Consider the following 115,343-nt stretch of genomic DNA (forward strand, 5'->3'; position numbering starts at 1 on the left):
ACGGGGGCAGTTTGCTGAACAAGGCACCAGAGTAATGAGTGTGCATCCTGGTCCAATAGCAACTGATATGGCAAAAGACGCCGGGTTTGGTGATATTGCAGAAACCGCTGATACAGTTGCAAAAGCTATTATTGATGGTCTCAAAGCTGGTCAGTTTCATGTGTTTCCTGATGCGATGGCACAGGAAATGTGGGGTAAATATCAGAGTTTTGCCCGTTATGTTGTGGAAGCTGACAGTGTTTAATAACACGCAGATACAAAAAAGCCCCGGAAAACGGGGCTTTTTCGTTTCACCCGAAGGTGAAAATCAAACTGTTATCGTAGCAATTATGCAGGAACGATGTTTTCAGCTTGTGGACCTTTTTGACCTTGAGTAACATCAAATGTTACACGTTGGCCTTCAGTCAATGTTTTGAAACCGTCACCTTGGATTTGACGGAAATGTGCGAAAACGTCAGGGCCGTTTTCTTGTTCGATAAAACCAAAGCCTTTAGCTTCGTTAAACCATTTAACTGTTCCAGTTGAAGACATAAATCATCCTATTTTTTGTAAATCTAAAATGCCCAATTTGGGCGGGTATGCTGTAAGTGGAGCGGGTATTTTGAAAACAGGACGAGTACTCTTTGGATCTAACATTAAAGCGGAAACATCGAACTTGAAAACAAATATCTGTCGTACTTGCAAGCACGATTGAATATATAGAGATTATATGTAAAGGTCAAACTCTATTTGATAAATAATCAAAATATATCTGCATTGGCTCCACAGGTACTCCTTATAGCCACTCATAAGTCAGAAATCATTGGCTTAGTTAATTCATCGCAACTAACGGGGCAGTTTTATAACGTCTTTCGCGAAACCAATTCAACGCAGGCTTTTCTACGTGAAGGTGAATCAATATGGCCAGTAGAAATGACACTCCAATGGCAATAGCAACTCCGGTGACGCCTGATAACCCAATTGCATAGCTGTAATTGATGATTCCGTAACCAATATTTTGGTGGACCAGATAAAGAGAATAGGACAGGCTGCCCAACCATAAGGTGAGCCGATTGACAATAAAATCCAGATAACCGCTTATTGCCAGCACAAAAACAGCGTAACAACCTAAAACAAAAAGACTGAATGGTGCGGGGTAGGCAATGAGTGCATGGCTCATCGACAGAGCGAGGAACAGCACCTCACTGGCGGTCAAATTCCCCGACTTGTACCAGCGGTATAGCAACATCCCACTGATAAACAGAGGGGCATACATGGCAAATAATAATTCATGGGTCAAAAACAGTAATGATGGGGATAGATTTTCCAGATTAAACACCGCTATGTAACTGATAATCAGCCAACCAAACAAAACCATGCGGAGCTGCTGCCAGCTTTTCAATGCATAAAACAAGATGGCCATCCATAGATAAAATGTACCTTCAATCACCAGGCTCCAATAGGCACCATCGACATGGGAATAATCCAAGTAACTATGTAAAAGCGTGAAGTTTATTAATGCTGTGCTGAACGAGACAGAGCGATCATCCGGGCCAAGCACTTGAACCATAAAGAAAGTCAGCAGAATGCAAACCCATAAAGCCGGTAACAACCGAAAAGCTCTGGCCAGACCAAACCAGCGCACATTGTCGGTTCGTTCCAGTGTCATCAAAATCACAAATCCACTCAGTATAAAGAACAGGTGAACGCCATAGCGACCAAATTCCAGCACATCAGGTGATGAGAAAGTGTGACCATAAAGTTCATCGTAATAAGGCAGGTAATGAAACAGTACTACGCCGAGTGCGGCAATACCTCTTAAGGCATCTAGAGCCTGTAATCTGTTTTTGGCTTTCGCCATCTAACGCTCCTGAGGATTTAGCTCGACCAGGACAAAGTGATTAATTAAACAAACTAAACCGAGTTAAACTTTGAAAGTTGATATAAACGCTTTCACGTATCAGGCGACTACGCAGTTTTTGCCCAGATGTTTTGCTTCATAGAGTTTACGATCCGCGCGATAGAGCAGTGCAAAAATACCATCATCTTCTTCACCATATTCTGTCAGACCTATGCTGACAGTGAACGTCACGTTTTCACCACTGACTAATGGCAGGCTCAATTGTTCTACACATTCACGCATCCGTTCAGCTAATGCCAGTGCTGAGTCAAGATCGGTTTCAGGAAGAATCATGGCAAACTCTTCGCCACCAATGCGACCAAAAATATCGTACGCACGCTTTGAATTCATAATACATTCTGTAAATAATTTGATGGCTTCATCGCCAGTGTTATGTCCGTGCAAATCATTGATGCGTTTAAAGTTATCGATATCAAACATTAAAAGGCATAATGTTCGATTATGCCGAGAGGTTCGCTGCAGTTCTGTCTCTGCTTGAGCAATAAAAGCCCGTCGATTCCAGATACCTGTTAAATCATCTGTATTGGCAAGATATTCGAGTGTTTTGGCCACTTCTTCCAGCTCAAGATTTTGTTCCAGAATATCCAGATGGGCTTCAAAAATATTGCGTAACTGCACCATCATTTTGAGTTGTAATTCGCTGTAATAATGCGTTTTTGTGTCAAGAACACATAAAGTGCCAAACGGGTCTCCATTCGGCCAGGTGACGGGCACGCCAAGATAATTAATCATACCTAGCGTCGGGTCATATTTGTTCTTCCATGCCGTATCTTCATATGCATTGGCAACAAACAGCGTTTTCTGTTCCCGAATGACAAATTCGGAATATGTTTCAGATCCGGTTAAATCGAATTTCTGATCACTCTGATATGGGTTGGTCGACGCCCGGTTTTTAACCATGACCGCAAGCTGATTATTTTCATCTACATGCGTTAGAAGTGCAGCAGGCACTTGCATGAATTCGGCTAACAGATCAATCAGATCCTGCCATTGTTGAAAATATTCATCACTCACCATTGGATGAGATGTATCTGTCGTAATCGTCAAGATACCTATCCTATTTGTTTAGCCTGTTATGGAGCATACAATAAATTTATAACGAGTCTTTAACCTATTTAAAGTGTCACAGTCAATTCTCTGAGTTTTAGATCCTTTCGACCAGCCATTTAATGAATATTCCATATCGAATTTTAGTTCTGTTTAGCCTTATGTCGTTGCTTGGTGCCTGCGACCCGTTGGCAAAACCGGAAACCTTGATGGATGAATATGTGAAGCGGTTAGCCAATGTGTTGGATGTGGAACCGGTCTATTCAGATCTGATTGATATAGAGCGAATTCCCCGACCACGAGACCGTCGATTATTCATACCTGAACACGATATCAATATGTTGGACTTTTTGTCTTTATATGGCTGTGAACTGCAATTTGTGGTGGGAGAAAAAAACTCGATACTGGGACGAGTGATGCAGCCTTTAAATAATTTACGTTACGAATTACGGTTTATAGAAGCGTCACAACAATGTCTGGTCGAGATTAAAAGTGAAACATTAAGAACAAAGCTGGCGCAAGTCATTGAAATAAAAAAACAGTATTTACCACGTGTGATTTGGAATGCCACTTGGGGAACAGAGGAAATCGCGCAGCTAATGAGTTTATCATCAGGACTTTATGATCCTGAGAAAAGCCAATACGAAATCAGCAGCTATAGTCAGGATATTGTTTATGTAAACAAACGGGTTCAGCAACTTCTGCAAGGCGAGTATGAACAGGATCTTGAGTATATGGGCGAGATTCAACAACGTTGGCAATATGGAAGCCGGGCAGGGCAATTACAGAATAGTGCGAGATTACTGATAAGTCGGCTGGATGATGGAACTCAGATTCTGAAGCAACGCATTGAGCAAAAACCACTATGTGTACAGGGCAAACCGAATACTCAGGCAAAGATTCTGGAATCGATGTTTTTCAAGGTTTATATTGAAAAAGTCCAACCCTATATGTCTGCTGTAAACAGTGGGGCTGATCAGCTGTTTCAGCCCTTAGCCAGACTGGCACAGCTGCAAAAAGAGGTCATGCCGCAGACGTTTAATGCGTATTATCAACAAACGTTAAATGTGGATAATAAGCAGAATATCTGGACGCTATATCAACAACGTATAAAAGAACACACTGAAGCCTGGCAGGATTTGCTGGAACAGTGCGGTCTTCGACCCACTCCCGACTAACACTAAACTTTAAAGCGGCTCATCATTTGTTTCATGCTTTCAGAAAAACGTCTGATTTCCTGTGATAACTCTTCACCCGTTTCAGCTACTTCACTGGCAGCTTCTGTCTGTTGGTTTAGACCGTGCAGGTTTTTACTGATTTCTTCAGCGACACAGGTCTGCTCTTCAGTTGCCTGAGCTGTTTGGGTCGCCATATCATTTACCCGGTTAGAGGACTGCTGAATTTCATGGAAAACTTTATCGGCTTCAACAAAGGTATTTGCTGTTTCATCAGCATTTACCTTACCTTCAGAAATAGCCTTTGAAGATGCGCCGACAGACAATTGTAATTTCTGGATAATTTCATCTATATCATTGGTACTTTGCTGAGTTCGGGTTGCCAGAGTTCGGACCTCATCTGCCACAACAGCAAAACCTCGTCCATGTTCACCTGCCCGAGCGGCTTCAATCGCGGCATTCAGTGCCAGCAAATTAGTTTGTTCGGCCACGCCACGAATAACTTCCAAAACGGTAACGATATTGTTGGAATTGGTTTCAAGCTCCTGAGAGGAGTTCAATACCAAATCCATATTGCGAATCAATGCGGCGATTTTTTCATTCGACGTTCTGACTACGGCCATACCGCGATCAGCTAAACCAGCGGTTTGATCGGCCTCAGAAGCGGAATTGGTTGCAACTTGTGCCATTTCCTTGTTGGCCAGCGTCATTTCATGAACAGCACTTACAATGGATTCTGTCGATAAATTCAGTTTATCGTTAATATCTTTGGTATGAACTGATGCATCCGACAGGCTGGCAGTGAGATTGCCGAGGTTGGCAACCTGGGACAGAATATTTTTGATTAAATCCTGCAGGTTAGAGACAAAAACATTAAACGCCTGAGCAAGATTACCGAATTCATCTTTAGACGACACATCAATTCTAGCGGTGAGATCGCCATCACCTGAGGCAATTTCATTAATTCGTTTTACCAAATAATTGATGTCGTTAGTCAGTTTTTTTGGAATGAGATAACTGAAAATCATCGCGATTATCAAAACGATCGCGACAGCAATAAATGTGATCGTCATTTTGGTGCGGATATCAGCAGCAAGTTGCTTTTCAATGACCTCAAAACCATTAATCACTGCCTCGCCGGACTTATCCAGAATATCTCGTAATTCAGCAAACTCCTGATCTTCAGTTTGCTTAAGGAGATTTAAAGAAAGCCCATTGTCATAAGCTTGTACCAGCGCATCAGAGGAAGCTACCCATTCTTGATAGGCCTGATTAAACACCGCCGGGTCACCGGATATTTCAGGAAATTCTTTCAAGTATTCCCTGTATTCAGCGTAACGTGCCGCCACCTGTTGGATATTTTCCTGGCGATTTATTTCTTCTTCATCGGCTGCGTTGCTTTGACCCGAAAGGATGTTGAGTTGGGCTAGTTTGGCCTGGTACAGATCCCGGTCAGCATTAAGAATGACTTCACTGGCAGGCATAAAGCTGCGCGACTGAATTTCAATCAGATTATTCTGTAAGGACATCATCCACCAGAACATCGAGATGACGATAATAATGGTTAACCCCATCACCATTACCGGTAAAGAGCTTTTGGTACGTATGCTATGCATGTTCATTGAATTGTCCTTAAAGATCGCAACTTGGTATTGCCAACTTTTTTTATTTAGCGCTATTGTTCAGTCTTGTTGTCGACAATTCATGACGGATCTTTAACAAAAAATATCCAGTTATCAGCACCGACAAAGCAACGCTGCATTAGGCTATATTTTTTAGAAATATTTGGTTCAAAAAAAACAGGCACTAGAAAACGCCAGAGAGCTGGATAATTTTAATTATCGTTTAGCAGAGCGGGGAATATAGTAGAGATTGCTTAAATAATAGTGAAAAGCGTGGTGATGAACACTATTCAAAGGTTCCAGCCGCCCGATTTCATTGGGACTCGGCAACTGCGGCTGGATGTGAATAATTATTTAGACTTGGTTTTTTTACTTTTCTTTTTATTCTTTTCTGATTTTTTGGGTTTATCTTTAGCTTTCTTGTCAGCTTTTTTTGCTTTTTTGGGTTTGTCTTTTTTCTCTTTCTTGGGCTTGGTATCAACAGCCACAGGAAAACAATCAATTCCATTTGCCCGGTAGCGTCCCAGCCAGTAGCGAATCTGACCTAAACTCAATGCTGTTTTTTCAGCCACTTCTTCTTGAGTCGCCCCTTCAGATAAAAGTAATAAAGCCTTGGCTCTCCCACTATTTACCGAAGTTTCTTCACTGATTTTATAAAGCTGTTTTTGAGCCTTTTTCTTTAAATCCAACAAAGCTACCGAGTCGTTCATGTGAGATCCTTAGAAGAATGAATCAATCGAAAAGCATATAGATAAACATTTCCACATTACTACAACTATATTTCTAAATTATGACAATCAATTATTGAGCCAGTTGATGCATAGTCTTATGTAACTGCTTGTCAAATTCAGTGTTGATAACTTTTCCGTTATCAGTATCAAAATTATCATAAAAAGAGGGGAGCGACATATTCCCTTTTATGTCGGCAGCAAAGCGGGGCATTGAGTTGAGGGCAATTTCCATAACTGTTGCCCCACCGCGCTCACCCGGAGAGGTTGAGAGCAGGATAGTGGGTTTTTTCTGAAAGACTTTTTGTTCGATTCGTGTGCACCAGTCAAACAGGTTTTTCCATGCCGCCGAATAATTTCCATTATGTTCGGCCAGTGAAATAACCAAGGCATCAGCGTTGCCCAGTTTATCCAGAAAGGCTTGAGCCAATGCGGGTTGACCAATTTCTTTTTCAATATCAACGCTAAACAGTGGGAGTTCATAATCATTCAAATCCAGCACTTCTACATCAGCATTCTCAAGCAGACTCGCTGCATAAGTGACTAATTGCTTATTGATAGAGTGTTTACTATTGCTGGCTGCAAAAGCGACGACTTTCATAAAATCTCCTTTGTTAAAAGTATTCAGTGTCTAGGGTGTGTTTTTCTTTCATATCCACCACTGCTGGTGACAATTTTTGTGTCCCGCAAGGAGGAAAGCACGCAGTGTAGCCTTCCTACATAAGTGATTGACAAATGAGTCTGGAACTCATTTGAACAGCTTAGCTGGCCGCGCAGCGGTGAAATACAGGGATGTATTTCATACAACGCAGACGGCCGCAAAAATAGTCCCAGCCCTTCGGGTTGTGACTGAAAAAGCGCCACTCTGCGTTGCTCGTCACTTATTTAGAATAACTAAAAAGCGTTCCTCGTGCCTTGATTGACGCTTTTTCAGCTCACAACAGAGATGGAGATGAAAGATAAACACGCCCTAGTGACACATAGCGTGGCGAAAAGTTGTACGTATTGCAAAAGTAAAAAAGGCATCCGAAGATGCCTTTAAATGTTACTGACTAATCGTAGCTGTAATGTTTTTTCAGCTGTTTGGTCACTTGCCACATGCTTTTCAAGCCTGTTGGGAAAATCGCATAATCACCTGGAACGATTGTGACTGGCTCGCCGCCGTCTGGAGTGACGACAATTTCACCTTCAAGAATGTAAGCTTTTTCGGTTTCATCAAAATCCAAACGGAATTCGGTAACTGGGCAATCCCAAATTTCCCAACCGGCAACGCCCAGTTCTTTTAAGCGTGCTTCACTTGGGTTTTTTTCAATAATAATCTCTGGCATAAAAATCCTGAATATATAAGAGGGTCAATCATGGCTGTCATGCGACAGAACCATTGCTTCTTTTCGTCAGCCATGCGCGTTTACACAGCGACATGTCAGTATTTGACTGGCAAATAATAGCAAAACTGAAGGGGTTAAGTTGAACTGTATCTTTCATACTTAAATTTGCACGTGTTATTTGTATCTAAATAACAACGATTTGTATTTACATTAATCTGTTCGATGCGTAGCATATGATTTTTTCTTTTCTTCCCCGGAGAAGTTCATGTGTATCAAATTATCGCCGCTAGCGATATCGATTGGCTTAGCCTTATTAGCTTCACAAACTGTATCCGCTGCTGAAAGCGAAACGGATTCGGCAGAACTGGAATCGATTACGGTCACAGCGAGTGCGGATGCTTCAGCCGAGGGTTTATCTCCAGCCTTTGCAGGTGGTCAAGTTGCTGAAGGTGGACGTGCAGGCATATTGGGTACAAAAGATAATTTGGATACACCTTTTAGTATTACCAGCTATACCAACGAATTTATTCAGGACCGTCAGGCGCAGAGCGTCGGGGACGTACTGCAAGCCGATCCCGGTGTCAGGGTCGCTCGTGGCTTTGGTAACTTTCAGGAAACCTACTTCATTCGGGGGTTTCTTCTTTATTCAGATGATGTTGCCTACAATGGCCTCTATTCTTTGTTACCCCGTCAATATATCGCGACAGAGTTATTTGAACGCGTTGAAGTTTTGCGTGGTGCCTCAGCGTTTCTGACAGGTGCCGCTCCGGGTGGAAACGGTATCGGTGGCGTGATTAATCTGCTACCTAAACGGGCGCCTAACTATGACTTAAACCGCATCACTGTCGGTGCATCACACAATGATCAACGCAATGTTGCTGCCGATGTGGCACGACGTTTCGGTGAAAATGACGAGTTTGGTATTCGGGTCAATGCTGCCCATCACAATGGTGGTACCTCGATTGACGATGAAAACGCCGAGCTGAACCTGTTCAGCGTAGGTATGGATTATCGGGGTGATCGACTGCGTTTATCGGCGGATATGGGCTATCAAAATCATCAATTAGATGAAACGCGAACCAATGTTTCGATTAACGGCTTAACCGATGTCGTACCGAAAGCGCCAGATGCGAGCAAGAACTGGGCACAGCCCTGGAGCTATTCCAATGAAGAGGATGTGTTTGGCACCTTCCGTGCAGAATATGACCTCAACGATAATGTAACTGCCTGGGCAGCGTATGGTCTACGTCGGACAGATGAGGATAATTCGCTAGCTAATTTTACGCTTCAGGATGCCCGTTCTGGTGAGGGTGTGATGGGCAGATTTGATAATGCCCGCGAAGATCGCGTTGATACCGGTGAAATCGGCTTCAGAGGCAATTTTGATACGGGTGCAGTCGGCCATGAATGGGTGGTTTCATACTCCTATTTCCAACTTGAAACAAAGAATGCATTTATTGGGGAGTTTGGTGAGCGCCGCCTGGACAGTAATTTATACAATCCGGTTTATTACAACAGACCTGGTTTTGGTAGTGGCTCTGCCACCGGAACATTCTTTGGCAATGACCTCGACTCGCCTAAGTTAACTGGCAGAACAAAACTGAATAGCTTTGCCATTGGTGACACGCTCTCTTTTATGGATGAGCGTTTGTTATTAACGCTGGGCGCCCGTCATCAGGCAATCAAAGTAGATAACTATAGTAGCGACACAGAATCTGAGACGGCTGGGGTGCGGACTTCCTATGAGGACAGTGAGATCACTCCGGCAGCTGGTGCGGTATTTAAGGTCACTGATCAAGTGTCACTCTACGCCAACTATATTGAGAGTTTGGCGCAAGGCGACACTGCACCGGGCACCGGTGTGATTAATGTCGGAGAGTCATTATCACCGTATGTTTCGGAACAAAAAGAAGTGGGCGTCAAATATGAGACGGGGCAGTTAGGTCTGGGCTTGGCCTATTTCACAACGTCAAAACCCAGAGCGGTCATTGAAAATAATATCTTTAAAGAGTCAGGAGAAGATGAACATAAAGGTGTTGAACTGACCGTTTACGGCAAAGCTTCTGACAATGTCAAAGTTTTGGGTGGCGTGACCTGGCTGGATACAGAGCAGAAAGACACCGGGAATGCCACAATTGATGGCAATGAAGTAATTGGTGTGGCTGAATGGCAGGCCAACCTCGGTGCGGAATGGGAAGTCCCTTATCTGGATGGTCTGGCGCTGGATTCCCTCGTGACTTATACCGGTTCGCGTTATGCCGATGACGCGAATACGCTTAAAGTCGATGATTGGACGACGGTCGATATCGGTGCCCGTTATATTTTGGCGGTCGGTAATCAGGACTTGACGTTCAGAGCGCGGGTACATAACTTATTCGACCGTGATTACTGGGCTTCGGTTGGTGGTTTTCCGGGAAATGGCTATTTGGCGCTTGGCGCTCCTCGCACTGTTACGTTAAGCGCGACGATGGATTTCTAATCCAATCACTGGCTATTTAAAAACGGCTTGCAGTTACTCACTGCAAGCCGTTTTTTTATGTTTACAGTTTAGACATTTACCCGTTGGTACTCACGATAACGTGGTAACCAGAAATTATCTTCAATCGCCTGTAATAAAGCGCTATCAGTCATTTCTGGGGCAAGTTTTTTTTGCTGAGCGAGTTTAGCCACTTCAAAGGCAATCTTTTTACTGAGTGTTGCCGAATCGACAAGTGGTGGGAGAAGTTCCTGGTTACCTGGGGTAGTCATTGGTGAAGCCTCAGCCAGCACCTCGCTTGCGGTCATCAACATATCATCGGTAATACGTTCTATTCCGGCAGCCACAACAGCAAGGCCGAGACCCGGGAAAATGTAACTGTTATTGCATTGGGCAATAGGATAAAAACTTCCTTCATACACAATGGGCGTGAAGGGGCTACCAGTAGCAATAAGTGCATTACCTTCTGTCCATTCAATAATCTCTTGTGGGTGGGCTTCTATCTGTTTGGATGGATTGCTTAACGGGAAGATGATCGGTTTTGGACAATGTGAATACATGGATTTAATTATTGCTTCAGTAAATATTCCCGCCTGACCGGAAACACCAATCAACACCGTCGGTTTTGCGTTATCAATGACCTCAGCTAAATTGGCATTGATACCCGAAATATTCCAGGTAGCACACACCAGATCCAGCTGAGCCAGTTTTTGTTGAAAAGCCGGTAATCCAGGCAATGATTGGGTGAGAAGTCCCGGTCGATCAATCATAAAAATGCGTTTGCGGGCATCCATTTCGCTGGTGCCTTCAGTCATCATTTGCGACACAATTTGTTCCGCTATACCACAACCTGCAGATCCCGCTCCGACAAAGACAATAGTTTGCTCGGAAAGCGTTTGCTGTTTGGCACGACAAGCGGCCAATAATGAACCCACGGTCACTGCAGCCGTGCCTTGAATATCATCGTTAAAACAGCAAAGTTCATCACGATAGCGAGTTAACAACGGCAAAGCCTTGCGTTGTTCAAAATCTTCAAACTGTAACAGTGCATTGGGCCAGCGCTTTTTGATAGCGCTAATAAATAAATCAATAAATTCATCATATTGCTGAGCATCAATACGTGGGTGTTGCCAGCCAATATATTGAGGGTTATCCAATAAATCAGCATTATCTGTTCCGACATCCAGCATGATGGGCAGAGTATAGGCCGGGCTGATGCCTCCACAGACTGTATATAAAGAAAGCTTGCCAATGGGAATACCCATACCACCAACGCCCTGATCACCCAAGCCAAGAATACGACTGCCATCGGTTACCACTATGACTTTTACATTGCGTTTGGTTGCATTCAGCAGAATCTCATCAATATGATGGCGATCGGGATACGAGATAAACAATCCTCTGGCCCGACGATAAATTTGCGAAAACCGCTCACAGGCATCGCCTACGGTGGGTGTATAAATTATCGGCATCATTTCCTGTAGATGATGTTCCAGCAGGTAATAGAACAAGGTTTCGTTATTGTCCTGAATGGTACGCAGATAGATGTGTTTGTTTATTGGTTCTATAAAACTGGAATATTGCTGATAGGCACGTTCAGCTTGTTGTTCGATCGTTTCAAATCGCTGAGGTATCAAACCTTTGAGATTGAATTGCTGCCGTTCCGTTTCGCTGAACGCTGTGCCTTTATTAAGCAGTGAAGTCGCCAGTAGGGTCGGACCAGCGTAGGTGATATAAATAGGTTTGGGCGACATCGCTATAACATTCCGGTTAAGTGTTTAACCCGCAGTATAAACATCTGTTGCAGTCAAAATTCAAATCATCCTGCAAAGAAAAACACATTTATTGAACCGAACTACGAATAAAATAGTGAATAAATAGACCTTTTTGAACGATTGGAAAGCAGATGGGTTGACGAGCAATGCATTAAGGTCGCATATTGTCCCGAAATCAGTGAATCAATGACCGTTTTGTGAGGATCGTTATGCGTTTATCAACCTTGTTAGTATCAATGGCGACACTACTGCTTTCTGCCAATATTTTTGCTGGCAGTGCATCATCCCATGAAGAAACCATGGCGTGCGGCTCAAACAGCATCAAAATCGGTATGAGCACTGATGATATTAAAGCAATTTGTGGTCAATTCTGGGAACCGGCCTTTATCAGCAAACATACCCGCCCGGTGCTAAGAAAAGTAGCCGATTCTGACGTAGAAAATGATTATTTTGAAAAATGGCTATATCGCATGGTGGAAGATCAGGAAACCCATGTAGTGATTAAAAATGGACAGATCGTAAAAATCTTTAATACTCCCCAGCCTTAATATTAATTAATAAAAAAGACGGCCTATACAGGCCGTTTTTTTTTTGACAATAATTCCTAATAATCAGAACCATTCAGTAAAAATAACTTTCTGAATAATTCATGGCTGAAGGATTTTACTGTTTGTTCGAGAGTCAGAAGTCAGGTGTGATTAATCAAAACAAGAGCTGCTGATGAAAATTCAAACTATTCTGGCTTTATCTGTGTTGGCGTTTTGTAATTCGGCGCTTCATGCAAATGAGATGGAAAACAATAAACAATGTGATCTTATCGCCAATCTGACAGGTGATTACTATCATCATAAGCAAGCCGGAAAATCCAAGCAGGATGTTCAGCAGACAATGCGTCCTGAGTTTGCCAATGAAGAGTTCTTGCGTGTTGTTGATTTGGCGATAAATCTTGCTTACACCTTCCCAGATGATTTATCTGAAGATAAAGTGGAACAACAAGTCTTTCAAGGGTGTGAACAACATCAACCCTGAGTGAAAATTTTCGTTACAAAATTCATTTGATCTGCATCAAAAGCTGTTAAGTTAAAGCATACTCATCGTTTTAATTATGCTTCGCTGTTGTAAACTTGAGTCCAACTGATAAGGCTTTGTGAGATCAATAATCTCCACTGCTTTCTTCAAAATAATCTGCAATAGCAATGTCGTTTTAAAAACATTCCTAAGGTTGCGGAAATTTTACGACGTTTTGGCAAATTTCTTTGTATAAGGGAAAACGGATGCCACTTAACCGAAATACTCATTTGCTTCGTGCGTTAATTGTTGTAGCAATAATTGTCTTATCCATTTTCCTTGTATGGCGTTTTTATCTGGCACCGGATCCTAATGCCGGTCTGGTTTATGGCAACGGCCGAATTGAGGCGACTGAAATCGATGTGGCCGCCAAAACGGCCGGGCGAATTGAGGATATATTGGTCCGAGAAGGTGATTTTGTCACGACTGGTCAGGTAGTGGCCCGAATGGATACTGAAAACCTGATGGCGCAGTTACGTGAAGCCCAGGCATTATTTCATCAGGCCGAGAGCTCTGTAGCTATCGCTAAAAGTCAATTGGTACAGCGCGAAGCAGAAAAACAAGCCGCATTGGCCCTGGTTGCACAGCGTCAGGCTGAACTAAATGTGGCGCGTAAGCGTTACGAGCGATCTTCATCCTTGGCAGGACGTGGAGCAACCTCCCAGCAGGAAGCCGATGATGATTTTGCACGTCAGCAAAGTGCCATCGCTGCTGTCAGTGCATCAAAGGCTCAGGTAGCCGCAGCAGATGCAGCCATTGTCACTGCCAGAGCACAATTGGCAGGAGCGGAATCTGCTTTATTAGGTGCACAAGCCAGCATCGACCGTATTCAGGCTGATATATCTGATAGTGAGCTTAAAGCTGTCCGTGATGGTCGAGTTCAGTATCGTATTGCCCAACCTGGAGAAGTCATTGGTGCTGGTGGACGGGTGTTGAATTTGGTCGATCTGCGTGATGTGTATATGACCTTCTTTTTACCGACACTCAGTGCAGGACGTTTAGCCTTAGGAACCGATGTCAGAATTATTCTGGATGCCGCCCCTGAATATGTCTTCCCCGCCAAAGTGTCTTTTGTGGCCGATGTCGCACAGTTCACTCCCAAAACCGTTGAAACCGCTACTGAACGGGAAAAATTGATGTTTAGAGTGCGTGCCCAGATCCCACAGGATCTGTTGGATACCTACATATTGCGTGTAAAAACCGGACTACCCGGTGTCGCATATGTTCTTGAAGATTCCCAGGGAGAATGGCCAGAACATCTGGCAGTGAGGATTCCTTGATGACAGCGTCGGCATTGTCTGCGTTGGATGACAATCGCCTGGTGGCTGTGCTGAAAAATATCAGTCTTTGCTATGGTAAAACACAAGCGTTAGATGATCTGAGTCTCAACATTCCAGCTGGAATCATGGTGGGCATTATCGGGCCAGATGGTGTTGGCAAATCCAGCTTGTTTTCATTGATTTCCGGCGCACACGCTATTCAGCAAGGTACGATTGAAGTGCTGGGGGGCGATATGCGAAAACCACAGCACCGGCAGAAAGTTTGTCCCCGAATTGCCTATATGCCTCAAGGGCTTGGTAAAAATCTTTATCACACACTCTCCGTATTTGAAAATGTCGATTTTTTTGGTCGTTTATTCGGTCATGATCGGCTTGAGCGTGAACAACGCATCAGTGAATTGCTGGAAGCTACAGGACTTACAGCGTTTGCTGATCGTCCAGCAGGTAATTTATCTGGTGGTATGAAGCAAAAACTGGGGTTATGTTGCGCGCTGATTCATGATCCGGAGCTCCTTATTCTGGATGAACCGACCACCGGTGTGGATCCGTTATCACGACGCCAGTTCTGGTCATTGATTAAGCGTATTCGAAGTGATAATCCAGCGATGAGTGTGTTGGTGGCAACTGCCTATATGGAAGAGGCCGCAGACTTTGACTGGTTAGTGGCAATGAATCAGGGGAGGGTTCTCACCACAGGCACGCCCCAACAAATACTAGAGCAAACTGGTACCAGCTCACTGGAATCAGCTTTTATAGCGTTGTTACCGGAAGCGCTACGCAATCGTCATCAACCTGTAGTTATCCCCCAACGCAGAGAATCATCTCATGATGAATTTGCCATTGAGGCAGATAATCTCACCAGAAGATTTGGTCATTTTACCGCGGTAGATCAAGTGACTTTCCGTATTCCACGTGGCGAGATTTTTGGTTTTCTCGGCTCCAATGGCTGTGGCAAAACCACAACGATGAAAATGCTGACGGGTCTCCTGGCGGCTTCAGAAGGACAAGCCAGATTATTTGGCAAAACCATTGATCCACATGATCTGAGTATCCGCCAACGGGTGGGGTATATGACGCAGTCATTCTCGTTATACGGTGAACTGACGGTAAAGCAGAATCTGGATTTGCATGCACGATTATTTAAACTTCCCTCAAATAGCATTTCAGCCAGAATAGATGAGATGGCAAAACGTTTTGAACTGGAAGCTGTTCTGGATAGTTTGCCGGATGCTTTACCGCTTGGCCAAAGACAACGATTGTCACTCGCAGTAGCCATGATCCATGGACCGGAAATGTTGATTCTGGATGAACCGACTTCGGGAGTTGATCCGATTGCACGTGATGTGTTCTGGCAGATCATGGTGGACCTGGCTCGGCAGGATGGGGTAACCATTTTTATTTCAACGCATTTTATGAACGAAGCGGAGCGTTGCGACCGGATTTCATTGATGCATGCGGGAAGGGTATTAGTAACTGATACGCCGGAGAATTTAAAAAAGGCCAGAAATGCCGCTTCATTAGAAGATGCTTTTGTCGATTATTTGCAAGAGGAGGTACGGCGCCAGGAAAATCTGCAAATTACTGATGAAAGCGCTAAAAATTCGATAAAAACCAATAATAAAAATGACACCCCATCTGCTTCGCTTACAGGCTTCAGTCTGCGCCGCTTATACAGTTACAGTCGACGTGAGACACTTGAATTAGCTAGAGACCCCATCAGATTAACCATGGCCATGCTGGGCACATTATTGCTGATGTTTGTGGTGGGCTACGGCATCAGTCTGGATGTAGAAGATCTTAAATTTGCAGTGCTTGATGCCGATCAATCAGCGACCAGCCGTGATTACACGCTTAATTTATCAGGATCACGTTATTTTATTGAACAACCTGCGTTATATAGCCATGCCGAAATAGAGCAGCGAATGCAGTCCGGCGAACTCAGTCTGGCAATTGAGATCCCGTATGGATTTCGCCGGGATCTGGCTCGTGGCAGACCGGTGGAAATTGGCGCCTGGATTGATGGCTCAAGCCCAACTCGAGGTGAGAATATACGTGGTTATGTGCAGGGAATGCATAGTCATTGGCTGACTATGAAATCAAGGGAAATACTGGGATCGTCTGTCACGGCACAACCCGCCACCATCGAAGCACGCTTTCGTTATAACCCTGATGTAAAAAGTCTGATAGCCATTGTACCAGCGATGATTCCATTGCTGTTGATGCTGATTTTATCGATATTAACGGCACTGTCGGTAGTGCGTGAAAAAGAGCTTGGCTCGATTGTGAACCTGTATGTCACCCCGGTGAGTCGTATGGAATTTTTACTCGGCAAGCAATTACCCTATATCGTGCTGGGTATGCTGAATTTTGTCTTATTGGTGTTGTTTGCAGTATTCCTTTTTAAGGTGCCGCTGACCGGGAGTTTCATCACTCTGATGTTTGCGGCCTTGCTGTATGTATTTTGTGCTACTTCCCTGGGCTTGCTAATTTCAGCCTTCACTCGTAGTCAGATTGCGGCGTTATTTGGCACAGCGTTGTTAACCTTGATTCCGGCAGTGCAATTCTCGGGCATGATTGATCCTGTATCGTCAATGCAGGGCCTGGGGCGATGGATTGGTGAGGTTTATCCTGCCACGCATTTTTTGACTATTACCCGGGGTGTGTTTTCCAAAGGCCTGTCTTATTCGGATTTACATTCTGCATTTACCGCTTTATTTATTGCTGCACCAATATTATTGTTGGTTGGTGTTATGTTGTTGAAGAAACAGGAACGATAAATGGCCTTCAGCAATATCCTGCAGCTTGGCATCAAAGAACTTCGTAGCTTGTTACGCGATCCGGTATTGATGGTCTTTATTGTTTACGCGTTCAGTTTGTCAATTTATGCAGGTGCAACAGCAATGATTGATTCATTGAATAATGCCCCGATAGCAATTGTTGATGATGACCGTTCACCATTATCCATGCGTATTGTGGATGCTTTTTACCCACCCTATTTTTTGCCCCCTGTGCTGATTGAATATCATGAGATTGATGCCCGGATGGATATGGGAATTGATACCTTTGCCTTGCATATTCCAGCAAATTTTCAACGTGATTTACTGGCAGGTCATCAACCCGCTATTCAGTTGAATATTGATGCAACCCGCATGGGACAGGCGTTTACTGGTAATAGCTATGTACAGTCAATCGTCAGTAGTGAGATTGACGCCTTTATGCAACGGCATCGGCAGGAGAGTGTGAGACCAGTTGATTTGGTGTTACGCGCAAAATTTAATCCCGAATTGAATAGCCAGTGGTTTGGCGCGGTAATGGAGTTAATTAATAATATCACCATGCTATCGATAATATTAACTGGAGCAGCACTGATTAGAGAGCGCGAGCATGGCACGCTGGAACATTTACTGGTCATGCCTGTTACGCCATTTGAAATTATGACCAGCAAGGTTTTTGCCATGGCATTAGTGGTCATCACAGCAACATCTTTATCTTTATGGCTGGTGGTTCAGACCTGGTTATCGGTTCCCATCCAGGGATCGGTCTGGTTGTTTTTACTGGGCACCTTATTTCACTTGTTTGCGACCACTTCACTGGGTATCTTTCTGGGCACAGTTGCCCGATCAATGCCCCAATTTGGCTTATTGCTGGTCATGATTCTATTACCCTTACAAGTACTGTCAGGGGCCAGCACACCCCGAGAAAGTATGCCGGATATTATTCAATACATTATGTTACTGGCTCCTGATACCCATTTTGTGATGTTGGCACAATCGATTTTGTATCGAGGAGCCGGTTTTACCGAAGTTTGGCCACAGTTTCTGGTTTTGATTTTGCTGGGGAGTGTTCTATTTGGTTTATCGTTAAGTCGTTTTCGAAAAACCATTGCTTCAATGGCGTAATTATAGGAAATCAGGTTTTAAATACATTGGCTTTATCCCTGATAACTGAACCAATTTGTTTGATATCTGTATTACGCTCAGAGTTTTGTTTTACTGCAATTTCAATATCACTATTCGAATCTTGAATATGGTGCAAAGTCTGACTTATCTCTGCTGAAACGGCACTTTGTTCTTGCATCATTTGTGAAATGGATAGATTTAAGACGTTTATTTTATTTGAAAACTCTGCAGAATCCTTTATTAAGGAATTGGTTTGTTTGACTATCTCTATAGCTGCTTCACCATCGCTATTACTTTCTAAAAGCCTGCCCATCACCGTATCGGTTGATGCATTAATTTTTTCTGCAACGGCCATAATTTCCTGAGTGGCATTCTGGCTTTTTTCTGCCAAGTTACGTACCTCAGAGGCAACAACCGCAAAACCTCGACCATGTTCACCAGCTCGTGCTGCTTCAATTGATGCATTTAATGCTAATAAATTGGTTTGTGATGCAACTTCAGTTATCAGAGAAACAGAGTTCTGAATAGCACTTGTGTCAGCTTGTAAACGCTCGAATTCCATTTTTACTTCGCTAAGTTTATTGATGAGTGAGTTGACTTTAATAGACGCATTATCAGACATTGACTGACAATTATTGAGCTGTTCAACTGTCTGTGTAGAGAGGCTTGCCGCATTATCAGTCGTTCTGGCAACTTCACCGATGCTAGCTGACATTTCTAGACTGGCAGCTGCAATTGCTTCGACGCGTTGGCTCTGTGTCGTTAAAGAGGATAGGTTTGATGATGAACTGATAACAGATAATTCAGTCAGCTCGTCTAATTGAGTACCTGCCGTTTTAAACTCATCAATCGTCCGATTCATCAACCCGTAAAAGTCTTGTACTGATTTTACAAATGCTGAATCCGCAGGACTTTTCGCCTGAATATTTTTCATATCAAGCGTCAGATCGCTTTGTTGGGCGGCGACCTGCATGGCGGCCATAATCTGATTAGCTAATTGATATTGTGAATTCATTCTTAAACAAAAAAACACCAACACAGCCGTTTCCAAAATCACAAATGTAGCGTGTACAGCAAATGTTGCCCAATCACACTGTTGGCCGTATACCACAAAGGGCATGCTTCCAATACTGAGGTCTGAGAGTTGTAATGGAACAGATACCGCATGATGAACTGCGATTACGGTGGCAGCTACCAGTAAAACCCGATAATCACGCCAGATAATAAGAAATGCCAGTGCAGCGAAGATATGAAAATGCATTTCCAGACGACCTAACTGCTGCATGATCAAAATCATCGACATTATCATCATTGCTGCTGACATAACACTTCTTGAAATCAGTGTGCCGGGCAGCGTTTTATATACATACCATGCAGCCAAAACAATGATGAGAGCTGGAATGGCGCCATTCAGATGTGTTCCGTAGCCCATGGGTACGATAAAAAAGATAAACGGTAAATGAGCGGTTAATAACCAGAGTACAAACTTGTCATTGCTGACATTATCTTTCCATTTTCGTTGGTTCACATTTTCATCAATAGTTTGTACTGAAGCATTTTTAGTTTTCATTGGGTTATTTTCCGCGACTTTGCAGTATCAGTAAGTCATCAATAATGTGCTGACTATTTGGTGACCGATAGGTAATTAAACCTTTAGCATTAGGATGATAAAGATAGATGTATCCAGCGTGATGGATATTAGTTTTACTCATTGAATAATTTTCTGGAAAGAAGGACATAAGTTGTTGTACCGCCTGGGTATCTGCAGGAACTCGTAAATGCATGTTTGGCGAGAACTCAGACAAGTATGATTTCAATGTCTCTGATGAGTCGTTTTCAGGATTTAAGCCAATAAAAACATAGTTCATTTCGCCCTGATACTGATTTTTAACCAAACGTAGCTGATTAATATTGGCTGGGCAGGTAGATTTACAGGTGCTGAAAAGACCGGTTATTAATAGAGGCGAGGGATGCGCATTATCGAGTTCAAGGTGTTGAGGTTCAAGCTGAATACGGGTTTCCAGGCCATTAAGTGAACCTGGCAGGATAGCTGCCACCAATTGATGTGAACTCACTAGAATCAGCAAAGCAATACTCACCAACATTAACGTGATACATACATGGATAGCTTTTTTGATTGGTGGTATTGGCATTATTCACAAGTTCGTAAGCTACTCTAAACATCAAAGCGATAAGAGTAATGATTAAGAGGATTAAAGCGATGAGAATACGTTTAAATGGGTGAATGAGCTGTGAAGAAAAAGCGCTATCGGGTGTGAATTAACGAGTGATACTGAAAATTATGAACAGCTTCACGTTTTTATTTCACAATAATCAAAAAATCTCTGATCTTGCCAGGAAAACTGGTCGAGTGAATTTAATGCAGAGCGAATAATATTGAGGATGGAAGCATCAGCCATTCGCCTTGAGTTTACATAAATAACCTGCATTCCCGCTTCATGTGCTGCTTTAACTCCGGTAGGAGAGTCCTCAAATACCAGGCAATGATGTGGTTCCACTTGCAGGTTTTCGGCGCTTTTCAGATAAATTTCTGGATGGGGTTTGGTGTTTTCCACATCATCAGCAGTTTGAATCGAGTTGAAATAGGCTTCGATGTCCAGACAACTCAGCACTGTGTTACAAACCTGTTTTGGAGCGTTGGTGGCAAGTCCGATTGGAAGATTACTGAGCTGAATGTGTTTCAATAAGTTGAGTGCACCTTGCATGGCAAGGGGCTTTTTTTGGATATGCTGACAGACGTGTTCAATGACTTGCTGCTGTGAGGTTTCCAGTGAAAATGGTCTGTGCGCTTTTGCTGACCAATACTCCGAAACTTCCAACATATTCATATTGCGAGTCAGTAACTGATCCGTTTCCGTGACCGAAATGCCATAACTGGAAAAAACGGTTTTTTCAGCGTGATCCCATATTTCCTCGGAATCAATCAAAACACCGTCCATATCAAAAATGATGGCTTTAATCATCTGTAATCTTGTATTTTTGATAGTACATAATTAATTGATTCATCAGGCAACAATTATCTGTTAATGAGGTCTGATAATGCGTTCAAGGAAACCAGTGAATGTATGTTATTCAAGTAATGCCAGTAATTCAGACCAGATATTGTCGAGTAACTGTGGCTGAGCTTTTGCCGTAGGATGAATTCCATCAGCCTGCATCATGGCCTCGCCATCATATACATCAGCAAGGAAAAAGGGCACAAAAGACAGATTATATTCTTCTGCAAGACTGGAAAAAACATTAGCAAACGCTGTGGTATAACGTTGACCATAATTAGGTGGGATTTCGATGCCCACCAATAATATTTCGGCACCATGCTGTTGGGATAACTGAATCATTTTGGCCAGATTAGTTCGAATGACATCGGGTGGGAAACCGCGTAACCCGTCGTTGCCGCCCAACTCAATCACAACGATAGCGGGATCATGTTTGTCCAGTAAATCCGGTAATCTGCGTAAACCACCGTCGGTTGTTTCACCACTGATACTGGCATTGGCTACATTCCAGGTTCCGGGTGTTTCCTGTTCAAGGCGCTCTTTCAGTAATTCAACCCAGGCAGCATCACTGTCGATGCCATAGGCTGCACTGAGGCTATCGCCAACGATTAACAGATTTTTTCGCTGTGTTTCAGCCGCCTGTGACTGGAAACTGACCAGGACCAAAAACAGCCAGATAAACAATGTTTGTGTAGGTAATAAGGTTTTCATAACCGCCAATTAATTATGTGAGGAAAGTATGTCCACAGATAGACAACCGGATCCGTCAAACGACTTCATGATACAGGTACAAAATCTGTCACATTCGGTTGATTTGGGCACCGATAAACTGTCGATTTTACAACAAGTCAATATGGACATTCGTAAAGGCGAGTCTGCAGCCATTGTCGGGCGTTCCGGTTCAGGTAAAACTACCTTACTCGGGTTACTGGCAGGACTGGATTTACCAACCAGTGGAAAGGTCAGTCTGGATGGTCATCTCATCAGTACTTTGTCAGAAGATGAACGTGCCAGTCTGCGTTCTCAGCGCGTCGGTTTTGTATTCCAGTCTTTTCAATTGTTACCCACATTATCAGCTATTGAAAATGTCATGTTACCCATCGAGTTAGCCGGTTTAGCTGATGCCCGGGATAAAGCTGAATACCTGCTCAAACGGGTTGGTCTAGGTGAGCGAATGCTACACACACCACGACAATTATCGGGTGGTGAACAACAACGGGTAGCCATTGCCAGAGCCTTTGCTGTGAATCCTCAAGTGTTATTTGCAGACGAACCTACCGGTAATCTGGACACCCGAACGGGGGAGGCGATTACTGAATTATTAATGAATCTGAACAGTGAACACGGCACTACGCTGGTGATGGTGACGCATGATCAACAGCTGGCAGAGCGATGTCAGCGATATTTCATCATTGAGGCGGGTGTGCTGCATGAAAAAACAGAAAAAAATGCAGAGGTGTTATCTGCATGAACGTAACGGCTAAAGTGATTTCGTTCACCCAGGATTTACGTGAGCGAAATGTAAAAGTCATGTTAATGGCGATGATCATAGCTGTAGCAACTGTGGCAACTATTAATGCTTTTGCAGATCATCTGCAAAGAACATTAATGACATCGGCCAGTGCATTTTTGGCAGCAGATCGTCAGTTAAACAGCCGAACCAATGCTCCCATTCCAGATGCCTGGTATGCCGAGGCAGAAAAGCAAGGTCTTCAAGTTGGCCGCATGATTGAGTTTGGCACCATGGTTTCTAACGAAAGCCAATTTCAGCTGGTTGCCGTCAAAGCGATTGATAATGCCTATCCACTTCGAGGTGAAATTGAATGGCAGGCCGATCTGGAGAGTCCGAGGCAAGTCTCATCCTCTGGCCCTCAACCCGGCGAAGTCTGGTTGAATCCCCGGCTTATGCGCTTATTGGAATTACGGCCTGGTGATGCGCTGGAAATTGGCGCTACTTCCCTTGAAGTGACTGGCGTGATTATGCGTGAACCGGATGGTGGCTTTCGGCTCTCATCTCTGGCACCACGGGTGATGATGCATGTGGATGATGTAGCCGCTACGGAGGTGATACAACCTGGGAGTCGTGTTCGGCATCGTGGTTTATTTGCCGGTAGTGCGACCGAACTGGCTGATTTTGAAGCATGGCTGGAACCACGCTTAACAGATAATTACCGCTGGGTGGATGTTCGGCAAGGTGAAACCCTGGGGGAATCTTTAGAAAAAGCAGAGGGCTTTTTATTACTTGGCGGCAGTCTGGCGGTGTTGCTTGCAGTCGTGGCAATAGCCGTTGCCAGCCGTCAATATGCTCTAAGCCAGCGTGATCGTGTGGCGCTACTAAAAACCATGGGGCTAACTGGTAAACGTATTCGTAAATTGTATTTATCGCGCTTAATGGTATGGGGCCTGATGGCAACTATCATTGGCTTAATACTCGCCATACCTGCTGCCTGGTTATTGGCTTCAATGACCGCACAGTTAATGGACCAGCCGTTACAATTTGTGGTGGACTTCTGGCAACTGTGGCCAGCCATACTAACTGCTTTAGTCGCTTTATTTGCCTTTGCCTACCCTCCGATTGATCGTTTACGCAATACACCGGCAATGCGAGTTTTTCGCAGTTTGCCAACCAATGACAAGGCCGCTTTAGTCAAAGATTTGTTATTGGCTGTAGCGGTGATATTTGGTTTGTTGTGGGTGTATGTCAATGATATTAAGCTGGTAACAGCATTACTCGGGGCAGTGGTTGCGTTAGTTATTTCACTGGCGGTTGTGGGGGCGGGTCTAATCTGGTTGTTACGCAGATTTCCTGCTGGAAAGGGTGGTTGGCGATTGGCGGTGATTGCGTTGTATCGACATCGTAATGCGACCCTGTCACAAATGTCGGTATTTGCGATGACTATTATGTTGGCTGCAACGTTAGTTCTGGTGCGATCATCGCTACTAGCTGACTGGCAGGCACAGTTACCGGAGGATGCACCAAATCATTTTCTGCTGAATATTGCTCCGGAAGCAGTGGATGAGGTAGAAGCATTTTTCTCACAGCATCAGATAAACCGTAGCCCTCTATATCCTATAGTTCGCGGCAGACTGACTGAGATTAATGCGCAGCCTGCACAAGACGTTGCGTTCAATAAAGATGATGATGAATTGCGCCGCGAATTAAACCTGACAACGTCAAATTCTTATCCAGATGATAATAAAATCGTTGCTGGGCAATGGTTTAAGCCGGGTGAAACAACAGGGCTGTCGATTGAACAATCACTGGCTGAGTCACTTGGGGTAGAGATTGGTGATGAACTGGGCTTTACGGTGGGGGCCGAAAAAGTCAGCACAACCATCACTAGTATTCGCAGTGTGCAATGGGACAGCATGCGGCCCAACTTTTTTATCATTTTCCCGCCCAATGGCACGATAGATGGATTACCCAGTACCTCGCTGACGAGCTTCTATCTTGCTGAACAGGATAAACCGTTATTGAACGATTTTGTGCGGCAGTTTCCCACCATTTCAGTGTTGGAAATTGATCATATTATCGAACGAATTCAGCAAATCATTGCTCAGGTAACACAGGCGGTGGAAGCGATATTATTGATGATTTTGCTGGCCGCAATTGCCGTGATGGTCGCAGTTGTCAGTGCCACGATGTCGGAGCGGCAGCGTGAGGGCGCCTTATTACGTACCCTGGGTGGCCAACAGAAATTACTGGTCAAATCTACAACTATTGAGTTTGCATTGATTGGTTTTCTGGCTGGTATTCTGGGTGTTCTGGCAGCTGAAGTTGCCGTGTGGGCACTACAAAATCGTATGTTTGATGGCGAATTTCGTTGGCATTGGCCAGTTGTGATGAGCCTGCCTTTTATCAGTGCAGTGATTCTTGCCATCCTTGGACGTTGGCAATTAACGCCTGTATTAACCGTTTCGCCCATGTTGTTATTAAGAAGGCTGGAATAACCAGACGGTAAACCAGCAGTGGTCGAGATGAAAGATCAACAAGCCCTAGCTTGCGTGACTAAAATAAACGTTTCATTATGTGCAGATTTGCATCCTGAGGATGCCTGTTTTGCTTAGGAATAACTGTGCATCGAATATATCGTTTCTTCTTAAAGGTATTGCTGCTAACGATATTGGCGTTTGTCCTGTTGAGTCTATTGCTGGTATTACCTTTTCGCTGGGTAAATCCACCAATAACCATGGTGATGGCAGACCGCTGGATAACGTCAACTGAAGACTTTCAACTTCGCAAGACCTGGCTCAGCTGGGACGAGATGCCAAAACATGCGGCTTTAGCTGTTGTGACCTCTGAGGATCAGAAATTTCCGTTACACAGTGGATTTGACCTTAAGGCGATTCAGCAGGCGTTAAAAGAACGAGAGCGTCGGGGAGGCTTGCGTGGTGCAAGCACGATCAGTCAGCAAGTGGCAAAAAACATGTATTTATGGACCGGCCGCAGCTGGTTCAGAAAAGGTCTCGAAGTCTGGTTTACCTTGCTGATTGAGCTCAGCTGGAGCAAACAGCGCATTCTTGAGATTTATCTGAATATTGCGGAGTGGGGGCCGGGAGTGTTTGGCCTGGAAGCGGCCAGCCAATATCACTTTGGTCGCTCTGCGGCTAATCTGACACCGATGCAAGCAGCATTACTGGCTTCCTCATTACCCAGTCCATTGAATTACAACCCGGCCCGACCGGCGCAGCATTTACATAAACGTGCCGAATGGAATTTGCAGCAGCAACGCAGACTTGGAGGTCTTCAATGGTTGGCACCGTTAAACGAAGAATAATATTGATAGATAAATGTGAGCGATCTCACATCCTGACCTCAGAGCATTGATTCTTCACATAAATTAAACATTCCGTCCTTAGAATCGACTTCAGTTGATTGACTTGTAAAAGGCAATCAGCAGATTTTTTAAAACAAAATGGAGTGAGACGATGAGAATGAATTCGATGACACATGACCTTGAAAGCTGGGCAAAACATTATGCAGATCATAATGTGTTTGAGCACAACGGTGAAATAATCGATAGTGAAAGAGCCTTTAGTTCTGCCGGTTTACATGCCGAGGCTAAACCAAGTTACCAAGACTGGCTGGCATCAATATCTTAAGGTCAAAATGTATCAGTATGACGATTCAATCATCCTGATGTATTTGTCCTAATGTAATGGACTTTACTCATAATTTCAGCCCCTGAATGAAGCTTTGAAAAACAGCTTAAGTAAGCGTAGTGTTAAGTTCAGAAATTAACTTAAATTTGAGGTCCATTGCTATGGATATGACACAACACACTATGGAAAACCTTTTTATGCAGCTGGGGTTGGAAAGCAATGAAGCAGCCATCGAGCAATTTATGGCTAGCCATACGCTGCAGGAAGATGAAAAACTGGAAAACGCCAGTTTCTGGTCACCCTCTCAATCAGCTTTTATTAAAGAATGTTTAGCTTCTGATTCTGACTGGGCTGAGGTCGTTGATCAACTTAACGTTCAGTTACGGCAGTAAGCGTTAAATCTGATTGCTTTAGATGTCTGCTGTAGAACTTTGGGGCCAGCAAACCCAGATGGCCATGAAACATTTCGCCATTGGTGGTGAAACCTTTCCTCGTGAGTTTATTCGTGCCTTGGGGTTGGTGAAACACTGTGCCGCTCTGGCGAATATTGATTGTCTGCAATTGGAAAAAAATATCGGTTTGGCAATAGCTGAGTCTAGCCTTGAAGTGATAAATGGCGAACATGATCAGCAATTTCCATTAACCATCTGGCAATCAGGTTCGGGTACACAAACCCACATGAATGCAAATGAGGTGCTTGCCAATCTGGCGACACAGCAATTGAATTCGACGATTCAGGTGCATCCCAATGATCACTGCAACATGGGGCAATCCACCAACGATAGTTTTTCGACAGCAATGCATATTGCTACGGTAGAACAAATTCAACTTCAGCTGTTACCAGCCTTAACAAAGATGCAGCAGGTAATGGCGGAACATTCGAAACAATGGCAATCCATAATAAAAATTGGCAGAACGCATCTGCAGGATGCAACACCGTTAACGTTGGGGCAGCAGTTTTCGGCCTATGCGGCCCAACTACAAACTAATATTGATCGGTTAAAGCAGGCAACTGCTGAACTGTATGCTATTCCTCAAGGAGGCACAGCCGTGGGGTCAGGACTAAATAGTTCTGCCGAATTTGCTGAAAACTTTGCCAGACAGTTAAGCGAATTTACCCGCTTACCTTTTACTGCCAGTGATAACAAACTCTCTTTGCAAGCCGCTCACGATGGTCTGGTCAATGTATCGGGTGTTTTAAACACTCTGGCGGTTAGTCTGAACAAAATTGCGGCTGACATTCGATTACTGGGGTCAGGACCTCGTTGCGGGATAGGCGAACTGCATTTACCTGAGAATGAACCCGGTTCCTCAATCATGCCGGGAAAAGTAAATCCAACCCAATGTGAAAGCATGCTGATGGTATGTGCACAGGTGATGGGAAATCACGTAACGATTACGCTAGCGGGTGCTCAGGGGCAATTAGAACTGAATACCTATAAACCGTTAATGATCTTTTCACTATTACAATCCATCAGATTATTAAAAGATGTCATCAATAGTTTTACAGAATATTGCCTGCGCGGGCTTGAGCCGGATAGGCCACAAATCGAAGCATTTTTAAATAACTCACTGATGCTGGTGACCGTCCTCTCACCGATCATTGGATATGACAACGCCAGTTTGATTGCACAAAAGGCACATTCTCATGGAACCACATTACGAGAAGAGGCTGTTCGCTCTGGTTTGATCACTGCAGAAGCATTCGATGAACTTATCCAGCCGGAAAAAATGTTAGGACCACGATGATGCTGTAAATGTGATTAGTTTGATATCAGATACCAAATACCATAACTGCACATGCCTGCAAATAGTATCCAACAGCCAATGATTACAGCCGCTGCATAACGATTTCTGGGTAATTGAATGGGATGTAACTCAGCTTTAGCCAGACAGTCAGACCAAACTGCCTCCGGTATCAGTTTAATGGCTAAGTAAATTCCTAAAGGCAAAATAATCAAATCGTCCAGATAGCCAATCACCGGAATAAAATCTGGAATAAGATCAATCGGGCTTAACGCATACGCCACTACCGCAACACCCAACCACTTAGCCACCTTTGGAACCGCCGGATCCTTGATTGCCAGATATAAAGCAGAAATTTGAACTTTCATGCCTCTGGCAAACATTTTTAGTTTAGTTATAAGGGCTTGTTTATCTTTCATCTGCGCCTCTGTTGTGAGCTGAAAAAGCGTCAATCAAGGCACGAGGAGCGCCTTTTAGTTGTTCTAAATAAGCGACGAGCAACGCAGAGTGGCGCTTTTTCAGTCATAACCCGAAGGGCTGGGACTATTTTTGCACCCGCCTGCGTAGCTGTTCAAATGAGTTCCAGACTCATTTATCAATCACTTATGTAGGAAGGCTACACCGCGTGCTTTCCGCCTTGTCGGACACAAAAATAGCCGCCAGCAGTGGAGGATATGAAAGATAAACAAGCCCTAGCATCATTGATTTTTTTGTGTGCTTGCCCATTAAAAAATTCACAAGATCCAGTCGATTGTTGACATAAAATTCACAATCTATCCGCTTTAATTCCACATAAAAAATAATGATTATCTCGTGTTGATAATCATAATAAAAATTATTCGGCAGCAGTGGGCAATATTAAGATGTTTAATAAAAAACTTAAAAGTGATTTAGCTGAGGTAACTACTAAATATAATGAAATTTACAGCCTTATCAATTCAATACAGGAATCTGTAGCGACTATTCAATTTAATAGTAAAGGTATTATCGAGGATGTAAATGACAACTTTTTATCCGTTGTGGGTTATGAAAAGTCAGAACTGGTCGGCAAACACCATAAGGTTTTATGCCATGACGATTATATTCGTTCTGCGGAGTATAAAATATTCTGGGATGAACTCTCACGGGGCAAACAACAATCCGGCAGGTTTAAAAGACTTACCAAGCCAGACCAAACAATATGGTTAGAAGCATCATATTTTCCAATAACTGACAAGGACAATAACGTTACCGCTATCTTTAAAATTGCTTCAGATGTGACGCGTTCACATAACAAAATGCGTGATCTTGAAGCGGCCTCCAATGCATTAAACCGTTCAATGGCGATTATTGAGTTTTCTCCAGATGGCCAAATTTTAACGGCTAATGATAATTTCCTTTCGGTAGTTGGTTATTCTTTAAATGATGTGGTTGGTAAGCATCATCGCATGTTCTGTTTCGATCAATTCTACGAAGAAAACCCCAATTTCTGGTCAGAAATCAGTTCGGGAAAATTTTTCTCTGATCAATACCAAAGGAAAACATCTTCTGGTCAAGCCGTCTGGTTAGAAGCTTCTTATAATCCAGTGTTTGATGATGAAGGCAAGGTGGTTAAGGTCATTAAGTTTGCCAGTGATATTACCCAGAGAATCGAGCATAACGACCGAGTAATGCGTGCTGCGGAGATGTCATTTTCAACAGCAGAGGAAACCTCGCAAATAGCTAAAAATGGTGTTGAATTACTCAATACCTCGGTACAAATGTCCAACACAATTCTGCAGGATGTATCGGATACGTCAGCCAATATCGAACAGTTGAATAATGAATCTAAAAATATTGAAAATATCGTTTCAACGATTAATGACATTGCAGAACAGACAAATCTGTTGGCATTAAACGCAGCCATCGAAGCCGCACGTGCCGGCGATCAGGGGCGTGGGTTTGCCGTGGTGGCTGATGAGGTCAGAAAGCTGGCGTCGAGAACAAGCGAGTCCACGGAGGAAATAAAAGAAGTTGTTAAGCAAAACCGTAAGCTTACACATGATGTCACGCAAAAGATGGATAGCGTGAAACAACGGGCCCTCGACAGTAATGAACAACTTTCTGCTGTTTCATCAGTGATGACAGAAATATTGCATGGTGCTGAGGATGTTTCACGAACGGTTTCTTCGCTTTTATAGGCAAGGGATTTCAAGATCTTGATTGTTAGGGTATAACAAATTATCAGGACTACTTTAATTTTGATGCATAAATAAATTAAAGCTCTGGGCGTTGTGTACGCAATAATAACTATAAGCATATGAACTCATTACGGAAAATAAGATGGGCCTGAAAAGAGTTTTAATATTATTCGTCTTGTTTTCAGTCGCTTGTAGTTCTGAGAATACAGACATCCCATCATTGAAATTGGCTGGTGTGAATTATTTGGGGGATCTCCCCACTCTTGTCGCCAGTAAAAATGAGTTATTCAAAAAATATCAGCTTGATGTTGATGTGAGTTTTAATAATTCGGGTAGGCAAAGTCTTGACGATTTGCGTGCCGGAAAAGTTGATTTTGCCTTGGTCTCACCAACAGCGTTTACGCTGGATAAACTAGCTAATGCAAATAATGAACTTCAGAATGATGAGCCCGTTATTCTGGGGAATCTTCTGCATTCCACCTTAATGAATCAAATCCTGACAACCACTAATGGTAAGCAAATTCAGACAGTTACTGATTTGTCAGGAGGACGTATTGGTTTGCCTAAAGGAACCAATTCAGAATATATCTGGTGGGTTTATTCGGTTTTTTATCAGGTAAATACAGATCAGGTAGATATTATCGATTTACCCATTTCAGAATTGGGTAAGGCATTAATTGATGACAAGGTCGATGCAATTGTTACCTGGCAGCCATGGACCAATCATTTTATTGCGGAATATGGTGACCAGCTCAAACAGGTGGAGGGTAGTCATGTGTATAGCGCAAAATGGCTACTGGTAACAACTCGCAAAATAACGGAGCAGAACCCACAAAACTGTCAGCAATTGCTAATGGCTTACGCCGATGCCATCAGTCTTATACACTCAGACACGGATAACGTGATGCAGATGTATAGCCAGGAAATGAGTGAAAACGCAATTTTGGGTCAAAATTATCAGCCAGGATTACATCAGTTAAATTTAAACTGGTCTTTAATTTCAGAATTACATCAGAATATTCAATGGGCTAAGCTCAATAATTTTCCCGGATCCGAAAAACCAACCAATGTGACCTCCTGGTTTGCTCCCGAACCCTTAAAAGCAATACAGCCTTTTTTAGTTAAGATTCCAACGATGCAAACTGAGGAGAACCAGTGATGAAACTGGTTCAAACGTCTATTTTCTTTATCAGTTCATGTCTGCTTGGACTACTATTTTTAATTGTGTTAGGTGCCTGGAGTTACCACCAGGTTGAATTAAAACGCATTGAACTTAATTCGTTTGCAACGTTAAATAACAAAATTGATGCATTATCTGTCGGCAGTGATAATTTATTGATATTTCGGCCTGACGAACGTCTGTGGCAGGTTTTTTTGAGTGATGCGCGACAAATCCAGCAAGATCTTTCAAAACTGGAGCGAGGCAAGTTTAATGCCCAACGGGCAATACGGCATATCGATCAGTTGATTAAATCAGTAGAAGATGCTTATCAAAGTCTTCCGGAAAATACTGACCCCATCATCAATGACTATCAAATGAATCCTCTGTCATTGCCGTTGAGATCAAGATTGCTTATCAACCAGGTTGCTGATCATGGTATTGCAATTGAAAGCTCTATTGATCAATTGATGCAGGAAAATCAGCAAGTTATTGAAAGTCATATAAACCGTATTTTGTTTGTTTTCATGTTATCTACGCTGATCTTTGGTGTGTTATGTGTATTGGCATTCAATATGATTTATCAGCGTATCGCTCTGCCTACCCGAAATCTTATCGATACAATCAAAAAAATATCGCTTAATGACAACACAGCTCGGGCTGAGGTGTTTGGCAAAGATGAAATGGCAGAGTTATCGATGGCTTTTAATGCGCTGCTGGATCAAAAAGATCGCTCAAACCAGCAGATCATCCTGCAGCAGAGTGAATTAAAAAAACAAGCTGAATTACTGGAAATTGCTGGCAGAATCACCCGGTTTGGTGGGTGGTCGGTGGATATGAGAACCAAACAGGTTATTTGGTCTGAGATGGTGGCCAAAATCCATGGCAAACCAAAAGGCTATAGTCCAACCATTGAAGAAGGTCTTTCTTTTTATATTGCTGAGCATCAGCCACGTATGCAGGAATTATTTACTGCCTGCTATCAGCAGGGAATTCCCTATGATGCAGAGTTACAAATCATTAATTCTGCTGGAACACCGATCTGGGTGCGGACATCTGGTGAAGCTGTTCGTGACCATGAAGGAAACATAATCGGCGTTCATGGTGCCTTTCAGGATATCTCCGAACGTATGGAGCTTGAAAACCGACTGCGCCAATCTCAACGGCTGGAAGCGGTAGGTCAATTAACGGGTGGTGTGGCACATGATTTTAATAATCTGCTCACGGTGGTAATTGGCAACTCGCAAATCCTTACAGAATCATTTGAGGATTCCAATAGACTCAAACCGTTAGCGGATATGATTTTACAAGCCGGTTACCGAGGCGCGGAGTTAACCCGCAGTCTATTAGCCTTCGCCCGTAAACAGCCGCTTGATCCCAAGCCAGAGAGTATCAAACAACTTATCGATCAGCTTTGGCCGTTATTGGAACGTGCTGTTGGCGAAGGGATTGTCATCAAGTTTATTGCTGAAGGTCCATTAAAGCACGTCCTTGTCGATGCTGGACAGTTTGAAAATGCGCTGCTTAATTTGTCATTAAATGCAAAAGATGCCATGCCAAAAGGCGGTCAATTAGTTATTGAAGCCAAAAATACCCATTTACCGGAAGAATATGCTCAAAATCATGACATCACTTCAGGTGATTACGTTGTGCTAGCCGTTTCGGATTCTGGCTGCGGTATTGATGCAGACAAACTTGATAAAGTATTTGAGCCTTTTTACACCACCAAATCGAAAGACAAAGGGACAGGCTTAGGGTTGGCAATGGTTTATGGCTTTATTAAACAAAGTAACGGTCACGTTAATATCTATTCTGAGCCTGGACAGGGAACAACAGTAAGACTTTACCTACCAGTTGCAATGGATAATACACCCCAGCTAAAAGCTAATACTCAAGAGTCCATCAACTTACAGATTGGTCATGAAACTATTTTAGTGGTTGAAGATGATCCTATGGTAAGGGAATATGTATTAACTCAATTGACAGCTTTAGGTTATGAGGTACTGTCAGCCGCCGATGGCAAACAGGCAATGGATATTCTGCAATCTGAACAGACGATTGATTTGCTATTAACCGATGTCGTGTTACCGGAAGGATTAAATGGCCGAAAAATAGCTGAGCATGCCCTGAGGCTAAGACCATCATTGCGCATTTTATATACATCAGGTTATACCGAAAACTCTATTGTTCACCATGGTCGACTGGATAAAGGGGTATTACTCCTGTCTAAACCCTATAAGCGTGAAGAGCTGGCCAGCAAGGTCAGAATGGCCCTTGATGGCGAAGGACAAGTCTCACCGGATTAAACTAAATCAAGTTGATCTCTGATAATACAATCCTGACAGAATCTTCAGCCTAGTTGTTGTTTGTATTACAAATATCTATTTTATATTACTCGTCCGTGTTTAAATTTTTTACAGGTATCTGAAAAAATTTCATGACTCTCTCGAAATATTTTTAATTAACAATTATCTAAATTAACCTTGCCAGTTACATATTTAAATCTATAAAACCCTCTAGATAAAATTAATGCCAAGTCTGACGGTTTTCAGTTAATTTTTTTATTTGGACTGGTATAACGGTTGCATAATTTTTTGAGCAGGGAATAACGAGATATTAATGCAATAAATCTAAAGTGTTTTAATTATCCAAATAATTTCAAATTCAGCTTTAGAGTTGATAATGATGACCAAGTTAAGCATTGCTGATTTAGAGTCATCAAAAGTATTCCTTGTAAATAATATGACTGATTTTTACTCAGACTATAGAAGACGTTTATTAGGAGGAAGATATGAATAACGCGAGAATCCTGACATTTGCTTCTTTGACTTTATTTGCATTGCCAGCAGTCGCTATAAATCCTTACGCGTTAGAAGATGATAGCTGGATCAGTATTAATGGTGAAGTTACCTCTGTCACCGCTGATGCGTTTGAACTGGATTATGGTGATGGGCAGATCACTGTAGAAATGGACGATGGCGACCGTGATGCTGATGGTTACAAGTTAATCCAGGGGGATGAAGTGAGAGTCTCAGGCATGATCGATGATGATTTTTACGATCTAACTACTATAGAAGCCAGCAGTGTTTATGTAAAAAATATTGATACCTATTTTTATGCGAGTGCAATGGATGAGGAGGATATAGGTTATTCAATAATCTCACCCAGTGTAACGGATACAGTAGTGCAGGGGACGATTACCAGCGTAGATGCGAATGGAGAGCAATTTACGCTTGATTCCGGACTTCAGGAGCTGACTGTCGAAGTGGATGAATTGACATACAATCCGCTCGATAATGAGGGATTTCAACAGCTTGATGTAGGGGACAGAGTAAGCGTGCAAGGAAGCATTGATCACGACTTTTTTGAAGGTCGAGTTTTTGAAGCAAACTATGTAACAACCCTTTATAGCGCTTCATAATCGTTTTAAATACACAGGCTATGCTGGCTCAGTCGGCATAGCCTTATTTCAAATGTAATGTCTGATGCTAGTCCGCTATTGATTTATTACTTAGAAATTTTTATGGCAATGCTGAACAAACACCTAAAAAAATTTAGATGTGATTGTAAAAATTACATGACTTTGTCATTAGTTGTACATGAAAAATTCATAACAGATCTTGAGCATAAGTTTAATGTATTTTGCATTAAAGTCTTGCCAAGCTGCTGATTTTAAATAATAATTTTTTTGAATTTTCCGTGTATTTTATAGTGATAATTATTTTGGCATGAGGCTTGCGAGGTTGTTTGTTACAAAGAAAGCATTCGGCTCTTTCTTTGATTTTCTACCTGAATACAAAAATTGCCGTTAAATATAAAGGAGAATGAAATGTTTAAGCAACTATTTCTTTCAACTGCAATTGCTACAGCTTTTGCTGTTACACCTGTCTTAGCAGATGATCATGAAAAAATGAATAAAGATGATCCTGAGTGGGAACAAAAAGTTAATAAAACTCAGCATGACATGGACAAAAAACATCAGGATAATGAGAAGAAAATGGACAAAAACCGTCAGGGTGATACAACCACCTATGATGAAATGGATGAAGACATGGACGTGGTGCCTGATGAAGAAGCCTATGATAAGGATAAGGGCGGAAACGATAAGCACCCTGCCCACAAAATGGGTGAGGAAGGATATCCTGAATAAAATAAATTGAACGTAAAATAAAATTCTAAGTTCAATGGGAGCGTAGCGTTTTAATGGAGTAATTAGCTGGTTGATTTCTCAGTGTTGACCAACAAATTTACTAAGGAAGTAACGCTACGTTTTCATTTTTTTATCAAACTAATTTCTCACCTAAGCATTTCATTTTAACAAATGAAATGTGATGTCCTTAAGGCCTTCTAACTTCATATTCTTATTTGATATAAGCCTTAATGCTTTCTTGAGCATTTTGGATAGGAGTTTAAAATGGCTACACAACTCATTAAAATGACTTTTTTTGCCAGCATGATTACGAGTCTGCCTTTACTGGCAGATGAAATGAATGAATTAAAACGAGATAGACAATCCTGTTACTCATAGTAATAATATTTCAAGTACAAATCTAGCCGGGATACTGTGACACAGGGAGTAATAGGAGCTGAAGCAGATGAAAACTAGAAGCTTGTTCCAGAATGATTCCCCGCTAAGACGAAAAAAGATACTGAGGTCCTAACTTCGTCTATATGATGAGATTACTGATGATATTGAAACATTTGATGCGGATTAATGATTTAGGGCTTGTTTATCTTTCATATCCACCACTGCTGGCGGCTATTTTGTTTTGTGTGCGACAAGGCGAAAAGCACGCCGTGTAGTCTTCCTACATAAGTGATTGACAAATGAGTCTGGAACTCATTTGAACAGCTTAGCTGGTCGCGTAGCGGTGAAATACAGGGATGTATTTCATACAACCCAGGCGGCCGCAAAAATAGTCCCAGCCCTTCGGGTTGTGACTGAAAAAGCGTCACTCTACGTTACTCGTCACTTATTTAGAATTACTACAAAAACGTCAGGACAAGCAATGTTCCAGACATTGCTTTTGCATACACTCCATCCATGGAGATAAACGTTTTTGAGCGCAAGCCCCAATGGGGTGAGATACATGGATGTATCTCACAAAAGGCGTTCCTCGTACCTTGATTGACGCTTTTTCAGCTCACAACAGAGGCGGAGATGAAAGATAAACAAGCCCTTAGAGCCTGCTCCAATAATTTATTTTATAACTGTTTAAGTGTCTGACAGGCATTATGTCCTTTACTAAGTAAAATGATGTTTTTGTGTATACAGGCATCATTCCATCCATTTACATTATCTGGAGCGGCCCGTTTGGAAAAAAATTCCAAGTCCACGGCCACTGTATCGGTAAATTGATACAGTTCAATTCGTTCACTCTTCCATTGGCCAACCCAACCACCTTCAGCATTTTCAATCAAGGTTTGGCGTTGATACTGCTTTTCAAACCCGGCCGCTTCAACATCTGCAATCTGGATTAACTGATCATTAAACGAGATTTTATAGAGCAGCATCAGGCCTAGTAAAAGTGCCGCAAAACATAGGGTATTAATAAAATGATCTGTGGTGGTTAAACCGGGATTTTTGGTATGACATTGGACACAATTATTTGCTGTTCGTGCTACCTGATATTCACAGTTTCGACATTTAACCAGTTTTGCCATTGCAAATTCCCTTTTTTATATCGTTGGTCAGAAAGGTCAGCTGACGAGCTTACGATAGTTATCCAAAATCCAATGCACTCTTTCACAGGCTTGAATGTAATCCACGATCATCGATACAGAAGGGGACTGAATCCCTTCGATACTCATACGTGTATATTCCAGACTATGGATAAGATTTCCCAAGCGGGGATCCAAAACCGTGATTTCACCAATATCAAGCCTGCCCTGTTTGATTGAATCATTGTTTGGCTTGTCAGCTGATGCAGATAAAAAATTGATTTCCTTTTCTAAAACATCCCAGGCTTTACGCATGGAATAAATAGGGAACAAGGTGGCTTCTTTTTTCAGTGACATCCATTCCATTTCTGCTTTGTTTGCATGACTGTTATCCATAATCATTATTCCCAGATGGGTTTATGAAGTTTTACTCAAGTGTTATTTATTGAGTTGTTGTTTGCGTTGAAACAGTTTTTCGCCGAGTAACGCCAAATCAACATCACTTTTCTGCAATAAAGGAAACATTTCGTCTTCTTCTTCTTTAACATGGTGCTCAATGTATTCTGAAAGCACCTTGACTTTGGCATCAAATAATTCCTCATCTGCCTGCATTTGTTGAATTTCTTTGATCAATACCTTGGCACTGTCATGTTCAACCTTAGCTTCATTGAGCAAATCTTTTTCATCTGAAAGTTTTTCACGAAACGCTGGGTAGATAATTTCCTCTTCCAACTGGGTATGCAGTGTCAGTTCTGCACAAATTTGATCGGCCAGCTTTTTCTTATGAACAAACGCATATGGCCCGAGCTCTTCATATTGGGCGAACGCCTGTTTAACTTTCTGATGATCTTTTTTCAGTAAGGTTATGGCGTTGTGCTGTGTCTTTTTTGTATCAGTCATGTTTCTAAACCTTTTGATTTCGGTAGATTACTATCAGTCCTTTTGCAAATTACGTACCCGAGATGAACAAATCTCTGCTAAAGCCTGGTGGGCTTGGATATAGCTGAAAGTTTTATAAGTTTTCAATGAATAAAAGAAAATAAAATATGGGTAAAAATTACTGTCATTACAGAAAAATTTATAGGAATAAATCGAAATTTCCCTTGCGAGGGGGAAACTAGAATTTTCAGAACCTCATTAATGCTTACTCTCAGGGTCTGGCATAAGGATTGCTGATAGTGGTTAATGTGCACTTATATCAAGTGTGAGCTCAACCAGATAAGAATTTCCAAAGTTACTATTTAACACTCAGTAAAACGTAATAAATCTAATGTTGAAAGGATAATCGTAATGACTGAAATGAACTCGGAAGATCTAATCAAAAAGCTCAATAATTTAATTGAACTCGATTACGATGCCATTGCTGCTTATAAAGCGGCGATTGAGCGTCTTGATGACATGCAGTTTAAACAACAATTAGCCGCATTTATGGAAGACCATCAAAACCACATTACGGCTTTAAGTGAATCAGTAAGGCTGGAAGGTGGAAATCCGGCTGATGGCGGTGATCTAAAACAGATACTCACTAAAGGCAAAGTTGTGATAGCTGAACTGGGTGGAGATAAGGCCATTCTTAAAGCAATGAAAATGAATGAAGAAGTTACTAATAAAAGTTATGAAGAAATGGTAGATGAGCCTTTCCCAGGAACAATAAAACTCATTTTACAAAATGGTTTGGCAGATGAAAGACGTCACCGAGCATGGATTAATGCAACCCTTGAACAAATTTCTTGATTACGCAACAACCTCAATTCGTTAACTAATCCTAGCTCTATGGCACAGATTAATTGATAAGGAGTAAATACTATGTGGAAAGCACTATTTTTTACCATGACATTAGCTTTCTCGTCGGTCATATTATCCGGTTGTTCCGATGAACAGGATAATCAAATGGGGCAGGACTCTGAGCTGGATGCTGACCCACAGTGGAGCGAGAACCCTTATGGTGATGAAGATGTGGAGGAAATTGAAAACCCTCAATCAGCTGAAGAAATCAACCGCAACAAAGATGATAGCGATTTAACTGAAACACCTCCTTATGATGAAGAAGATAGTGGTTTAGATGAGGCAACTGAACAAGGTGTTGGGCAGCAATATTAAAATTGCTTCACCGGAATCTGACTTATCCAACTAGAACCCAATAAATCATAAAGGTTTATTGGGTTTTCTTTTAAATTAATGAATTTTGGATCCTATTTGGACACCGGCTTGATTCTGCCGCCATGGCTTACTATCGCAAAAAGCATAGTTTTTACAGTCAGCAGTGCAACCTCGGCACGGTAACCGTTTCGATTGTAGGATGTGTTTCAAATTTGGCTCAGATTTACTATTACGCATATTAACGGCTCGTTTAATGATTCATGATTAAAGTAGCTTTTTCCAGGTGAATATGCCGTGAAAAATTTCTATTTCGGTAGAAAATAAGCTTTTAAATAAAAACCATTGACGCTTATAAAACTGCTTTAGCTTCATCTATGGAAAAGACTATGATGTCTGCAGAATCACATAACGTTAATTTCATCGACATTTCAGCTCGTATAAATAAGGATTTATAACAATGCGTTGGAAGGGAAGACCCAAAAGCAGCAATATTGAAGACAGACGGGCCATGCGTACTTCTGGAGCTGGAGGCTTAGGACGTGGTGGTTTACGATTATTACCGTTGGTTTTTCGATTTCTTGGTGTTAAAGGTACTTTGTTAGTAATTGTCGCTGTGGTTGCTTATGGTTTGTTTACCGGTAATTTAGGCAATATGCTCTATGCGCTAGGACTGGGAGAAAGTCCACCCACCAGCGTTTCCACCGAAACGTTAAATCAAACGCCGCAGGAAAAAGAACTAGTTGAATTTGTCTCAGTAATCCTCGCAGATACCGAGCAGACGTGGAGCAGTATCTTTCAGGAAAATGATGAACAGTATCAGGAGCCTCATCTGGTGTTGTTCAGAGGGGTGGTACGTTCGGCTTGCGGCATTGCCCAGTCAGCAATCGGCCCTTTTTATTGTCCTGCAGATCAACAGATTTATCTGGATCTGAATTTTTTCGATCAACTCAAAAACCGATTCAAAGCACCTGGTGATTTTGCTCAGGCATATGTGATTGCACATGAAGTGGGACATCATATTCAGACTCTGATGGGGATTTCAGAAAAAGTTCATGCTGCCCGCAGCCGGTTAAACGAAACAGAAGCCAACAAACTCTCGGTCAAACAGGAATTACAGGCAGACTGTTTTGCAGGTATCTGGGCCAATCATGCAAATGATCAACGTCAACTTTTGGAAACCGGTGATATTGAAGAAGGGCTAAGAGCTGCCAGTGCGATAGGGGATGATACCTTGCAAAAACAATCGCAAGGTTATGTAAGCCCCGATTCATTTACCCATGGTAGTTCGCAACAACGAATGCAGTGGTTTAAAACGGGATTTGAAACTGGAGATATCGCGCGTTGTAATACATTTGCAAACGGTTAATCCCTTTAGGAAAGAGTTTCTTTATTTTAAAAATTACAGATGCTCTGCTCACCGGATGCAATATTTTGGAAGCTTAAAATGTAATATTCCCCAATTTATATTGATAAGCATACTGAATACAGGTCATTTTGATGTGTTCGTTAGCATTTATTGAATGTGATTAATACCAAAAATAGACTGCATAAATTACGGTCAATTACACCTTTTGGATTATTGCTTGCGGGCGCAGATACCAGCAACATAGAATGGCGCGTTTTTTCTTATAATTATTTGGAGTTTAACAATGTCAGAACCCGTTTGGTTTAGAACCGCAGAAGCCACCGTTTTTGCCAGTGAAGATCAAGGCACGGATGCGATGCCGGAAATTTTAATTGGCAGCACCAAAGGTCCGGCAGGCCAGGCATTTGCCAATTTGATGGGGCAGACAGAAGGTCACACCCGTATGTTTGCCATTCGTGCCACCAATCAACAGGTTAAACCGGCAACCATGATCGTGCCTAAAGTGACCATCAAATCGAGCAGTTATGTGGAATTGTTTGGTGGACCGGTTCAGTCGGCGGTGGCCGATGCGGTATTGGATAGCGTTATTGAAGGCGTCATACCAAAAGAACATGCTGATGATTTATGTATCGTGGCGATGATTTGGATCGCGCCAGATGCGGCTGCTAATCCGGATGTTGATCGCAAGGACTTATACCGCACGAATTACGAAGCGATGAAATTGGCCATCAAACGTGCGATGTCAGGTTCACCAACAATTGATGAACTGATTGCGAACCGCAACAAAATCCATCATGAAATGTATGATCCAGAAACGGGTGAATCAGCCTGGTAAGTTAAAGCTGTATTCACTAAAAAACCCTCTTTGTGTGAGCAAAGAGGGTTTTTTTTGGTTACAGGACAAGTAGTCGTCTATTTAATGCTCGTTAAATAACTTTTCATAAAAACCACGTTCAAAATCCCGAAGTGGCTTACGTGCAACATTGCGGTTGTCACTATCTGAATGATAATTGGAAAGTAACTGTACAAAGTACAATGACTTGCCTGATTTTGTATTTATTTTCCCAGCCAGATTGTAAACACCATAGATAGAACCGGTTTTTGCTGTTACTTTGCCACTCAATGGCGTATTGATCAGGCTACTGCGGTATCGCAGGGTTCCAGACTGTCCTGATACGGGTAGCGTATCAACCAGTCCCAGCTCCTTATGGCTGAAGATGTACTGGACGACCTGCATTAACTGCTTGGCGGTGACCCTATTGTTACGTGATAACCCTGAACCATCCATGATAATGGCACGAGACAAATCAATACCGGCTTTTTCCTTAAATACCTCTTTGATGGCGGCCGCACCATTCTCATAACTACCAGGTTGTTTGTAATAAACACGGCCAACCGTTTTAAGCAGATTATCAGCAATCAGATTATCCGACCGTTTCATCATCAAATCGATCAGTTTCATCAATGGTTCTGATTGATGCAAGGCAATAACGGTCCCATGTGCGGTATCGTCACGAATAATTTTGCCACGTAATCTGATTCCGGCACGATCCAGTTCCTCCTGAAGAACCTCCTTGAGATATAAGGTGGTGTTTTGTACCGCAAGATGAAAATTTACTGGCAAACGATGCGAGCCCACGCATCCATTAAGTGAGAAGTGATTTTTATTGTCGGCAGTCAGCTTGAGATCACAATCAATATTCTGATTTTCCAGGCCTTCGCGGATGATGATATCGTCAGCACTGATACTGATATATGGCGAGCCACTGGCTTTCAGCCCCTTAACGGGTGCCGGGGTAGTGCCCTCAATTTTTCCGTAGATACAGTTACCATTCATCGTAATGCTACTGGACGGGGCACTGTAACAGACACCCATAATATCCCATGGTAAGCCAACAGCACGCTCAGAGGTGTCGAAGGCGCTGCCGTTCAAATAGAGATTTCCATCGATAGTAGTTTGCTTGAGCTTAAGTTTTTCGACCAGAACACGCAGATGGGTGCGGGTGAAAGTCGGGTCTCCACTGAAATTGATTATCACATCGCGATCAGTCGTTTCCATTGTGGTTTCAAAACGAAAATCTTTATCCAGAACCAGGCGAGCTCCCAGACCCGTAATGATTTTCTGCAAACTGGCAGGTTGCTGGAACTGTTCAGCACGTTCAGAGTAAATTTCCTTGCCACTTGCGGTATCGACAACATACAAAGCAATATCTGCACCTTCCGGTGTAGGCTTGCCGTTCAATGCCGGGTCAGAAAAAGTTTGTGTAGCGTAAGTAGAAACACTAAAGAAAAGCAACATTACCAGGGTGAGATATTTGGTCATACAGTCCAGTGATACATGAGTTTTAAGTTAAAAGATTGCAAAGCCTATCATGAAATTCAGCATTTAATTTGAAACAAAAAGCTAAGCTTGGAGAAACGCCGACGACAACAGCGATTGGCTGGTGAATCTTAAGTGTACATCGGTTTGTTTTCGGCCACATTCATCCAGCCTTTGGCTATACGGTAGATAACCCAAATCGCATTGGCCAGCAGAATGAAAACCCCGATAACTACAGCACTCAATAAAGCACCTATCAAGCCCCACAAAAGACAAAACCAGAAGGTACGGATCTGCCAGCGAAAATGTGATTCAAGCCACGTTCCACGCACATCATCGCGTTTGATGTAGTTCATGATAACGGCAACCAGGAACGTTAAACCAACAATAAAGGATGCTGCCTGCAGGGCATAAATAACAATCGTCAGTGTTTTGACTTGATTTGAATTATCGTTCATATCGGGGTCTGGGGAAGGATTGGGAATAATTCTGGGTTCAGACATGAAATATCCTTTGGTTATCTGCCTGCAAGGATAAATCTTTTGCAGGCAGATACCAAAACTTTATCTCAGGAAAAAACTATGTTGGAGTGAAATTTTGCTATATCGCTGTTTTAATTAAGAAGTGAAATTAGTTAAGCGTTTCATGTGGAGTGGAGTTAGAGCAATGAGAGCATTCACTGATTAGATGAGCCTGGTTGTAAAACTTTCTTCTGGCAACATGAATTGCCGTTTTACAATCTGGCAAATCACCCAATTGAATGCGATCAATCATTGGGGGTAAATTGGGACATGTTTCTGGACACACATGATGAGTGTCACATCCCTTGTTAGGAAGCTTAGGATTTGAATCTAGGTAATAACTTGCCATATCGATATCTCCCTGATCTTATCAACATCTTTGTTTTCCGTTAGGCCAATATTGAACTAACAGGTAAGTCACATATTTATTATTACTCTTACAACCCCAGTTACCGTAAATGAATAATTCCTGTTTTCACAGGAAACTTTACCCGTCAACACCTAAGGAAAACAGAAAACCCATGAATTTACAACAGCTTGGAGCCGTTAATTCAGACTCTTAATTTAAAGTTATTTAAACAAAATAACGATTTCCCGCCAATAAATGATAACCACGTCACACTTTATGCGCAATAAATGCTGACAATAATCCAAAAATGTTAACTCTGTCACATTTTTTATGGATATTAATCGTTTTTATCGATTGTTTTTGTATGAATAAACTGTTTTACAGATTAATCCTTTGTGAGTATTGTGGCAACCCTGAACAAATAAGCCACTACAACAAAACTATATAGGGATTTAATCATATGAAAACAACCCGTCAAACCGCTGACATTGGTATCGTCGGACTTGCTGTCATGGGCCAGAATCTGGCTTTAAATATGAACGATAAAGGTTTTACCGTTGCTGTTTACAACCGAACAGCCACGAAAGTAGACGAGTTCATGCAGGGCCCTGCAAATGGTTCCAGAATTATTGCCTGTCACGATTTGAAAGCGTTTACTGAATCATTGCAACGGCCCAGGAGGGTTATGTTGATGGTAAAGGCAGGGGATGTGGTCGACAGCTTTATCCAGCAACTTTTACCGTATCTGGAGAAAGGTGACATTATCATAGATGGTGGTAACTCTTTGTTTAATGACAGCGATCGCCGTACTCAGGAATTACATCAGCAAGGGATTCTGTTTATTGGCAGTGGTGTGTCTGGTGGTGAAGAGGGGGCACGCCATGGACCTTCGTTAATGCCCGGTGGTAATAAAGCTGCATGGCCAGCAATAAAAGATATATTCCAATCAATCTCTGCGCAGGTTGATGGTGAGCCTTGCTGTGACTGGGTAGGAAATGATGGGGCAGGCCATTATGTGAAGATGGTGCATAACGGTATTGAATATGGCGATATGCAACTGATTTGTGAAGCCTATCAGATGATGCGAGAAGGCATGGGGTTGTCAGGTGATGAAATTCAACAGGTATTTGCCGAATGGAATGATGGTGTGCTGGATTCCTATCTGATTGAAATTACTCGCGACATTCTTAAAGTAAAAGAACCTGATGGCAGTTTGTTAATCGATCATATTCTGGATACCGCAGGTCAAAAAGGTACCGGAAAATGGACGGGCATGAATGCGTTGGATTTAGGCACGCCTTTAACATTGATAGGTGAGGCGGTATTTGCCCGTTGTTTGTCAGCGTTGAAAGATGAACGGGTTACGGCATCTCGCGTATTACCGGCTAAGGCGGTTGCTTTTACTGGTGATAAACGTGAAATGATTGATGCCGTTCGGGATGCACTTTATGCCTCCAAAATCATTTCCTATGCCCAAGGCTATATGTTAATGCGTGAAGCAGCGGCAACTTATGGTTGGGAGTTGAATTATGGGGGTATTGCGATGATGTGGCGTGGTGGCTGTATTATTCGGAGCCAGTTTTTATCCAAAATCCGTGACGCTTTTGAGCGGAATCCGAATTTGCAGAACCTATTGCTGGATGAGTTCTTTATTGACGCCATCAGCGAAGCATTGCCGGGCTGGAGAAAAGCGGTCGTTACAGCGATTGACGTTGGTGTGCCGGTACCTACCTTCAGCAGTGCTTTGTCATTTTATGATGGTTATCGCAGTAAACGTTTGCCAGCCAATTTGTTACAGGCACAACGCGATTATTTTGGTGCCCATACATACGAACGACTCGATAAACCCCGAGGTGAATTTTTTCACACCAACTGGACAGGACGCGGTGGAAATATATCTGCCAGCAACTACGATGTCTGAATGTGTTTCACGCCTCAGTGATATGCCTCCTGTCATATCATTGAGGCAGATTTAAGGTGAAATGAGTTTTTTAATTTAAACTTTAAACCGGTATCCCACACCTTGAACGGTTTCAATAAATCTTGGTTGTATAGGTTCTTCACCAAGTTTATGGCGTAACTGGCGTACTAGAACACGTAAATAATGTGTTTCATCAACAAAGCTTTCACCCCAGATGGTCTGGGTTAAAAAACGATGGGTCAGGATATGCCCTGGCTGTTCTGTGAGTAATCGAAGCAACTCGAATTCTTTACGAGATAAATGAATTATTCTGTCATCCAGTTTGACCTGATATTCCGCTAAATCGATAAACAGGCCATTGATTTCACGTTTACTGTTAGAAGCTACAGTATTGTCACTTATTCTCAGTAACGCTCTAACCCGAGCCATCAACTCACTGATGCCAAACGGTTTGGTGACATAATCATTAGCACCGGCATCCAATGCCTGCACTTTTTCATCTTCGCTGGATCGAACAGACAGAACAATAATCGGGATCTGTGACCATTTACGTAATGCTTTTATAACATCCTGTCCATCCATATCCGGCAAACCTAAGTCCACAATCAACAGGTCAACCTTTTGTTCGACCATAATGGCTAATCCTTGTTCACCGAGCCTGGCTTCCAGCACCACATGATGATGTGCTTCAAGACTGATCCTCAAAAATTTCTTAATCTGAGCTTCGTCTTCTATGAGTAATATTGTGGCCATGTAAATACTCTGTGGAGGTTAGGACTTATTGATCTTTCATATTCACCACTGCTGGCGGCTATGAAAGATCAACAGCCCCTTGGTTATTTGGTAGCTTGATCCGCATCATCGTGCCTTTGCCATAAGGATTATCCAATGCCATCACCTCGCCACCATGCGCTTCAACCATGCCGCGGCAAATTGCCAGGCCCATTCCAGTGCCCGGTAAACTGGATTCGTGTCGATCACCTTGAGCAAGGCTGTAAAACATATTGAATACTTTTTCCTTTTCAGTATCGGCAATACCCGGTCCGTTATCGATAATATCCAGCGTTATCCAATTGTCATCATGCTGAACGATTAACTTTATTGCCAATTCTGCTGTGTTATGGCGAATGGCATTATCAAGCAGATTGAAAATGGCTTGTTCGATAATTAAACCCTGAACATAAAGCATCGGGGTATCTTCTGTTAATTCAAGCTCGAATTGCACATTATCTAATTGATGGCCCAACCGTCTTATAGCACCGTTAATCAGATCGTCGATATCCATCCATTCACGATTCAGGTTCAGTTTACCCTGGCTCAGACGAGTCATATCAAGCAGATTCTGAATATGACGGTCCAACCTGTGCGCTTCATCTTCAATGGTCTGGATCAGCAGCTGCTGATCATCAGTCGATAAATGCTGAGCATATTCACGTAATGACGAACTCGCCCCGATAATGGAAGAGAGGGGGGTACGTAAATCATGTGAAACTGAAGAAAGTAATGTGGCACGTAGTTGTTCTGTTTCTGCCAGTAATTTGGTTTGTGAGAGTTCCGCCACCAGCATGGTACGGTGTAATACCACTGCGGTTAGCTGGCAGAACGTTTCTGTAGCCGTAATTTGCTTGTCATTAATGCGTTCATTAATGGCCACCAGGCCAAGCTGTCTGCCATCCCAGCTAAGTGGAAAAAACAACCATCCCTTGTGCCAGGTTTCACCGTCCAGATGTTTGGATAGCATTAATTTAAAAACTTCTTCACCAGGATGACCACTCGATATGCCCTCCGGGTGCAAAATCAATTTAGACTCCTGCTGGATGGCAATCACCACACGACCATCATTGCTCAGAACTCGCCGTAAGGCCTCCAATAAAATTTCGATAGTGGTTTCAGTGTTGGTCGCGAAAGAGAGCTTTTGACTGAACTCATAGAAATGAGACAGCCGGTTTAATGCCATTTCCTGCTTGGCTATAGCTTCGCGCATTTGCGTCGCTAAATGTGCCGTCATCAATGCCACCATCAAAAATATAATTAATGTGGCGACATCCGCTTTGTGCAGAATATTAAAAGTGTAATAAGGCTCAGTAAAAAAGTAATTGAAAGCCATAAAGCTGAACAAGCTGCTTAATAAAGCCGGACCAAAACTGGTTTTGGCTGATATCAGCAACACACCCGCCAGAAACAGTAATAACAGACTGGTGTAGGGCAGATAACGGTTAAGCACCTGGGCAAACAACACGATCACAAAAATCAATCCGATCGCGAGCAGATAATGTTTGAGCGGAGTATTAGTTGGAAGAAAACGCATAGCTGATCGCTTTTTCTGGAAAATTCTTAAAGTTGTTTTAACAATAAATCGCATTTAAAAAAGTAAAATTTATATAAAATTTTTATCTTTTTTTTAGCTGACTTTCAGTCTCCTGAAACCAATAATCCATTAACGTTGATTATAGGGATGAATAGACTGATGTTAAGTTTTACCAAGTTGTTTCAAAGGCATATTACACCGTGTGTTGCTTGGCTTACATTTTTGATTGAGGTCGTAAGCTAATGCATTGGCGAGCCATCATCCGGTTATTTGGTTTGCTGTTGATGTTTTACAGTCTCAGCTTTCTGCCTTCATTAATCGTTTCATGGATCTACAGCGATGGACAATGGATAACCTTTATCGGGTCCAGCCTGATTGTGTTTTTATTGGGATTATCGTTGTGGCTAAGCAACTATCATCAACGTCAGGAATTATCCGTTCGTGATGGCTTTCTGGTCGTAACACTCTTCTGGTTTATATTGGGGCTGGTCGGCGCTTTACCCTTTTACCTCAGTCTGCATCTGGGGTTTACCGATGCGGTATTCGAATCCATTTCAGGATTTACCACCACGGGCGCGACCGTTATTGTTGGGTTAGATCAATTACCCCAATCAATTTTATATCATCGACAACAAATCCAATGGTTAGGCGGCATGGGGATTATCGTTCTGGCGGTCGCCATTCTGCCTTTATTAGGCGTCGGGGGCATGCAGCTGTATCGAGCGGAAACTTCCGGCGTTGCCAAAAATGAAAAAATGACACCCAGAATCGCTGAAACTGCCCGTTCCCTGTGGCTGATCTATCTGTTACTTACGGTGTGTTGTGCGTTAGCTTACTGGTTTGCAGGGATGAGTTTCTTCGATGCGGTAGGCCACGCCTTTACTACCGTGGCGACCGGAGGCTTTTCTACTCATGACGACAGTATCGGCTATTTTAACAGTCCACTTATTGAAGCTATCGCAATCGTATTTATGTTGGCTGGCGGGGTGAACTTTGCCGTGCATTTTTTAGTGTTAAGACGCAAGCTAATATCTTCATATGCCGAAGATCCGGAAGTAAGAACTTTTGGATTATTGTTTGTCTTTGCCAGTATTTTTATTGCGATAAGCCTGTATTTCGCCGGGGTGTATTCTGGCGGATGGGAAGCGCTTCGTTATGCTGCGTTTCAGGTGGCTTCCATTATGACTAGTACCGGTTTTGGTACGGCGGTATTCGCGGAATGGCCATTACACATCCCGTTAATTCTGGTGATTTTGTCATTTATTGGTGGATGTGCCGGTTCAACCGCGGGTGGCATTAAAGTTATGCGTATCATGTTGCTGGCGAAACTGGGTTTACGGCAACTCGAGTTATTGGTGCATCCTCGCTCCGTATCTGTGGTGAAGTTGGGAAAACGGCCAATATCTGAAACAGTATTGTTTTCGATTTGGGGTTTTTATGTGCTTTATATTGTCACAGCATTGATGCTGACAGTTGCAATGATGGCAGCCGGCCTTGATTTGATTTCAGCTTTTGGGGCAGTGGTTGCAACGATCAATCTTCTGGGCCCGGGTTTAGGAGAGGTTGCCTCAAATTTTGCCACAATGGATGCCACGGTTAAATGGCTCGGGATCTTCGCAATGCTGGTAGGACGCCTGGAAGTGTTCACCTTGTTGATTCTATTTCTGCCAGCCTATTGGCGCAATTAACAGAGAGGTTTTGCAGATGAAAATTATTATTCTGGGTGCGGGACAGGTCGGCAGTTCGACGGCAGAAAGTCTGGTCAATGAAGGTAACGATGTCACGGTGATTGATCAGAATCCGGTATTGCTGGAGCGATTGCAGGAACATCTGGATATTCGCACGGTGGTGGGATATGCAGCACACCCCGGTACCTTGTTAAAAGCGGGCATCAAAGACACCGATATGCTGATCGCGGTCACCCATAATGATGAAATCAACATGATTGCCTGTCAGATTGCCAGCTCACTATTTAATACGCCCAAAAAACTGGCGCGGATACGTGCCGCAGATTATCTGGAATATCCGGCTTTATTTGCGCTGGATGCTGTGCCAATTGATGTCATTATCAGTCCTGAGCAATTAGTCACTGATTACATTACCCATCTAATTGAACAACCTGAAGTCTTGCAGGTTCTGACCTTTTTTGAAGATCGTGCTCGACTGGTTGCCGTTAGAGTGGATGCCGGGAGTATTATGGATGGTAAAGCCATCCATGATTTGCTGGATCTGCTTCCTAAAATACAAATGCGTATCGCGGCCATTTTCCGAAATGAAAGTGCTATTTCATTGGGAGGAAAAATCACGTTACAGGCCGAGGATGAAGTGTTTTTTCTGGCCGAAAAACATCAAATCAGTGAGCTGGTAAAAGTATTCAAAAAAGATTACCAACCCTATAAACGAATATTTATTGCCGGTGGCGGACAGATTGGTAAACAACTGGCACAGCGGCTGGAAAAGTCACATAACGTTAAAATTATCGAACATAATGAAAATCGTGCACGGGTTATCGCCGAAGAACTGCATCACAGCCTGGTTTTGCATGGTGATGTGGGTGATGCCAGCCTGCTTAAAGAAGAATATATTCATAAAACGGATGTGTTTTGCGCTGTGACTAACGACGACGAAGCCAATATCTTGTCTGCGATGCTGGCGAAGCGCCTGGGAGCTCGCAAAACCTTTTCCATTATCAGTAAGGCCAGCCATGTTGAACTGGTTGAAGGAACCAGTATTGATATTGCCGTATCGCCTGCACAAATTACCATTGGGACCCTATTGACCCATATTCGTCGTGGTGATGTGATTACCGTACATTCGTTAAGACAGGGTGCTGCAGAAGCCATTGAGATCGTGGCACATGGCGATAAGCAAACCTCGAAAGTAGTGGGGCGTAAACTCTCAGAACTCAAACTGCCTAAAACGGCGACCGTTGGAGCGATATTACGCAAAGAAAAGATTTTGTTTGCCGAAAAAAATGTTCAGATTGAAAGCGGCGATCATCTGGTCATCTTTTTGACCGAACAGCAGGATGTCGATGAGGTTGAAAAACTGTTTCAAGTAGGATTTGAGTTTCTGTAAATCAGTTTATTAGAGATGTAGGAGCTTCAGTTTGTATCATCCGTCTTTAATATTTACTTTTTGCCTAAAAGTTCAACTAGATAATGAAACAATGTTTGTGATTTTCTAACGCATGCCAATTGAAGTCTATGCGGTTTTTATTTTTACTTCAGCGTTGCTGGCCCTGGCTCCGGGGCCAGATAATATTTTTGTGCTTACCCAGTCAGCACTTTATGGTAAACGCAGTGGCATTCTGATTACCTTAGGTCTATGTACAGGGTTGGTTTTTCACACCTGTTTAGTGGCATTCGGTGTTGCCACTATTATGCAAACTTCTGACTGGGCGTTGAGTGCGTTGAAAATCATCGGCGCAATCTATTTGGTCTACCTGGCCTGGCAGATTCTTAACAGCCAGACACAAGAATTATCAGGTAAGGGCGTAGTATTGAGTGATGCCAACTTATATATTCGCGGCATTGTGATGAATGTAACTAATCCCAAAGTCAGTATTTTCTTTTTGGCTTTTCTGCCACAGTTTGCCAGTTCAAACTATGGTGCGATTACGCCACAAATTATATTGCTCGGGACTATGTTTGGTGTTGTTTCACTCTTTATCTTTAGTGGTATTTCTATATTAGCTTCAAAGCTTGGCGACTGGCTTAAAACAAAACCCAATGCTCAGGTTTATCTCAGTCGCACGACAGCACTGATTTTTGTTGTGTTGGCGTGTAATCTTTTGATAGGGCTAACTCATTGAGTCAAAACGCTGAAAATCAGTAAATTGACTCAGTGCCTTGTTGACGTTTAACACAGGCATCAAATATTTGATCATGGATAAAATCCGCTGATTTACTGGGGGGCTGGATAAATACCTGTTTGGCAATTTGCAATAAATCATCACGGCCTTGAGAGTCTTTGTAAATCGATTTGATTTTTGTTTCAAACGTTTCCCAGTCGTCGCCTTCGGTCTGACGGATTTTCTGGATTTCATAGGCAGTACCTGCCTGATAGGCACAGCTGGTAATGGTTCCATGCTCCAGATTTTCTGCCTGGACCGAACCAACGAAAGTTAAGGCAAAAGTCATCATGACTAAGTGTTTCATCTGACATACCCCACTACTAAAACCTGCTAAATATTTTGAATCATCATGACATATTATCTGCAGAATAATACCAGTCTAATAGGAATGGCTTGTATGACAGGGCATTGCTATGCTAACAAGGGTGCAGGAAGTCCAAAGGAGCTGAAGTCTATGAGCAAAGAAATAGAACAAAGCATGATAGTGCTGGCCCGTCATCGTTTGAAATGGTTGAGGGTTGCCCTGGCTGGGCGAAATGCCGATCTGAATCTGGTGCAGAACACCTTTCATCAGCTGACAGGGCTGACCAGTTTAAGGTTTGTTCAGGATAATGGTCTGAGTCTGCCAACAGCGAAAGAACTGGCTATTATTGATAATCTGGCGATATTAAATGTTCAGCAACAACACCCGGAAGTATTGGAAAAATTTTCCAATGAATCACAGGAGTTATCGAAATATCTGGATATGCCTGCCCGGGATTTGCTTGATTTGCTGTTTAAGGAAGGAGGCCGGTTTCAGAATCAGGAAGCTATTTCAGTGGCTATGCACCGGGGCTTAATCAGTGATATTCATCATGAGAAAGAAGCCTACGACAGATTGAATGCACGTGAACGGAAACAGGATATGTAAAAAACCTGTTTACCAGTCTATGTTTTTTCCTTGCCAATCCAGAAATGACAATTCACCGTCGGCTGGCAAACCCTTTAGAATTTCAAACAATCTATCGGCAACAAAATCCGGGGTGAATAATTTATCGTCAGGCACGTTTGTATTATACGGACGAGATAGTGGAGAGTCAGTGGTACCGGGATGAAATGCCAGTAACTTTACCATTTTGGCGCGACGGGCATATTCAATGGCGGTGGATTTTAACAGCATATTCAACGCTGCCTTGCTGGCGCGATAGCTATACCAGCCCCCCATGTGATTATCATTAATGCTGCCAACCCGTGCGCTGAAGATGGTCACCTGACAGGTTTCAGCATGTTTAAGCACTGGTAAAAGCTGTTTCAGCCAAAGCACCGGGGTAATTGTATTGATATTAAACACATGGTTGATGGAGGCTGCTGTAAGTTGTTCGAGACGTTTTTCCGGTTTTACTGATTCATCATGGAGGATGCCGTGACAGATAAAGACCTTTTCAAAGTTACGTTGCTGGTCGTAAAACTGCATCGCCAGGTTGCCCATACTTGTTTCGTCATATTCAGACTGATACCAGATGACACCAGCAAACTTATCGGGTTGTGGTCCACGACTAACCACCACAATATTTTCAGCAGTTAAGTAAGTTAATAGTTTTTCAATGATGGCCTGAGCAATCTGCCCACTGCCGCCAATAACGAGAGCAGATGTTTTCATTTGTTGAGTATGCGCCTGATGATGTGAATTTTGTGTGTTAAAAATTTTTTACTTGTGTTCCCACGGCTCCTGCGTGGGAACACAAGTAACGACCTTTTAACTGAGAGCCATTCCTGATATCCATTTAAATGCTTTATAAATTGCGAAACAATTAGACTATTCATTCTGCATTCATGAACAATGGTTTACTGTTTAATAATGTGCGCTATATAAAGCAGTGAAAACTTATTACTGCCTTCTACTGACAAATGCTCTATAAACTATATTGACTCAGGTTTTCTGAAAAAATTATGAATGGATTAGTGCTATTTCTATGAAAAAATTCACCATTCGTTACCAGGATTTATTGTCTTTATTCTCAATGAATAAAACCTTATCTATTATTTTCCCGATTGTTTTAACAGCAAGTTTCAACATAAATGCAGAAGAGGCCGTTGAGGCGAATGAGGACTGCGGTGAAGCGGAAATTCGTTACAGTGATAACCCGGAGCTTACTCGCGCAGAAAGAATAGCATTAATGGAAAAAGCTTTTTTTGATTCGGTTAACCGCTTTGAGTCATGCAATTTGTCTGATCCAAATAATACGTCTGCGGCTGGCAGTGATGGTGGAGATAGTGGCGAGCAAGGCGGTGGAGAAAATCAGGGTGGTAATGCTGGTAATCACTCAGTCGCCAGCCAGGAAATGCAGGGTACTGAAGCTGAGACAGAAATGGAAAGCTCGATGCCAGCTCAGGCCGGCACAGCAGATTCAGTTGAACAAACTGATAGCAATGGTGCGGCAGTGGTATCTTCGGGAGGTGCAGATAACGGTGCTATCCCGGAAGACATTCCATCCGCCAATAACGACGATGCCATTGCTGCACAAATCAGACTGGCTGCGGAAGCTGAACAAGATCCAGAGATTAAAAAGAAACTCTGGAATGAATATCGTAAATATAAGGGGATGAACATTGTTGAAGACTGAGTCATTTAGAGCCCCCTCCAGGTTTCTTATCTATCTTATTATCCTGACCCATGTACTAACGGGATGTGCAACTACGTCATCCTCAGGTAATTTAAAAACCGGTCCACAACTGGCCTCGGCCCAGGAACAAAACAAAGAAATACCCTACCAGGGCGTTAAACTTGACGTCATTATTCCGGTCTTTTCGCCAGGGCTTTCCGATTCAGCAGCTGAATATGAAGAAGAAGGTATCTGGCCTGAATTGAGACGAGCAGAAGCCAATCGATTTGCTTATAAATTAAAAACGGCTTTAGATGAAAGTGGTAAGTTTGGTGCGGTTCGGGTAGCCCCCAACAGCACTGCTTCAGGTGATTTATTTGCTGTCGGCGAGATCATTGAATCAAATGGTCAAGAGCTTGAATTTAGCCTCAATGTGGTTGATGCCAGTGGTAAGCAGTGGTTAAACGACACCATTGAATATGAGGTTGGTGAAGGTTTTTACAAAAATCCGAGAAATGACGGCAAAGACCCCTATGATCCCGCTTTTGATAAAGCGGCCCAGGCGATAATTGAAGCCCTGCTTAAACAACAGCAAAGCGAACTGGCGCAACTGCAGAATATTAACGATCTGCGTTTCGCCGCCAGTTTCAATGAACAGGCCTTTATGGAGTATCTCGATACCAGTGGTCAACAAATTAAGCTGGTCAGTATGCCGAGTGATGCTGACCCAATGTTTCAAAGAGTCAAATCGATTCAGGTTCGTGAACAGTTATTTGTAGATAATCTGCAGCAGAATTACAGTGCATTTTCCCAGCAAATGGATGACAGCTATCTGGCATGGCAGGAAGCCAGTGCCACAGAAATGCAATTACGCAAAGAAGCTAAAACCAAAAGCATCTGGAAAATGATTGGCGGGGCAGTTTTAATCGGTGCCGCCGTTGCTGCCGCTACGTCAGGCAGTTCCAACGACCCGCGTTTTGCCCGTGATCTTGCGACTGTTGCCGGTGGTGTTGGCGGTGCAGTGCTGATCAGCAGTGGCTTTAAATCTCGTGAGGAAGCCAAGTTTCATCAGGAGGCATTAAACGAGTTAGGAGAATCGGTGAACTTGGAAATGGCACCACAGGTGATGACTTATGAAGAAGAATCAGTCGAGTTAACGGGTGATATTGATGAGCAGTTCCGCCAATGGCGAGATTTTTTGAACCGGATGTATCAATTAGAAGCCACGCCTGATGTACAGCTCTAAATTTCGCTTGAGGTTCAGCCATAGATCATGATCCATCAGAAAATCGCTGAGGCTAAACTCGCTAAACGAAAATTATTCTTCAAAACACTGCTTATTATCATTTTGCTGAGCGTGTTTTGCGTGGCGTTAATTTTGTGGGCGTCAGTCCCCAAAACCCGTTCCACTAGCGTCGAAACTGAGCAGCCACTGGATATTGTTGAAAGCTCACCTCAGGAAAATGGCAACCAGGACAGTGAAACCTTGCGTCAGCAATATCTCGAAGCCTATGCCCATTTTGAAAATACAATTAAACCCGAGTTAAACAAGATCGATCTGCCAAAGTGGGATGAACCGCTGGCTGATCGTTTAAATACAAATGAAAGTGCTGCAATAGAACAGTTTGGTGAAGCGAAATATGCTCAGGCTAATGCGACATTAGATGCTTTGATTAAACTGGCTGAAACTGCTATTTCAGACAGCCAGAATCAATTTGAATCGGCCATGCAAAACGCTCAACAGGCTTTTGATGACAATCAGTATGAACAAGCTAAAACAGCAATTTCAAAAGCATTGATGTTGGATAGTAGTTCTAATCAGGCTTCGGCGTTAGCAGAAAGAATTGAGCAATTACCGGAGATTGCATCTTTAGTTGAGCAAATTGAAGTCGCTAATGTCGAAAATAATCCCCAGACCGAGCTGAGATTAATCAACCAGTTATTAACGCTGACGCCAGAAAGAGAAGCGTTGAAGCAACGTGCTCAGGCGTTACAAACCACACTCAATAATCAAAAATTTCAATCGCTTATCTCCCAATCCTATGCTGCGATTGATGATGGTCGCATTGAAGCGGCCAAATCAGCATTGAGTCAGGCTCGAAATATCTACTCCAATCGAGCCGAACTGAGTGATGTAAATACTGCGATACAACAATATGAAAAAAACCAGCGAATTCAGTCGGGTCTGACCAACGCGGCAAAGGCAGAGTCTAATGATAACTGGCAAGCTGTAAAAAACAATCTTGAGCAGGTGGTTAAGGAAAACCCCAATAACCAATCGGCCACAGAAAAACTGACCATGGCCAATAACATATTGTCATTGGATAAACAGATCGATGACTACCTGAAATCGCCTTATCGACTGTCAAACAGCCAACTGGCAGAGCAGGCGCGTGGTGCCATTAATGCTGCCGCAGCATATCGTAATCAAAGCCTCTCGCTGACCCGTAAAAGCCGTGAACTGGAAACGGTATTAACCGCAGTGAACCAGACTGTTCCTGTTGAAGTCCGCTCCGATAATCAAACACATATTCTGGTGCGGGGTGTTGGTAATGTAGGTGTGGTTGATTCAAAAGTGATTCAGCTTAAACCCGGCCAATATACTTTTGAAGGTAAACGGCAGGGTTACAAGTCAAAGTTAGTTGAAGTTACTATTCCCTACGACGTAAACCGTTTTAGTCTGACACTGGTATGTGATGAGCCAATTTAACCAGCAGCTGGAACTTGCCCGTAAACGTCAGCACAGAATGTATCTGTGGTTATTGACGATATTTGTGCTGGTTTTCCTGATTATAGTGACAGTGATCTTTGCATCAAGGGGGACCCGGGTTGAGGTTCAGCCGGATGATGCTTCTGATGTATCAATTAACGCCGAGTCCTGGCTGGCAATGGTTATTTTGGATTCAGTATATTCGCTTGCTGAATCCACCCAAATTCAAGTAACTGCGAAAGGCTTTTACCCTCTTAGAAAAACCATTGAACGAGCTGATACTGGCAAAGTCATTACGGTTACATTAACCCCGTTGCCAGCTAAGATTATATTGTCCACATCGCTTGACGATAATCTCACTCAATGGCTGATAGACGATGAAATCATTGCAGTAGCAAATCATCTTGAGTACGAACTCCCTGCGGGCGACCATCAGCTCCTTGCAAAGCATCCACATTATCAAATGACGACGCTCGATCTGACACTCAGCCGTGGTGAAACAGTCACCCGTAATGTTGAACTGCAACCGCTGCAGGGTGAGTTTGTTGTAAATTCGGTGCCAAGTGGCGCAATGGTAATGGTAGATGCTGTTGAAGTTGGCAAAACACCGCTCACCGTACCACTGCAAGGGGGTTTTCATGATGTGCAGTTAACACTGCAAAAATATGAAACCACCGAAGAAACCATTGAGATAAAAAATCCCAGCCCGACGATAGAAAGAAACTATCGTTTATCTGCAGAAACGGCGGGTGTACGGTTAAATCTTCAACCCTCAGGTGGTCAACTGACATTGAATGGGCTGCGAATCGATAATCAGGATCGCCTTTCGGTTGAAGCGGGTAAACAGCACCGGTTGCACTATTCAAAGCCGGGATTTTTCTCCAAAACTGAAACGTTCACTTTGGACACCAATGAAAAAAGAACCCTTGATCTCACTCTGCAAAAAGAAATGGGTAAGGTGGAAATTCTATCCACGCCAACTGCTGAAGTGAAAATTGATGGAAAAGCGGTAGGAAATACGCCAATTGAGTTGGAATTAAATGCCGTTCCTCATGATGTACAGTTCAGCCTGCAGGGATATCGAACGATCTCGAAAAGCATTACTCCAACGGCGAGTGAACCACAAAAAATATCCGTTACTTTACTCCCCGAGGCGCAAGCCAGAAAAGCTGAAGCTCCGAGAGTGTATAAAACCAAAGCCGGTGGTGAAATGGCACTTTTTTTCCCCAACGACATTATTAAAATGGGGGCAGGAAGAGATGAGCCGGGGCAACGTGCCAACGAGTTTTTAAAACAGGTCCGACTCAACCGACCTTTTTATGCCGGCACACATGAAGTGACTAACGCTGAGTTCCAGCAATTTGATAGCAGTAAATCTGGCGATGGCAAATTACCGATCACTAATTTGAGCTGGCTGGAAGCGGTCAAATTTTGCAACTGGTTAAGCCAGCAGGAAGGTTTAACCCCCGTTTACCAGCTGCAAGGCAATCAGCTGAATCAAATTAATAGCAATGCTGATGGCTATCGATTATTAATGGAAGCGGAGTGGGAATGGCTGGCTCGAAAAGCTGGTAAACCCGAACAAACTTTGTTCGTCTGGGGCAACGATAAAACCATCCCAACCAAAGCCGTGAATATTGCCGATGAATCTGCCAAAGGCAGTGTGAAGCTATATGTGCCAAGATTTTATGATGGTTATACCGGTATTGCTCCAGTGAAGAGCTTTGACCGAGAAAAGTCTGGGCTTTACGATTTGGGAGGCAATGTCAGCGAATGGACTCACGACAGTTACTCACTAACGGTGCCGAAACTGGATACCGTTTATCCACAGGTTCTTGATACTTCAACCATAGCAATGCGTGTGATAAAAGGCGCAAACTGGCGTTCTGGATCACTCAGTGAATTAAGAGCGTCCTACCGCGATGGTGCAGAGCTGGGTCGCGATATTCTGGGCTTTAGAATCGGCCGATTTTTATCTGGAGGGAATGAATGATGCTATTCAAAAGAATTTTACTGATTGGGGCTTCAATCATGTTGTTAGTGGTCTTATCGTTGATGATTCACAATGCCTGGGCAGGTAAATCGGTTATCAGTCTGAACTCCCCCGTTTCGTTCCCAGTGGATATCTGAAGATGAATGATCTGATGAAAAGCTTTGCCGCCTTGATCGTATCGATCATTGTGGTGCACATGATTTATATCGGCTTTATCCGGCCAGAGGCTGCACAACTGGTTGAACTTGCCTTACAACAGCAGCAATCATCACCACGTAATATTGTGGTTATCATCAAAGACTACGAACAGGAAATCTGTTTTATTCTGATGTTTTGGGGCTGTTTTTTAATTGCCAGTTCATACCGTGAGATTCTCAAAACAAAATACCTGTACAGCGTTGATTTAATTGAAGATCCAACCAACAATAATGAGCAACCAATTGATAAATCTGAGCATAAAGAACTGGATGTAAACCGTATTATTCATCGGTTGGATAGTGAGATCCCCCAGGATTTAATCTCTTCGCCACTGGTTCAGACTTTACGTGCCTCATTATGGCGTTACAGCTCGACCAACAATGTGCAAAACCTGTCAGATGCCATTGAAAGTAATCTTGAAGCATTGGCTGTAAAACAAGACTCTGAAAACTCCATGATCCGCTATCTGATCTGGGCCATTCCCTCTATCGGCTTTATTGGCACAGTGCGTGGTATCGGTCAGGCGCTTTCACAAGCTGATCAAGCACTCGCTGGCGATATTTCCGGCATGACTGATAGTCTTGGGCTGGCATTTAATTCGACGTTGGTCGCTTTGTTGATCAGCATCTTTCTGATGTTTTTGTTCCATCAACTGCAACGAATGCAGGATAGCCAGATTGTCGATACCCAAAGCTATTGCGACAAATACCTGTTGAGACGCATTCGCTAACGCAACATGGCTTACCGTCGTAAAAAAGCCGAAGGTTCCAGTCTGGCATTTCTGGATATCATGTCCTGTGGCCTCGGCGCGGTTATCCTTGTGTTTATGTTGGTCAAACAGAAAATTGATGAAACCCCGGTTGAAATCGATAATCTTAAACAGGATATCAGTCAGCTTGAACAGGTGAGGGATGATGCTGAGACCACATTGGGTCAAATAAGAGAACAGTTAAGCAGTGAAAATGCCCGTTATCAGGCGTTAAAAAAACAACTGGATGATAAGCAGTCAACACTGGCGAGTCAGAGTCAGCAAGTCCAACGATCTGAAAGTGAACTGGATGAACTTAAATCCAGTATTACCTCCATTAAAGTGCCACAAAAACAACAGGATTTGGTTGAAGCTCCTCGTATCAATGAAGAAAACTATCTGTTAGGACTGAAAGTTGAAGGCCCCAAAATAGCGATTCTGGTTGATACCAGCGCTTCAATGACCAATGAAAAACTGATTGATATTATTCGCACCAAAAGCAGTTCCCAGCAAAACAAAAAGAATGCCGCCAAATGGCAACGCACTAAAAATGTCGTTGAATGGTTGCTGGCACGAACACCGGAAAACAGTGACGTGGTGGTAGTGGCTTTTAGTGAAGATGCCAAGGTATTGGGTGATAAAAAAGGTTGGCAAAAAGCCAGTGCATCACAAACGACTGCATCAATCATCAGTGAGTTAAATGCCATTGTCCCCGAAGGGGCGACGAACCTGCAAAAAGGCTTGAACACCGTAAATCAGTTTTCACCAACCAACCTCTACGTGATTACTGACGGTCTACCGACCAAAGGTGAATCGCAATATCGTAGTCTGAACCCTTTCTCCAGTTGCAGTTCGCTTACCGGTAATGCGCAGACGATTTCGGGTGAATGCCGAGTGAAATTGTTTCAGCAAACCATCAACGAAAGCGGTAAGCGGGGAGTGCAGGTCGATGTCATTTTGCTGCCGCTAGAAGGTGATCCCGATGCCGTGAATCAATATTGGATTTGGGCTGCCACCACCGGCGGATTACTGATCAGTCCGGCGAGTAACTGGCCATGAAACATCGTAGAAAAGGCATCGATATATTCAGTCTGTCTTTTCTGGACGTGATTTCCTGTGGGTTTGGGGCCGTCGTCATGTTGATATTGATCTCTAAAACCGATGTCGATGTTTCCACTGCTGGTGCCGATGATATCAGCAGTTTACTGGCCTCGTTGATTGGTCTGGAAAACTCGGTGGCTGAAGTAAGTCAGCAAATTGAACAGGAGCTTTCGACGTTAGAAGCCTTATCGGGTGAAAAACAGGCTATTGCTCAGGCCGAATCTTCTTTGGAAAATCAGCTCAAAGCACTGCAACAAAAAAATGCCGCACTGGAAGAAAGTATTTCGGGACTGAGTCTGGTGGAATCACGCCTAAGGCAGGCGGCTTTGCCAACGCCAAGGAAATCTGCTGATAAGCGTTCCGCAGAAGTAGGCGGTATTCCGGTTGACAGCGATTATGTGGTGTTCATTATCGACACGTCTGGCAGTATGAAACAGATCTGGTCACGGGTATCCAGAGAAGTGGTGAATGTGCTGAATATTCACCCTGAAGTGAAAGGCTTCCAGATATTAAATGATATGGGGACATCGATGATCTCCGGCTACGATGGTCGCTGGATGCCGGATACGCCCTCTACACGAAACAGTGCCATCAAAATGTTTGAGAATTGGTCAGTGGTATCCAACAGCAGTCCGGTGGAAGGTGTGGAAATGGCGTTGAGAAAATATGCCAAACCCAATATCACTACTTCAATCTATGTATTTGGCGATGATTACACCGGCTCATCGTATGATCCGGTTATTGATCGGTTAACCAAACAGAACAAGCAACTCAGTAATGGGCGACGACTGGCCAAAATTCACGGAGTAGGCTTTTTATCCGTTAACAGTACTGACAGATTCAGCATATTGATGCGAGAGTTGACCAAACGTAATGATGGTACTTATATCGCATTACCGCCCTAGAGAATAGGGCTTCCACGGAAGACCATGGGAGCCAGAAACGGTAAGATCTCGTTTCCACACACCTGCGTGGTAACGCAAATGGTCTAATCAATAAACTCGTACTTCCAGCGAATCTCATCCGGCTTCATCATCTGCCAGACACTAAAACGAATCATACCGGTGGGATCGGAAGCTTTGCCAATCAATACATAACGACTGCCATCACTATCAAATCCGACGCCGGTTTTATCGTTGAATTCTGATATGGCGCTACTGTTTTGCAGGATAAAAGGCAATAAATCATCTGCTGCATCGGGTGGCGCAAAGGGTGGAACAGTTTCCGGTCGATTGCACAAACCAACAAATATTTCCTCATCGGTCGGCAGGATCAGAATATTCCAATTGAACAGGGTATAGACCGATTTAGCTGTATTATTCATTCGATGGACAGCTCAGTTATGTGATTTCTACAGAGGATAGGGAATCAGATTCAAACTGGCTCCCACGTAGAGCATGGGAGCCAGATGTATTCATTTAATTTATTAACCTCGTTCCCCATGCTCTGCGTGGGAACGTCGTGTTTAACGCAACGTTCTGCTAAACAGATTCAACGCCAGTTGATAACCAATCTGTGCTGTTTGGGCATCATAACGGCCACCATCACCCTCATCACGCATAAACGCATGTTCGGCATTGAATTCATGCCAGGTAAACGGAATGTCTGTTTCGTTGAGTTTGCTGTAGATCAGTGTGCGGCCTTCTGAGGGAACATGGTTATCCTGTTTGCCCCAGATCATCAGCAATTCGCCTTTGATATCTGCCAGACGTTCCATACTGTGTTGACCCGGTTTATTCGGGATCTTCTGAATATGTAAATCGGTAGCATAAAAACAAGCAGTGCCTTTCACTTCAGGTTGCAGTACTGCACGAAAAGCCAGATGACCGCCAATGCAATAACCCATCGCTCCAAATTGACCATTGCACCAGGATTGTTGCTTGGCAAATTTGATTAACGCTTCGTTATCGGTGTCATAGCCCTGCACATCTTTGTTTTCTTTATCGGCATTGCCTTTATCGCGACCGGCATCGTCATAACCCAGCACCGTACCAATCGGATTTAGCTCATGGAATACTTCGGGGACTAATACGGCATAACCATGACTGGCCATTAATCTGGCCGCACGCTCAATCGGGCCGGTTTGCTGAAAAATTTCGGAATAAAACAAAATGACAGGGTAGCTGCCTTCACCAACAGGACGATGAATATAGGTACGCATCACACCAGTAGGTGTATCAAGATCGGCAAAATGGCTTTGAATCTTCATGAAAGCTCCCTTGAAGTTGGATAGAAAAATAATGGACTATTGTACAACGACTAATCATTTTCAGCGGCCTGATTAATCTAATCTTACGCTCAATAATATTGCCAAATACTGATGCTCAGCGACTTTAAAGTAGATTAATATTCGTCTGTGTTTGATTGAATGACGTCAAGCAATTGAAATAGAGATTAAAAAAAGTGGTCAGCATCGTAAAACCTTAATAATTAACTGTTGGAATATCGCCGTACCACACGTCATAAAAGTTGTTGCTTAATTTATCTACAAGGAAAGTCATATGAAAAAAATAATTCTTAATATCGGTTTGCTACTGGGCATTATGTCGTCTTATACGCTGAGTGCCGATGAACTGCCAGTCACCGAAAGACTGGTTGATACACTCTCGGAGCTTGCCGGTGGCCCTCATCCAGGAATACGTTCTAATCATGCGAAAGGGATCATGGCTTCTGGTTATTTTGAAGCATCGAAAGAAGCCTCTGATATCACCTATGCACCTCACTTTAATACCCCTAAAACAGATGTGGTGGTTCGGTTTTCAAACGCCAGCGGTGTGCCCGATATCGCGGATTCAAGCCCGGATGGTTTTCCTAAAGGCATGGCGATAAGGTTTATGTTACCGGAAGAGGAATATACCGATATGGTGGTGATTTCGGTAGAACGATTCCCAGTCAAGACACCTGAAGATTTTCTTGGATTATTAACAGCCATCAAAGATTCGGCAAACTCACAAGCTAAACCGACACCAATAGAAGCTTTTCTGGAACAACATCCCGAAACGCTAACCTTTGTGCAATTACCTAAGCCCGCTCCAGTGAGTTATGCCACTGAAAAATTCCATGGCATTAATGCATTTGAATTTGAAAATGAACAAGGTAAAACCGTTTATGGCCGTTACCTCATTACTCCGGTGAATGGCACAGAGTACCTTTCAGATGAAGAACGAAAAAACGCTGCTAACAATTATCTACAGGATGAATTGCCAGAGAGATTAAATGATACTGGCGCGGCTAAGTTTACAATTGCCCTGCAAATAGCTGAAGAGGGAGATGTAATCACTGATCCTACAGTTGTGTGGCCAACAGAGAGAAAAATAGTGCAGCTCGGAACATTGACGCTTACTGAAATCATGACGGACGGTGAAAGTTATGCAAAAGCTAATATGTTTAACCCGTTGGCTATCCCGGAAGGCATAAGCCCAACAGACGATCCTATTCTTTTAGCTCGCCCTGTGAGTTATGCAATTAGTTTTGGTAGAAGACTAAATCCATAATTAGTTGGTATAAATAAGGCTTGAGTAAGGGGTGTTCGCTCAAGCCTTATTTTATTGTTAAATCAAAAGTTTTCCCTGGACTAAACCATTGTGCAATTGGAAATAGTTTAAACAATTCGATTCTGCTATTGGTGGGCTGTGATAATAGCCTTGAAAAATATCGCAGCCCATTTCAGACAACACTTCGCGTTGTTCTTTGGTTTCCACGTATTCTGCCACCACATGCACTCTTTGTGCTTTTCCCAGTGAACATATTGTCCTGACAATATCTGCATTAGTGTCATTGACCAGAACGTCCCGTGTAATGGAACCATCAATTTTTATTGCATTCACTTGAAAGCGGCGCATATATAACAATGATGAATAGCCCATGCCGAAATCATCCATTGCCAGATGCACACCGGTTTCGACCAGCTGTTGTAAAATCAAATCTGTCAGGCTGGTATCGGGAATTTCAGAAGATTCGGTAATTTCCAATTCAAGTTCTTCTGCCGATATACCGTAATCCTTAATATATTTCGTAATATAAAAAGGTAAATCCTTATCTGTTAACTGAAGTGGAGAAATATTTACCGCGACAGTTAATGCTTTATATCCTGCGGCATTCCAGCGAGCTTTGCAGGCACAAGCCTGCTTGATTACCCATCGGCCCAGATGATGAATCAATTCACTATCTTCGGCGACAGCGATGATCACAATAGGAGAGATAAAACCATATCTTGGATGCGTCCAGCGAAGCAGGGCTTCAACACCAACGATTTGCCCCTGACGATCATGCTTGGGTTGATAGACCAGTGTCAGCGAATTCTGTTTAATCGCATTTTGCATATCAACAGCAAGATCCCGGGCAATCATGCCAACCTTATCCTGGCGGGTAATAATTTTTTGTCTTGTATTGCCCACCTTGATTATCGTGTCTGATGCCTGTGTAAAAGCATCTAAAGACTGTTGCTGACGGTGTTTTTCAGCTTTTTTCACAAAGGGCAGGTAGCTCAAGGTGCTGATAGCGATTAACAGAACTTGCAGAGCAACACCACGCCAGGATTCCGTCAGTAGCCAGCCTGATAATAAAGGGGGCGTTGTCCAACCCACAATTGCGGAATCGTAAATAGTGATCAATCCAAACTGCAAAGCGGCCAGTGATATCAACATCAATAGAACCGGTATCAGCACAAATGGAATCAGGTAAAACGGATTAAATACAATCGGTAATCCGTAGATCAATATGTCATTAATATTGAACAGAGAAGGGACTATAGAAATCTTCGCAATTTTATTCTGTGCACCACGCCGCGTAACAATAAAAATTGCTATTAATAGGCCGAGCGTTGCTCCAGATCCGCCCAAATGCACAAAGTTATTGAACAGGACTCTAAACGCCAGAGATGAAGCATTGAATCCTGCATCCAAGTTCGCTAAAAATAGCGCTCCATCCGCTGCACCGTATATGAAGATACTGCCATGAAGACCCACAAACCAGAACAATTGGTTCATTAAAGTGACAAAGGAACCTAAAATCCAGGTTCCATATTCATTGTTATGTGCCCAATCAATAATAAGTTGTGTAAAGTCGGGAAAATCAGGTGTTGAAGCCAGTATCAGAGCCGTTATAAAAAAGATCATTCCGCTAAGAATAATCGACGGGCTTAAGCGCATCGCTTGATAAAAGGTAGTATCGGTATCAACAGGCAGGTTCAGCAGATCAAGATAGGGTTTTCTGGCGGCCCAGAGCATTAGTTCGGCTGAAAGCAGCCCAACAACAATCCCTATAAGAATAACTTCTGCACTGAACTCAACTGGAGAAATATTGGGTAGTGAAACGGTGATGATCAGAAAGTTAATTACCGCACTGATTGCCACCATTAATGGAGGGGCAATTTCACGGTGTTTGGTTAAACCTGGCATACGAAAAACAAGTTGGGAAGAGACGATAGCTGCCAGTAACAAACCAAACAAAGTAAATGAATTATCGATGATTTGTCTTAATGGTTCACGCCAATCTGCACCAAGCCAATGATCCATTGACTGCTGATAATAAAGCCAGGGAAAGTTCAGTATAAGTTCGGCAATAACGCGAAGAAAAGTGAGCGGCAAAAGTGCGACAAAGCTGTTTCTCGTCGCTATCATCCATAAGAGCAAACGTGCTTTCAATCCCGGCTCCTTTTATTTAGATTCATCAGGTTTTGTTGAATGTATATTTGAAAAAGTGAGAACCATTAACATCAACCTGATGTTCTAATTATTCCAGCATATTTAAATATAATCAGATCGGCAATCAATTTTATGTGACGCCTACCAGAAAAAAATCATTAAAGGGGGGATTGAATGAGTCGTGTAACGCACAACTTATGCCAAATATTATCTATAGGTGTAAGCAGAATTATTCCGTTTTAAACCTGACATTATCTATATTTTTAAATGCAATAGTGATGGATACTTTTTACTGTATTTAGTCGCTCAAATTTTAGCTAATTATTAACGAACCTTATTACCTTTTTCGGCATACATTTTTTTATCAGCAGCAGCTAAAAAAACATTAACATCAATATCTTTTTCAACCAGACTATTTACAAAACCCACACTGTATTCAATATCATAACCCCGAGCTGCTTCCTGATTATAATTCGTTACTTCGTTATCAAAGCGTTGAATAACCCGTTGCGTATTTTCAGCATCAACATCCATCATTAACACGGCAAACTCATCACCACCAAGACGGCCGAATACATCAGAATCACGGAAAACTTTCCGCAAGAAATTCGCAAATACGATTAACGCTCTGTCGCCCTCAGCGTGGCCGAACTGGTCATTAATGGGTTTAAATTTATTTAAATCAAACAACAGGATAGAAGCTGAAAGTCCTTTGCGACGGCAAACATTCAAACTGTGTTTAGCCAGCGCCGTAAAGCCTCTGCGATTTGAGATTAACGTCAGATCATCCAGTGTCGCCAATTGCAAAGCAGCAATTTCCTGTTCGGCCATTACGCCGAGATCGCGTAATAACTGCAAATCTTCCGGATCAAATTCTCTTGGTTCATCATCAATGATGCAAAGGGTGCCAAGGGCGCTACCATTATTTATCTTTAGTGGATAGCCAGCATAAAAGCGAATGTTGGGATTAGCTGTAACCAATGGATTATCTTTAAATCGATGATCCTCCAGAGCATCTTCTATAACAAATACGTCATCACCTAATATGGCATGACCACAAAACGAAATTTCTCTCGGTGTCTCGTCAGGAAGCTCATTTTCTGAAGCTTTGGATTTAAACCATTGGCGCCCATCATCAATCAAGCTCAACACTGAGATATCTACTCCAAACATACGCTTGGCCATGCGGGTCAGTCGATCAAATCTTTCTTCAGGTGCCGAATCAAGAATTTTAAGCGCTCTAAGCTTTTCAAGTCTTTGTTTTTCATCTTCGGGAATCATCGGTGAAATCATTATTTTGTTATCTCCAAACATGCCTTAGCAGATGGCAACCTTATTGACCATGGACATTCAAAGCAAGCAACAAGGTCACACAAACGTAACTCAAGTTGAGAAATAATTAGATTAAATTAAAACGTTATCCAGAAAGTTTGGATGCACATCAGTAATCAAGGTTATTCATCTTCTGGTTGGTAACCATCCCGAATCGTGATTTCAGTGTCTTTTGGGTGTTTTTCCAGAACCATACTGTTTTCACCAATGGTGATTTTGAAACTATCACGTGTAACTTCTGAAACTGTATAAGGCGTAAGATCAAGTAACAGCATATTGCCTCGAAGGCGGGTAATGCTGTCATCTGTCTGGGAAAGATAAGTCATATCCTCATCGTGATAAGTCACTAGCTCAGAAATCGTTTCCATGCCCTTGTCAGTCATGGTGAACGTTAAAGCAAAGGTATATTGGCCCTGCTGTCCAATCCAGGTAGTGTCGGCAAGCATCGCATAATCGACACCACGAGTCAGCGTCATATCACCGCTTTGCAAATGATCTTCATCTTTAACGGTCAGGGTATCAGTGGGTAAATCTTCTTCGGCTTTCAGTTTAATCATTTGTTCGCCACTGTCATATTCATACTCGGCAGTAGTGACATCTTCTCCCTGATGAATCTCAAGCGTTCCATCGGTATTAAACTGATAACTGATATTACCTTCCGGGCCCACAAATCTGCCCTGAAATTCATCATAGCCACAGCCAGATAACGAAATAGATAGAATTAAGGCGAACAGCCATATTAATTTGTTCATTGATGAAGTTATCCTTGCTTATAAATAGATTCAATGACGCAGAGGATACCGTTAAAGCAGTAAGACACAAAATAAATACGTCGTTATTGGCTTTGGTCACACTACTTGTGAAAAATTAAACGTAGATTGGGCTGAATTTATGATGCCCAACACGTGAAACAGATTAATTGTTGGGCTTCGTGCTTCAGCCCAACCTACCAAAATTGGTTGGTTGGATAAAGCCTGCGAAACCCAACCTTTAGAGATCTCCATTATTAAACAGCTGGACGTTGAAGCGGCTACTTAATGGAACAACCCGCACTAAATCAGCTGTATCCCACCACCAAAACTCCGGTAAATATCGACTAAGCGGAGAAAGCTTTGTTGTTGCAGTTGAGCCAACTGATCGCGGCTGCGTAGCAATTCTCGCTCAGAGTCGAGCAGGTCGAGAAATTCGCCACTACCGGCGTTATAACGCTCGCGGGAAATGTCTACCGCTTTGGTACTGGCCTGCCACTGCAGCTCAGTGCTTAACTGTTGCTCACGGCTAAGGTTGTAGCTGTTAAGTGCCAGTTGCATTTCATTGATGGCATCAAATACCTCCTGCTCAAATTGTGCGAGTGCCATTTGCGAACTGGCTTCAGCCTGACGAATACGTGACCTGACGGATCCTAAATCCGCAGCCTGCCAACTTAAACTGGGTGCAACCGACCAGCTTTTGGTATCGCTACCCAGTGTTAAACCGGGGCCAGATAAAAAGCCCAAAAAACCGCTTATCGATACATTCGGATATAAATCGGCGGTAGCCACGCCAATCTCAGCTGTACGGGCAGCCAATAATCGCTCGCTACTCGCAACATCCGCTCGATAACGCAGATAGTTTTCACCTTCCACCACGGATACAGGGTGTTTTAACTGAGGTAAACGAGGTACATCATCAAGTTCTAGTTGACCGGGCCGCTGTCCTAACAAAGCAGACAAAGTTGCATCTGCAGTCAACAGAGCGACGCGATATGCCGGTATAGAGGCATTTACTTGATGTAGTTGCACATCTATTTGCGTAAGCTCCAGCTCTGAGGCCATACCGGCCTCAAGCCTAGCCATAACAATGCCGCGACTCTGTTGCAGATTTTGCAAATTTTGCTCTGCTACTTTTAAGCGCAACTGGGCACCACGGTATTCACCATAGCTGGTTGCCACCTGGCTAATTAACTGGACCTGAGCATCGTGCCAGAGAATGTCCGCCTGCTGAGCCTGGGCTTCAGCGGCTTCACTGGCACGACGTAATTTACCAAACAAGTCCAAATCCCAGCTTAAATTGGCTCCGGTACTATATCCACGGAGAATCACGCTCTCATTTTCCCTCTGCAACACGGCATTTTCACTGGCCTGATAACCCGCGTCCAATGTGCCTTTTGGCAGAATGTCATTATCAGCATCGCGAAACACAGCATAAGCTCTGTCGACATTGGCTTTCGCTTGCGCTAACGTCCGGTTTTCGTCCAGGGCACGATCTATTAGCCGATTCAGCGACTCATCATCAAAGGCTTGCCACCAGCTTTGTGCCAACTCGGCTTGCTGATAAGGGCTGCTAATAGTGATATCAGCCACTTTGTCAGGTGACCGATAATCTGGTCCTACAGCGCAGGCGCTTAATGTCATCACCAATATGGCAATTGTTGTAAGTTTGTGTTTGTTATACATGGGTATTCTCCACCTTATCGGTTATTGCCGTTGACGAAGGCAGCGCTTTTGTTTCGCCACGCTTGGCCAGCATGTAATAAAACAATGGTGTTAGGATTAAGCCAAAGAAGGTGACACCAATCATGCCGGAGAACACGGCCACACCCATGGCCTGACGCATTTCAGCACCGGCACCGGTTGAAAATACCATGGGCACCACGCCCATAATAAAGGCGATAGAGGTCATCAAAATCGGCCTTAACCGCAAGCGTCCCGCTTCCAGAATGGCTCCCATTGCGCTCATTCCATGGTCTTGTAGTTCTTTAGCGAACTCGACAATCAAAATGGCATTTTTGGTGGCGAGCCCCACCAGCACTATCAACCCTATCTGAGTGAGGATATTGTTATCCCCGCCGTAGATTAAAACGCCGCTCAGTGCTGACAATAATGTCATCGGAATGATCAGAATAATGGCCAGCGGCAAACTTAAGCTTTCGTACTGGGCTGCCAGCACCATAAAGACCAGCATAATCACCAACGGATAGATAAATACCCCGGCATTACCAGCCAGAATTTGCTGGTAAGTCAGCTCTGTCCATTCATAGGTCATGCCATTGGGTAATGTTTCAGCCAGTATTTTCTCAATCGCTGCTTGTGCCTCCCCGGTACTGTAGCCAGGGGCTGGACCACCATTAATTTCAGCGGTAGTAAAGCCGTTGTAATGCATGACCCTGTCAGGACCCGCTGTATCAGTAACATTGATAAAGGAACCCAGAGGAACCATTTCACCATCGCTATTACGTACCTTTAACTGGCTGATTTGTGACGCACTCTGACGAAACTGTTCATCAGCCTGCATATTCACCTGATAGGTACGACCAAACTGGTTGAAGTCATTGACATAAACCGAGCCCATATAAGCCTGCAGTGTTTGAAATATCTCATCCAGTGACACATTTTGCTGTTTGGCTTTAGTGCGATCGATGTCCAGATCCAGTTGCGGCACATTGACCTGATAACTGGAAAAAATACCAGTCAGCTCAGGTGTAGCCCAGGCTTTTTGCATGACCTGCATCGTTACGTTGTAGAGCTCTTCGTAACCATGACTGGCGCGGTCCTGTATTTGCAGCCTGAACCCACCAATGGTGCCAAGCCCCTGTACTGGTGGAGGAGGGAAAATGGCAATAAAGGCATCTTCAATACCGGCGAACTTCTGGTTTAACGCTGCTGCGATAGCATCAGCTGACATTGACGGATCGTTACGCTCCTTGAAATCGCTTAAGGTGGTAAACACGATGCCGGAGTTCGGACTGTTGGTAAAACCGTTAATGTTCAGTCCGGGGAAAGCAACAGAGCTGATTACGCCGGGTTGTTCAAGCGCAATATTCGACATTTCCTTAATCACTTCCTCGGTACGTTCTAACGACGCAGCATCTGGCAATTGAGCAAACGCCACCAGATATTGTTTGTCCTGACTTGGCACATAACCGGAAGGGGTAGTGGCAAACTGCACGCCCGTTAAACCCAGCAGTGCAACATACATAATGCCAACCAGCGCGCCAAAGCGAATGACCTTTTTGACTAACCAGCCATAACCTTTGGATAAACGGGCAAAGAAGCGATTAAACGGACCAAATAACCAGCCTCCTAAGAGTTTGTCCATGGCGCGTGTTAACAGATCTTTTTTCTCACCAGGTGCTTTTAATAATAGCGCCGACAGGGCAGGGCTTAGCGTTAACGAATTAATCGCTGAGATAAAAGTAGAAATAGTAATGGTTAAAGCAAACTGCTTATAAAATTGCCCGGTTAAGCCTGACATAAAGGCTGTCGGGATAAACACTGCTGCTAATACTAATGTCGTAGCCACGATAGGGCCTGTCACTTCTTTCATTGCTTTTTGCGTAGCGGCAATCGGTGTTAGGCCTTCGCGTATATTCCGTTCAACGTTTTCAACCACTACGATGGCATCATCAACGACGATACCGATGGCCAATACCAGACCAAACAACGATAGAGCATTGAGTGAAAAACCTAAAAGATGCATAAAGGCAAACGTACCTATTAATGACACAGGTACTGCCACCAAAGGAATAATGGATGCACGCCAGGTTTGCAAAAACAGCACAACCACCAGTACCACCAGTACTAATGCTTCAAGCAGCGTTTTTATTACCGCCTCAATAGAACCGCGAACAAACACTGTTGGGTCATAAACGATGTCGTAGGCCAACCCATCTGGAAAGCTTTTCGATAACTCTGCCATTTTGGCGCGTACATCGTCAGAGATTTGAATCGCGTTAGAACCTGAGGCTTGAAAAATAGGAATAGCCACGGCGTCTTTATTATTTAATAACGATCGCAGGGCATAGGTTGAGGCACCCAGTTCAATACGAGCGACATCTTTTAAGTAACTTATCTCACCGTTGTCGCCGACTTTGATAATGATATTGCCAAACTCTTCTTCGGTAGATAAACGACCTTTAACGTTTATCAGCAGCTGAAATTCTGCATCAGCACTTGGCTGAGCACCTAAGCTTCCGGCAGCTGTCTGCTGATTTTGCTCACGGATTGCGTCAGTAATTTGTGATGGAGATAAACCAAGAGCCGCGACCTTATTAGGATCCAGCCAGATCCGCATACTGTAATCACCGGCGCCGAACAGTTCTACAGTGCCCACACCGTTAATTCGCGCCAACTCGTCTTTAACATTCAGCAACGCATAGTTAGACAGATAGAGCATGTCGTATCGATCATCTGGCGAACTTAAATGCACCACCATGGTTAAATCGGGTGATGATTTTTCGGTGACAACACCTAAGCGTTGTACTTCTTGTGGCAAGCGTGGCATGGCACGATCTACCCGGGCCTGAACCTGAGTCTGGGCTAAATCAACATCGGTGCCGATGGCAAATGTCACGGTGAGTGTCATGCGACCATCCGAGGTGGACTGAGAAGACATATAGAGCATCTCTTCCACACCGTTAATTTCCTGCTCCAATGGCGAGGCGACGGTTTCAGCAATTACTTTAGGGTTAGCCCCTGGGTAATTGGCTGTTACCACAACAGTGGGAGGCACTACTTCAGGGTATTCGGTGATGGGTAGTTGCCATACTGCAATAGCACCGGTAATTAAAAAGAACAGTGAAATAACGGCTGCAAAAATTGGCCGTTTGATAAAAAATTGCGAGAACATGAGGTTTCCTTATCCTTGATCTGCTGAGCTGTCAGATTCTGCAGCCAGTGAGGTGCTGGTTTTATCCAACAACTGTTGAGCCTTACGCAAACCCGCTAATTGCTCTTTGGTTGCCATATCCACTAATTTGGGTTCGATCTGAATATTGGGCATTACGCGTTGTAAGCCATTCACCACAATTTTGTCGTTTGCGGATAAACCTTCACGCACAATTCGCAGACCATTTACCTTTTCACCAAGCTTGACTGCGCGGTACTCCAATTGATTATCAGCATTCACGACCAACACAAACTTGTTGTTTAAATCCGTACCGATGGCTTTTTCATCAATCAGGATGCCTTTATATGAGTCACTGCCGACCAGTTTGATACGGGCAAATAAGCCTGGTAAAAGTCGATCGTCAGTGTTGGGGAAACTGGCACGAATCCGTATAGAGCCGGTTTGCTGATTTACGCTATTGTCGACAAAATCAATATTGCCAATATGTTGGTAACTGCTGTCATCGGCCAACGCCATATAAACAGGATTGGCTGTGGCATCGCGGGTATCAGCCCGTTTGCCGGCTTCTGTCAGACGCTGGTATTTCAAGTAGCTTTGCTCATCAACATCAAAATAAGCGTACATTTTGTCGGTCGACACCAGACTGGTTAACTGGCTTTGACCTGCGGTAACGAAATTACCCGCTGTTATCTGGGCATAAGACACTCTGCCACTGATAGGAGCGGTAATGCGGGTGTAACTTAAATCCAGTTGGGCACGATGCAGGGCAGCTTTAACCGATGCAACGCTTGCCGATGTTTGCTGTTTACGTGCCTGACGGGTGTCCAGCAGTTCATCCGAAATAGCGCGCGCACTACTAAGTTTCTTTGCCCGGTTATATTCGGTTTCAGCCAATGCTAAAGCGCTTTCAGCACTTTGTAAGTCGGCTTTAAGTCTGGCGACTTCAGCAGCAAACGGTTGTGGATCAATTTGTACTAATAAATCGCCCTTATTGACTAAAGCACCTTCTGTGAAATGTATCTGTTCGATATAACCTGATACACGAGGCACAACATTGACCGTTTCCGGTGCTTGCAATCGACCAGTAAACTCATCCCATTCGGTAATTCGCTCACTCACCACCTGGGCGACGCTTACTGCTGGTGCCGCGGGTGCTTCAGCCTGATTAGCCGCTTGCGGATTGCCACATGCGGACAGCACCATTGCAGCGATGCTACCCAACAAAAACAGTCTTAACGTGTTTCTTGTACTTATCATGTGGTTCTCCTTGGTGTTATTTAGAAATGGGGGTTCCAGCAAATTTCTGATCCCGCAACTTTACATACGATACGTATGTCAGAAGGCAAATGTAAGGTAGGTATAATTGCCTTAACGTAAGTATGGAAATACTTGCTCATACGCGACGTATGTCATGTATAGTATTTCGCATACGTGTTGTATGTCAACTAACATGCATTACGTATGTAAAATTTGGAGAAAATGATGCCGCAAAAACGTGAAGATATGATTGCCGAAACCCAGGCTAAGCTCATTAAATCTGCGAGAGAATCTTTTGCTCAACATGGATTCGCGGAGAGTTGCATGGACGATCTTACGGCAGAAGCTGGCTTGACACGCGGTGCGCTTTATCATCATTTCGGCGGTAAGAAAGGATTACTGAAAGCTGTCATTCAACAGATTGAAGATGAAATGACGACGCGGCTGTCAGCGATAAAGTCGCAAGCCCCAACCACGTGGGATGCCTTTATTAATGGTTCGATCGCCTATCTGAATATGGCATGTGAACCTGAGATACAGCGCATCATGCTTTTAGATGGTCCCGCTGTATTAGGCGATCCTTCGCAGTGGCCGCGTAAAAATTGTTGTATTCGTAGTACGCAGCTCAGTATTGAAAAGCTGATGGAGGAAGGCATCTTGAAAGAAGTTGACTCTTTGGCGATGGCCCGTCTGATTAATGGAGCCTTGTTTGGCGCCTCCTTATGGATCGCCAATGCAGAGGATCCCCATGCTGCATCAAGCAAAGCGGTAGATGCATTTCTGACGTTGGCTTCTGGTTTGTTAAAGTCGAACTGAACATCAACTAGTCTCTCTCAAGATTGAAACCAGTGCGCACCAATATGCTTTCGAGAAAATGTCTTAGTAACATCATCTCGACGAAATAGTGAGAATTTATTCAACTACTAAAAAATTGGGCAGGCGAAACACCTGCTCAAGTCATTACAATTAAACATCCTTCAGAGATTATTGAATATTTCGTGAGGATAAAAACGCCTTAATTTTATCAATGATAAACGGACCTTCCTCCTCAAGCGCAAAGTGTCCTGTATTCAGCAGGTTATAATCCAGATCTTCTTCATCTTTTTTATACCCTTCAGTGCCCTCGACATAGCGAGTGAGCAGCGAACCTTAAATCCAGATTGTGTTTAGATGTTTGTGGATAACTCACGCAGCCATAAACGGAGATGGTGCCGTATGGATACCTGTGGTAATTGAGCGAAGGTCGCCAAACATTATCGAAAGGTAAAATCTTAACGAAAGACCAACGCAGGTTGAGTGAAAGACGCCAGTGTGGAGTTTCCCCTCAACCTAACCAAGCCTGGTTTTGCAATCACCCTCTAATCTGCAGGTTTATAACCAAACAGTTGCTGGGCTTTAATTTTTTCAGCGACCACATCAGGAACTAATTTTTCCCAGCCGGGCTCGTTGCTGGTGATCATTTTCAAGACATCCGGCGAAAAAATGTGCAGGTAATCTTCATTGAACTGTTCGATTTGTTCGATGTGATTACCCTTTTTCAGATACTCATACAGATACGTCTGTTTTTCATCGACCTGGAGATTATCGACTTTGAATAACGTGTTTGTTTCAGCGTCTTTGAAAGGATAAATATAGAGTTTGACGTTATTCTTAAATAACCGGCCAAAACCTTCCAGAATCCCACCATGTAACGTGGTGTAATAGTGATCATGAAACAACTCAATCAAACTATGCGCTCCCATCGTCAGCCCGATGCGGCGATTGGTGTAACGCGATAAATAGGTTGCCAAGCGATAGTACTCTGGATAGTCCGAAATCATGACCGTGTGTCCTGTGGCCTCCAACACATCTGCTCGACTAATAAAATCTTCCAGATCGATGCTGTCATTGCCATCAAGCAGGTTATGCATGGTGATTTCCATAATGGAAACGGTTTCTTCCGGAGACGAGTCATCCTCGGCTTCAAACTGTTTTCTGGCAGCATTGAGCATATCAATATTGACGTGGGTCACCGGACGGAACCGACCTCTTTCGACTAATACATTCTTCTTACGTAAATGCTCTGAGGGTTGAAGCACTCGGCCATCAGCCGAAAACATCGCGGCATCACTCAAGCCAAGTTGTACCAGTCTCAAACTGATAACACGGTTATCAACATGCAAGAAAGCATCACCATGAAAATCAATCATATCGACTTCAATACGATCCGTGGTTAGATTATCCAGCAGTGATTTCACCAATAAGTCAGGGTTATGGCTTAAATGAAATGCACCATGTACCAGGTTCACACCCAGAATGCCCAGTGCTTCTTGTTGCAAAGCATTTTCATGGTCCAACATACGGACATGAATAATGATTTCGCTATGTGCAGCATGAGGTTGCGTCTGAAAACGAATACCCAACCAACCATGGCATTCATTGGTTCCGTGATAGTTACGTGCTGATACGGTATCAGCAAAAGCGAAAAAAGCCGTGTTATCGCCACGTTGCTCGCTTAAACATTCCACGATTAAGTGATATTCATGATCCAGCATGTCTTCCAGACGTTCACGAGATACATAACGTGACGCTTTGCCATAAATATCGTCGCTTACTTTCATATCGTATGCCGAGATACTTTTAGCAATCGTGCCTGCAGCACCACCGACTCTAAAGAACCAGCGAACAACTTCTTGGCCAGCCCCAATTTCTGCAAAAGAACCATAACGGATAGCATCAAGATTTACTTCAAGCGCCTTTGCGCCAGACGATAAGATTTTATGTTCCATACTATCCCTAGAAATGATGTTATCGAGTTGATTTATTACTGCGAATTCAGTGTGTAAAGCAGCATGTTTGTTCGCACTCATCGATTGTAACGACTTTGAGCATGAACTTGAAATGTGAGGCATTTTGGTCGTATTGGATAAGCCACTAAGCTTAACAAATCATTCTTTTTACACGCATTGAAACAAGCTTCTTTTCAAAATGCATTTACTATTAGAAAACATGCCTTTATGTAATTAAGTGATGGATAATGCAAAAGGCTACTCAACCGTTCTATCGACATGCATCTTTTTCGCTCGATTGTTATGAATGCAATCAATAAGTCTTAGATCATCTAAATCATCACGGATTAACTTTTTCTAGCAATATCTTTGCAGCATGCTTAATTGTGCTTTGCAGGGAGTGTTTGGGATAGATCCGGGGAGAGACAGGTCATACGCACGGTAAAAGGCGATAACATTATCGTTCTCAATTTATCTCAGGTGTTTTCCAAACACTTACACCATTAAAAGGATGTCTATTGCGATCGTTGTCTCCCCCACCAGACGCAGAACCGGCAAGACTAAGCTGGAAAACCCTAAAATCGTTATGGCCGTATCTTATCGAATATCGTGGTCGTATTGTCATCGCGATGTTGAGTCTTGTGGCGGCCAAGCTAGCGACTATTGTGGTGCCATTCATTCTAAAACATATCGTGGATGGTCTTGATAGTAACCAGTTACCGGATAAGATGCTTGCGCTGCCACTCGGTTTATTACTGGCTTATGGCGTTGCACGCCTTTCCACAACCTTATTTAACGAGCTTCGCGATACGGTGTTTGGTCGGGTTACCGAGCGAGCAATGCGCCGTATCGGACTTAAGGTCTTTCAACATCTTCATGCTTTAGAACTCGACTTTCATTTAAATCGACGTACGGGAGGTTTGTCACGCGACATTGAGCGCGGTGTTACCGGGGTGGGGTTTTTACTGCGGGTCATGGTCTTTAATATCGTGCCGACAGCGTTGGAAATGGTGTTGGTGATTGGTATTTTGTTACTTAACTATCATGTCGGCTTTGCATGGATAACATTGCTGGCAGTGGTCAGTTATGTGGCATTTTCAGTGTTAGTGACCAATTGGCGGCTGACATTTGTTCGTGAAGCGAATCAAGCTGACTCCACTAGTAATACTCGTGCTATTGATAGTTTATTGAATTACGAAACCGTCAAATTTTTTGGTAATGAGGATTTTGAAGCCAACCGCTATGATGACGAATTAGCTAAATGGGAACAGGCTCGGCGTAAAAATCGGTTGTCCTTATTTTTATTAAATGGTGGACAGGCGCTGATTATTGCCTCCGCGATGACAGCCATGACGGTGCTGGCAGCCTCTCAGGTCATTGCGGGACAAATCACGCTGGGTGATTTTGTCTTAATCAACGCTTTCACCATGCAGCTGTTTATCCCGTTGGGCTTTTTAGGCTTCGTTTATCGTGAGTTGAAAAGCTCAATGACCAATATTGAGCGGATGTTTGCGTTATTAGATAAATCCCCACAGATTAACGATAAACCGGAGGCCAAGCCGTTAGTCATTTCGGATGGCGCCATTGAGTTTGATGCGGTGAATTTTGGTTACAGTGACCGATTGCCGATCTTGAACGAGTTCAGTTTTAAGGTGCTGCCAAAACAAAAAGTCGCGGTGGTCGGCAGCAGTGGGGCGGGCAAGTCCACTTTAATAAAGTTGTTGTTTCGTTTCTATGATATTCAAAGCGGCAGCATTCGTATTGATGGTCAGGATATTCGCGATGTCACACAGGCCTCGTTACGCCAGGCAATTGGTATCGTGCCCCAGGATACCGTTTTGTTTAATACAACACTGGGTGAGAATGTCCGATATGGTCGTATTGATGCCACTGATGCCGAAGTAGAACAAGCCATAAAACTGGCCCATTTAGAAGACTTTATTACTGAATTGCCAGACGGTTTAAATACTCTGGTCGGAGAACGGGGCTTAAAGCTAAGTGGCGGTGAAAAACAACGTGTAGCCATTGCCCGCACGATTTTAAAACGTCCGCCTATATTGATGTTTGATGAAGCAACCTCATCGCTGGACAGTCATTCTGAACGTATTATTCAGGAGGCCATTCGCGACATTTCAAAGGGGCAGACCAGCCTGGTGATTGCACATCGACTGTCTACTGTAGTGGATGCCGATGTCATTGTCGTCATGCAACATGGGCAAATTGTTGAGCAAGGAACCCATGAATCCTTGTTAAAGCTGGATGAGGTCTACGCTAAGCTTTGGCAGTTGCAACAACAAAAGACATGACCCATTTCGAATAGTGGCTTTAGCCTATTAGGAACAAGGATTTGCACAGCGCATTTGGGCGCGAACTTTAAATTGCCCTTTCATCCGGCATGATCAAGATAGAGAAACCAGCCTTGTTAATGCTCATCTAAGCCCAAATAACAAAAATGTCTGTAGCTCTGTAAAACCAGTCCGTCAGGAAGGCTACGGTGATAGTGACGATTCATGAAGCAATTACGTTATATCGGTTGTAAAAAATTCATATCTCTCTGAATTTTCTTTTCACTTTTTATTAATAAATAGAAAAAACAACGTCAGTCAAAACGATTTCAAGTTAAGTGAGCAAGTTTATTCATCTCCTTAACTGCCTATTTATACTCATATTATATTTTCCATAAGCTGCTTAATAACTCAATTGGGCTGTCAATATTAGTGTTGGCATTCATATTGCGTTAAGCATAGTAATACCCCTTATCTTATTTAAATCGGGGGGAATGCCTAATTTGTATGCAGTTTCATAAATATTCCCCTGCTAAATACTTACAACTTTAGGAAAGCCCTCTCTTTTCACTTAAAGATGGGGGAGCGTTTCAAATGAAATGGAGAATTTATATGAAAAACAAACTCTTTAACGTTGCAATTTTAGCGACTTTGGGGCTTTCAACGGCACAGCTCCAAGCTGACGAAAGTGAAGTTGAGATACCCGATGAAAATACTATCAGTGCTATAGCAGCCGAAAACGCTGCGAATGAACCAAATCCTGATTGGGAGGATGATATGACGAGAGATCCAGTTGATGTTGAAGATTTCGTTGAAACAGCTTCTGCGAAAGGAATTGCTGAGATTGAAACAGCACGTATGGCTCTGGATGAAGGAACAGCCCAAATTCATGAGTTTGCTAATCGGATGATAGAAGATCATACAAAAGCAAATAACGAACTGAGAGACATCGCAAGACAACAAGATCTGGAAGTCGCTGACGATCCGACACTGATGGATATGGCTAAAGCCATGATGCTAAGCATTAGAAATGATGAATCATTCGACGACGCTTACATCGAAAATCAAATCAATGCTCACGAAGAGACTATTGAGCTGTTTGAACGTGCAAGCCATTCAGACAATGATGCAATCCGTGCATTTGCACGCGAAAAACTGCCCATTTTACGAGAACATTTACAGATGGCAAACGAACTCGAAGAGCAACTTGGAGATTAATTCCAAACTCAGTTTTAACTCAATATAAAGTGTCTTCAGTTTCTGCTTTCTCACTCAATAATTACATTGATGAGAGTAAGGAGGATTGGAGGTACTTTGGGTTTTTCTTTCCCTTGCTTAGAGAGAAAATAATATAAATAAAAACATCAAGTTAATAAATGTACTTTATTTCATTTATACGTAATTTAATCTGTGAAATTGTCAGGTTAGATACCGAAAGGAGAAATTATGATTCCCGAAGCGCTTAAACAAGCAAAATCTATCGAAGAGGTGGTTCAGATCATCGATAGTGGCGGCACAGAGTCAAGCTCACCGGAAGAGCTGGCGGCTGCTTATGCTTATTTACAGACCATGAAAAAAGAAAGCCCGGATAAGGAAGAGCTCCAAGTTGAGTTTAGGAGACTTATGGAGGAGGGCGCAATGTTTGATTACGCGTTAGCGTTGGAATATGCCGAAGCATGGCTCATTGATGCGTTAAATAAAGCAACAGCGTCACAAGGTTTATAAGCAACACAAAAACACAACGTGATTTTAAAAATCGGTGTAATTAACCCATAAAACTAATAAAACGGAGAATGGATATGAAATTCAACAATATAGTTTTATCTGCATCGTCACTTGAAGGTGACAAGGTTAAAAATGCTCAGGGTGAAGATCTGGGGAATGTTAAGGACATCATGATTAATACCGAACGTGGCCAGGTCCAATATTACGTCTTATCATTCGGTGGAATTTTAGGGATGGGTGATAAGCTTTTTGCCATTCCACCGCAAGCCATAGCGGTTGATACACAAGAAGAATGTCTCATCTTGAATGTGGATAAAGACACATTAGAAAACGCTCCCGGTTTTGATAAAGACAACTGGCCGAATATGGCTGATGAAGCCTTTCGGGATGAGGTATACGCTCATTATGGCTATGAATATCGAGTGTAATAAACGCCAGGAAAAGTCCGACAGTCAAGACGAAACTCAAGTCTTTGACTTGTCACTTTTATAAATATGTTTACTTTTCCTACTTCAAAACAAATTTAAAGGATAAATCGTATGAAATTTCTTAATTCAAATACAGTTTTTTTCCGAAAAAACAAACTGACAATGGCATTTATATTCGCATTGGGCAGTGTCAGCCTTTTAGCTTGTACGCCGGATAACGAAGTTACCGGAAGTTTAGATCAAAATGAATTTATTGATCGTGTAAGCGAACGTGGTGTTTTCGACGACTGGGATGTGAATGATGACAACCAATTGAGCGAAGATGAATGGAGTCAGCATGATGAATACAATTTAATTTATGAATCATGGGATCAAGATGGAGATGGACAACTATCTGAAAATGAATTTCATGAAGGCCTTTATCGCCATTACGACGGAAATAACAGCGGTGATATTGAGGAAAAAGAATGGAACGAGGCTAAAAACGCTGGCTGGATGGATATTTAATTAAGCATTAGAAACAATGAGTTCTTTAATAGCCCGGAACCTTCCGGGCTATTTGTTATCACTATTACAAGAAAGAAAATTTTTTTGTGTAAAGCTGATTTATCACTTTATTCAAAAAAATGGTAAAGCGTCATTGATATATCAAAAGCAGCGGTGTAATCGCTGTATTTTTATTTATAGTGTTCCATTAGGAGGTTTGCATTATGTCTAGTCCTGAACATAAGGAAAAAATTTGGGGAATGATAAAAGATATTAAAGTCGGCATGTTAGTCACACTCGATGGCGACATGCCACGTGCCAGGCCAATGCACCTAGTTCAGGATGCCTATGATGGCACTCTTTGGTTCTATACTCGTCGCAGTGCTGAGAAGGTTAGCGAAACGGATCGTGACCATGATGTCTGCCTGACCTTTTCTGATCAGGACAAAGGTGTATATGTCTCACTGTCGGGCAGTGCTCGGGTGTCAGATGATCAAACACTGATCGACAAATACTGGAATCCATTTATTGCTGCTTGGTTCCCTGAAGGTAAAGACGACCCAGATGTCGCCTTACTGGAAGTTAAAATTGAAATGGGCGAACACTGGATGGCAAAAGAGAATAAAGCCTTCCAGCTTTATGAGTTTGCTAAAGCCAATATCAAACATACCACGCCGAATATTGGCGAAAACGAAAAGTTTGGTGGTTAACAACAATCTGATAGGACTAAAGGGGGCCTGCTGTTTGGCATATCCTTTCAATAAGGATTGGCCCTCTTTTAAGTTCAAGGGATGAGTTTTTTACGCTGACTACTGACAGTCATATTCATTTCCATCCATGTGATTTAAAAGCATTTACTGTTTCTGAGTTAAATCAACATTAATGGAGTACTTGATTAGAAATGCTTGCTGAATATCTTTGCTATGAACGTTAGATTTTTGTCTGTTCTTGCCATTTTTGCACTTATTATCTCATTGTCGGCATGTGATGATAACCAGGACAATAATCAACAGAACGCATCACAACAGGGCGGAATGAGTCAACAGGCTATTGACGTGGGCTTTGTCGAAATTAAGCCAGTACGGATACAACACACGAATCAGCTTCCTGGTCGTGTAGTGTCTTATCAGGTCGCTGAAATCAGGCCACAAGTCAGTGGCATCATTCAGTCGCGATTATTCAAAGAGGGATCATATGTAGAAGAGGGACAGCAGCTTTATCAGATTGATGCCGCTCGCTATGAAGCTGATTACCAAATGGCCAAGGCTAATCTGCAAGATGCTAAAGCGCGAAGAGAAAATGCCCAAAACCTGGTAAATCGATATGAAACGCTGATCACTTCAAATGCAGTCAGCCAGCAAGAGTATGACAATGCACTGGCCAGCCTTGCTCAAGCTCAGGCTGCTGTAAGCCAAGCAGAAGCTGAAGTTAGAAGTGCAAAAATCAATTTAGACTACACGCGCGTATACGCACCAATAAGCGGTTATATAAGTCCGTCCAGCATTACAAAAGGTGCGCTCGTTACCTCTCAGCAAAGCGTTCCACTGGCGACTGTACGTCAGCTTGACCCTGTTTACGTGGATTTGTCACAGTCTGCATCAGAGGTACGGGATTTACAGGAGCGTTTATCTGCTGCACGGCTGAATAAAGAATCTCAATCTGAATATGAAGTTTATCTTTATCTGAATAATGCAACACAAAAATACCCACACAAGGGCACTTTAGACTCAACGGATGTTTCTGTTGATATACAGACTGCTTCAATACGATTGCGGTCTGTGTTTGATAATCCAGACACTATCCTGTTGCCGGGTATGTTTGTCTGGGCCTCCATAGAAGAGATTGGCCGTACAAAACAGATCGTGGTTCCTCAAAAAAGCGTTGTAATAGATGCTGAGGGTAGGAAAAGTGTTTGGGTTATTGATACTGAGAATAAAGCTGCCAAAACTCCTGTAACCACAGGGGCGGCCTATGGAAATAATTGGATTGTTCTTAATGGGCTAGAAAGCGGGGATCGTTTGATTGTAGAGGGGACGATGATGTTACGTGAGGGAGTCTTGGTAAAACCTGAACCAATCGATGTTGGATATGAGGACATGAATCTCGAAGTTGCACCGAATTCTCTTAAAGATGAAGCGCCACCCCCGATGGCCCCAAACATCAAGGTAGGGCAGCGACAGCAGAATAAAGTTGAGAACCGCTAGAAATGTTCTCACGCTTTTTTATAGGCCGCCCAATTTTTACCTGGGTTATCGCGCTTTTCATCATAGGGTTTGGTTTATTTTCGCTGTTTCAGTTGCCGATTGAACAATACCCCAACATTGCGCCGCCTAAAGTATCTATTACTGCCACATATCCCGGGGCTTCGGCTGAAACACTTGAGAATACCGTTACGCAGATTATCGAACAAAACCTGACTGGAATCGACAATCTTCGTTATATACAAGCGCAAAGCTCTTCCTCTGGCAGTGCCACCATTACGCTAACCTTTGAGCCTGGAACTGACCCGGATATCGCTCAGGTACAAACCCAAAACAAAGTCTCTAAAGCGTTATCGTCCTTGCCTACGATTGTTCAGCAGTTAGGTGTTCCTGTTGAAAAAGGTGGTAATAGTGAAGCGCTGATCATCGGCTTTTATTCCAAAGAAGGGGCAATGAGTCGGAATGATATATCCGATTTTTTGGCATCAAATATTGAAGAACCTTTGAGCCGCGTTGACGGCGTTGGTCAAATTCAGAGCTTTGGTTCTGAACATGCCATGCGGATCTGGCTCGATCCGCGAAGTATGAATAATTTCAATATTACCGCGCTGGATATTATTGATGCCATACAAGATCAAAATGTTCAGCTTGCCACAGGCGAAATAGGCGGCGCACCACAAGCAAAAGGGCAGCAGATTAATGCCACCATTACGTCGCAATCTCTGCTCTCTTCTCCAGAACAGTTTGAAGCCATTTTATTAACCGTTCTCGAGGATGGCTCAAGAGTCACATTAGGAGATGTGGCCCGAATTGAAATCGGGGCCGAGAATTATAATATTATCGGACGTTGGAACCGGCAACCAGCATCCGGTATCGCTGTCCAGCTTGCTCCCGGCGCTAATGCACTGGTGACGATTCAAAGCATCAAGGACCGTATAAAAGACTTCGATAATATTATTCCTGCCGATCTTGAAGTGATTTATCCCATTGATGTCTCAACTTTTATTGAAACATCGATCGTTAATGTGGTGAAAACGCTTTTCATGGCCATCGGTTTGGTTATTCTTGTTATCTTCATATTTCTACAAAATTTTCGTGCGACATTTATTCCAGCAATTGCTATTCCCATCGTTCTGCTTGGAACCTTCGGGGCTATCTTCATACTCGGTTATTCGATCAATGTTCTGACGCTTTTTGCACTGGTTCTTGCAATCGGTATGCTGGTCGATGATGCAATTGTGGTAACAGAAAATGTAGAAAGTAAATTAGAAAAAGATCCTGAACGTGACCCAAAGGAAGCCACAAAATCGGCTATGAAGGAGCTTTCCGGAGCCCTTATCGGCACTACGGCGGTTATCTGGGCTGTTTTTTTACCCATGAGTTTTTTTGAGGGCTCGGTGGGTGTGATATACCGCCAGTTTTCGGTGACTATCTCAGTCGCTATGGCAATATCGCTTTTTATAGCATTGACCTTGTCACCCTCTCTTTGCGGGGTGATTTTAAAATCCAGAAAAGCAAAAAAAGATAAAGGCGTTTTTGCATCATTCAATCATGGCTTTGAAGCTTTACGTCGAGGTCACAAAAACATGTTGGACGTATTGCTTGAGAATCGATTTGTCTTACCAGCATTGTTTTTAGTACTTATTATTATCGCCGTCTTAACTTTCCTTCGTATCCCGACATCCTTTCTCCCCGATGAAGATCAGGGCCGAATGTTTACACTGTTAAACGGGCCGCCCAGTTCTTCACTTGAACAAACAGTCGAAAAAGTTAAGGCTATAGAAGATTTCTACCTTGAAGAGGCTGGGGACGCCGTAGACGGTCTTTTTGCCGCTGCAGGTTTTAGCTTTTCAGGACAAGCACAAAATGTAGGTATCGCCTTTATCAAAATGAAAAGTTGGGAAGAGCGGGGTGAAGAAAATAGTGTTTTTAATATAAAAAACCGTGCAGCACAGTCTTTATCTAAAGTCCGTGATGCGATGATTTTTCCTCTGGTGCCGCCACCGGTCAGTGCGCTTGGTAATTCCGGTGGCTTTGAGTTTCAACTTGTTGATCGCGCGGGACTAGGCCATCAAGCGCTTGTTAATGCAACCAATCAGTTTTTAGGCATGGCCAATCAAAGTCCATTTTTGACGCAGGTTCGTTTTAACGGATTATCCGACAGTCCCCAATATGATCTAACGATTGATAACATCAAGTCACGTGCTCTTGGTGTTCCTATAAGCACTGTCAATCAGACGTTGAGCACCGCACTCGGTGGGACTTACGTGAATGATTTTTTAGAAAACGGGCGTATAAAACGCGTTTATGTGCAAGGTGACATACCTTTCCGAATGTTGCCTGAAGATATTGATGACTGGTACGTACGAAATAAAAATGGCGATATGGTACAGCTTGTAGAAGTTGCCACAGGTGAATGGACTTATGGATCACCTAAATTGACACGCTTTAATGGTGCAGCCTCAAGAGAAATACAAGGGTCCACTTCTCAAGGAGTGAGTTCGGGTAAAGCATTGCAGGAGGTTTTAAAAATAGCTGAAAAACTTCCTGATGGGCTGGAGGTGGCATGGACAGGTCTGTCCTATGAAGAAAAGGAGGCAGGCACCAATACACTTTTACTTTATCTGGTATCCGCTTTGGCCGTTTTTTTCATCCTGGCGGCGCTTTATGAAAGTTGGGCTATACCGGTTGCTATTATCCTAACCGTGCCTCTGGGTATTTTAGGTGCCGTACTGGCAACATGGAGCACTGGACAGGCTAATGATGTTTATTTTCAAGTTGGACTGTTAATTACTATCGGGCTTGCTGCTAAAAACGCCATATTGATTGTTGAGTTTGCGAAAAACAACTTTGAAGAGGGTCAAACGGCTTTCGATGCGGCTTATCAAGCAGCACAACAGCGGTTTAGGCCCATTTTGATGACGTCTCTTACTTTTATACTAGGTGTGTTGCCATTGGCTTTTGCTTCCGGCCCCGGTTCAGGAGCTCAGAATGCGATCTCTATCGGTGTTCTCGGCGGTATCATGACGACCACTTTCTTTGTGGTGTTCTTTGGGCCATATTTTTTCCTTTGGGTTTACCGTCTTTTTAAAAAGGACGTCGTCAAACAACACCAGACATCAAATCAAAGTGAGAGAAAAGCATGAAACGGGTTTCAATCCTAATGTTCGCGATGTGTTAGAAAGATCAAACAGTAAATCTCCATGATATGAAGAAATGTAGGTTGGGTTGAATTTATGAAGCTCAACAAGGGATTTGTAATTTTAGTTTATGATGGGATTTTTTGTCATATTTGAAATGTTTGGCTTCGTGCCTCAGCCCAAACTACCTTGCTAGCGAAGATTTTCAGCAACAGGTATTCGTCTGACATTCTGGACACCCGACGAATCTGAGGACTGGGTACTGGCCCATATAAGCCAATGAATAATTAGTCATCAGGTAGCCTGAGAGACAACAGATTGGAATCGATTAGGTTTGGGTGTTTTTAGCTAGATGTAATTTAGCAACTTGCGACCAAAAGCGGGTTTAATGGAAACACTGTTGCAAGGACGTTTGCTACTATGTCACCTTTAAGACTATAGGCAGGAACTGTTGACCCTATGATAGAAGTAGCGCTTTTCCCGATACCAGAATCAGTTAATTTTCCTGGCGTGCCCGTTCCATTGCATGTGTTTGAGCCACGTTATAGAAAAATGGTGAGATATTGTATCGAGAACGATGTGATGATGGGCGTTTGTCATATCCAAGGTATCGTTCGTAACATGACACAGATGCAGACAAGAGATGAAGCGCTTAACAGTAATCAATCTACCTATAAGCCTTGTGACGTTTTTTCTGCTGGCAAAGTAGAGCTTCAAGAGGAACTAGATGATGGCCGTATGGCTGTCATTGTTCATCTTGAAAAACGACTAGAGCTAAAACAAGTGCGACAGCAATTGCCTTTTTATATATGGGCTTGTGAGCCGTTTGAAGATGAACCGATTGAAGATGGCGACTTGATCAAATTAAGGCAAAGTCATGAAAAGCTGATGCAGCGTTTATTGGTTCTTGGCCATGGTAATGACGAATTTCAAAAAATGCTGGCGAGTGATAAATGGCAAAACCTATCAGCTGTTGAATTTAGCTTTATGGTAAACGGCTTATTCGACATGCCAGCAAAAATAAAACAAGAAATACTTGAAATGAGACAGCCACAACAGCGTCTAGATGCTTTATTAAAATTGTTAAATGCTATCGAGCAGAATTTTTAGTCTCAATATTAAAATTGATAGTCCTAGTAGGGGATAACTATCGTTATGAATAAATATTGAGCTTTTGCGTTAATTAATTAGCTCTGGCAGCCATAAGCTGTCAGGGCTTTTTTAATGCTTAATTGTTCTTATAAAAGTGAATAACGCTAGCAGTCTCACCTGACCAATTAACGTTCCCCCATATCCACATCATTTATCGTTTTACCAACTCCCCAATCACTCGAACCCATGTTCCTCTCAATAAATTTATGGATGCTGGAATAAGGCCAATCAAACGCTTTATCGACATAACCATGTTTCACAGGATTGTAATGAATGTAATCAACATGGCGAGCATAATCCAAATCATCACGGATTAAATGCTCCCAATATCGGCGTTGCCATATACCACGTTCAGATTTTTGTTTTCGTGAATTATTGATTCGTTCGGTAGAGGGTAGGCCGCGAGAAAAATGCGATTTAATCAATCGCCAGCGTGTGGCGAAGTCAAAATCATTTTCAGGTAAAGTCCAGATAGTATGAAGATGATCAGGCAATACCACGATCGCATCAATATCAAAAGGATGGGCGAGTTTAACTTTGCGAAATGCGGTTTTTAACAGATCGATATGATCAGTCAACAGTGATTTATCTCGTTCCAGCAGATTCACCGTAAAGAAATATGTACCACCAGCAACAAAAGCCCGTCGATATTGCATCAATCACCATCCATGTGATTATAAAAATAAATGTAGGTTGGGTAGAGCTTGCGAAACCCAACGATTCGGCAATGTTATGTCATTTATAAAATGTTGGGTTTCATTCTTCAACCCGGGTTACGGATTATCTTCCTTTTCTAGTATATTTACCTCTAAAGCTAATTTTTTTCTCTGAAGCTCCAAAATTTCATCATGCATTGGTTGAATTTTTTTATACCATTTATGAAATCCATACAGAGAACCATAAAAACCAATAGCAAATAAAACAGCAAATAACCATTTTAAAATATCTCTATTCTCTACTGCGATTTCTATCTTTTTTTCAAGAATTTTTTGTTTTTCATCACTGAAATCAGCCTTGGCAGCTTGGAGTTCATATATCGCATTAGCGTTTTGCCAAATAATCTCATTTGTCTGGTGGCCATTTAAAACCAATAATGTCATAGAAATTGCCATTAAAGCCAAACCAAAAGTCGCTGAAAATTTGTAGATATTATCCGTTGGGATGGGAAGTTTTGATTCCATTTTAAGTCCATTTTATAAATAGTTATTTCGAATAATGTGTGTATAGTTTTAGTAGGGTAGGTTGGGTAGAGCTTGCGAAACCCAACGAATCCAAAATGTTATTTCATTTATAAAATGTTGGGTTTCATGCTTCAACCCAACCTACGGGCTGATAATACAGCGAGTATCTCTTTCACATCTATGTGTATTCCTGTTTTAAATTACGCGTTTCATAATATAAATTAAAAAGATTTATTAAATATAAAAATTGTAGGTTGGGTAGAGCTTGTGAAACCCAACAAATTCAGAATGTTATTTCATTTATAAAACGTTGGCTTTCATTCTTCAACCCAACCTACGGGCTTAATTAATTTCTTTGAGTATATTTTTCTTTAGCATTTCCCAAATACTCATCATTCTGAGTGATTTTTTCAACAACTTTGTTGACAGCAGCATCTGAATAGAGATGTGCGTTAAGCTTCTCAACATAGTGATGATATTCATTATTGGAAGTTTTCCATTTTTCTTTATGTATTACAGACTGAAAACAATGTCTGTTGAATACAGGAACTTCATCCTTGAACTTGACTAGACACTTACATAATTTTTCTTTTGTGAATTTTTCGTTCAGCTTATTTTGTATTTTTTTGATTGCATCTTTTTCAAGATAAGGGTGTGTTTTGTCTGCACCTACAGATTTGTGAATCACTAAAGCTCTTTTCAAACCTTCAGCACCACTATCTGCTTTAGTAAGGATTATCTGTGAGCCATCATTATTTTTTCTTGTGAATGAAAGTTCAACATTTAAGGGGATAGCGAAATCCATATCATCTGTATCATCAATCGACTGACTCATTTTTTCTGCTAATGCTAAAATTTCGTCTGCAGCTTTGCCGTATGTTGACTTCATTATTGATAACGGTGGGGTTTTGAAATCGGCTACTAATGAGATCATTCCACCTTGTGATGAATTTATGAATTGTACTTCTGTAAATTCCTCAAATTTTGATGAATAATTTAATATTCCCGATTGAAATATTCTTGAAGCAACTCCCTGAAGTTCAGGCATTAAAAGATGAACAGCTTGATCTCTTAAGTCAGTTACCGCCTCAATATTAAGTTTTACTTTATTGTCTACACTAAATACTTTTGGTAAGCATTCTCGTAATGAGATAGTTTTCTTTATCCCATCTTTATCGGTCTTTTTATATATAGCTTGCTCTCCGTCTTTCTCAATTATTATCGCCTTTAGTAACTGCTCCCATGCACAACAAAATAGCATGCTGAAACTATCTAGTTTATTAATTAAGGAGGGACGATTATAGAGTTCAATTGCTAGTAACATATTGTCACTGCTTTTTTTAAGAAGAGCTTTAGCCAGCAGAGATCGACAGTTATGACCAAGGCCACGTCGATTTTTAGACTGAGATAATTTTTTCTGAAATTCCACTAAGGATATGTTTAATGTATTTGTTGCAACATACTCCGTCTTTGAAACTGGACTTATAAAATCAGATAACTGACCTTTTGAATCGTATGAGGTAAAAGTTGATTTTTTCCAAGTTGTAGCTTCAAGAATATCTTTAAGAGTAAATTTAGATGAGTTTTTTTCATGTAAATTAAGAAAATTGAAAAAGAGTTCTTGTTGATTTTTAGCCATAAAATAACTCAATAACAAAAAAAGCCAGAATAATTACATATTCTGGCTTTTTAATTTCACACTTTTAATCCCATTTCAAACCGCCACCGGTTTGATATTCGGTGACCTTGGTTTCGAAGAAGTTTTTCTCCTTCCTCATATTGGCTTGTTCATCAAGCCAGGGGAGGGTGGCTTCGGCACCGGGGAAGGGTTCTTCGAAGCCTAATTGTTTGGCACGGCGGTTCGCGGTGTAGCGGAATTGGCCGTGGTGGGCTTCTTTTGAGTAACCCAGGATTGGGTCACGCAGGATATAACCACCATAGGTTGCTTCGGCTGCATCAGCTTCTTCAAACATCTGCTGGATTTTCTTAGGATCCAGTTTGACGTTTTCTTCTTTGATGATTTGTTTACAAACACGAATACCGAAGGAGGCGTGCATGACTTCATCACGCATGATGTATTGCAGCTGTTCGCCAGTACCTTTCATCAGGCCACGACGTTGCAGGGCAAAGATCGGTGAGAAGCCGTTATAGAACCAGCTGCCTTCGAAAATGCCGGCGAAGAACGCATAGGACATGACGAAGTTTTCCAGTTCGTCTTTATCACGCAGGTCGATATCGCTACGCATAACGGTGTCCAGACGTTCATTGGCCAGTTTGATCTTTTGGTAAATCTCCGGCACTACGCGGTAGCGGTTGTAGATTTCACTTTGATCCAGACCAATGGTTTCGATGCAGTGCTGGTAGGTCCAGGTATGCAATGCTTCTTCATACACCTGACGTGCCTGATAAATCTGCAATTCCGGCGCAGTCATTTTTTCCATCACCGCCAGACCGATATTACGCATAGCGAGAATATCGGAGGTGGTCAGGTATGACAGCACGTTTTCATAGACATGACGTTCTTCCAGCGTCAGTTTATGACGGTAGTCGTGAACGTCCTGTGCCATGTTGATATCGAGTGGCGTCCAGTGGTTTTTGTTGGCGTTTAAGAAGTAATTCCACGCCCACGGATATTTGAATGGAGCAAGCTGATTGATATCAGCTTGTCCATTCACCACACGTTTGTCATCAGCATTAATAGCTTTGGCATTCGATGGCGGCAGTTCACTGACACTGGCCGAGGTTGGCTCGGGTGTGTCGAGTTCATTGGCCGCTTGCTGAGACACAGGAAGCAGGTCGTTGTCGACTTTGTCAGTTGCCGGTTTTTCGGCAAGTGGATCATCCCAGTTAAACATTATTGGCAAGCCTCGCAGTCTGGTTCCAAGATTGAACAGGCTTTCGGTGCATCAATACCTTCACCTGAAATAAAGTCATCTTCTTGTTTGGCAACCGGCTTTAACACGGGTGGTGCAGTCGGTTTAGCAGTTGTTGCTGTGGTTGGCGCGGTGCTGGTTTTCTCGGCACCGGTTGCGCCCATTGAACGCAGGTAATAAGTAGTTTTGAGGCCACGTACCCACGCCAGTTTGTATAGATTGTCCATTTTCTTACCGGATGGTTCCGCCATGTACAGGTTCAAGCTTTGTGCTTGATCCAGCCATTTTTGACGACGTGATGCGGCTTCAATCAACCAGCGTGCATCCATTTCAAATGCGGTGGTGTACAACGCTTTCAGTTCATCAGGTACACGGTCAATTGCCAGCAAGCTGCCATCGTAGTATTTGAGGTCATTGATCATGACGTCATCCCACAAGCCGCGTGCTTTCAGATCTTCAACCATGTATGGGTTGATGACTGTGAACTCGCCGGACAGGTTCGATTTCACGAACAGGTTCTGATACGTCGGTTCAATTGACTGGCTGACACCACAGATGTTTGAAATCGTTGCAGTCGGTGCAATCGCCATGGTGTTGGAGTTACGCATGCCTTGACGTTTAACCTTGTCACGCAGTGCATCCCAATCCATGGTTTTGCTTTCGTCTTGTTGCAGATATTCGCCACGTGCTTCTTTGAGGATCTTGATGGAATCAATCGGCAGAATGCCTTTGCTCCACAAGCTGCCTTCATAGGATTTGTATTTGCCACGTTCTGCAGCCAAATCAGAAGACGCATCAATCGCGTAGTAGCTGACCGCTTCCATGGATTCATCAGCGAATTTCACCGCTTCTTCGGTGCTGTAAGGAATACGCAGTTTATATAACGCATCCTGGAAGCCCATGATGCCCAGACCGACAGGGCGATGCAGCAGGTTGGAATGACGCGCTTGCGGCACACTGTAATAGTTATACTCAATAACGTTATCCAGCATACGCATCGCTGTTTTTACCGTGCGGTTGAGCTTTTCTTTATCCAGTTTGCCGTTGGCATCAATGTGCTGAACCATATTGATCGAACCGAGGTTACACACCGCGATTTCCTGATCAGATGTGTTCAGGGTGATTTCAGTACACAGGTTTGAGCTATGAACCACACCGATATGTTGTTGTGGGCTACGCAGGTTACATGGATCTTTAAAGGTAATCCAAGGGTGGCCAGTTTCAAACAACATGCCGAGCATTTTGCGCCACAGGTCAGTGGCAGGCATGGTTTTGAAGTTACGGATTTCACCACGTGCCGCTTTTTCTTCGTATTCAGCGTAGGCTTTTTCAAACGCCAGACCGGTCAGATCATGCAGATCTGGCACTTCTTCTGGTGAGAACAAGGTCCATTGACCTTCTTCGGCAACACGTTTCATGAACAAGTCAGGAATCCAGTTGGCCGTGTTCATATCGTGGGTACGACGACGATCATCACCGGTGTTTTTACGCAGATCCAGGAATTCTTCAACGTCGATGTGCCAGGTTTCAAGGTACGCACAGACTGCACCTTTACGTTTACCACCCTGGTTTACTGCAACGGCAGTGTCATTGGCCACTTTCAGGAACGGTACAACACCTTGTGATTTACCGTTGGTGCCTTTGATATGAGCACCCAGACCACGGACGCGAGTCCAGTCATTACCCAGACCACCAGCATATTTAGACAGCAGAGCGTTATCACGCATCGCGCTGTAAATACCGCTCAGGTCATCCGGCACTGTTGTCAGGTAGCAAGAGGATAATTGTGGACGTAAAGTACCAGCATTAAACAGGGTAGGCGTTGAGCTCATAAAGTCGAAAGACGACAGCAGGTTGTAGAACTCAATAGCGCGGGCTTCACGATCGATTTCATTAATGGCCAGACCCATTGCCACACGCATATAAAAGGCTTGTGGTAATTCAAAACGGGTGCCATCGCAGTGAATGAAGTAACGGTCATACAAAGTTTGCAGACCCAGGTAAGTAAAGCTGAAATCATTTTCTGGTTTCAGTGCACTACCCAGACGTTCCAGATCATATAACGCCAGTTCTGAATCAATCAGTTCGTTTTCAATAGCAGTTTTAATGTAAGTCTTGAAGTAATCTTTATATTGATCAGCCATTTCGCCTTGTGATGCCTGGCGTGGGCTTTGATAAACAAAGCTCAACGCTTCACGACGGATGCTGTCCATCAGCAGGCGAGCAGCCAGGGTGCTGTAGGCAGGATCTTTTTCGATAAAGGTACGAGCAGACATGACCAGTGCTTTTTCGACGTCTTTTTCAGAAACACCGTCGAAGATATTGCGTTGGGTATCACGCAGGATGGCAGCGTTATCTACTTGAGCCAGACCTTCACAGGCTTCATCAATCAGGTTACGCAGGCGGTCGATGTCTAACGGCTGGCGAGTGCCGTCATTCAACGTGACATGCAGTTTGCTTTCATTGGCTGGTTGCGGGTGTTTACGTTCTTCTTCAGCACGTTTTTGAGATTGCTGTTCACGATAAACCACATAGGAGCGGGCGACTTTATATTCACCGGCGCGCATCAAAGCAAGTTCAACCTGATCCTGAATATCTTCGATATGTACGGTGCCGCCATCATCCAGACGTCGCAGCAGATTTTCACTTACCTGACGGGTAAGTTCGGCAACGGTTTCATGAATACGTCGGCTATCTTTGGCTGCTTCACCTTCAACGGCTAAGAATGCCTTGGTCAACGCAACAGCAATTTTGCTGCTATTGAACTCAGTGACTTTGCCGTTACGACGAATAACTTTGTAACCGGTTTCAGAGGAGGGTTGGGTGTAGTGTTCTGCTTCGCTCGCCATAGTGATTTTCCCTGCATTGTGTGGTAAGACTTAAAAAACGGCAAACCACAACAAATTGTGGTCGCAACATGATTGAACCACAAGATAATGTGTTTTTAAAGACTTAGCAAGGGGATAAGTTGCACATAAATTGTGCATTAGATGTGGATAACTTTGGGATGATCAGGCGGTAACTAAGATGCCATGCGCGATCACCGAAATAGATCCAATTTGGTGAATAAAAAAAATATTTTTTTGTTTAAAGGCTGTTAGGTAAAAATTTGCTGGGCATTATTCCCAACGAGCCGGAAAGGACCGACTCGTTGGTTGAATAAGTGGACGGAAAAATCAAAATGTTTCACTGATGGAAATGGCTGATCCTTCCAGCAGGTCTTTGATCAAATCAATTTCTTCATGATCATCGGTTTGCACAATCACTGTCCAATGATTTTCATGACTGGCTTCAACTGTTTTGGTAATTAAGGGATCATGATCGGGACGTATTGATACAGCACCGGCGATCATCATGCCAAAGGTCAAACCGAAAAAGATAAAAACCAGATAAGTGAATAACGGACTGGACTGAGTCATTTCGGGGCCACTGATGACCAGGGCAGTTGCTATGATTAAACCGAGTATCATCCCAATAAGGCCCAACCAGCCATGTGATTTCACTATGGTTTTGGCAATACCATGACTTTCTGGTTCGATTTTTTTGCTGATATTGTTGTCTTCAGGTTTGACGATATTGATGACCGTAGGCGAAATACCATTATTGACGAGTTTTTGCTTTGCAGCATTCGCTGAGTCTTTATCTCCAAAAACTGCAGCAACTCGACCAGTATGTTTTTCATCTTGAATTTCTACTTCCATATTCTTTCCTCCTGAGATACATGAAACGTTATTTCATTCGGTAAATTCGTATACCAGACTATCGTTGTTATCCTGATAAAGAAAGTATCCCAATGCCAATAAATCTTCATGTGCTTACATAAAGCACTCTATAAAAGTGACAAGTCTCATCTTAAACAATTCATTTCTGACAATGCTTAACCTATGTTTAAGTAGGGTTATTTATCGAAATTCCAAAAAAATTGATCTTAATCATTTTTGTGTCGCACTTCCTATGATATTTGTAGTCAGTAAACAGGCCATTCCCGGCTTTTGTAGCTGACCAAAAAAACGGAGGCACCATGGAACTCGACCCGCTAATACTGTCACGAATTCAGTTTGCATTCGTGGTGTGTTTTCATGCCATATTCCCAGTCTTTACGATTGGCCTGGCAAGTTTCATCGCTGTATTGGAAGCGTTGTCATTTAAGACCGGTAATCCAATCTGGCAGCGATTGTCGAAGTTCTGGATTCAGGTATTTGCCGTGGTATTCGGAATGGGCGTGGTCTCGGGCATAGTGATGTCATTCCAGTTTGGTACCAACTGGAGTAACTTTTCCTACGCAACCGCCAATTTCCTCGGGCCAGTGCTCAGTTATGAGGTTGTGACAGCGTTCTTTCTGGAAGCAGCCTTTCTTGGTGTGCTGTTATTTGGTCGGGATAAAGTCCCACAAGGCGTGCATTTATTTGCGGCCATCATGGTGGCCTTAGGTACCTTTATCTCTTCTTTCTGGATTCTCGCCGCTAATTCGTTAATGCATACACCAGATGGACTGGTACTTCGCGATGGGCTCTATTATGTGGCGTCCTGGCGCGACTCAATTTTCAATCCTTCCTTTGGTTACCGCTTTATGCATATGGCACTGGCGTCATTTTTGACGGCTTCATTTGTAGTCGCGGGGGTAACTGCCTGGTTCATCATGCAAAAACGGGAGTTGGAAGCCAATAAAAAAGCACTTTCAATTTCCTTGTGGTTGATTCTGATCCTGGCGCCTGCACAAGTGTTGGTGGGGGATTTCCATGGCTTGAATACCTTGAAACACCAGCCAATGAAAGTCGCGGCGATGGAAGGTAACTGGGAGACCGGAACCGGTGTGCCTTTGTTGCTCTTTGCCTTGCCGGATCAGGAAAATCAGCAGAATCTTTTTGAAATTAAGATTCCTAAACTGGCCAGCTTTATCCTGACCCATGAATGGGATGGTGAAGTGCCTGGATTAAATGAAGTGGCGCCGGACAAACAGCCACCGGTATTTATTGTGTTCTGGGCCTTTAGAGTGATGGTAGCAATGGGAATGTTGATGGTATTGTTTGGCCTGGCAGGACTCTGGTTACGCAGAGGCGGGCGCTACCTGGAAAACAGAACCTTCCTCAATGGCTTGCGGGTGATGAGTCTGTCACCGTTTATTGCCGTGTTATCGGGCTGGATCGTGACCGAAACTGGTCGGGCACCGTGGTTGATATATGAACAGATGACTCACGCGCAAGGGTTAACCCCTTCATTAACTGGAGGTATGGCTTTGTTTACGCTGATTGGTTATATCGCAGTGTATGCCATGGTGTTCAGTGCTGGGGTGTTTTATCTGATGACAGTATTTCGCGGCGGACTGGAAACGGCCAAGGCTGAACATGTTGATTCAGATGTTGAAAAAGCTCAACGGCCAATATCTGCTGCCAATGCCAATTTAGAAGGAGGTCTGTGATGGATCAGCCATTCGATTTAGTAGTTATCTGGGCCGGAATTATTGGCTTTGCGGTAATGATGTATGTATTGATGGATGGATTTGATCTGGGGCAGGGCATTTTGTATCCCTTCGCCCCGGATGATCATTCACGCGACATTATGATGAACTCTGTGGCACCGGTATGGGACGGCAATGAAACCTGGCTGGTGTTAGGCGGTGCGGGATTACTGGCTGCCTTTCCACTGGTTTATTCGGTGTTTCTGCCTGCCTTATATATAGGCGTGTTTTTGATGTTGGCAGGCTTGATTTTCCGTGGCGTTGCGTTTGAATTTCGCTTTAAGGCGAATACCACCAAATACTTATGGGATTGGGCCTTTGCCGGTGGTTCGTTTGTGGCAGCATTTGCACAGGGAGCTGTGGTCGGGGCCTATGTTCAGGGGTTTGAAACCAGTAACTTTGTGTATGTCGGTGGTGCATTGGACTGGTTAACGCCCTTTACTGTTATTACTGGCTTAGGTCTGGTCGCAGGTTATGCCTTATTGGGCAGCACCTGGCTGATTATGAAAACGGAAGGTGAACTGCAACAGTGGGCATACAAAATTACCCCAATTTTGTTGATAGCGGTATTGGCGGTGTTTGGTGTTGTCAGCTTATACACACCGTTTGTTGATCAAGGCGTACTCAACCGGTGGTTTAATGGCGTTTCAATCATCTGGTTATTGCCAATATTAGCGCTTTACTGTGCCTTTCTGGTGTTCCGCGCTGTAAAAAAACAACAGGAAGGCATGCCGTTTGTGGCAACCATGGGATTGTTTTTATTCACCTATCTCGGCCTGCTCGCCAGTAAATGGCCTTATCTGGTGCCACCCGATTACACGCTATGGGATGCCGCCTCGGCCTATGAATCACAACTGTTCCTGTTGCTGGGGTTCCTGTTTGTGATTCCGTTTGTACTGGGCTATATCGCCTGGTCATACTATATTTTCCGTGGCAAGGTGAAAGGTGGTTATCACTAATTCCTAGTCACGACCGCCCAGACAAATTGCTTCCAACACGACGCAAATGCTGAAATTTAGGTACTCTTCCTAAGCAGGTACCAACGTTGTTGGAGGCAGTTGGTCTTAATACCCTGCGGAATGCGTCTGTACCATAGCGTTTGAAGACATTCGCGCACGCGCCTTAATACAGGCGTATTTTCAGTTATTGAATAGGCGGCTATGAAAGATCAACAGGCCCTGAATAAAGCCGGACGTTTCTTACTAAAACAGCTTACCCAAAAGCAGCGAAGCAGATTGCTTCTGGCTGTTTTTATGGGCGTGTTGGCGACCGTTGCAATGATTATGCAATGGTATGCTCTGGCACAACTGACCTATGATTTAATCATCCAGCAGCAACCACTCGTTGAGCAATCCATGTTGATTTTGCTGATGGTGCTGAGTCTTATTTTACGAACGGTACTAATCAGAGCTCAGGAGCATTACTCCCAACTGGGCAGTCTGCATGCCCGAGAATTTTTACGGGAGCAGGTCCTCAATGGTTGGCGACAAACCAGTGCGTTAATCCATAGTCAACGTTCTCCCGGTGCAGCGGCCAGCCAGTTGATTGAAGATGTTGAGTCGATGGATGGCTATTTCGCCCGATTCTGGCCGCAACAATTGCTGGCATTGCTGACACCGCTGTTGATTTTAATAGTGGTGTTTTATTACAACTGGCTGGCTGCACTGTTTTTACTGGTGGCGGCACCGTTAATTCCGTTATTTATGATGCTGATAGGTTGGGGAGCTGAAGCGGTCAATCAACGCTTTTTTTACCAACGCCAGCGTCTGGCCGGACATTTTCTGGATCGCGTCAAACATCTCACCACGTTAAAACTGTTTGCAGCAGAGAATGAGGCTTTAACAGAAGTCGAAGAGAGGAGTCAGGATTATCGTCAGGTCGTGATGAAAACCCTGAAGCTGGCCTTTCTCTCATCTGCCGTTCTGGAGTTCTTTACCAGCGTCGCCATTGCCAGTATTGCCATCTATATAGGTTTTGCTCTGTTTGGCTCCATCACCTGGGGCCCGGCGGCAGATATCACATTATTCAGCGGTTTATTTATTCTGTTGCTGGCCCCCGAGTTTTTTCAGCCCTTACGAAATCTATCCCAGTTCTATCATGACCGTGCCGCGGCAATGGCAGCCGCCTCACATATTGCGAAACATTTACCCGACGACGCTACTAAGTCTCCAGCAGAGGATGTTTTTGAACTCACTGCAGACGATTCCTCTTCGATGTTAATTGCCACCGATCTGTGTATCGGTTATCAGCCTGGGGATGTTCTTCAGGACCCTATCAATCTTAAGTTGAGTAATGGGCAGTGTCTGGTGATTAACGGTCCATCCGGCTGTGGCAAGACCACGCTATTGCATACCTTGGCCGGTTATCTGCCTCCGTTATCCGGCAAAGTGCTTTTAAATAACCAGCCGATGGGAAAGGAAGCGATTCGTTATCTGCCTCAAAAACCGTGGATCATTAACGGCAGTTGGGCAGATAACCTTGCCGTATTGGCCCCAGATGCAACCGAAAAGGAAATGCATAAGGTATTAAGTCAGCTAGGTTTTGAAAGTTTAATTTTATATAGAAACAAAGGTTTAGACAGTCAACTTAATGAACATGGTGAAGGACTGTCAGGAGGGCAATTGCAACGTCTGGCACTGGCAAGAGTGTTACTTTCACCAGCACCATTGGTATTGCTTGATGAGCCGACGGCCAGTTTGGATGCAGAAAGTCGTCAATATGTTCTGGCGGCGCTTACTGCATTAAAACCGCAGTGTATTTTAGTAATTTCCAGCCACGATGCCGATGTCTTGGCACTAGCCGATCACCAGTTGCAGTTTGCCCGTCGGGAGAATGACTAACGATGTCTAGCCATTCTCAAAATAGTGTTGCGCCACTCAAGTTCTGGTTAATCAAAGTGCTGCAAAACCAGAAAAAGCGCTTAATCATCTCTTTACTACTGGCTTTATTAACGGCTATTTCCGCCATGGGGTTATTAGCGTTGTCTGGTTGGCTGATTACGGCTACGGCCATCACCGGTCTGGCGATAACCGCTGGCACTGCCGTCTTGTTGGATATCTACCGACCGGGTGGAGGCATTCGGTTTTTTGCGTTAAGTAGAACAGTGGGACGGTATTTTGAACGTCTGCATAGCCACGATATGGTGTTAAGAGTCATTGCCGGATTTCGACTAACCCTGTTTATCGGCCTGATGGACTTGCCGGTTCAGCTACTGCGAAATACTCAGGATAGTGAATGGCTGAGTAGGTTAACTACGGATCTGGATAATCTCGATAGCCTGTTATTAAAGTTACTGTTACCCCTAATGGTTGTGCTATCCAGCGTGCTATTCCTTGCTGTGTTTATCAGTTTTTTCTGGTTAACGCTGGGGCTGGTTTTTGGGGTTGTCACGCTGTTGTTGGGGAGTATTTATTTCAGCTTTTTTACCCGGAAAACCTCGCAGATAAGTAGCGATTATGCCCGGCAGATTAACCAGGCCCGCTCACAAACCATAGAGCATCTTCAGGGCCAGCTGGAACTTCAGGCGGCGCATCTGCAACAAGCGGAGCAAGCAAGATTAGTCAGTTCATTGAGTGAGATTGGCGAGTCACAGCTAAAACTGAATCGACATATTGCCAACGCACAGTTAATAGTGAATATCTGCCATGGGCTGCTGGTCATCGCCGTAGCAATTGCAGCGTTATTTGCTTACCAGAATCAGCTTTTCAGTGGACCGGTCGCCGTCATGTTGTTTCTGGCCGTATTTGGATTGGGTGAGTTACTGTTAAACCTGCCAGGCCAGCTGGGGCAGTGGGGCAGAACACGTTATGCCGCTGAACGCCTACAACCCCTGGCAGAGCATTCAGCTTCAGATAAATTGACGCTGGCAGAGCTTGAACGATTGTCGATGATGGTGGCAGATTACCCCAAAGTTATCAGTAGCATAGACACCGCTTTTGCTTTTGAACTTAATCCATCTGAATGTCTGTTAATCAGTGGCCGTTCTGGAAGCGGCAAGTCGACAATAGCCAATATAATGGCAGGCCTTGAAATACCAGACTCATTTATAACGCCATATCAGTTGTTGATAAACGGCATTCCATTGCGAATCGACCAAACACAAGCTTGGCATAAGCAGATTGGTTATCTGACTCAGCAAAACAGCATTATCGCCGCAACGTTATATAGCAATCTGACACTGGGGCTGGATGAAGTCGACGAACAACAACTTTGGAAGGCACTGACTTTAGTCGAGTTGGATGATTGGGCCAAACAACTGCCAGCTGGATTACACAGCTGGTTGGGTGATACCGGAAGCCAACTATCAGGTGGTCAGGCCCGAAGGATCTGTCTGGCAAGACTTTTATTAAAAGAGTCGAAACTGATCTTGCTGGATGAGCCATTTAACGGCATTGATGTAGAGATGGCAGAACGCATCTGGCAGTGTTTGTATCCGCAATGGCAGGATAAAATGCTTATCGTGCTGATGCATGAAAGGCCAGCGTTTTTCCCAGCAGTTGATAATAAGCAAATGTTTGAAATCAATCTGGATTAAAGATAATCGGTTATCCATAAAAATTTTAACTGGCGCACACTTTTGTCATTCCATGTCGATTGAGCGTTGCCTGTGTCTTTGCTCTTGAATTACTATTTCTGGTAATTGAAAGGACTTCAAGAAGAAAAAAATGGAATTTCGTCATGGAAGACGAGCACCCTATCTTCGGGTAGGGGCGTTTGTTATATGGAATTTATTTTCTCTAGCAGCTTATGCTGGTGCTACGGTTATCGATCGTGCCGCACAAGAGCAACTGCTACAGCAAGAGCGCGAGCGTCAGCTTCGCGAGCAACAGGAAATCTCTCCTGATGTACGAATACCAAATCCAGCTTCTCCGCCAGAGCTCCTCGTTTATCCAGACAGTGAATCTCCCTGTTTTTCTATCACCAATGTCTCACTGATTGGAGAAAGCGCTGCAGAATTTCAGTTTGCTTTATCTGCCGTAACGGATGGCAATGATTCCGCCATAGGAGGTTGCCTTGGGGCACAAGGCATTAATGTCGCAATGAGCCGTATTCAAAATGCCATTATTGCGCGGGGCTTTGTAACTACCCGGGTGCTGGCAGCTCCACAGGATATTAAATCCGGTTTATTACAACTTACGGTGATACCCGGCAGAGTCAGGAAGGTTCACTTTGCTGAAGGCGTATCTGCAAGAGCGACCAGATGGAATGCGATCCCTGTTCAACGCGGAGACATTCTGAATCTGCGGGATATTGAGCAAGGTCTGGAGAATTTTAAACGAGTACCCACTACTGAAGTCGATATCCAGATAGAGCCGGCAGAAGGGCCAGATGCTGTGCCTGGTGAAAGTGATGTGGTGATTCAATATCAGCAGCGTTTTCCATTTCGACTGACTATCAGCGCTGATGATGCCGGGTTCGATTCCACCGGAAAATATCAGGCTGGCGTTACCTTGTCTGGTGACAATTTACTGATGCTCAATGACTTGTTCTACGTCAATTCCAACCATGATCTGGGTGGGGGCGAATCAGGCAAACGTGGATCTGACGGCCAGACTATTCATTATTCGTTTCCCGTTGGTTACTGGTTATTCGGCTTGAACACTTCCAACTATGACTATCATCAAGTGGTGTCCGGTATTAATCAATCCTACACCTACAGTGGTCACAGCCAAAACTCGGATATCAAGGCCAGTCGTCTCATATATCGCAATGCTATCAATAAAACCTATCTTTCATTTCGCGGGTTCTTCAGAAAATCCTCTAACTACATAAACGATACAGAAATTGAAGTGCAAAGACGCCGTACCGCGGGCTGGGAGTTCGGTTTCCGTCAAACCTGGTATTTAGGACAATCGCTGCTGGATTACAAATTAGCTTACAAGCGGGGGACTGGAGCAATGAATGCTCTCAAGGCGCCTGAAGAAACCTTTGATGAAGGGACTTCACGTATGGAAATACTGACGGCTGACCTCGGTTTCGACTTGCCATTTTCTGTTAAAGCTCCATGGGGTGAGCAGGCTCTGCGTTACTCAACCCAATTTCGTGGCCAATATAATTTCACACCATTAACACCACAGGATCGCCTGTCTATCGGTAATCGTTACACCGTTCGGGGCTTTGACGGTCAATGGAATTTAAGTGCGGATAACGGCTGGTTCTTACGTAATGACCTAAGCGCATTGATCGGCAATACGGGGCAGGCAGTTTACTGGGGGCTGGACTATGGCGAAGTCGGCGGTCAATCCAGTGATCTTTTACTAGGTAGGCAGCTGGCAGGAATCGTAATGGGGTTAAGAGGGGTCTTTGGCGGATTTAGTTATGACGTGTTTATGGGAAAAGCACTTAAAAAGCCCAGAGGGTTTGAAACAGCTAGTACGGCAACAGGTTTCAATTTGAACCTGACCTTTTGATTTATGTTTCGTTGAATCATCTGAGATAAGGGATTAACAAGATGAACAAAAATAAATTCAGGGTGGTGTTTAACAGAGCACGCGGTTTGATGATGGTGGTTGCAGAAAACGTCGGATGTCACTCTTCGGGAAGTAACCCTATCGTACCAACAACACCTTGCGCTATGGTCCTCGCCACTCTGCGCCCATTGATTTTCTCAATGCTTGTCATCAGTAGTCTGGTAATAATGACAAGCCCAACCTATGCAGACATCATTGCCGATCCAAATGCCCCAGCCAATCAGCAACCGATTGTTAATGAAACAGCAAATGGCTTGCCACTGGTCAATATTCAGACCCCCAGTGCTGCAGGTGTCTCACGTAACACCTATCGCCAGTTCGATGTAAAGTCGAAAGGCGCTATCCTCAATAACAGCAATAAAAATACCCAAACCCAACTTGGCGGCTGGGTTCAAGGCAATCCCTACCTTGCCGGGGGCACAGCTAAAGTAATATTGAATGAAGTTAACAGTCAAAATCCGAGTTTACTGAACGGTTATATTGAAGTGGCCGGTAGTCGCGCTCAGGTTGTTATTGCCAATCCGGCAGGTATCAGCTGCAGTGGTTGTGGCTTTATCAATGCGAATCGCGCCACGCTGACGACGGGGAAACCCATCCTGAATAATGGCAATCTGCTTGGTTATCGCGTCGGTGGCGGGAAGATTAACTTTTTAGGGAATGGACTCGATACTTCACAAACTAACTTTACCGACGTGATTTCACGCGCAGTGGATGTGAACGCCGGTATATGGGCTAACAGTCTTAACATTACTACGGGTACGAACCAGGTCAATGTCGATAGTAATGGTCATCAGACCGACGTAAGCAGTATTGCTCCTGATGCAGGAACTGCTGTCCCTGCTTTTGCAGTTGACGTTGCTGCCTTGGGAGGCATGTATGCAGGCAAAATTCACATGGTTGGGACAGAAGCTGGTGTGGGAGTAAATAACGCCAGCGATATTGGCGCAAGCGTTGGCAGTGTCAGTATCACTGCCGACGGGGTGCTGCAAAATACAGGCGCTATCAGTGCTAAAAGCAATATCCAGTTGGATGTCGCAGGTCTGGAAAGTGATGGCAGCGTTACAGCAGATGGTGACATTAGCATCAACCTGGCTTCTGATTATATTCACACCAGTGAGCTGCAAGCAGGCGCTAATCTTAACTTACATACCAGTGGTGATATCACCAATCAATCGACCATAATTGCAAGTCAATCGCTACACCTTAGCGCCAACAACATCGACAATACGGTGAATGGGGAGATAGCTGGCCTTGATACTAATATTACCGCCGCTGACACGATCACAAACAACGGCATGATTGATGGCGTAAATACACTGATCAACGCAGACAATCTGTTTAACAGTCAAACCGGTAGCATCTTTGGCGATCAAATCGGCATTCAAGTCGCCCAACTTGGCAATGATGCAGGGGCTGTGATCGCCGCCCGTGATCAGCTTGATATCGGTGCTGTGAGCATCGAAAATCGCAATGATAGTTTGATATTCAGTGCAGTCGATCTGGCAATTGCTGGTAGTCTGGATGGGGCTAATCAAGCTATTGGAGCAGCAGATTCACTCATCAATGAAGGTGCGACTATCGAGGCATTAGGTAATGCAGCTTTGACCATAGCTAATTTACAAAACTTGAATGCCGAACTCATTACCGAAGTTGTTCAAACTGGAAGCGGTAGTTTTGATCGATTTACACCACGAGGGGCGAGTGTCATTTATGAAACCTCTGACTATTCTGGAGCCCATATTGGTAACGTTCATGTTGAATGGCGTTCAGCAGGGTCATACACATTCCGCGAATACACACGCTATTTAGGTACAAAAAGATTCTACGAAACACAAATCGTATCCTCAGCTCCTGGTCAGATTCTCTCGGGTGGCGATATGTTTATCAGCGGCTCCGTGATTAATAGTGATAGCCAAATCATCGCGGGTGGCAACCTTGATGTTACTGGCGCCTCAGTACAAAACCTGAATTCAGAAGGCCGGACCACCACAAGCTATAGCGGCACGGCTTATTATTACGATTGGGACGGCAACGACAATGATTACGATGTTGATGTTATAGGCCCTTACAATCCAGCCAACCAAGTCGTGACGTATAACCTTGCCACTACACAATTGGATGGTAATACCGTTCCAGCGGGCAGTGGCACTACAGTTAGCTCGGCGGCATTACCGATTGTCACCAGCAACTTATTTCAACCCGCCCCTAATGTTGCAGCAGATTATCTGATTGAAACCAATCCACGCTTTGCCAATTATCGCTCTTGGTTAAGTTCTGACTACATGTTGCAGCAGCTGACATTCGACCCTGCAACGACTCAAAAACGTTTGGGCGATGGTTTCTATGAACAACGTCTGGTGCGTGAACAAATAGCCCAACTAACAGGCCGTCGATTCCTTGATGGACACGCTACTGATGAAGCGCAATATCAGGCGTTGATGACATCGGCCCTCACACAAGTCAGTGATTTACAGCTTATTCCGGGTGTGGCACTTTCAGCCGAGCAGATGGCTCAGCTCACCAGCGATATTGTCTGGCTGGTTGAGCAAACAGTCACGCTCCCTGATGGAACAGTTACTCAAGCCTTGGCACCTCAGGTGTATATAAGGCCACAGACAGAGGACATGCAGCCGACCACCGGTTTGATGGCAGGCAACACGGTCACCATGAATCTCACTGCGAATGTGACCAATGAGGGGACGATTGCAGGTCGCGACATAGTGGAGCTGAATGCTGACAATATCAATAATCTGGGCGGTCAGATTGTGGCTGATTCGACGTTATTAAAAGCCAAAAATGATATCAACAACATTGGCGGTCAAGTCATAGCAGGAGATGCCATGCTGTTGGATGCTGACAATGACATTAACCTTCGAAGCACAACACAAAGCAGCAAACAAAGAGAAGGCGCCAGCAGTTTTAGTCGTACAAATATAGATCGTGTTGCCGGACTGTATCTCAGCAATCCCGATGCCATTCTTGTTGCATCAGCAGGTAATGACGTTAACTTGATGGCTGCCAGTATCGTTAATCAGGGTGAAGGGGGCATCACACAAATTAACGCTGAAGAAAACATCAATCTTGGCACAGTGCAGATTGCCGAACAGAACAGCAGCATTCGTAATGCGAAAAACTATGTAAAACATGGCGGCACGCAGGAGATTGGCAGCGATATTCAAACAACGGGCGATATTAGCTTCAATGCAGGCAATGACGTTAATGCAACTGCCGCTAGCATTACCAGTGAAGCTGGCGCAATCAATGTCACTGCTATGCAAGATATCAACATCATCGAAGGCCGTGAAACCAGCAACTTCGATACGGCACGTAAGGTAAAACGAAGCAGCACCTTCAGCAGTAAAACCAAGATTCAACGAGATGTGTTTAAAGCAGACAACAGCATCAGTAGCACCATTAGTGGTGATACCGTTATGTTAGAAGCTGGTAACGATCTGAACATCCGTGGCAGCAATATCATCAGTGATAATGGCACCGTATTAAACGCTGGAGATAACGTGAATATCACTGCTGCCAAGGATACAGCTTACGAATTTCATATGCGTAAAACCAAAACGAGTGGCCTAAGTACCAGTGGTGCCAGTGTCACCCTGGGTTCCAGCTCACTGAATACAACCCAGACTCACAATAGTACAAATCAAACTGGCAGCACCGTGGGAAGTGTTGAAGGTGATGTGGCAATAGAAGCAGGCAAGCGCTACACCCAAAAAGCCAGTGAGGTTCTAGCCCCGCAAGGCAATATCGATATCAGCGCCCAACAGGTGAATATCCTTGCCGGGCAAAATACCCGTGATACAACCCATGAAACTAAATTCAAACAAAGTGGCTTAACGCTTGCCGTTCAAAGCAGTGCATTTAACCTTGCACAAAATGTTGTAGATACCACACAGCACACTTTAAAAAGCGAAGGTAGTCGAAACAAAGCGTTGAACGCACTACAAACTTATGCCAATAGCGCAACACTCATGGAACAAGGCGGTGCAGCCATTGATGCCATCAATGCGGGCGAGATTAAGGATGCAGCTTCTTCGGCAGGCATCAAATTGAGTATTAGTGTTGGTAGCAGCAACAGTGAAAGCTCTAGCAGCTCTAGCCTAACTTATAACCAAGGCAGTTTAGTGAAGGCCGGTGGTGATGTCAGTATCAAAGCAACTCAGGATGACTTAACTATAGTGGGGAGTCATATTGCAGCAGATAAAAATGTCACCCTCGATGCTTCACGAAACATCAACTTGATCGCCAGTGCCGATAAAGAAACCAATCAAAGTAAAAACAAATCCAGTAGTGCCAGTATTGGAGTTTCTATTGGAATCGGCGGTGAGGGAACAGGTTTAAGCCTCGATCTGGCAGCCAGCCGAGGTAAAGGAAAAGCCAATAGTGACAGTCTGACTTACAACAATACACAGGTTTCTGCTGGAGAAACACTTGCTCTGAATTCTGGCAACGACACAAATTTAATAGGTGCCAATGTTAGCGGAAAACGAGTGATTGCCGATGTTGCGGGAGATCTTAACATTGAAAGTGTGCAGGATACCGCGACCAGCAAGGCTAAACAAAGCAACACTGGTATAAGCATCAGCATACCCATCGGAGCTGGTATTGCTGGCGGCAGCATTAGCAATAGCAAACAAAAAAGTAACAGCAATTACGCGAGTGTTTATGAGCAAAGTGGTATCAAAGCGGGAGGAGAAGGATTTGATATCATCGTCGCTGGTAACACAGATCTTAAGGGCGCAGTGATGGAAAGCGCTGCCTCTTCAGACAAAAACCAACTCATTACCAGTACTTTGACTGTAAATGATATCCAAAACCATATGGATGCTGAGGCCAGCTCTCAAGGTCTAACACTCAGCAGTGACATGCTAACCAGTAAATATGCTGCCGCTAAGGGGCTTGCTAGCAATTTACAGAATCATGGCGAAGCAGATATTAAGGACAGCAGCACAACACTGAGTGCGATAAGTCCGGCTAGCATCACAATTACCGACGAAGCCGCCCAAATAGAATTAACGGATAAAAATACTGAAGAAACCCTTGCATCATTAAATCGAGATACCTCAGATACAAATCGCGTTCTGGAAAGACCGGATATGGAGGTTTTACAAGAAAAAGCACAGCAGGAACAAGCGGATAAACTGCTACTTTCTGCAACGATTTCAACATTTACTGATGAAGCATTTAAAAAAATGTTTTTGGCCAAAGCTAAAGTTTTTGAAGTTGAAAGGGATGATGAAGGAAATGTTGTTCGAGACAGTGAAGGCAAACCCATATTGCACGAAATAGATGAGGCTGAAAAATTCAAATTAAAATCAACTGGAGAAAACAAGAAGCTTAATGTATTTACTAATGGTCTTTTTAACGATGAATCGGCAGCTGGAGCTTATTCCGTTCAAATGGCCGAGGCACCAGTTGGCGAGAAGGTTTATCTGGTCCATTTTCCAGACACAAATAATTTTCTTTCAGAACTGCTTGTAGCGGGGTATCAGAAAGGTTTAGAAAGTGCTGCATTGGGAAACACTAATGCTACACAAGAAATTATAAATCTGTCCCAAATATATGGGCAGGACGGACTTAATTTGACTGGTCATAGTCGTGGATCGATGACGATTGGTAATGCTATGGAAACACTTCAAACCATGGGCTTAGTTGAGCCCCTTAGTAATACAAACATAAAGTTTGTGGGACCAGCATATTCTGCTCAAGAGGCAGCTAACTCCTTAGATACTTTAAGCGGCGGCAACCAGACTTCAGTTGAGTTACAAAATCATATGGCGGATTTTGTGGGAAGATTAATAGGCGGTAATCAAACCACTTATGGGGAAGTCCCTGAAGGAAGTAATTTAATAAAAGAATGGATCAACATATTTGGACAGTCAACTTCCGCCCATGGTTGTTATGGTGTTGGAAGCAGGGCCTGCATAAAACAATATGGAGCACCATCTTCGATAAACATCCCGGCTACTACAACAATAGGAACGCAATAATGTTGAAGAATACCTTGCTTGTTTTGTTCTTTTTACTAGTTGGTTGTACTCAGTACAGTATTCGCAATATTGATAAGCCACCACCGGAAGATTATCAAATGTGGAAAAAATCTAATAAGTCACAGCTTGATGTAAAAAAAGCATTATTGGAGTGTGGTGCTATAGCTCCTAGCACTCTGGGTTGGCCTTATAGAAAAGCATATGAGAAAACTGGTGTTATTGAAGAAGATGAACAATTTAATCATGGTTTTTTAGTGGATAAGTGCATGATAAAAGCGGGCTTTATTCAGCAAAATACAAATTGGACGCTTAATGAGGCATGTACTGACACACGCTATCGTAACTACCCCGCCTGTCAACCAAACGCTGTCATCCCATCACCATCTGTAGAGAGGCGGATAAATAGTTGGTATTGCAAAGTAAAAAGTGATTATAACTACTGCCTAACTCATGCACTTGCGCCCAAGCTTTGTAGTCGTGAGAAAACAAAAAATCCTCCACCTGAATGTTTAGCAGATGACTGACATCAGTATGTACTTATCAAAAAGGATTTCTACCCAAGAACGTAATTAACACCCTAGTTAAATTATTTTGATTTAAGGATGAATCATGAAAAAAAACATTCTAAGACTGACTCTTTTCACCCTGCTTTTTAGCCTTGTTACTGGCTGTTACACATCTACTAAATTATCTGCCCAAAAACGTCCAAACCCTTATTCAGATCAGATGAGATCAATCATGGAAATTACTGATTCAACTGATCTGTATTTTCTTGAAGTACCCAGCCCAGGCAACTTGATTTCAGAAAAACTCATGCTGGCAACGTTCGAAATGGGCCAGTCAACGGTGGCGATAGACCAACTTGTTCAATTACTTTCCTCAGGTACAGAGCTTTCAGTGGGTATTTTAGGTAAAAGTCAGGCACTCAATGTTGCAACGGTAAAAAGTGCGTTGATAAAAACCAAAGACAAGCCAGTTTCTGCAACTACTATCTTTTTGGTGGCTAATAAAAAACAGCAGGAAATATTAGGCAATGTGAATCCCCATCAAGACATTAATTTGGTCTACGTCGATAAGGAATTGCTGCCAGAAGTCTCTTCTTCATGGCGCTCAACAGACCACACCGAAGAATATCCCGATAGAGCAACACAACTGCAACGGGATGTGCAAAATCAGAGTAATCACGAGATAAGTGATCTGTTGCGTAACACCTCTCCAAAAACTAGATGAGAACTATTAATAAATTCCCAATTGAGTATCTATTTGCAATAAATTTAAGGATGAAAAATGCATTTACTAAAAATATTTCTAGTTTTGTTATTAATTCTCTCAAGCATGAGCTGTGCGACTGTTTCCCATCAACAACAACTAAATTATAAGGGTAATAAAGCATACCTTTCTGGGCGTTATCAGGAAGCACTTCAAAGTTATGAAAAAACACTGAGGGCGGCAAATAAAAATAGAGACCAGCAATATATTGCCATTGCAATGTATGGTTTAGGAAGAACAAATATTAAGCTTTGTAGATTGGATGAAGCTGAAAAATGGTTGAAACAATCCATTATTGTTCGTGAAAAGGTGGCTGATAATGATGAAGCAAAGATTACACAAAATATATCAGAACTTGCCAGATTATATAGTGCTCAACAGCGTTACTTAGAAGCCAATGTTCTTTTTGAAAGGTCTTTACCGTTACTTTATCAAATGAAGGCTGATCACTCAGATCCGATTGAACTTGCAAATCATCTTGATGAATATGAAAAGTCCCTTCGTCAAACAGGACGGCTGTCAGAGGCAGATGTTATTGCCAAAAAAAGCAAAGAATTGAGGCAAAACAATCCTGGAAAGACCGCACTGTTTAGGCCTGATCCAATACCACAAAGCTGTTTTTCATCAATTGACCAGTGAAATAAGGAAATGCAACTCGGGGCAGAAGCAATGGGAAGACTCACTAATGAATAGGCTGAATGTATGCGAGATAAAGGATATGTTTATTTAGAGTATTGCGATGAGTGATGACTGTACCCGTAAAAATTAAATCATAACTCCTTTTATAACCAGAACATTATGGCTGATCTATCGGCTATAGATTCCATTAATTATGGGTGGTAATTGATTCAAATAATAATGTGAAAATCACACAGCAAGCCGAGTAAAAGTAGGCCCATATGTTCTGAGATAAAAGTAAGTATGAAAAGGGTGATCAACTTTTCCCTGACACAAATATTTTAATCAACAAGAAATGGAAATCACTATATGAAAAAGCAGCCACTATTAATTTCACTGTCACTCAGTCTTAGCGTGGTACTAACCCAAGGATGCTCAAACACAAGTATCAATAGCAAGATTGATCATGATTGCCCATACCCACCAAAAGAGAACTTAATAAATGGTCATCTAAAACCCGTGAACGGCGTAACACTGAAATGCCAAGTGAAAAATTTTACCAATAGGATGTCTTGCATTGAAATCATGGATGAAGAAGATGAAGGGTTACTTTGTAGCAATGGAGCAAAGAAAGCTTTATTTGTCTTTGATAAGAACGACATTTTTAAAAATTATAAATTCTATTAATTCTTCAAGGTATTAACTTATTTCAATTGAGTATGACTACCTTGATTTTCCTCCTGAAGTATGGAGCTCAGTGTTTATTTACAATACTGAAGAGAAAATTAATGATTCATAATGGAAAAAATGGTATCAAAAATATTTATTAGATTTTCTTGGTTAATACTTATCATTTTTTTGTTTTCCTCCTGTGCTACAAATGGATATCATGGTGGGTGGTAAAAAAAAGAAATCAAGGGGTCAGCCAACTTGATTTGGTTTCATTCCGTAAACTGATGTAATAAAGTAACCAAAACCTTATCGCTACAAGGATGTAACGACATGGCAAGACTTCCTCGATTGGTTCTACCCAGTCAGCCTCTGCATATCATGCATCGAGGCAATAATCGTCAAAACATATTTGAAAAAGAAGGGGATATGGCTCGTATTCTCCATGATATTGGAGAGTCATTAGATAAAGTCAACTGCCAGCTTCATGCCTATGTCATCATGACAAATCACCTGCATTTACTCCTTTATCCTTGGTCCAGCTATCACCACAATGCACTTGGCGAAGAAGATCAGTTGAAAACAGAGCATCCAATTTATCTTGCGTTGGCAGCTACCAAAGTAGAAACAGCTACTGGTTATAAATTCATTATGGACAAAACGACGTTAGGGAAAGAAAATCAACAAATTACTGATGCCACTCTTCGGGGATAGGCACTGGGCTATGAAAACTTTCAACATTGGGTCTGCAAGCAAACGGATAGACATACAGTCTTAAAACCTCACGGAGGGGATCGGAAAAGTTCGAAATATCAAAATCAAGTTGGCTGCCCCCTTGTTGAGTGATTACCAAAACAAGCTAATCCCTTGAGTCAAGGGCATTTAAGAAGGCCTTTAAACGGAACAAAAACACTTGACTTTGTTTCGTGCCTCAACAAAAGTGTGGCCAACTATTTTTGTCCGCTTAAGGCGGCGTTAGGACAGTTAGGAGAGAGCATGGCGATTCAATTACCCATTGTCGATTTCTCCCCAGAACAACGCGACCTGTGGAAGCGCGTGGTTGATCTGTGGGCATTATCGAAGGTAAGGGAGGAGGGCCAGATTCGCTCCACACTCCATCCCGACTATGTAGGTTGGGACATGAGCGCCCCGCTCCCGCACGACCGAGATGCAGCAGTTCACTCGGTATCCGGTGAATCTCCAGAATTGCGCGGGTACGAACTTCATCCTCTGAGTGTTCAGGTTTACGAGGGAAAAGTGGGGGTCGTTCATTATTCCTACTCCGCGATGGTCGTCCCCAAAAATGCAACGCCCATCAACGTCACCGGCAGATGGAGTGAGGTCTACCTCATGCAGGGTGGAACATGGATCATGATCTCTGTCAGTGGCAGACCTGATGTATCGAAGGAACGCGATAGTGCAACATCGGCCTAACCACGTCGTGAACTCGGACGGCCAACTGCGCCGCGCTCCGTTGGGTGTCGGTTACGCTGAGCGTTATGATACCAAAAATGAAGATCGTAGCTATTACCGAATATGATAAGTGTCATTCACAACTTAA

Annotated in this window: 97 protein-coding genes (1 of these 97 running past the window's edge); 60 read left to right on the forward strand and 37 right to left on the reverse strand. The window is 43.3% G+C overall.

All coding sequences use genetic code 11. The features are described from left to right. A protein-coding gene (locus tag B4F66_RS02785; RefSeq protein ID WP_292357094.1) for an SDR family oxidoreductase crosses the window boundary here: on the forward strand, positions 1-244 show its 3' end. Its footprint begins 500 nt before the window's first position; 244 of the gene's 744 nt are visible here — the last part of the coding sequence; its start codon lies beyond the left edge, outside the window; its stop codon occupies positions 242-244. An 83-nt stretch (positions 245-327) separates the two neighbouring features. Here the strand turns inward: B4F66_RS02785 and B4F66_RS02790 are convergent, their stop codons facing one another. The 3 genes from B4F66_RS02790 to B4F66_RS02800 form a co-directional block, all read right to left on the reverse strand. Next, positions 328-531 carry a cold-shock protein gene (locus B4F66_RS02790; protein ID WP_014706925.1) on the reverse strand — a complete coding sequence of 68 codons (204 nt, stop codon included), beginning with the start codon at positions 529-531 and terminating at the stop codon, positions 328-330. A 280-nt stretch (positions 532-811) separates the two neighbouring features. Then, positions 812-1,840, reverse strand: coding sequence for an acyltransferase family protein (locus B4F66_RS02795; RefSeq protein ID WP_292357091.1), 1,029 nt, complete (start codon positions 1,838-1,840; stop codon positions 812-814). A gap of 99 nt (positions 1,841-1,939) precedes the next feature. Further along, a complete protein-coding gene (locus B4F66_RS02800; RefSeq protein WP_292357089.1) occupies positions 1,940-2,947 on the reverse strand; it encodes a sensor domain-containing diguanylate cyclase in 1,008 nt (335 codons plus the stop codon). Positions 2,948-3,069: 122 nt separating this feature from the next. Here B4F66_RS02800 and B4F66_RS02805 point away from each other — a divergent pair, with 122 nt between their 5' ends. After that, complete coding sequence (locus B4F66_RS02805) at positions 3,070-4,125, forward strand: DUF3080 family protein (RefSeq protein ID WP_292357087.1); 1,056 nt, start codon at positions 3,070-3,072, stop codon at positions 4,123-4,125. A gap of 2 nt (positions 4,126-4,127) precedes the next feature. Here the strand turns inward: B4F66_RS02805 and B4F66_RS02810 are convergent, their stop codons facing one another. The 4 genes from B4F66_RS02810 to B4F66_RS02825 all read right to left on the reverse strand — a co-directional run bounded on the left by B4F66_RS02810 (position 4,128) and on the right by B4F66_RS02825 (position 7,800). Continuing rightward, positions 4,128-5,744 carry a methyl-accepting chemotaxis protein gene (locus tag B4F66_RS02810; RefSeq protein WP_292357085.1) on the reverse strand — a complete coding sequence of 539 codons (1,617 nt, stop codon included), beginning with the start codon at positions 5,742-5,744 and terminating at the stop codon, positions 4,128-4,130. Positions 5,745-6,094: 350 nt separating this feature from the next. Next, complete coding sequence (locus tag B4F66_RS02815) at positions 6,095-6,454, reverse strand: helix-turn-helix domain-containing protein (protein WP_292357083.1); 360 nt, start codon at positions 6,452-6,454, stop codon at positions 6,095-6,097. Between the two features lie 91 nt (positions 6,455-6,545). Next, on the reverse strand, positions 6,546-7,073 hold the full coding sequence (locus B4F66_RS02820; RefSeq protein ID WP_292357082.1) for an NADPH-dependent FMN reductase: 528 nt from the start codon (positions 7,071-7,073) through the stop codon (positions 6,546-6,548). A 451-nt stretch (positions 7,074-7,524) separates the two neighbouring features. Next, positions 7,525-7,800, reverse strand: coding sequence for a cupin domain-containing protein (locus B4F66_RS02825; RefSeq protein ID WP_292357081.1), 276 nt, complete (start codon positions 7,798-7,800; stop codon positions 7,525-7,527). A gap of 265 nt (positions 7,801-8,065) precedes the next feature. Here B4F66_RS02825 and B4F66_RS02830 point away from each other — a divergent pair, with 265 nt between their 5' ends. Then, positions 8,066-10,279 (forward strand): TonB-dependent receptor, encoded by a 2,214-nt coding sequence (locus B4F66_RS02830; RefSeq protein ID WP_292357079.1) that lies wholly within the window; start codon positions 8,066-8,068, stop codon positions 10,277-10,279. 68 nt (positions 10,280-10,347) lie between these two features. On the opposite strand, the gene B4F66_RS02835 is transcribed toward B4F66_RS02830, so the two are convergent. Next, the gene (locus B4F66_RS02835; protein ID WP_292357077.1) at positions 10,348-12,030 is read right to left on the reverse strand and encodes an NAD-dependent malic enzyme; all 1,683 of its coding nucleotides are present in this window, start codon (positions 12,028-12,030) and stop codon (positions 10,348-10,350) included. 230 nt (positions 12,031-12,260) lie between these two features. On the opposite strand from B4F66_RS02835, the gene B4F66_RS02840 reads away from it, so the two are divergent. The 5 genes from B4F66_RS02840 to B4F66_RS02860 all read left to right on the forward strand — a co-directional run bounded on the left by B4F66_RS02840 (position 12,261) and on the right by B4F66_RS02860 (position 18,298). Next, positions 12,261-12,599 carry a DUF2845 domain-containing protein gene (locus B4F66_RS02840; RefSeq protein WP_292357075.1) on the forward strand — a complete coding sequence of 113 codons (339 nt, stop codon included), beginning with the start codon at positions 12,261-12,263 and terminating at the stop codon, positions 12,597-12,599. Between the two features lie 172 nt (positions 12,600-12,771). Then, entirely contained in the window at positions 12,772-13,080 is a 309-nt protein-coding gene (locus B4F66_RS02845; RefSeq protein WP_292357073.1) for a hypothetical protein, read from the forward strand. A gap of 245 nt (positions 13,081-13,325) precedes the next feature. Beyond that, positions 13,326-14,399, forward strand: a complete 1,074-nt coding sequence (locus tag B4F66_RS02850) for an HlyD family secretion protein (RefSeq protein WP_292357071.1) — start codon at positions 13,326-13,328, stop codon at positions 14,397-14,399. After that, on the forward strand, positions 14,399-17,176 hold the full coding sequence (gene rbbA, locus B4F66_RS02855) for a ribosome-associated ATPase/putative transporter RbbA (RefSeq protein ID WP_292357109.1): 2,778 nt from the start codon (positions 14,399-14,401) through the stop codon (positions 17,174-17,176). Before B4F66_RS02850 ends, rbbA begins: the two co-directional genes overlap by 1 nt. Further along, entirely contained in the window at positions 17,177-18,298 is a 1,122-nt protein-coding gene (locus B4F66_RS02860; RefSeq protein WP_292357069.1) for an ABC transporter permease, read from the forward strand. Positions 18,299-18,308: 10 nt separating this feature from the next. Here the strand turns inward: B4F66_RS02860 and B4F66_RS02865 are convergent, their stop codons facing one another. From B4F66_RS02865 to B4F66_RS02880, 4 genes are all read right to left on the reverse strand, one after another. Continuing rightward, entirely contained in the window at positions 18,309-19,868 is a 1,560-nt protein-coding gene (locus B4F66_RS02865; RefSeq protein WP_292357067.1) for a methyl-accepting chemotaxis protein, read from the reverse strand. A gap of 4 nt (positions 19,869-19,872) precedes the next feature. Further along, entirely contained in the window at positions 19,873-20,451 is a 579-nt protein-coding gene (locus B4F66_RS02870; RefSeq protein WP_292357065.1) for an SCO family protein, read from the reverse strand. A gap of 159 nt (positions 20,452-20,610) precedes the next feature. After that, entirely contained in the window at positions 20,611-21,282 is a 672-nt protein-coding gene (locus B4F66_RS02875; RefSeq protein ID WP_292357063.1) for an HAD family hydrolase, read from the reverse strand. Positions 21,283-21,387: 105 nt separating this feature from the next. Continuing rightward, positions 21,388-22,026, reverse strand: a complete 639-nt coding sequence (locus B4F66_RS02880) for an arylesterase (protein WP_292357061.1) — start codon at positions 22,024-22,026, stop codon at positions 21,388-21,390. Positions 22,027-22,054: 28 nt separating this feature from the next. On the opposite strand from B4F66_RS02880, the gene B4F66_RS02885 reads away from it, so the two are divergent. From B4F66_RS02885 to B4F66_RS02910, 6 genes are all read left to right on the forward strand, one after another. Continuing rightward, entirely contained in the window at positions 22,055-22,786 is a 732-nt protein-coding gene (locus B4F66_RS02885; protein WP_292357059.1) for an ABC transporter ATP-binding protein, read from the forward strand. Next, positions 22,783-25,266 (forward strand): ABC transporter permease, encoded by a 2,484-nt coding sequence (locus B4F66_RS02890; RefSeq protein ID WP_292357057.1) that lies wholly within the window; start codon positions 22,783-22,785, stop codon positions 25,264-25,266. The genes B4F66_RS02885 and B4F66_RS02890 overlap by 4 nt, the downstream gene beginning before the upstream one ends. 125 nt (positions 25,267-25,391) lie before the next feature. Then, positions 25,392-26,093, forward strand: coding sequence for a monofunctional biosynthetic peptidoglycan transglycosylase (gene mtgA / locus B4F66_RS02895; protein WP_292357056.1), 702 nt, complete (start codon positions 25,392-25,394; stop codon positions 26,091-26,093). A gap of 151 nt (positions 26,094-26,244) precedes the next feature. Continuing rightward, the gene (locus B4F66_RS02900; protein ID WP_292357054.1) at positions 26,245-26,418 is read left to right on the forward strand and encodes a hypothetical protein; all 174 of its coding nucleotides are present in this window, start codon (positions 26,245-26,247) and stop codon (positions 26,416-26,418) included. A 161-nt stretch (positions 26,419-26,579) separates the two neighbouring features. After that, entirely contained in the window at positions 26,580-26,810 is a 231-nt protein-coding gene (locus B4F66_RS02905; protein WP_292357053.1) for a DUF2789 domain-containing protein, read from the forward strand. Positions 26,811-26,832: 22 nt separating this feature from the next. Then, positions 26,833-28,167: a class II fumarate hydratase gene (locus B4F66_RS02910; protein ID WP_292357051.1), complete on the forward strand. Its 1,335-nt coding sequence runs from the start codon at positions 26,833-26,835 to the stop codon at positions 28,165-28,167. 14 nt (positions 28,168-28,181) lie between these two features. Here the strand turns inward: B4F66_RS02910 and B4F66_RS02915 are convergent, their stop codons facing one another. Further along, positions 28,182-28,583: a YkvA family protein gene (locus tag B4F66_RS02915; protein WP_292357039.1), complete on the reverse strand. Its 402-nt coding sequence runs from the start codon at positions 28,581-28,583 to the stop codon at positions 28,182-28,184. A 444-nt stretch (positions 28,584-29,027) separates the two neighbouring features. On the opposite strand from B4F66_RS02915, the gene B4F66_RS02920 reads away from it, so the two are divergent. The 5 genes from B4F66_RS02920 to B4F66_RS02940 all read left to right on the forward strand — a co-directional run bounded on the left by B4F66_RS02920 (position 29,028) and on the right by B4F66_RS02940 (position 35,632). Further along, positions 29,028-30,323 (forward strand): methyl-accepting chemotaxis protein, encoded by a 1,296-nt coding sequence (locus tag B4F66_RS02920; protein WP_292357037.1) that lies wholly within the window; start codon positions 29,028-29,030, stop codon positions 30,321-30,323. A 142-nt stretch (positions 30,324-30,465) separates the two neighbouring features. Next, positions 30,466-31,482, forward strand: coding sequence for an ABC transporter substrate-binding protein (locus tag B4F66_RS02925; protein WP_292357036.1), 1,017 nt, complete (start codon positions 30,466-30,468; stop codon positions 31,480-31,482). After that, on the forward strand, positions 31,482-33,788 hold the full coding sequence (locus B4F66_RS02930; RefSeq protein ID WP_292357034.1) for an ATP-binding protein: 2,307 nt from the start codon (positions 31,482-31,484) through the stop codon (positions 33,786-33,788). The genes B4F66_RS02925 and B4F66_RS02930 overlap by 1 nt, the downstream gene beginning before the upstream one ends. Positions 33,789-34,273: 485 nt before the next feature. Beyond that, positions 34,274-34,903, forward strand: a complete 630-nt coding sequence (locus B4F66_RS02935; RefSeq protein WP_292357032.1) for a DUF5666 domain-containing protein — start codon at positions 34,274-34,276, stop codon at positions 34,901-34,903. Between the two features lie 408 nt (positions 34,904-35,311). Further along, complete coding sequence (locus B4F66_RS02940) at positions 35,312-35,632, forward strand: hypothetical protein (RefSeq protein WP_292357030.1); 321 nt, start codon at positions 35,312-35,314, stop codon at positions 35,630-35,632. A gap of 1,055 nt (positions 35,633-36,687) precedes the next feature. On the opposite strand, the gene B4F66_RS02945 is transcribed toward B4F66_RS02940, so the two are convergent. From B4F66_RS02945 to B4F66_RS02955, 3 genes are read right to left on the reverse strand one after another with little or no spacing between them, the layout of a single operon-like run. Further along, a complete protein-coding gene (locus B4F66_RS02945; protein WP_292357028.1) occupies positions 36,688-37,146 on the reverse strand; it encodes a hypothetical protein in 459 nt (152 codons plus the stop codon). Positions 37,147-37,182: 36 nt separating this feature from the next. Next, positions 37,183-37,539 carry a hypothetical protein gene (locus tag B4F66_RS02950; RefSeq protein ID WP_292357026.1) on the reverse strand — a complete coding sequence of 119 codons (357 nt, stop codon included), beginning with the start codon at positions 37,537-37,539 and terminating at the stop codon, positions 37,183-37,185. Between the two features lie 42 nt (positions 37,540-37,581). Beyond that, on the reverse strand, positions 37,582-38,043 hold the full coding sequence (locus tag B4F66_RS02955) for a hemerythrin domain-containing protein (RefSeq protein WP_292357024.1): 462 nt from the start codon (positions 38,041-38,043) through the stop codon (positions 37,582-37,584). A 390-nt stretch (positions 38,044-38,433) separates the two neighbouring features. On the opposite strand from B4F66_RS02955, the gene B4F66_RS02960 reads away from it, so the two are divergent. The 4 genes from B4F66_RS02960 (at position 38,434) to fae (ending at position 41,444) form a co-directional block, all read left to right on the forward strand. Next, entirely contained in the window at positions 38,434-38,877 is a 444-nt protein-coding gene (locus B4F66_RS02960) for a DUF2383 domain-containing protein (protein WP_292357022.1), read from the forward strand. Between the two features lie 72 nt (positions 38,878-38,949). Next, a complete protein-coding gene (locus B4F66_RS02965) occupies positions 38,950-39,243 on the forward strand; it encodes a hypothetical protein (RefSeq protein WP_292357020.1) in 294 nt (97 codons plus the stop codon). A gap of 457 nt (positions 39,244-39,700) precedes the next feature. Then, on the forward strand, positions 39,701-40,609 hold the full coding sequence (ypfJ, locus tag B4F66_RS02970; protein WP_292357018.1) for a KPN_02809 family neutral zinc metallopeptidase: 909 nt from the start codon (positions 39,701-39,703) through the stop codon (positions 40,607-40,609). 283 nt (positions 40,610-40,892) lie between these two features. Next, positions 40,893-41,444, forward strand: coding sequence for a formaldehyde-activating enzyme (fae, locus tag B4F66_RS02975; RefSeq protein WP_292357016.1), 552 nt, complete (start codon positions 40,893-40,895; stop codon positions 41,442-41,444). 81 nt (positions 41,445-41,525) lie between these two features. Here fae and dacB read toward each other — a convergent pair whose 3' ends face one another. Continuing rightward, on the reverse strand, positions 41,526-42,932 hold the full coding sequence (gene dacB, locus B4F66_RS02980) for a D-alanyl-D-alanine carboxypeptidase/D-alanyl-D-alanine endopeptidase (RefSeq protein WP_292411638.1): 1,407 nt from the start codon (positions 42,930-42,932) through the stop codon (positions 41,526-41,528). 128 nt (positions 42,933-43,060) lie between these two features. Further along, complete coding sequence (locus B4F66_RS02985; RefSeq protein WP_292357012.1) at positions 43,061-43,432, reverse strand: DUF4870 family protein; 372 nt, start codon at positions 43,430-43,432, stop codon at positions 43,061-43,063. Between the two features lie 827 nt (positions 43,433-44,259). On the opposite strand from B4F66_RS02985, the gene gnd reads away from it, so the two are divergent. Further along, a complete protein-coding gene (gene gnd, locus B4F66_RS02990; protein WP_292357010.1) occupies positions 44,260-45,720 on the forward strand; it encodes a decarboxylating NADP(+)-dependent phosphogluconate dehydrogenase in 1,461 nt (486 codons plus the stop codon). A gap of 75 nt (positions 45,721-45,795) precedes the next feature. On the opposite strand, the gene B4F66_RS02995 is transcribed toward gnd, so the two are convergent. Then, entirely contained in the window at positions 45,796-46,473 is a 678-nt protein-coding gene (locus B4F66_RS02995; RefSeq protein WP_292357008.1) for a response regulator, read from the reverse strand. A gap of 58 nt (positions 46,474-46,531) precedes the next feature. Further along, positions 46,532-48,028, reverse strand: a complete 1,497-nt coding sequence (locus tag B4F66_RS03000; protein ID WP_292357006.1) for a sensor histidine kinase — start codon at positions 48,026-48,028, stop codon at positions 46,532-46,534. Positions 48,029-48,270: 242 nt separating this feature from the next. Between B4F66_RS03000 and B4F66_RS03005 the strand changes: the two genes are divergently transcribed. The 3 genes from B4F66_RS03005 to B4F66_RS03015 all read left to right on the forward strand — a co-directional run bounded on the left by B4F66_RS03005 (position 48,271) and on the right by B4F66_RS03015 (position 51,842). Then, positions 48,271-49,716 (forward strand): TrkH family potassium uptake protein, encoded by a 1,446-nt coding sequence (locus B4F66_RS03005; RefSeq protein ID WP_292357004.1) that lies wholly within the window; start codon positions 48,271-48,273, stop codon positions 49,714-49,716. A 16-nt stretch (positions 49,717-49,732) separates the two neighbouring features. Next, positions 49,733-51,106, forward strand: a complete 1,374-nt coding sequence (trkA, locus tag B4F66_RS03010) for a Trk system potassium transporter TrkA (RefSeq protein ID WP_292357002.1) — start codon at positions 49,733-49,735, stop codon at positions 51,104-51,106. A 112-nt stretch (positions 51,107-51,218) separates the two neighbouring features. Continuing rightward, positions 51,219-51,842, forward strand: coding sequence for a LysE family translocator (locus B4F66_RS03015; protein WP_292357000.1), 624 nt, complete (start codon positions 51,219-51,221; stop codon positions 51,840-51,842). 16 nt (positions 51,843-51,858) lie between these two features. Here B4F66_RS03015 and B4F66_RS03020 read toward each other — a convergent pair whose 3' ends face one another. Then, positions 51,859-52,188, reverse strand: a complete 330-nt coding sequence (locus B4F66_RS03020; protein ID WP_292356998.1) for a netrin-like domain-containing protein — start codon at positions 52,186-52,188, stop codon at positions 51,859-51,861. A gap of 150 nt (positions 52,189-52,338) precedes the next feature. Here B4F66_RS03020 and B4F66_RS03025 point away from each other — a divergent pair, with 150 nt between their 5' ends. After that, entirely contained in the window at positions 52,339-52,794 is a 456-nt protein-coding gene (locus B4F66_RS03025; protein ID WP_292356996.1) for a hypothetical protein, read from the forward strand. 9 nt (positions 52,795-52,803) lie between these two features. On the opposite strand, the gene B4F66_RS03030 is transcribed toward B4F66_RS03025, so the two are convergent. After that, a complete protein-coding gene (locus B4F66_RS03030; RefSeq protein ID WP_292356994.1) occupies positions 52,804-53,523 on the reverse strand; it encodes an SDR family NAD(P)-dependent oxidoreductase in 720 nt (239 codons plus the stop codon). Positions 53,524-53,836: 313 nt separating this feature from the next. On the opposite strand from B4F66_RS03030, the gene B4F66_RS03035 reads away from it, so the two are divergent. The 8 genes from B4F66_RS03035 (at position 53,837) to B4F66_RS03070 (ending at position 62,121) form a co-directional block, all read left to right on the forward strand. After that, positions 53,837-54,487 carry a hypothetical protein gene (locus tag B4F66_RS03035; protein ID WP_292356992.1) on the forward strand — a complete coding sequence of 217 codons (651 nt, stop codon included), beginning with the start codon at positions 53,837-53,839 and terminating at the stop codon, positions 54,485-54,487. After that, positions 54,474-55,712, forward strand: coding sequence for a hypothetical protein (locus tag B4F66_RS03040; RefSeq protein WP_292356990.1), 1,239 nt, complete (start codon positions 54,474-54,476; stop codon positions 55,710-55,712). Before B4F66_RS03035 ends, B4F66_RS03040 begins: the two co-directional genes overlap by 14 nt. Before the next feature lie 120 nt (positions 55,713-55,832). Next, a complete protein-coding gene (locus tag B4F66_RS03045) occupies positions 55,833-57,176 on the forward strand; it encodes a hypothetical protein (RefSeq protein ID WP_292356988.1) in 1,344 nt (447 codons plus the stop codon). Continuing rightward, positions 57,163-59,169, forward strand: coding sequence for a PEGA domain-containing protein (locus B4F66_RS03050; RefSeq protein ID WP_292356986.1), 2,007 nt, complete (start codon positions 57,163-57,165; stop codon positions 59,167-59,169). Before B4F66_RS03045 ends, B4F66_RS03050 begins: the two co-directional genes overlap by 14 nt. Further along, positions 59,166-59,306 carry a hypothetical protein gene (locus B4F66_RS03055; RefSeq protein ID WP_292401514.1) on the forward strand — a complete coding sequence of 47 codons (141 nt, stop codon included), beginning with the start codon at positions 59,166-59,168 and terminating at the stop codon, positions 59,304-59,306. The genes B4F66_RS03050 and B4F66_RS03055 overlap by 4 nt, the downstream gene beginning before the upstream one ends. A 2-nt stretch (positions 59,307-59,308) precedes the next feature. After that, positions 59,309-60,097, forward strand: coding sequence for a MotA/TolQ/ExbB proton channel family protein (locus B4F66_RS03060; RefSeq protein ID WP_292356981.1), 789 nt, complete (start codon positions 59,309-59,311; stop codon positions 60,095-60,097). Positions 60,098-60,103: 6 nt separating this feature from the next. After that, positions 60,104-61,174 carry a VWA domain-containing protein gene (locus tag B4F66_RS03065; protein WP_292356979.1) on the forward strand — a complete coding sequence of 357 codons (1,071 nt, stop codon included), beginning with the start codon at positions 60,104-60,106 and terminating at the stop codon, positions 61,172-61,174. Further along, positions 61,171-62,121 (forward strand): coiled-coil domain-containing protein, encoded by a 951-nt coding sequence (locus tag B4F66_RS03070; RefSeq protein WP_292356977.1) that lies wholly within the window; start codon positions 61,171-61,173, stop codon positions 62,119-62,121. The genes B4F66_RS03065 and B4F66_RS03070 overlap by 4 nt, the downstream gene beginning before the upstream one ends. 83 nt (positions 62,122-62,204) lie before the next feature. Here B4F66_RS03070 and B4F66_RS03075 read toward each other — a convergent pair whose 3' ends face one another. Together B4F66_RS03075 and B4F66_RS03080 are read right to left on the reverse strand one after the other, a co-directional pair. Then, positions 62,205-62,540: a hypothetical protein gene (locus tag B4F66_RS03075; protein ID WP_292356975.1), complete on the reverse strand. Its 336-nt coding sequence runs from the start codon at positions 62,538-62,540 to the stop codon at positions 62,205-62,207. A 141-nt stretch (positions 62,541-62,681) separates the two neighbouring features. Beyond that, positions 62,682-63,425: a dienelactone hydrolase family protein gene (locus B4F66_RS03080; RefSeq protein ID WP_292356973.1), complete on the reverse strand. Its 744-nt coding sequence runs from the start codon at positions 63,423-63,425 to the stop codon at positions 62,682-62,684. 292 nt (positions 63,426-63,717) lie between these two features. On the opposite strand from B4F66_RS03080, the gene B4F66_RS03085 reads away from it, so the two are divergent. Further along, positions 63,718-64,710, forward strand: coding sequence for a catalase family peroxidase (locus B4F66_RS03085; protein WP_292356971.1), 993 nt, complete (start codon positions 63,718-63,720; stop codon positions 64,708-64,710). Positions 64,711-64,767: 57 nt separating this feature from the next. Here B4F66_RS03085 and B4F66_RS03090 read toward each other — a convergent pair whose 3' ends face one another. From B4F66_RS03090 to B4F66_RS03115, 6 genes are all read right to left on the reverse strand, one after another. Beyond that, a complete protein-coding gene (locus B4F66_RS03090) occupies positions 64,768-66,861 on the reverse strand; it encodes an EAL domain-containing protein (protein WP_292356969.1) in 2,094 nt (697 codons plus the stop codon). 324 nt (positions 66,862-67,185) lie between these two features. Beyond that, entirely contained in the window at positions 67,186-68,154 is a 969-nt protein-coding gene (locus tag B4F66_RS03095; protein ID WP_292356967.1) for a sensor domain-containing diguanylate cyclase, read from the reverse strand. A 161-nt stretch (positions 68,155-68,315) separates the two neighbouring features. After that, positions 68,316-68,945, reverse strand: coding sequence for a lipocalin-like domain-containing protein (locus tag B4F66_RS03100; protein ID WP_292356965.1), 630 nt, complete (start codon positions 68,943-68,945; stop codon positions 68,316-68,318). 300 nt (positions 68,946-69,245) lie between these two features. Beyond that, positions 69,246-70,628, reverse strand: a complete 1,383-nt coding sequence (locus tag B4F66_RS03105) for an efflux transporter outer membrane subunit (protein WP_292356963.1) — start codon at positions 70,626-70,628, stop codon at positions 69,246-69,248. Next, complete coding sequence (locus B4F66_RS03110) at positions 70,621-73,800, reverse strand: efflux RND transporter permease subunit (protein WP_292356961.1); 3,180 nt, start codon at positions 73,798-73,800, stop codon at positions 70,621-70,623. Before B4F66_RS03110 ends, B4F66_RS03105 begins: the two co-directional genes overlap by 8 nt. A 9-nt stretch (positions 73,801-73,809) precedes the next feature. Next, complete coding sequence (locus tag B4F66_RS03115; RefSeq protein ID WP_292356960.1) at positions 73,810-75,057, reverse strand: efflux RND transporter periplasmic adaptor subunit; 1,248 nt, start codon at positions 75,055-75,057, stop codon at positions 73,810-73,812. Between the two features lie 222 nt (positions 75,058-75,279). Between B4F66_RS03115 and B4F66_RS03120 the strand changes: the two genes are divergently transcribed. Together B4F66_RS03120 and B4F66_RS14375 are read left to right on the forward strand one after the other, a co-directional pair. Then, positions 75,280-75,873 carry a TetR/AcrR family transcriptional regulator gene (locus B4F66_RS03120; protein WP_292411637.1) on the forward strand — a complete coding sequence of 198 codons (594 nt, stop codon included), beginning with the start codon at positions 75,280-75,282 and terminating at the stop codon, positions 75,871-75,873. A 354-nt stretch (positions 75,874-76,227) separates the two neighbouring features. Continuing rightward, entirely contained in the window at positions 76,228-76,293 is a 66-nt protein-coding gene (locus B4F66_RS14375) for a CGNR zinc finger domain-containing protein (protein WP_366652729.1), read from the forward strand. A 122-nt stretch (positions 76,294-76,415) separates the two neighbouring features. Here the strand turns inward: B4F66_RS14375 and B4F66_RS03125 are convergent, their stop codons facing one another. Continuing rightward, positions 76,416-77,825 (reverse strand): TonB-dependent receptor, encoded by a 1,410-nt coding sequence (locus tag B4F66_RS03125; protein ID WP_292356957.1) that lies wholly within the window; start codon positions 77,823-77,825, stop codon positions 76,416-76,418. Positions 77,826-78,343: 518 nt separating this feature from the next. On the opposite strand from B4F66_RS03125, the gene B4F66_RS03130 reads away from it, so the two are divergent. The 9 genes from B4F66_RS03130 to B4F66_RS03170 all read left to right on the forward strand — a co-directional run bounded on the left by B4F66_RS03130 (position 78,344) and on the right by B4F66_RS03170 (position 89,200). Then, positions 78,344-80,131 carry an ABCB family ABC transporter ATP-binding protein/permease gene (locus B4F66_RS03130; RefSeq protein WP_292356956.1) on the forward strand — a complete coding sequence of 596 codons (1,788 nt, stop codon included), beginning with the start codon at positions 78,344-78,346 and terminating at the stop codon, positions 80,129-80,131. Positions 80,132-80,722: 591 nt separating this feature from the next. Further along, positions 80,723-81,328 carry a DUF4142 domain-containing protein gene (locus B4F66_RS03135; protein ID WP_292356954.1) on the forward strand — a complete coding sequence of 202 codons (606 nt, stop codon included), beginning with the start codon at positions 80,723-80,725 and terminating at the stop codon, positions 81,326-81,328. 228 nt (positions 81,329-81,556) lie between these two features. Next, a complete protein-coding gene (locus tag B4F66_RS03140) occupies positions 81,557-81,835 on the forward strand; it encodes a hypothetical protein (RefSeq protein ID WP_292356952.1) in 279 nt (92 codons plus the stop codon). A 74-nt stretch (positions 81,836-81,909) separates the two neighbouring features. Next, positions 81,910-82,263 (forward strand): PRC-barrel domain-containing protein, encoded by a 354-nt coding sequence (locus tag B4F66_RS03145; RefSeq protein ID WP_292356950.1) that lies wholly within the window; start codon positions 81,910-81,912, stop codon positions 82,261-82,263. A gap of 111 nt (positions 82,264-82,374) precedes the next feature. Further along, positions 82,375-82,770 (forward strand): EF-hand domain-containing protein, encoded by a 396-nt coding sequence (locus B4F66_RS03150; protein WP_292356949.1) that lies wholly within the window; start codon positions 82,375-82,377, stop codon positions 82,768-82,770. Positions 82,771-82,973: 203 nt separating this feature from the next. Continuing rightward, a complete protein-coding gene (locus B4F66_RS03155; RefSeq protein ID WP_292356948.1) occupies positions 82,974-83,459 on the forward strand; it encodes a pyridoxamine 5'-phosphate oxidase family protein in 486 nt (161 codons plus the stop codon). A gap of 195 nt (positions 83,460-83,654) precedes the next feature. Continuing rightward, a complete protein-coding gene (locus B4F66_RS03160) occupies positions 83,655-84,953 on the forward strand; it encodes an efflux RND transporter periplasmic adaptor subunit (protein ID WP_292411635.1) in 1,299 nt (432 codons plus the stop codon). A 2-nt stretch (positions 84,954-84,955) separates the two neighbouring features. Further along, a complete protein-coding gene (locus tag B4F66_RS03165) occupies positions 84,956-88,096 on the forward strand; it encodes an efflux RND transporter permease subunit (protein ID WP_292356944.1) in 3,141 nt (1,046 codons plus the stop codon). A 453-nt stretch (positions 88,097-88,549) separates the two neighbouring features. After that, on the forward strand, positions 88,550-89,200 hold the full coding sequence (locus tag B4F66_RS03170) for an LON peptidase substrate-binding domain-containing protein (RefSeq protein WP_292356942.1): 651 nt from the start codon (positions 88,550-88,552) through the stop codon (positions 89,198-89,200). Between the two features lie 167 nt (positions 89,201-89,367). Here B4F66_RS03170 and B4F66_RS03175 read toward each other — a convergent pair whose 3' ends face one another. From B4F66_RS03175 to B4F66_RS03200, 6 genes are all read right to left on the reverse strand, one after another. Continuing rightward, positions 89,368-89,898, reverse strand: a complete 531-nt coding sequence (locus B4F66_RS03175; protein ID WP_292356940.1) for an REP-associated tyrosine transposase — start codon at positions 89,896-89,898, stop codon at positions 89,368-89,370. A gap of 117 nt (positions 89,899-90,015) precedes the next feature. After that, on the reverse strand, positions 90,016-90,423 hold the full coding sequence (locus B4F66_RS03180) for a hypothetical protein (protein WP_292356938.1): 408 nt from the start codon (positions 90,421-90,423) through the stop codon (positions 90,016-90,018). Positions 90,424-90,769: 346 nt separating this feature from the next. Then, positions 90,770-92,062 (reverse strand): DUF3644 domain-containing protein, encoded by a 1,293-nt coding sequence (locus B4F66_RS03185; RefSeq protein WP_292356937.1) that lies wholly within the window; start codon positions 92,060-92,062, stop codon positions 90,770-90,772. 64 nt (positions 92,063-92,126) lie between these two features. Further along, complete coding sequence (locus B4F66_RS03190; RefSeq protein ID WP_292356936.1) at positions 92,127-93,278, reverse strand: ribonucleotide-diphosphate reductase subunit beta; 1,152 nt, start codon at positions 93,276-93,278, stop codon at positions 92,127-92,129. Next, positions 93,278-96,145: a ribonucleoside-diphosphate reductase subunit alpha gene (locus B4F66_RS03195; RefSeq protein ID WP_292356935.1), complete on the reverse strand. Its 2,868-nt coding sequence runs from the start codon at positions 96,143-96,145 to the stop codon at positions 93,278-93,280. The genes B4F66_RS03190 and B4F66_RS03195 overlap by 1 nt, the downstream gene beginning before the upstream one ends. 327 nt (positions 96,146-96,472) lie before the next feature. Further along, complete coding sequence (locus B4F66_RS03200; RefSeq protein WP_292356933.1) at positions 96,473-96,997, reverse strand: hypothetical protein; 525 nt, start codon at positions 96,995-96,997, stop codon at positions 96,473-96,475. A gap of 320 nt (positions 96,998-97,317) precedes the next feature. Here B4F66_RS03200 and B4F66_RS03205 point away from each other — a divergent pair, with 320 nt between their 5' ends. The 12 genes from B4F66_RS03205 to B4F66_RS03260 all read left to right on the forward strand — a co-directional run bounded on the left by B4F66_RS03205 (position 97,318) and on the right by B4F66_RS03260 (position 115,216). Next, positions 97,318-98,715 (forward strand): cytochrome ubiquinol oxidase subunit I, encoded by a 1,398-nt coding sequence (locus tag B4F66_RS03205; protein ID WP_292356931.1) that lies wholly within the window; start codon positions 97,318-97,320, stop codon positions 98,713-98,715. Further along, entirely contained in the window at positions 98,715-99,713 is a 999-nt protein-coding gene (gene cydB / locus B4F66_RS03210; protein WP_292356929.1) for a cytochrome d ubiquinol oxidase subunit II, read from the forward strand. Before B4F66_RS03205 ends, cydB begins: the two co-directional genes overlap by 1 nt. A 201-nt stretch (positions 99,714-99,914) precedes the next feature. Then, entirely contained in the window at positions 99,915-101,594 is a 1,680-nt protein-coding gene (gene cydD, locus B4F66_RS03215; protein WP_292356927.1) for a thiol reductant ABC exporter subunit CydD, read from the forward strand. A gap of 2 nt (positions 101,595-101,596) precedes the next feature. Next, on the forward strand, positions 101,597-103,288 hold the full coding sequence (locus B4F66_RS03220) for an amino acid ABC transporter ATP-binding/permease protein (protein ID WP_292356925.1): 1,692 nt from the start codon (positions 101,597-101,599) through the stop codon (positions 103,286-103,288). A 130-nt stretch (positions 103,289-103,418) separates the two neighbouring features. Further along, complete coding sequence (locus tag B4F66_RS03225) at positions 103,419-105,164, forward strand: ShlB/FhaC/HecB family hemolysin secretion/activation protein (protein WP_292356923.1); 1,746 nt, start codon at positions 103,419-103,421, stop codon at positions 105,162-105,164. Positions 105,165-105,205: 41 nt separating this feature from the next. Beyond that, complete coding sequence (locus B4F66_RS03230; RefSeq protein WP_292356921.1) at positions 105,206-111,226, forward strand: hemagglutinin repeat-containing protein; 6,021 nt, start codon at positions 105,206-105,208, stop codon at positions 111,224-111,226. Continuing rightward, positions 111,226-111,750 carry a hypothetical protein gene (locus tag B4F66_RS03235; RefSeq protein WP_292356920.1) on the forward strand — a complete coding sequence of 175 codons (525 nt, stop codon included), beginning with the start codon at positions 111,226-111,228 and terminating at the stop codon, positions 111,748-111,750. Before B4F66_RS03230 ends, B4F66_RS03235 begins: the two co-directional genes overlap by 1 nt. 85 nt (positions 111,751-111,835) lie before the next feature. Continuing rightward, on the forward strand, positions 111,836-112,456 hold the full coding sequence (locus B4F66_RS03240) for a hypothetical protein (RefSeq protein WP_292356918.1): 621 nt from the start codon (positions 111,836-111,838) through the stop codon (positions 112,454-112,456). 57 nt (positions 112,457-112,513) lie between these two features. Continuing rightward, positions 112,514-113,134 (forward strand): tetratricopeptide repeat protein, encoded by a 621-nt coding sequence (locus B4F66_RS03245; protein WP_292356917.1) that lies wholly within the window; start codon positions 112,514-112,516, stop codon positions 113,132-113,134. A 348-nt stretch (positions 113,135-113,482) separates the two neighbouring features. Beyond that, on the forward strand, positions 113,483-113,800 hold the full coding sequence (locus B4F66_RS03250) for a hypothetical protein (protein WP_292356915.1): 318 nt from the start codon (positions 113,483-113,485) through the stop codon (positions 113,798-113,800). A 315-nt stretch (positions 113,801-114,115) separates the two neighbouring features. After that, the gene (locus tag B4F66_RS03255) at positions 114,116-114,496 is read left to right on the forward strand and encodes a transposase (RefSeq protein WP_292356913.1); all 381 of its coding nucleotides are present in this window, start codon (positions 114,116-114,118) and stop codon (positions 114,494-114,496) included. 282 nt (positions 114,497-114,778) lie between these two features. After that, positions 114,779-115,216, forward strand: a complete 438-nt coding sequence (locus B4F66_RS03260) for a nuclear transport factor 2 family protein (protein WP_292356912.1) — start codon at positions 114,779-114,781, stop codon at positions 115,214-115,216. Positions 115,217-115,343: the final 127 nt, after the last annotated feature.

Source organism: Methylophaga sp. UBA3603 (genome assembly GCF_002375335.1).
In the GTDB taxonomy this organism is placed as follows: Bacteria; Pseudomonadota; Gammaproteobacteria; order Nitrosococcales; family Methylophagaceae; genus Methylophaga.

Bases quoted from the DNA above. Each gene is read 5' to 3' on its own strand.
- B4F66_RS02955 (WP_292357024.1), bottom strand. From the start codon at position 38,043: ATGACTGATACAAAAAAGACACAGCACAACGCCATAACCTTACTGAAA.
- B4F66_RS03200 (WP_292356933.1), bottom strand. From the start codon at position 96,997: ATGGAAGTAGAAATTCAAGATGAAAAACATACTGGTCGAGTTGCTGCA.
- B4F66_RS02965 (WP_292357020.1), top strand. From the start codon at position 38,950: ATGTGGAAAGCACTATTTTTTACCATGACATTAGCTTTCTCGTCGGTC.
- B4F66_RS03005 (WP_292357004.1), top strand. From the start codon at position 48,271: ATGCATTGGCGAGCCATCATCCGGTTATTTGGTTTGCTGTTGATGTTT.
- fae (WP_292357016.1), top strand. From the start codon at position 40,893: ATGTCAGAACCCGTTTGGTTTAGAACCGCAGAAGCCACCGTTTTTGCC.
- B4F66_RS03110 (WP_292356961.1), bottom strand. From the start codon at position 73,800: ATGTTCTCGCAATTTTTTATCAAACGGCCAATTTTTGCAGCCGTTATT.
- B4F66_RS02865 (WP_292357067.1), bottom strand. From the start codon at position 19,868: ATGAAAACTAAAAATGCTTCAGTACAAACTATTGATGAAAATGTGAAC.
- B4F66_RS02940 (WP_292357030.1), top strand. From the start codon at position 35,312: ATGTTTAAGCAACTATTTCTTTCAACTGCAATTGCTACAGCTTTTGCT.
- B4F66_RS03135 (WP_292356954.1), top strand. From the start codon at position 80,723: ATGAAAAACAAACTCTTTAACGTTGCAATTTTAGCGACTTTGGGGCTT.
- rbbA (WP_292357109.1), top strand. From the start codon at position 14,399: ATGACAGCGTCGGCATTGTCTGCGTTGGATGACAATCGCCTGGTGGCT.
- B4F66_RS03000 (WP_292357006.1), bottom strand. From the start codon at position 48,028: ATGCGTTTTCTTCCAACTAATACTCCGCTCAAACATTATCTGCTCGCG.
- B4F66_RS03020 (WP_292356998.1), bottom strand. From the start codon at position 52,188: ATGAAACACTTAGTCATGATGACTTTTGCCTTAACTTTCGTTGGTTCG.
- B4F66_RS03140 (WP_292356952.1), top strand. From the start codon at position 81,557: ATGATTCCCGAAGCGCTTAAACAAGCAAAATCTATCGAAGAGGTGGTT.
- B4F66_RS02825 (WP_292357081.1), bottom strand. From the start codon at position 7,800: ATGCCAGAGATTATTATTGAAAAAAACCCAAGTGAAGCACGCTTAAAA.
- B4F66_RS03180 (WP_292356938.1), bottom strand. From the start codon at position 90,423: ATGGAATCAAAACTTCCCATCCCAACGGATAATATCTACAAATTTTCA.
- B4F66_RS02915 (WP_292357039.1), bottom strand. From the start codon at position 28,583: ATGAAAGATAAACAAGCCCTTATAACTAAACTAAAAATGTTTGCCAGA.
- B4F66_RS03245 (WP_292356917.1), top strand. From the start codon at position 112,514: ATGCATTTACTAAAAATATTTCTAGTTTTGTTATTAATTCTCTCAAGC.
- B4F66_RS02795 (WP_292357091.1), bottom strand. From the start codon at position 1,840: ATGGCGAAAGCCAAAAACAGATTACAGGCTCTAGATGCCTTAAGAGGT.
- B4F66_RS02820 (WP_292357082.1), bottom strand. From the start codon at position 7,073: ATGAAAGTCGTCGCTTTTGCAGCCAGCAATAGTAAACACTCTATCAAT.
- B4F66_RS02930 (WP_292357034.1), top strand. From the start codon at position 31,482: ATGAAACTGGTTCAAACGTCTATTTTCTTTATCAGTTCATGTCTGCTT.
- B4F66_RS03015 (WP_292357000.1), top strand. From the start codon at position 51,219: ATGCCAATTGAAGTCTATGCGGTTTTTATTTTTACTTCAGCGTTGCTG.
- B4F66_RS02925 (WP_292357036.1), top strand. From the start codon at position 30,466: ATGGGCCTGAAAAGAGTTTTAATATTATTCGTCTTGTTTTCAGTCGCT.
- dacB (WP_292411638.1), bottom strand. From the start codon at position 42,932: ATGACCAAATATCTCACCCTGGTAATGTTGCTTTTCTTTAGTGTTTCT.
- B4F66_RS02880 (WP_292357061.1), bottom strand. From the start codon at position 22,026: ATGAAAACCTTATTACCTACACAAACATTGTTTATCTGGCTGTTTTTG.
- B4F66_RS03115 (WP_292356960.1), bottom strand. From the start codon at position 75,057: ATGATAAGTACAAGAAACACGTTAAGACTGTTTTTGTTGGGTAGCATC.
- B4F66_RS03240 (WP_292356918.1), top strand. From the start codon at position 111,836: ATGAAAAAAAACATTCTAAGACTGACTCTTTTCACCCTGCTTTTTAGC.
- ypfJ (WP_292357018.1), top strand. From the start codon at position 39,701: ATGCGTTGGAAGGGAAGACCCAAAAGCAGCAATATTGAAGACAGACGG.
- B4F66_RS02900 (WP_292357054.1), top strand. From the start codon at position 26,245: ATGAGAATGAATTCGATGACACATGACCTTGAAAGCTGGGCAAAACAT.
- B4F66_RS03070 (WP_292356977.1), top strand. From the start codon at position 61,171: ATGAAACATCGTAGAAAAGGCATCGATATATTCAGTCTGTCTTTTCTG.
- B4F66_RS02815 (WP_292357083.1), bottom strand. From the start codon at position 6,454: ATGAACGACTCGGTAGCTTTGTTGGATTTAAAGAAAAAGGCTCAAAAA.
- B4F66_RS02790 (WP_014706925.1), bottom strand. From the start codon at position 531: ATGTCTTCAACTGGAACAGTTAAATGGTTTAACGAAGCTAAAGGCTTT.
- B4F66_RS03165 (WP_292356944.1), top strand. From the start codon at position 84,956: ATGTTCTCACGCTTTTTTATAGGCCGCCCAATTTTTACCTGGGTTATC.
- B4F66_RS02945 (WP_292357028.1), bottom strand. From the start codon at position 37,146: ATGGCAAAACTGGTTAAATGTCGAAACTGTGAATATCAGGTAGCACGA.
- B4F66_RS03060 (WP_292356981.1), top strand. From the start codon at position 59,309: ATGAATGATCTGATGAAAAGCTTTGCCGCCTTGATCGTATCGATCATT.
- B4F66_RS03220 (WP_292356925.1), top strand. From the start codon at position 101,597: ATGTCTAGCCATTCTCAAAATAGTGTTGCGCCACTCAAGTTCTGGTTA.
- B4F66_RS03095 (WP_292356967.1), bottom strand. From the start codon at position 68,154: ATGATTTCACCGATGATTCCCGAAGATGAAAAACAAAGACTTGAAAAG.
- B4F66_RS03225 (WP_292356923.1), top strand. From the start codon at position 103,419: ATGGAATTTCGTCATGGAAGACGAGCACCCTATCTTCGGGTAGGGGCG.
- B4F66_RS02935 (WP_292357032.1), top strand. From the start codon at position 34,274: ATGAATAACGCGAGAATCCTGACATTTGCTTCTTTGACTTTATTTGCA.
- gnd (WP_292357010.1), top strand. From the start codon at position 44,260: ATGAAAACAACCCGTCAAACCGCTGACATTGGTATCGTCGGACTTGCT.
- B4F66_RS03080 (WP_292356973.1), bottom strand. From the start codon at position 63,425: ATGAAGATTCAAAGCCATTTTGCCGATCTTGATACACCTACTGGTGTG.
- B4F66_RS02870 (WP_292357065.1), bottom strand. From the start codon at position 20,451: ATGCCAATACCACCAATCAAAAAAGCTATCCATGTATGTATCACGTTA.
- B4F66_RS03170 (WP_292356942.1), top strand. From the start codon at position 88,550: ATGATAGAAGTAGCGCTTTTCCCGATACCAGAATCAGTTAATTTTCCT.
- B4F66_RS02905 (WP_292357053.1), top strand. From the start codon at position 26,580: ATGGATATGACACAACACACTATGGAAAACCTTTTTATGCAGCTGGGG.
- B4F66_RS03205 (WP_292356931.1), top strand. From the start codon at position 97,318: ATGGAACTCGACCCGCTAATACTGTCACGAATTCAGTTTGCATTCGTG.
- B4F66_RS02860 (WP_292357069.1), top strand. From the start codon at position 17,177: ATGGCCTTCAGCAATATCCTGCAGCTTGGCATCAAAGAACTTCGTAGC.
- B4F66_RS02850 (WP_292357071.1), top strand. From the start codon at position 13,326: ATGCCACTTAACCGAAATACTCATTTGCTTCGTGCGTTAATTGTTGTA.
- B4F66_RS03190 (WP_292356936.1), bottom strand. From the start codon at position 93,278: ATGTTTAACTGGGATGATCCACTTGCCGAAAAACCGGCAACTGACAAA.
- B4F66_RS02835 (WP_292357077.1), bottom strand. From the start codon at position 12,030: ATGTCGCCCAAACCTATTTATATCACCTACGCTGGTCCGACCCTACTG.
- B4F66_RS03035 (WP_292356992.1), top strand. From the start codon at position 53,837: ATGAAAAAATTCACCATTCGTTACCAGGATTTATTGTCTTTATTCTCA.
- B4F66_RS03255 (WP_292356913.1), top strand. From the start codon at position 114,116: ATGGCAAGACTTCCTCGATTGGTTCTACCCAGTCAGCCTCTGCATATC.
- B4F66_RS03235 (WP_292356920.1), top strand. From the start codon at position 111,226: ATGTTGAAGAATACCTTGCTTGTTTTGTTCTTTTTACTAGTTGGTTGT.
- B4F66_RS02830 (WP_292357079.1), top strand. From the start codon at position 8,066: ATGTGTATCAAATTATCGCCGCTAGCGATATCGATTGGCTTAGCCTTA.
- B4F66_RS03185 (WP_292356937.1), bottom strand. From the start codon at position 92,062: ATGGCTAAAAATCAACAAGAACTCTTTTTCAATTTTCTTAATTTACAT.
- B4F66_RS03030 (WP_292356994.1), bottom strand. From the start codon at position 53,523: ATGAAAACATCTGCTCTCGTTATTGGCGGCAGTGGGCAGATTGCTCAG.
- B4F66_RS02845 (WP_292357073.1), top strand. From the start codon at position 12,772: ATGAAAATTCAAACTATTCTGGCTTTATCTGTGTTGGCGTTTTGTAAT.
- B4F66_RS02985 (WP_292357012.1), bottom strand. From the start codon at position 43,432: ATGTCTGAACCCAGAATTATTCCCAATCCTTCCCCAGACCCCGATATG.
- B4F66_RS03085 (WP_292356971.1), top strand. From the start codon at position 63,718: ATGAAAAAAATAATTCTTAATATCGGTTTGCTACTGGGCATTATGTCG.
- cydD (WP_292356927.1), top strand. From the start codon at position 99,915: ATGAAAGATCAACAGGCCCTGAATAAAGCCGGACGTTTCTTACTAAAA.
- B4F66_RS03125 (WP_292356957.1), bottom strand. From the start codon at position 77,825: ATGGAACATAAAATCTTATCGTCTGGCGCAAAGGCGCTTGAAGTAAAT.
- B4F66_RS03260 (WP_292356912.1), top strand. From the start codon at position 114,779: ATGGCGATTCAATTACCCATTGTCGATTTCTCCCCAGAACAACGCGAC.
- B4F66_RS02875 (WP_292357063.1), bottom strand. From the start codon at position 21,282: ATGATTAAAGCCATCATTTTTGATATGGACGGTGTTTTGATTGATTCC.
- B4F66_RS03075 (WP_292356975.1), bottom strand. From the start codon at position 62,540: ATGAATAATACAGCTAAATCGGTCTATACCCTGTTCAATTGGAATATT.
- B4F66_RS02950 (WP_292357026.1), bottom strand. From the start codon at position 37,539: ATGGATAACAGTCATGCAAACAAAGCAGAAATGGAATGGATGTCACTG.
- B4F66_RS03145 (WP_292356950.1), top strand. From the start codon at position 81,910: ATGAAATTCAACAATATAGTTTTATCTGCATCGTCACTTGAAGGTGAC.
- B4F66_RS02810 (WP_292357085.1), bottom strand. From the start codon at position 5,744: ATGAACATGCATAGCATACGTACCAAAAGCTCTTTACCGGTAATGGTG.
- B4F66_RS03155 (WP_292356948.1), top strand. From the start codon at position 82,974: ATGTCTAGTCCTGAACATAAGGAAAAAATTTGGGGAATGATAAAAGAT.
- B4F66_RS02920 (WP_292357037.1), top strand. From the start codon at position 29,028: ATGTTTAATAAAAAACTTAAAAGTGATTTAGCTGAGGTAACTACTAAA.
- trkA (WP_292357002.1), top strand. From the start codon at position 49,733: ATGAAAATTATTATTCTGGGTGCGGGACAGGTCGGCAGTTCGACGGCA.
- B4F66_RS03230 (WP_292356921.1), top strand. From the start codon at position 105,206: ATGAACAAAAATAAATTCAGGGTGGTGTTTAACAGAGCACGCGGTTTG.
- B4F66_RS03100 (WP_292356965.1), bottom strand. From the start codon at position 68,945: ATGAACAAATTAATATGGCTGTTCGCCTTAATTCTATCTATTTCGTTA.
- B4F66_RS02910 (WP_292357051.1), top strand. From the start codon at position 26,833: ATGTCTGCTGTAGAACTTTGGGGCCAGCAAACCCAGATGGCCATGAAA.
- B4F66_RS03025 (WP_292356996.1), top strand. From the start codon at position 52,339: ATGAGCAAAGAAATAGAACAAAGCATGATAGTGCTGGCCCGTCATCGT.
- B4F66_RS03065 (WP_292356979.1), top strand. From the start codon at position 60,104: ATGGCTTACCGTCGTAAAAAAGCCGAAGGTTCCAGTCTGGCATTTCTG.
- B4F66_RS02995 (WP_292357008.1), bottom strand. From the start codon at position 46,473: ATGGCCACAATATTACTCATAGAAGACGAAGCTCAGATTAAGAAATTT.
- B4F66_RS03050 (WP_292356986.1), top strand. From the start codon at position 57,163: ATGAGCCAATTTAACCAGCAGCTGGAACTTGCCCGTAAACGTCAGCAC.
- B4F66_RS03175 (WP_292356940.1), bottom strand. From the start codon at position 89,898: ATGCAATATCGACGGGCTTTTGTTGCTGGTGGTACATATTTCTTTACG.
- B4F66_RS02805 (WP_292357087.1), top strand. From the start codon at position 3,070: ATGAATATTCCATATCGAATTTTAGTTCTGTTTAGCCTTATGTCGTTG.
- B4F66_RS03105 (WP_292356963.1), bottom strand. From the start codon at position 70,628: ATGTATAACAAACACAAACTTACAACAATTGCCATATTGGTGATGACA.
- B4F66_RS02840 (WP_292357075.1), top strand. From the start codon at position 12,261: ATGCGTTTATCAACCTTGTTAGTATCAATGGCGACACTACTGCTTTCT.
- cydB (WP_292356929.1), top strand. From the start codon at position 98,715: ATGGATCAGCCATTCGATTTAGTAGTTATCTGGGCCGGAATTATTGGC.
- B4F66_RS03150 (WP_292356949.1), top strand. From the start codon at position 82,375: ATGAAATTTCTTAATTCAAATACAGTTTTTTTCCGAAAAAACAAACTG.
- B4F66_RS03195 (WP_292356935.1), bottom strand. From the start codon at position 96,145: ATGGCGAGCGAAGCAGAACACTACACCCAACCCTCCTCTGAAACCGGT.
- B4F66_RS02885 (WP_292357059.1), top strand. From the start codon at position 22,055: ATGTCCACAGATAGACAACCGGATCCGTCAAACGACTTCATGATACAG.
- B4F66_RS02890 (WP_292357057.1), top strand. From the start codon at position 22,783: ATGAACGTAACGGCTAAAGTGATTTCGTTCACCCAGGATTTACGTGAG.
- B4F66_RS03120 (WP_292411637.1), top strand. From the start codon at position 75,280: ATGATGCCGCAAAAACGTGAAGATATGATTGCCGAAACCCAGGCTAAG.
- B4F66_RS02960 (WP_292357022.1), top strand. From the start codon at position 38,434: ATGACTGAAATGAACTCGGAAGATCTAATCAAAAAGCTCAATAATTTA.
- B4F66_RS03250 (WP_292356915.1), top strand. From the start codon at position 113,483: ATGAAAAAGCAGCCACTATTAATTTCACTGTCACTCAGTCTTAGCGTG.
- B4F66_RS03055 (WP_292401514.1), top strand. From the start codon at position 59,166: ATGATGCTATTCAAAAGAATTTTACTGATTGGGGCTTCAATCATGTTG.